At 59.8% G+C, this 115343-nt stretch carries 98 protein-coding genes, 2 pseudogenes and 1 riboswitch (2 of these 101 cut by a window edge); of the genes and pseudogenes, 50 read left to right on the top strand and 50 right to left on the bottom strand.

The window, feature by feature from the left end; translation table 11 throughout:
- Positions 1-824, bottom strand: partial view of an ABC transporter substrate-binding protein gene (locus tag ACP7E4_RS16970; RefSeq protein ID WP_426116236.1) — the 5' portion only. It extends 181 nt beyond the left edge of the window; the window shows 824 of its 1005 coding nt (coding positions 1-824); the start codon lies at positions 822-824; the stop codon falls past the left edge of the window.
- Positions 808-1827, bottom strand: a complete 1020-nt coding sequence (locus tag ACP7E4_RS16965) for a LacI family DNA-binding transcriptional regulator (RefSeq protein ID WP_426116234.1) — start codon at positions 1825-1827, stop codon at positions 808-810. Before ACP7E4_RS16965 ends, ACP7E4_RS16970 begins: the two co-directional genes overlap by 17 nt.
- A 186-nt stretch (positions 1828-2013) precedes the next feature.
- Between ACP7E4_RS16965 and ACP7E4_RS16960 the strand changes: the two genes are divergently transcribed.
- Together ACP7E4_RS16960 and rarD are read left to right on the top strand one after the other, a co-directional pair.
- Entirely contained in the window at positions 2014-2988 is a 975-nt protein-coding gene (locus ACP7E4_RS16960; protein WP_426116232.1) for a serine/threonine protein kinase, read from the top strand.
- A gap of 103 nt (positions 2989-3091) precedes the next feature.
- The gene (rarD, locus tag ACP7E4_RS16955) at positions 3092-3979 is read left to right on the top strand and encodes an EamA family transporter RarD (protein ID WP_426116230.1); all 888 of its coding nucleotides are present in this window, start codon (positions 3092-3094) and stop codon (positions 3977-3979) included.
- A 127-nt stretch (positions 3980-4106) separates the two neighbouring features.
- Here the strand turns inward: rarD and ACP7E4_RS16950 are convergent, their stop codons facing one another.
- On the bottom strand, positions 4107-4625 hold the full coding sequence (locus ACP7E4_RS16950) for a glycine cleavage system protein R (RefSeq protein WP_426116228.1): 519 nt from the start codon (positions 4623-4625) through the stop codon (positions 4107-4109).
- A 316-nt stretch (positions 4626-4941) separates the two neighbouring features.
- On the opposite strand from ACP7E4_RS16950, the gene ACP7E4_RS16945 reads away from it, so the two are divergent.
- Complete coding sequence (locus ACP7E4_RS16945; RefSeq protein WP_426116226.1) at positions 4942-7119, top strand: malate synthase G; 2178 nt, start codon at positions 4942-4944, stop codon at positions 7117-7119.
- A 119-nt stretch (positions 7120-7238) separates the two neighbouring features.
- On the opposite strand, the gene ACP7E4_RS16940 is transcribed toward ACP7E4_RS16945, so the two are convergent.
- Entirely contained in the window at positions 7239-7685 is a 447-nt protein-coding gene (locus ACP7E4_RS16940) for a response regulator (RefSeq protein WP_426116253.1), read from the bottom strand.
- A 242-nt stretch (positions 7686-7927) separates the two neighbouring features.
- Between ACP7E4_RS16940 and ACP7E4_RS16935 the strand changes: the two genes are divergently transcribed.
- Together ACP7E4_RS16935 and ACP7E4_RS16930 are read left to right on the top strand one after the other, a co-directional pair.
- Entirely contained in the window at positions 7928-9862 is a 1935-nt protein-coding gene (locus tag ACP7E4_RS16935; protein ID WP_426116251.1) for a putative nucleotidyltransferase substrate binding domain-containing protein, read from the top strand.
- On the top strand, positions 9859-10572 hold the full coding sequence (locus tag ACP7E4_RS16930) for a 3'-5' exonuclease (RefSeq protein ID WP_426116224.1): 714 nt from the start codon (positions 9859-9861) through the stop codon (positions 10570-10572). The genes ACP7E4_RS16935 and ACP7E4_RS16930 overlap by 4 nt, the downstream gene beginning before the upstream one ends.
- 411 nt (positions 10573-10983) lie before the next feature.
- Here ACP7E4_RS16930 and ACP7E4_RS16925 read toward each other — a convergent pair whose 3' ends face one another.
- Both ACP7E4_RS16925 and gbcA read right to left on the bottom strand, forming a co-directional pair.
- Entirely contained in the window at positions 10984-11319 is a 336-nt protein-coding gene (locus tag ACP7E4_RS16925; RefSeq protein ID WP_426116222.1) for a hypothetical protein, read from the bottom strand.
- Between the two features lie 133 nt (positions 11320-11452).
- Positions 11453-12751 (bottom strand): glycine-betaine demethylase subunit GbcA, encoded by a 1299-nt coding sequence (gene gbcA / locus ACP7E4_RS16920; protein ID WP_426116220.1) that lies wholly within the window; start codon positions 12749-12751, stop codon positions 11453-11455.
- Positions 12752-13081: 330 nt separating this feature from the next.
- Between gbcA and gbcB the strand changes: the two genes are divergently transcribed.
- A complete protein-coding gene (gene gbcB, locus ACP7E4_RS16915) occupies positions 13082-14182 on the top strand; it encodes a glycine-betaine demethylase subunit GbcB (protein WP_065831537.1) in 1101 nt (366 codons plus the stop codon).
- 141 nt (positions 14183-14323) lie between these two features.
- Here the strand turns inward: gbcB and ACP7E4_RS16910 are convergent, their stop codons facing one another.
- Both ACP7E4_RS16910 and ACP7E4_RS16905 read right to left on the bottom strand, forming a co-directional pair.
- A complete protein-coding gene (locus tag ACP7E4_RS16910; protein ID WP_426116249.1) occupies positions 14324-15160 on the bottom strand; it encodes a methyl-accepting chemotaxis protein in 837 nt (278 codons plus the stop codon).
- A gap of 18 nt (positions 15161-15178) precedes the next feature.
- A pseudogene (locus ACP7E4_RS16905) lies at positions 15179-15934 on the bottom strand (MCP four helix bundle domain-containing protein); the annotation flags it as partial.
- A 363-nt stretch (positions 15935-16297) separates the two neighbouring features.
- Between ACP7E4_RS16905 and ACP7E4_RS16900 the strand changes: the two are divergent.
- On the top strand, positions 16298-16537 hold the full coding sequence (locus tag ACP7E4_RS16900; RefSeq protein ID WP_426116217.1) for a hypothetical protein: 240 nt from the start codon (positions 16298-16300) through the stop codon (positions 16535-16537).
- A complete protein-coding gene (locus ACP7E4_RS16895; protein WP_426116215.1) occupies positions 16534-16836 on the top strand; it encodes a cell division protein ZapA in 303 nt (100 codons plus the stop codon). The genes ACP7E4_RS16900 and ACP7E4_RS16895 overlap by 4 nt, the downstream gene beginning before the upstream one ends.
- A gap of 132 nt (positions 16837-16968) precedes the next feature.
- On the opposite strand, the gene ACP7E4_RS16890 is transcribed toward ACP7E4_RS16895, so the two are convergent.
- Positions 16969-18009, bottom strand: a complete 1041-nt coding sequence (locus tag ACP7E4_RS16890; protein WP_426116213.1) for a low specificity L-threonine aldolase — start codon at positions 18007-18009, stop codon at positions 16969-16971.
- Between the two features lie 224 nt (positions 18010-18233).
- On the opposite strand from ACP7E4_RS16890, the gene ACP7E4_RS16885 reads away from it, so the two are divergent.
- From ACP7E4_RS16885 to ACP7E4_RS16840, 10 genes are all read left to right on the top strand, one after another.
- Positions 18234-18977: a TraX family protein gene (locus ACP7E4_RS16885; protein ID WP_426116211.1), complete on the top strand. Its 744-nt coding sequence runs from the start codon at positions 18234-18236 to the stop codon at positions 18975-18977.
- A gap of 234 nt (positions 18978-19211) precedes the next feature.
- Positions 19212-20429, top strand: a complete 1218-nt coding sequence (alaC, locus tag ACP7E4_RS16880) for an alanine transaminase (RefSeq protein ID WP_047577633.1) — start codon at positions 19212-19214, stop codon at positions 20427-20429.
- Between the two features lie 327 nt (positions 20430-20756).
- A complete protein-coding gene (gene glyA, locus ACP7E4_RS16875) occupies positions 20757-22010 on the top strand; it encodes a serine hydroxymethyltransferase (protein ID WP_426116208.1) in 1254 nt (417 codons plus the stop codon).
- 17 nt (positions 22011-22027) lie between these two features.
- Positions 22028-23278, top strand: a complete 1251-nt coding sequence (locus ACP7E4_RS16870) for a sarcosine oxidase subunit beta family protein (protein WP_065831545.1) — start codon at positions 22028-22030, stop codon at positions 23276-23278.
- A gap of 14 nt (positions 23279-23292) precedes the next feature.
- Positions 23293-23619, top strand: coding sequence for a sarcosine oxidase subunit delta (locus ACP7E4_RS16865; protein ID WP_065831546.1), 327 nt, complete (start codon positions 23293-23295; stop codon positions 23617-23619).
- Entirely contained in the window at positions 23616-26633 is a 3018-nt protein-coding gene (locus tag ACP7E4_RS16860) for a sarcosine oxidase subunit alpha (protein ID WP_426116206.1), read from the top strand. The genes ACP7E4_RS16865 and ACP7E4_RS16860 overlap by 4 nt, the downstream gene beginning before the upstream one ends.
- 150 nt (positions 26634-26783) lie before the next feature.
- Positions 26784-27416: a sarcosine oxidase subunit gamma gene (locus tag ACP7E4_RS16855; protein ID WP_426116204.1), complete on the top strand. Its 633-nt coding sequence runs from the start codon at positions 26784-26786 to the stop codon at positions 27414-27416.
- Positions 27417-27557: 141 nt separating this feature from the next.
- Positions 27558-28415 (top strand): formyltetrahydrofolate deformylase, encoded by an 858-nt coding sequence (gene purU, locus ACP7E4_RS16850; protein WP_426116202.1) that lies wholly within the window; start codon positions 27558-27560, stop codon positions 28413-28415.
- Between the two features lie 141 nt (positions 28416-28556).
- Positions 28557-29756 (top strand): formaldehyde dehydrogenase, glutathione-independent, encoded by a 1200-nt coding sequence (gene fdhA / locus ACP7E4_RS16845; RefSeq protein WP_426116200.1) that lies wholly within the window; start codon positions 28557-28559, stop codon positions 29754-29756.
- A gap of 282 nt (positions 29757-30038) precedes the next feature.
- Complete coding sequence (locus ACP7E4_RS16840) at positions 30039-30608, top strand: DUF2780 domain-containing protein (RefSeq protein ID WP_426116198.1); 570 nt, start codon at positions 30039-30041, stop codon at positions 30606-30608.
- On the opposite strand, the gene ACP7E4_RS16835 is transcribed toward ACP7E4_RS16840, so the two are convergent.
- Entirely contained in the window at positions 30609-31502 is an 894-nt protein-coding gene (locus ACP7E4_RS16835; RefSeq protein ID WP_426116196.1) for an acyltransferase, read from the bottom strand. It lies immediately after the preceding gene.
- A 284-nt stretch (positions 31503-31786) separates the two neighbouring features.
- Here ACP7E4_RS16835 and ACP7E4_RS16830 point away from each other — a divergent pair, with 284 nt between their 5' ends.
- On the top strand, positions 31787-32287 hold the full coding sequence (locus ACP7E4_RS16830; RefSeq protein WP_426116194.1) for an ATP-dependent zinc protease: 501 nt from the start codon (positions 31787-31789) through the stop codon (positions 32285-32287).
- 58 nt (positions 32288-32345) lie between these two features.
- A complete protein-coding gene (locus ACP7E4_RS16825) occupies positions 32346-32675 on the top strand; it encodes a response regulator (RefSeq protein ID WP_426116192.1) in 330 nt (109 codons plus the stop codon).
- 343 nt (positions 32676-33018) lie between these two features.
- Here the strand turns inward: ACP7E4_RS16825 and ACP7E4_RS16820 are convergent, their stop codons facing one another.
- The 12 genes from ACP7E4_RS16820 to ACP7E4_RS16765 form a co-directional block, all read right to left on the bottom strand.
- Positions 33019-33648, bottom strand: coding sequence for a glutathione S-transferase family protein (locus ACP7E4_RS16820; protein WP_426116190.1), 630 nt, complete (start codon positions 33646-33648; stop codon positions 33019-33021).
- A 66-nt stretch (positions 33649-33714) separates the two neighbouring features.
- The gene (locus tag ACP7E4_RS16815) at positions 33715-33891 is read right to left on the bottom strand and encodes a hypothetical protein (RefSeq protein ID WP_426116188.1); all 177 of its coding nucleotides are present in this window, start codon (positions 33889-33891) and stop codon (positions 33715-33717) included.
- Complete coding sequence (locus ACP7E4_RS16810; protein WP_426116186.1) at positions 33888-35021, bottom strand: PepSY-associated TM helix domain-containing protein; 1134 nt, start codon at positions 35019-35021, stop codon at positions 33888-33890. Before ACP7E4_RS16810 ends, ACP7E4_RS16815 begins: the two co-directional genes overlap by 4 nt.
- Before the next feature lie 71 nt (positions 35022-35092).
- Entirely contained in the window at positions 35093-37534 is a 2442-nt protein-coding gene (locus ACP7E4_RS16805; RefSeq protein ID WP_426116184.1) for a TonB-dependent siderophore receptor, read from the bottom strand.
- A 101-nt stretch (positions 37535-37635) separates the two neighbouring features.
- Complete coding sequence (locus ACP7E4_RS16800; RefSeq protein ID WP_426116182.1) at positions 37636-38640, bottom strand: FecR domain-containing protein; 1005 nt, start codon at positions 38638-38640, stop codon at positions 37636-37638.
- Positions 38637-39155, bottom strand: coding sequence for an RNA polymerase sigma factor (locus ACP7E4_RS16795; protein WP_426116180.1), 519 nt, complete (start codon positions 39153-39155; stop codon positions 38637-38639). Before ACP7E4_RS16795 ends, ACP7E4_RS16800 begins: the two co-directional genes overlap by 4 nt.
- Positions 39156-39479: 324 nt before the next feature.
- Positions 39480-40301, bottom strand: a complete 822-nt coding sequence (locus ACP7E4_RS16790; RefSeq protein WP_426116178.1) for an electron transfer flavoprotein subunit beta — start codon at positions 40299-40301, stop codon at positions 39480-39482.
- Entirely contained in the window at positions 40291-41511 is a 1221-nt protein-coding gene (locus tag ACP7E4_RS16785; protein ID WP_426116176.1) for an electron transfer flavoprotein subunit alpha/FixB family protein, read from the bottom strand. Before ACP7E4_RS16785 ends, ACP7E4_RS16790 begins: the two co-directional genes overlap by 11 nt.
- Complete coding sequence (gene dgcB, locus ACP7E4_RS16780) at positions 41511-43457, bottom strand: dimethylglycine demethylation protein DgcB (RefSeq protein ID WP_426116174.1); 1947 nt, start codon at positions 43455-43457, stop codon at positions 41511-41513. The genes ACP7E4_RS16785 and dgcB overlap by 1 nt, the downstream gene beginning before the upstream one ends.
- 106 nt (positions 43458-43563) lie before the next feature.
- Positions 43564-45624 carry a dimethylglycine demethylation protein DgcA gene (gene dgcA / locus ACP7E4_RS16775; protein ID WP_426116172.1) on the bottom strand — a complete coding sequence of 687 codons (2061 nt, stop codon included), beginning with the start codon at positions 45622-45624 and terminating at the stop codon, positions 43564-43566.
- Between the two features lie 15 nt (positions 45625-45639).
- Positions 45640-46170, bottom strand: coding sequence for a DUF5943 domain-containing protein (locus ACP7E4_RS16770; RefSeq protein ID WP_065831565.1), 531 nt, complete (start codon positions 46168-46170; stop codon positions 45640-45642).
- A gap of 92 nt (positions 46171-46262) precedes the next feature.
- The gene (locus ACP7E4_RS16765; RefSeq protein ID WP_426116170.1) at positions 46263-47240 is read right to left on the bottom strand and encodes a dipeptidase; all 978 of its coding nucleotides are present in this window, start codon (positions 47238-47240) and stop codon (positions 46263-46265) included.
- Between the two features lie 229 nt (positions 47241-47469).
- On the opposite strand from ACP7E4_RS16765, the gene ACP7E4_RS16760 reads away from it, so the two are divergent.
- Both ACP7E4_RS16760 and ACP7E4_RS16755 read left to right on the top strand, forming a co-directional pair.
- Positions 47470-47880, top strand: a complete 411-nt coding sequence (locus tag ACP7E4_RS16760; protein WP_426116168.1) for a lysozyme inhibitor LprI family protein — start codon at positions 47470-47472, stop codon at positions 47878-47880.
- Between the two features lie 63 nt (positions 47881-47943).
- The gene (locus ACP7E4_RS16755) at positions 47944-48360 is read left to right on the top strand and encodes a DUF3010 family protein (RefSeq protein ID WP_426116166.1); all 417 of its coding nucleotides are present in this window, start codon (positions 47944-47946) and stop codon (positions 48358-48360) included.
- Between the two features lie 13 nt (positions 48361-48373).
- Here ACP7E4_RS16755 and ACP7E4_RS16750 read toward each other — a convergent pair whose 3' ends face one another.
- A complete protein-coding gene (locus tag ACP7E4_RS16750; RefSeq protein ID WP_426116164.1) occupies positions 48374-49321 on the bottom strand; it encodes a GlxA family transcriptional regulator in 948 nt (315 codons plus the stop codon).
- Between the two features lie 311 nt (positions 49322-49632).
- Here ACP7E4_RS16750 and ACP7E4_RS16745 point away from each other — a divergent pair, with 311 nt between their 5' ends.
- The 3 genes from ACP7E4_RS16745 to ACP7E4_RS16735 all read left to right on the top strand — a co-directional run bounded on the left by ACP7E4_RS16745 (position 49633) and on the right by ACP7E4_RS16735 (position 52259).
- Complete coding sequence (locus ACP7E4_RS16745) at positions 49633-50520, top strand: 3-keto-5-aminohexanoate cleavage protein (RefSeq protein ID WP_020293580.1); 888 nt, start codon at positions 49633-49635, stop codon at positions 50518-50520.
- Positions 50521-50673: 153 nt separating this feature from the next.
- Positions 50674-51639, top strand: coding sequence for an L-carnitine dehydrogenase (locus ACP7E4_RS16740; RefSeq protein WP_426116161.1), 966 nt, complete (start codon positions 50674-50676; stop codon positions 51637-51639).
- A gap of 140 nt (positions 51640-51779) precedes the next feature.
- Positions 51780-52259: a thioesterase family protein gene (locus tag ACP7E4_RS16735; protein ID WP_426116159.1), complete on the top strand. Its 480-nt coding sequence runs from the start codon at positions 51780-51782 to the stop codon at positions 52257-52259.
- 79 nt (positions 52260-52338) lie between these two features.
- Here ACP7E4_RS16735 and fba read toward each other — a convergent pair whose 3' ends face one another.
- From fba to tkt, 7 genes are all read right to left on the bottom strand, one after another.
- Positions 52339-53403 carry a class II fructose-bisphosphate aldolase gene (gene fba / locus ACP7E4_RS16730; RefSeq protein ID WP_020293577.1) on the bottom strand — a complete coding sequence of 355 codons (1065 nt, stop codon included), beginning with the start codon at positions 53401-53403 and terminating at the stop codon, positions 52339-52341.
- A gap of 125 nt (positions 53404-53528) precedes the next feature.
- Positions 53529-53849 (bottom strand): MliC family protein, encoded by a 321-nt coding sequence (locus tag ACP7E4_RS16725; protein ID WP_065831572.1) that lies wholly within the window; start codon positions 53847-53849, stop codon positions 53529-53531.
- A gap of 54 nt (positions 53850-53903) precedes the next feature.
- Entirely contained in the window at positions 53904-54101 is a 198-nt protein-coding gene (locus tag ACP7E4_RS16720) for a hypothetical protein (protein WP_426116156.1), read from the bottom strand.
- Between the two features lie 88 nt (positions 54102-54189).
- Positions 54190-54414: a hypothetical protein gene (locus tag ACP7E4_RS16715; RefSeq protein ID WP_426116154.1), complete on the bottom strand. Its 225-nt coding sequence runs from the start codon at positions 54412-54414 to the stop codon at positions 54190-54192.
- Between the two features lie 28 nt (positions 54415-54442).
- On the bottom strand, positions 54443-55606 hold the full coding sequence (locus ACP7E4_RS16710) for a phosphoglycerate kinase (RefSeq protein ID WP_426116152.1): 1164 nt from the start codon (positions 55604-55606) through the stop codon (positions 54443-54445).
- Between the two features lie 16 nt (positions 55607-55622).
- Positions 55623-56672, bottom strand: a complete 1050-nt coding sequence (epd, locus tag ACP7E4_RS16705; RefSeq protein ID WP_426116150.1) for an erythrose-4-phosphate dehydrogenase — start codon at positions 56670-56672, stop codon at positions 55623-55625.
- A gap of 144 nt (positions 56673-56816) precedes the next feature.
- Positions 56817-58814 (bottom strand): transketolase, encoded by a 1998-nt coding sequence (tkt, locus tag ACP7E4_RS16700; protein WP_426116148.1) that lies wholly within the window; start codon positions 58812-58814, stop codon positions 56817-56819.
- A gap of 260 nt (positions 58815-59074) precedes the next feature.
- Between tkt and ACP7E4_RS16695 the strand changes: the two genes are divergently transcribed.
- Both ACP7E4_RS16695 and metK read left to right on the top strand, forming a co-directional pair.
- Positions 59075-60070 (top strand): ArsR/SmtB family transcription factor, encoded by a 996-nt coding sequence (locus ACP7E4_RS16695; RefSeq protein ID WP_426116146.1) that lies wholly within the window; start codon positions 59075-59077, stop codon positions 60068-60070.
- 20 nt (positions 60071-60090) lie between these two features.
- Positions 60091-61281 (top strand): methionine adenosyltransferase, encoded by a 1191-nt coding sequence (gene metK, locus ACP7E4_RS16690; protein WP_426116144.1) that lies wholly within the window; start codon positions 60091-60093, stop codon positions 61279-61281.
- 210 nt (positions 61282-61491) lie between these two features.
- Here metK and ACP7E4_RS16685 read toward each other — a convergent pair whose 3' ends face one another.
- The gene (locus ACP7E4_RS16685; protein ID WP_426116142.1) at positions 61492-62112 is read right to left on the bottom strand and encodes a LysE family translocator; all 621 of its coding nucleotides are present in this window, start codon (positions 62110-62112) and stop codon (positions 61492-61494) included.
- Between the two features lie 188 nt (positions 62113-62300).
- Here ACP7E4_RS16685 and ligB point away from each other — a divergent pair, with 188 nt between their 5' ends.
- Together ligB and ACP7E4_RS16675 are read left to right on the top strand one after the other, a co-directional pair.
- Entirely contained in the window at positions 62301-63986 is a 1686-nt protein-coding gene (gene ligB, locus ACP7E4_RS16680; RefSeq protein WP_426116140.1) for an NAD-dependent DNA ligase LigB, read from the top strand.
- A 77-nt stretch (positions 63987-64063) separates the two neighbouring features.
- Positions 64064-64474, top strand: a complete 411-nt coding sequence (locus ACP7E4_RS16675; protein ID WP_426116138.1) for a DUF1090 domain-containing protein — start codon at positions 64064-64066, stop codon at positions 64472-64474.
- Between the two features lie 375 nt (positions 64475-64849).
- Here ACP7E4_RS16675 and ACP7E4_RS16670 read toward each other — a convergent pair whose 3' ends face one another.
- The 3 genes and pseudogenes from ACP7E4_RS16670 to ACP7E4_RS16660 all read right to left on the bottom strand — a co-directional run.
- The gene (locus tag ACP7E4_RS16670; protein WP_426116136.1) at positions 64850-65299 is read right to left on the bottom strand and encodes a c-type cytochrome; all 450 of its coding nucleotides are present in this window, start codon (positions 65297-65299) and stop codon (positions 64850-64852) included.
- Between the two features lie 90 nt (positions 65300-65389).
- Positions 65390-65791, bottom strand: a complete 402-nt coding sequence (locus tag ACP7E4_RS16665) for an MAPEG family protein (RefSeq protein ID WP_426116134.1) — start codon at positions 65789-65791, stop codon at positions 65390-65392.
- 10 nt (positions 65792-65801) lie between these two features.
- Positions 65802-65894, bottom strand: a pseudogene (locus ACP7E4_RS16660) (EamA family transporter); the annotation flags it as partial.
- Between the two features lie 155 nt (positions 65895-66049).
- Here ACP7E4_RS16660 and ACP7E4_RS16655 point away from each other — a divergent pair.
- The 7 genes from ACP7E4_RS16655 (at position 66050) to otnI (ending at position 73939) form a co-directional block, all read left to right on the top strand.
- Positions 66050-67309: a cation:proton antiporter gene (locus ACP7E4_RS16655; protein WP_426116132.1), complete on the top strand. Its 1260-nt coding sequence runs from the start codon at positions 66050-66052 to the stop codon at positions 67307-67309.
- Positions 67310-67400: 91 nt separating this feature from the next.
- Positions 67401-68213: a DeoR/GlpR family DNA-binding transcription regulator gene (locus ACP7E4_RS16650; protein WP_426116130.1), complete on the top strand. Its 813-nt coding sequence runs from the start codon at positions 67401-67403 to the stop codon at positions 68211-68213.
- Positions 68214-68649: 436 nt separating this feature from the next.
- Complete coding sequence (gene ltnD / locus ACP7E4_RS16645) at positions 68650-69594, top strand: L-threonate dehydrogenase (protein WP_426116247.1); 945 nt, start codon at positions 68650-68652, stop codon at positions 69592-69594.
- Positions 69595-69604: 10 nt separating this feature from the next.
- On the top strand, positions 69605-70897 hold the full coding sequence (otnK, locus tag ACP7E4_RS16640) for a 3-oxo-tetronate kinase (protein ID WP_426116128.1): 1293 nt from the start codon (positions 69605-69607) through the stop codon (positions 70895-70897).
- Positions 70894-71532: an aldolase gene (locus tag ACP7E4_RS16635; protein WP_426116126.1), complete on the top strand. Its 639-nt coding sequence runs from the start codon at positions 70894-70896 to the stop codon at positions 71530-71532. The genes otnK and ACP7E4_RS16635 overlap by 4 nt, the downstream gene beginning before the upstream one ends.
- 145 nt (positions 71533-71677) lie before the next feature.
- Positions 71678-73135 (top strand): SLC13 family permease, encoded by a 1458-nt coding sequence (locus tag ACP7E4_RS16630; protein ID WP_426116124.1) that lies wholly within the window; start codon positions 71678-71680, stop codon positions 73133-73135.
- A gap of 21 nt (positions 73136-73156) precedes the next feature.
- The gene (gene otnI, locus ACP7E4_RS16625; protein WP_426116122.1) at positions 73157-73939 is read left to right on the top strand and encodes a 2-oxo-tetronate isomerase; all 783 of its coding nucleotides are present in this window, start codon (positions 73157-73159) and stop codon (positions 73937-73939) included.
- 270 nt (positions 73940-74209) lie between these two features.
- On the opposite strand, the gene ACP7E4_RS16620 is transcribed toward otnI, so the two are convergent.
- Complete coding sequence (locus ACP7E4_RS16620; RefSeq protein ID WP_065831589.1) at positions 74210-74614, bottom strand: acyl-CoA thioesterase; 405 nt, start codon at positions 74612-74614, stop codon at positions 74210-74212.
- Positions 74615-74799: 185 nt separating this feature from the next.
- A riboswitch (S-adenosyl-L-homocysteine riboswitch) is annotated at positions 74800-74904 on the top strand.
- Between the two features lie 21 nt (positions 74905-74925).
- On the opposite strand from ACP7E4_RS16620, the gene ahcY reads away from it, so the two are divergent.
- From ahcY to ACP7E4_RS16600, 4 genes are all read left to right on the top strand, one after another.
- Positions 74926-76350 (top strand): adenosylhomocysteinase, encoded by a 1425-nt coding sequence (gene ahcY / locus ACP7E4_RS16615; protein ID WP_426116119.1) that lies wholly within the window; start codon positions 74926-74928, stop codon positions 76348-76350.
- Between the two features lie 186 nt (positions 76351-76536).
- Complete coding sequence (gene metF, locus ACP7E4_RS16610) at positions 76537-77382, top strand: methylenetetrahydrofolate reductase [NAD(P)H] (protein WP_426116117.1); 846 nt, start codon at positions 76537-76539, stop codon at positions 77380-77382.
- 107 nt (positions 77383-77489) lie between these two features.
- Positions 77490-78575, top strand: a complete 1086-nt coding sequence (locus ACP7E4_RS16605; protein WP_426116115.1) for a hypothetical protein — start codon at positions 77490-77492, stop codon at positions 78573-78575.
- A 291-nt stretch (positions 78576-78866) separates the two neighbouring features.
- The gene (locus tag ACP7E4_RS16600; RefSeq protein ID WP_426116114.1) at positions 78867-80780 is read left to right on the top strand and encodes a DEAD/DEAH box helicase; all 1914 of its coding nucleotides are present in this window, start codon (positions 78867-78869) and stop codon (positions 80778-80780) included.
- 66 nt (positions 80781-80846) lie between these two features.
- Here the strand turns inward: ACP7E4_RS16600 and ACP7E4_RS16595 are convergent, their stop codons facing one another.
- Positions 80847-81737, bottom strand: coding sequence for a LysR substrate-binding domain-containing protein (locus ACP7E4_RS16595; RefSeq protein WP_426116112.1), 891 nt, complete (start codon positions 81735-81737; stop codon positions 80847-80849).
- 160 nt (positions 81738-81897) lie between these two features.
- Here ACP7E4_RS16595 and ACP7E4_RS16590 point away from each other — a divergent pair, with 160 nt between their 5' ends.
- A complete protein-coding gene (locus ACP7E4_RS16590) occupies positions 81898-83124 on the top strand; it encodes an MFS transporter (RefSeq protein WP_426116245.1) in 1227 nt (408 codons plus the stop codon).
- 128 nt (positions 83125-83252) lie between these two features.
- On the opposite strand, the gene hemE is transcribed toward ACP7E4_RS16590, so the two are convergent.
- The 11 genes from hemE to ACP7E4_RS16535 form a co-directional block, all read right to left on the bottom strand.
- Entirely contained in the window at positions 83253-84317 is a 1065-nt protein-coding gene (hemE, locus tag ACP7E4_RS16585) for a uroporphyrinogen decarboxylase (protein WP_047573191.1), read from the bottom strand.
- Positions 84318-84482: 165 nt separating this feature from the next.
- Entirely contained in the window at positions 84483-85901 is a 1419-nt protein-coding gene (locus ACP7E4_RS16580; protein WP_426116110.1) for an FAD-dependent oxidoreductase, read from the bottom strand.
- A gap of 114 nt (positions 85902-86015) precedes the next feature.
- On the bottom strand, positions 86016-90464 hold the full coding sequence (gltB, locus tag ACP7E4_RS16575) for a glutamate synthase large subunit (RefSeq protein WP_426116108.1): 4449 nt from the start codon (positions 90462-90464) through the stop codon (positions 86016-86018).
- 356 nt (positions 90465-90820) lie between these two features.
- Entirely contained in the window at positions 90821-92452 is a 1632-nt protein-coding gene (locus ACP7E4_RS16570; RefSeq protein ID WP_426116106.1) for an AAA family ATPase, read from the bottom strand.
- Positions 92453-92462: 10 nt separating this feature from the next.
- Positions 92463-93566 carry a 3-dehydroquinate synthase gene (aroB, locus tag ACP7E4_RS16565; RefSeq protein WP_426116104.1) on the bottom strand — a complete coding sequence of 368 codons (1104 nt, stop codon included), beginning with the start codon at positions 93564-93566 and terminating at the stop codon, positions 92463-92465.
- Positions 93567-93695: 129 nt separating this feature from the next.
- A complete protein-coding gene (aroK, locus tag ACP7E4_RS16560; protein ID WP_426116102.1) occupies positions 93696-94214 on the bottom strand; it encodes a shikimate kinase AroK in 519 nt (172 codons plus the stop codon).
- 4 nt (positions 94215-94218) lie between these two features.
- A complete protein-coding gene (gene pilQ, locus ACP7E4_RS16555) occupies positions 94219-96294 on the bottom strand; it encodes a type IV pilus secretin PilQ (RefSeq protein ID WP_426116100.1) in 2076 nt (691 codons plus the stop codon).
- A gap of 56 nt (positions 96295-96350) precedes the next feature.
- A complete protein-coding gene (locus tag ACP7E4_RS16550; RefSeq protein ID WP_426116098.1) occupies positions 96351-96878 on the bottom strand; it encodes a pilus assembly protein PilP in 528 nt (175 codons plus the stop codon).
- Entirely contained in the window at positions 96875-97498 is a 624-nt protein-coding gene (gene pilO / locus ACP7E4_RS16545) for a type 4a pilus biogenesis protein PilO (RefSeq protein ID WP_426116096.1), read from the bottom strand. The genes ACP7E4_RS16550 and pilO overlap by 4 nt, the downstream gene beginning before the upstream one ends.
- Positions 97495-98061 carry a PilN domain-containing protein gene (locus ACP7E4_RS16540; protein ID WP_426116094.1) on the bottom strand — a complete coding sequence of 189 codons (567 nt, stop codon included), beginning with the start codon at positions 98059-98061 and terminating at the stop codon, positions 97495-97497. Before ACP7E4_RS16540 ends, pilO begins: the two co-directional genes overlap by 4 nt.
- Positions 98061-99125 carry a pilus assembly protein PilM gene (locus ACP7E4_RS16535; RefSeq protein WP_065831602.1) on the bottom strand — a complete coding sequence of 355 codons (1065 nt, stop codon included), beginning with the start codon at positions 99123-99125 and terminating at the stop codon, positions 98061-98063. Before ACP7E4_RS16535 ends, ACP7E4_RS16540 begins: the two co-directional genes overlap by 1 nt.
- 209 nt (positions 99126-99334) lie before the next feature.
- Here ACP7E4_RS16535 and ACP7E4_RS16530 point away from each other — a divergent pair, with 209 nt between their 5' ends.
- Positions 99335-101794: a penicillin-binding protein 1A gene (locus ACP7E4_RS16530; RefSeq protein WP_426116243.1), complete on the top strand. Its 2460-nt coding sequence runs from the start codon at positions 99335-99337 to the stop codon at positions 101792-101794.
- A gap of 154 nt (positions 101795-101948) precedes the next feature.
- On the opposite strand, the gene ACP7E4_RS16525 is transcribed toward ACP7E4_RS16530, so the two are convergent.
- The 3 genes from ACP7E4_RS16525 to rpmE all read right to left on the bottom strand — a co-directional run bounded on the left by ACP7E4_RS16525 (position 101949) and on the right by rpmE (position 104669).
- Positions 101949-103217 carry a malic enzyme-like NAD(P)-binding protein gene (locus ACP7E4_RS16525; RefSeq protein WP_426116092.1) on the bottom strand — a complete coding sequence of 423 codons (1269 nt, stop codon included), beginning with the start codon at positions 103215-103217 and terminating at the stop codon, positions 101949-101951.
- A gap of 400 nt (positions 103218-103617) precedes the next feature.
- Complete coding sequence (locus ACP7E4_RS16520; RefSeq protein WP_426116090.1) at positions 103618-104412, bottom strand: thermonuclease family protein; 795 nt, start codon at positions 104410-104412, stop codon at positions 103618-103620.
- Positions 104413-104435: 23 nt separating this feature from the next.
- The gene (gene rpmE, locus ACP7E4_RS16515) at positions 104436-104669 is read right to left on the bottom strand and encodes a 50S ribosomal protein L31 (protein ID WP_020293533.1); all 234 of its coding nucleotides are present in this window, start codon (positions 104667-104669) and stop codon (positions 104436-104438) included.
- A 167-nt stretch (positions 104670-104836) separates the two neighbouring features.
- Here rpmE and ACP7E4_RS16510 point away from each other — a divergent pair, with 167 nt between their 5' ends.
- The 8 genes from ACP7E4_RS16510 to phaZ form a co-directional block, all read left to right on the top strand.
- A complete protein-coding gene (locus ACP7E4_RS16510) occupies positions 104837-107056 on the top strand; it encodes a primosomal protein N' (protein ID WP_426116088.1) in 2220 nt (739 codons plus the stop codon).
- A 229-nt stretch (positions 107057-107285) separates the two neighbouring features.
- Positions 107286-109022, top strand: coding sequence for an arginine--tRNA ligase (gene argS / locus ACP7E4_RS16505; RefSeq protein ID WP_426116086.1), 1737 nt, complete (start codon positions 107286-107288; stop codon positions 109020-109022).
- Between the two features lies 1 nt (position 109023).
- Positions 109024-109713 (top strand): SPOR domain-containing protein, encoded by a 690-nt coding sequence (locus ACP7E4_RS16500; RefSeq protein ID WP_426116084.1) that lies wholly within the window; start codon positions 109024-109026, stop codon positions 109711-109713.
- A 383-nt stretch (positions 109714-110096) separates the two neighbouring features.
- Positions 110097-110627, top strand: a complete 531-nt coding sequence (gene hslV, locus ACP7E4_RS16495) for an ATP-dependent protease subunit HslV (protein WP_020293529.1) — start codon at positions 110097-110099, stop codon at positions 110625-110627.
- Between the two features lie 67 nt (positions 110628-110694).
- Positions 110695-112035 (top strand): ATP-dependent protease ATPase subunit HslU, encoded by a 1341-nt coding sequence (gene hslU, locus ACP7E4_RS16490; protein ID WP_426116081.1) that lies wholly within the window; start codon positions 110695-110697, stop codon positions 112033-112035.
- 103 nt (positions 112036-112138) lie between these two features.
- Positions 112139-112516 carry a gamma-butyrobetaine hydroxylase-like domain-containing protein gene (locus ACP7E4_RS16485; protein WP_426116079.1) on the top strand — a complete coding sequence of 126 codons (378 nt, stop codon included), beginning with the start codon at positions 112139-112141 and terminating at the stop codon, positions 112514-112516.
- Between the two features lie 364 nt (positions 112517-112880).
- Positions 112881-114560 (top strand): class II poly(R)-hydroxyalkanoic acid synthase, encoded by a 1680-nt coding sequence (gene phaC / locus ACP7E4_RS16480; protein WP_426116077.1) that lies wholly within the window; start codon positions 112881-112883, stop codon positions 114558-114560.
- Positions 114561-114704: 144 nt separating this feature from the next.
- Positions 114705-115343, top strand: partial view of a poly(3-hydroxyalkanoate) depolymerase gene (gene phaZ, locus ACP7E4_RS16475; protein ID WP_020293525.1) — the 5' portion only. Its footprint extends 216 nt past the window's final position; 639 of the gene's 855 nt are visible here — the first part of the coding sequence; it begins with the start codon at positions 114705-114707; its stop codon lies beyond the right edge, outside the window.

The raw sequence follows: 115343 nt of genomic DNA, 5'->3' as shown, positions 1-115343 counted from the left end.
TGATCGGAGAGGGTGAAATCCAGCACTTTTTCGGCATTGGCCCGATGGGGCGCGTTGTCGACGATGCTCATCACGTACGGCACGCTGATGCTGCCTTCCTGAGGGATCACAAAGGCGACGTTGGCCTTGTCCTTGTAGCGAGCGCGATAGGCGTTGAAATCGTAATCGACCAGAATCGGCAGCTCGCCGGAAAGCACTCGGGCATACGCCGTCTGCTTGGGCACGATGGGCGAATTTTTCGCCAGCTTCTGGAAGTAATTGATGGCTGGCCCAAAGTTATCCAGCGTGCCGCCCATGGCCTGGTTGATCGCCACTGCGGATACGTACCCGACAAAGGCGCTGGACGGATCGAGGTAACCGACCATGCCTTTATATTCAGGCTTGAGCAGATCGGCCCAGCTTTGCGGAACCGGCAAACCACCGAGCGCATCGACGTTGACCATGATGCCCAAGGTCCCGGAGTGGATTGCAAACCAGTGGCCCGCCGGATCTTTCAGACCAACCGGAATCTGCTCCCAGCCCTTGGGTTTGTAGGTGCCGACCACGCCAGCTTTTTGTGCCTGCAAGCCAAAGGTCACGCCGTAATACACCACGTCGGCAACCGGTGCGGCTTTTTCCGCGACGATTTGCGCCAGAGACTGGCCGGAGTTCTTGTTATCCAGCGGCACTTGCACACCCGTGGTGTCGGCGATTGCCTTGAGCTGTGCGCCCCAATCCGCCCATTCCGGCGGGCAGTTGTAGCAAATGGCTGTTTCGGCGGCTTGAGCCAGACTGGCTACGCCGCACAGCAGTAAGGCTGCCAGGGTTTTACTGAAGCGGATCATGAAGCGTCTCCTCATAGGGCTGTGTACTTTCACCCGGCCGGATATGGCAGGGCAGGCAATGGGAAATCGGTGCAGCGCCAGCAATCTGGGCCAGCAACTGCTCGATCACAGTGCTGGCCAATGTCGCAATGGGTTGCACGACGCTGCACAGCGTCGGATGCATCTGGGTGCCGAGGGCGATGCCGTCAAAACCGATGACCGAAAGCTGGCCCGGAACGCTCCAGCCATTACGGCGCAGTTCGGCAATAAGGCTGATCGCCAGCAAATCGTTGGAGCAGACCAACGCGCTGGGCGCGTTCGGGCCGCGTAATGAGGTCTCGATGACGGCGAAGTCGGCTTGGGTATGCGCAGGCATTTCGATCACCGGCAGGCTCGGCAGGCCGCGTTCGCTCATGGCGTCGCAGTAACCGGCGTAACGCAGGCGGGCGCGGTCCGACTGCAACGCGGGGCCAGCCACCATGCCGATGCGGCGATGCCCGCAATCGAGCAGATAGCGGGTCGCCAACGCCATGCCGGCGCGGTTATCCACAGACACGGCGCTGTAATCCGGATTGCCCGGCTGGTGATAAGCCAGTACGAACGGCGTGTCTTCGCTGACCAGACTTTCCAGGACGCGATTGCTCTCGGCGTCGGTGACAGTCAGCACCAGGCCGTCGACCCGCTGACGCAGCAATTCCTCAACGACCGCACTTTCGCGCTCGCTGCTGTAATCGGTGGTTGCCAGTAGCAGGTTGTAACCTTTGGCGCGCGCCGCACGTTCCATGGCCTGGAACTGCTCGGCGAACACCGGATTGAGCAGATTGGGCACGACCACGCCAATCAGATTGGTGGTTTGCAGACGCAGTTGGCGGCCTAGACGATTGGGTCGGAAACCCAATTGCCGAGCGGCGGCGAACACCTGGTCGCGTGTCGCCGGTCGCACCACGTCGGGGGAAGCAAAGGCGCGCGCGGCCGTCGCCCGGGAAACCCCGGCCAGCCGCGCCACCTCTTTCAAATCACTCATGTTCACGCCTTTGAGATCGATCTCATTGGCGCTGACATTAATTGCAGAACATGGCGATACAGCGTCCAAACGATGACAGTTTGGTTGCAGCGCGAGACTTTGCTGTAAAGCCAACGACCCAAGCGACCCCGGTCTGCGCTACCATCACGGGCCCGACGCGGCAGCCTGCTGCGCGCAGGAGTAAGCATGGCCCACCCGTTCGCAACACTAACGCCAGACCTGGTCCTCGATGCCGTTGAAAGCATCGGTTTTCTCAGTGACGCCCGCATTCTCGCGCTCAACAGCTACGAGAACCGCGTCTATCAGGTCGGCATCGAAGACGGCCAGCCGTTGATCGCCAAATTCTATCGGCCGCAACGCTGGACCAATGAAGCGATCCTCGAAGAACACAGCTTCACCTTCGAACTGGCGGAAGTGGACATCCCGGTCGTGGCGCCCATGGTGCATAACGGCCAGACGCTGTTTGAACACGCGGGCTTTCGTTTCACCCTCTTCCCGCGTCGAGGTGGCCGTGCTCCCGAGCCGGGCAATCTCGATCAGCTGTATCGCCTCGGCCAACTGCTGGGCCGGATCCACGCGGTGGGCGCGACCAAGCCGTTTGAGCATCGCGAAGCGTTGGCGGTGAAAAACTTTGGTCAGGACTCGCTGGATTTCCTGCTGAACAACAACTGCATCCCGCGCAGCCTGCTGCCGGCCTACGAATCAGTGGCCAAGGATCTGCTCAAGCGCGTCGAAGATGTCTACGCCGTGACGCCGCATCAGAACATCCGCATGCATGGCGATTGCCACCCTGGCAACATGATGGCGCGCGACGAGATGTTCCACATCGTCGATCTCGATGACTGCCGTATGGGTCCCGCCGTGCAGGATATCTGGATGATGCTGGCGGGGGATCGTCAGGAATGTCTGGGACAGTTGTCGGAATTGATGGACGGCTACAACGAATTTCACGACTTCAACCCGCGCGAACTGGCGTTGATTGAACCACTGCGCGCTTTGCGTTTGATGCATTACAGCGCCTGGCTGGCGCGGCGCTGGGATGACCCGGCGTTCCCGCACAGTTTTCCGTGGTTCGGCACCGAGCGTTATTGGGGCGATCAGATTCTCGCCCTGCGCGAACAATTGTCGGCGCTCAACGAGGAGCCGCTGAAGCTGTTCTGATTTCCCGGCGTGCCGCGCTGGCCAGGGCGCGGTGCGCCAACGTTGCGCCAGACAACGACCCTTCAACCTTGCACGTAACAATAACCTGCCAACAGGACCCCTTATGCAAGCTGCCAACCCGCGTCGCGGGTACATTCTCGGCCTGAGCGCCTACATCTGCTGGGGCTTGTTTCCCCTCTACTTCAAAGCCATCGCCGAAGTGCCATCGGTGGAAATCATCGTCAATCGGGTGCTCTGGTCCGCGTTGGCGGGCTCGTTGCTGCTGATGGTCTGGAAACACCCGGGCTGGTGGCGTGAGTTGCGCGAGAATCCGCAGCGCCTGGCGGTGCTCGCGCTGAGCGGTTCGCTGATTGCTGGCAACTGGCTGGTGTATGTCTGGGCGGTGAATAACGGGCGCATGGTGGAAGCCAGCCTGGGTTACTACATCAACCCGTTGGTTAACGTGTTGCTGGGGATGGTGCTGCTGGGCGAGCGCCTCAGGCGTCTGCAATGGCTGGCGGTGGCTTTGGCGGCGACCGGCGTTGCGCAGCAGGTCTGGCACTTTGGCAGCCTGCCATGGGTATCTCTGGCGCTCGCGCTTTCGTTCGGCTGCTACGGGCTGATCCGCAAAAAAGCGCCGGTTGCTGCATTGCCGGGTTTGGTCGTGGAAACCTGGTTGCTGGTGCCGCTGGCGGTTGGCTGGTTGCTGCTCAATCCCATGGCGCACACCGCGCAAGCGGAATTCTGGACGACATCCCAGGCACTATGGCTGGCAGCGGCCGGGCCGATAACCCTGGTGCCTTTGGTGTGTTTCAACGCCGCAGCGCGTCACTTGCCTTATACGACGCTGGGTTTCCTGCAATACATCGCGCCCACGCTGGTGTTGGCGCTGGCCGTGCTGGTGTACGGCGAGCAACTCACCACCGCCACGCTGATCACCTTCGCCTTCATCTGGAGCGGGCTGGCGATTTACAGCGTCGATGCCTGGCTGACGATGCGCCGCAGGACCTGATCAAAAAACACACGACCCTGTGGGAGCGAGGCTTGCCCGCGAAGAACGATAACGCGGTGGATCTAATCCACCGAGGCGCCTGATTCGCGGGCAAGCCTCGCTCCCACAAGTCAAAGCTCCGAACAGATCAAAGTTCGGTGCGCAACACCAGGTCCACCATCAAATCATCCGCCAGGGTTTCCAGGCGTTCCTGCAATAAATCCAGGGAAAGGGTCAGCGGTACGCCGAGGATCGCTTCAGCGTGGAACAGCGGTTCGCTGCTCATGGGTGCGGGATTGACTTCGGTTACCAGGCGTTCGACGTTGACGCCCTGTTCAGCCAGCAATCGGGTGATGTCACGGACGATGCCGGGCCGGTCGTTGCCTACCAGCTCCATGCCAATGGATTTCCAGCCCACCGAAGGCTCGGTGCTGCTTTCAGCAAACAGCACACGAATGTCCTGTTCGGCCAGCGCCTGCAATGCGCTTTTCAATTCTTCCCGGTTGTCCGCCGGCACCTGCACACGCACGATCCCGGCGAACTGGCCGGCCATTCGCGACATACGGCTTTCGAGCCAGTTGCCGCCATGTTGCGCGATGCAATCGGCGATGCGCTCGACCTGGCCTGGTTTATCCGGTGCAACAACAGTGACTACAAAATGATCCACAGGTAACTCCTTCTGCTGACGGGTAGTCGTCGACCAAGTATAGGCAAGGCTGACAAGAGCACCTCAGAACGCTCGAATATCCAGACTGTGTACGATTTTCAGATTTAACTGGAACAACGATGCGCGATTTTGAGAACATTCGGCTCTTTATCGTGACTGGCCATGTAAATCCAGTCGCTTGGTGACATATTTAGTCTCGTTTTCACCCGACGACGCTTCATGTAGTATGCCGCGTCGCGCACTACACAACGTTGATCCCTAATAAAAGAGCGCTCGCCTTCGAGCGTAGAAAGCTGAGCAGAGTGAGGCAAGTGCAATGACTGAACACGTTCAAGTCGGTGGCCTGCAGGTCGCCAAGGTGCTGTTCGACTTCGTGAACAACGAAGCAATTCCGGGAACCGGTCTGAATACTGAAGCGTTCTGGGCCGGTGCAGACAAGCTCATCAACGAGCTGGCACCCAGGAACAAAGCCCTGCTCGCCAAACGTGATGACTTGCAGGCGCAAATCGACGCCTGGCATCAATCCCATGCCGGACAGGCTCACGACGCCTCGGCTTACAAGACCTTCCTTCAGGAAATCGGTTACCTGCTGCCAGAAGCCGCAGATTTCCAGATCACGACGCAAAACGTCGACGAAGAAATTGCCCGCATGGCTGGCCCGCAACTGGTGGTGCCGGTGATGAATGCCCGCTTCGCCCTCAACGCTTCGAATGCCCGTTGGGGTTCGCTGTATGACGCGCTCTACGGCACCGATGCCATCAGCGAAGCTGACGGCGCAGAGAAAGGCAAAGGCTACAACAAGGTCCGCGGCGACAAGGTCATCGCCTTTGCCCGGGCCTTCCTTGATGAAGCCGCGCCATTGGCCGCCGGCTCGCATGTGGATTCCACCGGTTACAAATTGATCGACGGCAAACTGGTGATCAGCCTCAAGGGCGGCAGCAATACCGGCCTCAAGGACGACGCCCAGCTGATCGGTTTTCAGGGCGACACCGCAGCGCCGTTCGCCGTCCTGCTCATGCACAACGGCCTGCACTTCGAAATCCAGATCGATGCGACCAGCCCGGTGGGTCAGACCGATCCTGCCGGTGTAAAAGACGTCCTTATGGAAGCCGCGCTGACCACCATCATGGACTGCGAAGACTCCATCGCCGCCGTCGATGCCGACGACAAAGTCGTGGTCTATCGCAACTGGCTGGGCCTGATGAAAGGCGATCTGGCCGAGCAGGTTGCCAAGGGTGGTGAAACCTTTACCCGCACCATGAACGCCGACCGCGTCTACACCGCACCTGATGGTGGAGAAGTCACGCTGCATGGCCGTTCGCTGCTGTTCGTGCGCAACGTGGGTCACCTGATGACCATCGACGCGATTCTCGACCAGCAGGGTCAGGAAATTCCCGAGGGCATTCTTGATGGCTTGTTGACCAGCCTCGCGGCGATTCACAGCCTCAACGGCAACAATACCCGCCGTAACAGCCGCAGCGGTTCGGTGTACATCGTCAAACCAAAGATGCACGGCCCGGAAGAAGCGGCCTTCACCAACGAACTATTCGGTCGCATCGAAGACGTCCTCAACCTGCCGCGCAATACACTGAAGGTTGGGATCATGGACGAAGAGCGCCGCACCACGGTCAATCTCAAGGCCTGCATCAAGGCGGCGAGCGAGCGTGTGGTGTTCATCAACACCGGGTTCCTGGACCGCACAGGCGATGAAATCCACACGTCCATGGAAGCTGGCCCGGTCGTGCGCAAGGCACAGATGAAAGCTGAGAAGTGGATCGGCGCCTACGAGAACTGGAACGTCGATATCGGCCTGAGCTGCGGCCTGCAAGGTCGGGCCCAGATCGGCAAGGGCATGTGGGCGATGCCGGACCTGATGGCAGCAATGCTCGAACAGAAAATCGCGCACCCGCTGGCCGGCGCCAACACTGCCTGGGTGCCGTCGCCAACCGCTGCTGCATTGCACGCGCTGCACTATCACAAGGTTGACGTGTTCGCGCGTCAGGCCGAACTGGCGCAACGAACCCGCGCATCGGTGGACGACATCTTGACCATTCCGCTGGCAGCTAACGCCAACTGGACGCCGGAAGAGATCCAGAACGAACTGGACAACAACGCCCAGGGCATCCTTGGTTATGTGGTGCGCTGGATTGATCAGGGCGTGGGTTGCTCGAAAGTGCCGGACATCAACGACATCGGCCTGATGGAAGACCGCGCGACGCTGCGTATTTCAAGTCAGCACATGGCCAATTGGCTGCGTCACGGCGTGGTCGATCAGACTCAGGTGATGGACAGCCTCAAGCGCATGGCGCCGGTGGTTGACCGACAGAACGCCAATGACCCGCTGTATCGCCCTCTGGCTCCGGACTTCGATAGCAATATCGCGTTCCAGGCCGCAGTAGAGCTGGTCATCGAAGGCAGCAAGCAGCCGAACGGTTATACCGAGCCGGTCTTGCACCGTCGGCGTCGGGAGTTCAAGGCTAAGAACGGGTTGTAACGATTAATGTGGGAGCGAGCTTGCTCGCGAAGGGGCCAGTACATCAGACACAGTTCCTGAGTTTGAATACTGTCTTCGCGAGCAAGCTCGCTCCCACTCATCCTCGCGACTGCGCAACCTCACACCAAACCCAACTCCCGCTTGACCAACTTCAGCAGCTGCTTGGTGTTGATGGGCTTGAGCAGGAAATCCACTACGCTCAAATGCATCGCATCGATGGCATCGCGCACGTTGGCGTCGCCGGAAATGATGATGATCGGCAACGAAGCACGTTCGGATTCACGCACCTTGCGGATCAAGTCCAGGCCGTTGCATGGCGCCATGCGCAGGTCGGTGATCAGCAGGCCGATGGATTCCCGCGTGTCGATCAAGTGCATCGCGGTGTTGCCACCCGCTGCAGTGATGCAACTGATGTCATTGAGGCTGAGAATCTCGGCCAGCAACTCGCGGGCATCGCGATCGTCGTCGACGATCAACACCCGTTGCGGCGAGTCGGGCAATGCGGCGAGCATCACTTCGTTTAGCGCTTCGCGCTCTTCATCGCTCAAAATATCGTAATCGAACATCTGCGCCTGATTCCCTTGCCCTGATACTGGCAGCAAACCGGACACCTGACCGGTTACGTCTGCATGCTGTGGTCGGCGTCCTGCCGGCGATTGTTTGCTGTCCCAAGCCTTCGCGTAACTGCTTTTTACACCATGCCGCAGGTTGCCAGAAATCTTTTCGTCAATGTAAGACTTACGTCCAATGGGCACTGTCCGACAAGCGGACGACCATGACCATCAATAAAAAGAACGCGGTACAGGTCATGAGCAAAGCGGACGCATTCGCCCAGGCGGGCAAAACAGCGGTGTTGCAGAACATCCACGGCACGATGCAGTTCCTGCAAAAATTCCCGCCATTCAACCAGATGGAGAGCGCTCATCTCGCGTATCTGGTCGAACAATGCCAGCTGCGTTTCTACGCGATGGACGAAAGCATCATCAAGCCTGCTGATGGTCCAGTAGAGCACTTTTATATCGTCAAGCAAGGACGTGTCGTCGGCGAACGGCCGCACACCGCCAAAGGCGGAACCGAAACCACTTTCGAAATCACTACCGGCGAATGCTTCCCGCTGGCCGCGTTGCTGGGCGAACGCGCCACGCGCACCGAGCATCTGGCGGCCGAAGACACGTTCTGCCTGCAACTGAACAAACAGGCGTTCATCAAGCTGTTCGCGCTGTCGACCACCTTCCGCGACTTCGCTTTGCGTGGCGTCAGCAGCCTGCTCGACCAGGTGAACCAGCAAGTCCAGCAGCGCGCAGCGGAAACCCTTGGCACCCAGTATTCCCTGAACACCCGCCTTGGCGAGCTGGCGATGCGGCATCCGGTCATGTGCAGCCCGCAAACGCCGCTACGTGAAGCCGTGAAGCTCATGCACGAACAACAGGTCGGCAGCATCGTGATCGTCGATGCGCAACAGGCGCCGCTGGGGATTTTCACCCTGCGCGACTTGCGCGAGGCGGTGGCGGATATCAATGTCGATTTCAGTCAGCCGATTCAAGGTCGAATGATTCAGGCGCCCTTCCACCTCAGCCCGGACGCCAGCGCATTCGATGCGGCCATTGCCATGACCGGTCGGCACATCGCCCACGTGTGTCTGGTCAAGGACGGGCGGCTGTGTGGCGTGGTGTCCGAGCGGGATCTGTTTTCCCTGCAACGCGTCGACCTGGTGCATCTGGCACGCACCATCCGCAACGCGCCACGCATCGAAAGCCTGAGCAACCTGCGCGGCGACATAGTGCAACTGGTGGATCGCATGCTCGCCCACGGCGCGTCCTCGACCCAGATCACCCAGATCATCACCCTGCTCAACGATCACACGGTATGTCGTGTGATTGAGCTGACCCTGGAAGAAAAAGGCGACCCCGGCATTCCGTTCAGCTGGCTATGTTTTGGCAGCGAGGGCCGCCGCGAGCAAACGCTGCACACCGATCAGGACAACGGCATTCTTTTCGAAGCCCGGGATGTTGCCGAAGCGACGCAGATCCGGGCCTTGCTGCTGCCGATTGCCGAGCGTATCAATCAGAGCCTGGCGCTGTGTGGGTTCACGCTGTGCAAAGGGAATATCATGGCGGGCAACCCGGAGCTATGCCTGTCCCGGGTTGAATGGTCCCGGCGCTTCGCCGCGTTCATTCGCGAGGCGACGCCGGAGAACCTGCTGGCTTCCAGTATTTATTTCGACTTGCGCGTGGTCTGGGGCGACGAGCACGGCTGCGAGCAGTTGCGCCGCAGCGTACTGGAACAGGTCGGCGATAACCGGTTGTTCCAGCGCATGATGGCCGAGAACGCCCTGCGTCAACGCCCGCCAGTGGGTCGTTTCAAGGACTTCGTGCTGGCTCGCAAAGGCAGCGACAAAGACACTCTGGACCTCAAGACCCAAGGCCTGACGCCATTTGTTGACGGTGCCCGCTTGCTGGCGCTGGCCAATGGCATCGAAGCCAATAACACCCTGGAGCGCCTGCGCCAACTGGTGGAACGCGAGGTGATCGACCGCCTGGACGGCGCGGCCTATGAAGAGGCCTACCACTTCATTCAGCAGACGCGCATGCAGCAGCACCAGTTGCAGAGCCGCCAGAACCTGCCTTATTCCAACCGAATCGATCCGGACACACTCAATCATCTTGACCGCCGGATCCTGCGCGAATCACTGCGCCAGGCCCAACGTCTGCAAACCAGCCTGACCCTGCGCTATCAACTATGAATCTGTTTGAATGGCTGCGGCCGCGTCCACCAAAACCGACCCTGGAACACCGCGACAATCAGCGCCTGGCAAACCTTGCGCCCCTCGCGGCACTCAGCGAAGACTCGCTGCGCAAGCAACGCTGGGTAGTGTTCGACCTGGAAACCAGTGGCCTGAACATGAGCCGCGATCAGGTGCTGTCCATCGGCGCGGTGGTGATCGAGGACGGTGCCATCGACCTGAGCCAACAGTTTGAACGCACCTTGCTGCGCGTCGATCACAAGCTAAGCCCGGCGGTATTGATTCATGGGCTCGGGCCCAGCGCCATTGCTGCAGGCAGTGAACCGGTGCAGGCGTTACTGGATTTCATGGAGTTCGTCGGCAACAGCCCGCTGCTGGCGTTTCACGCGCCGTTCGATCAGCACATGCTCGGCCGCGCCTTGAAGGAAAGCCTCGATTATCGACTGGAGCATCGTTTTTTCGACGTCGCTGAAATCGCTCCGATGCTGTTCCCGCAGGCGAATCTCCGACAGGCCGGACTGGATGACTGGACCGCCTTCTTTGGCCTGCAAGCCGAAGAACGCCACAACGCCAGCGCCGACGCCCTGGTGACCGCCGAACTGGCGATGATGCTCTTCAGCCACGCCCGCCGCCAACAGATCGACAGCCCCGCGCAACTGGATCAATCCCTGAGCCAGTGGCGTCGGCGGCAGCGCAGTCATTCGTTCTAACCTACCGCGTTATCGTTCTTCGCGAGCAAGCTCGGCTCCTACAGGTCCGGCGGTCCAGCGGTCCAGCGGTCCGTTGGAGCGAGGCTTGCCCGCGAACCAGGCGCCTCGGTGGGCCAGACCCACCCCTTCAAGTCTAAACATACAAGCGAGGCTTGCCCGCGAACCAAGCACCTCAGTGCACCAGACCTACCGCGTCATCGTTGTTCGCGAGCAAGCTCGGCTCCTACAGGTCCGGCGGTCCGGCGGTCCGGTGGAGTTGTTAACAATCCCTGTTAACCAGTCTGTGGATAACATGTTCGCTTATCCCCAAAAGCCATACAAACCGCCCTCTCCAGCCCACTGATCGAAATCTGATCAACGTAAACCCTTGATTTGCAGTACATCCTTCTGTGGATAAACATGCCACTGCTATCAACAGTTGCCCACAAAGTCTGTTGGCGCTTCTGTGGACAAGTTGTTCGCTAACCGCTGCAAGCCTTTAAATACGCGGCCTACAGGCATCTGTACAAAAAACGAACAATCGGGACCTAATAAGCAAAATCTTTGTTTGTCCACCGCTAAATACGGCCTTTTCAGCAGTTTTCCACAGATCAAGCCCCAACCTGGCAAAGTTGCCCCCAAACTCTGTTGGCGCTTCTGTGGATAAGGTGTTTGCGGTCCTTTGTAGGCCTTTGAATTCATGGCTTTGCAGGGATTGATCAAATAATAGACAATACCTGTCCAGAAGTGACAATCTGGATAAGTCACGGTTTTTTATTGGGTTTTTAGGTGCTTCAGGCGGGTTCCCCACAAGGACTACGGGCGATTCTGTGGATAAGTTGTTGGTATCTACGTATAACGTGTGGGAGCTTGCTCCCACACTGGGCCTATCAGATTTACATCACTCGTGATTAACCGCCACGCCCTTCAAATACGCCGCAGGTTCAGCGCCGAGGTTTTCCAGCATGCGGGCGCTGTACCAGTCGATGAAGTTGACCACACCGAACTCGTAGGTCTTGGAGTACGGGCCGGGCTGGTACGCGGTGGAGTTGATGCCGCGCTGGTTTTCTTCGGCCAGACGACGGTCCTGGTCGTTGGTGGCGTCCCAGACTTGCCGCAAGCGTGCGACGTCGTAGTCAACGCCTTCCACGGCGTCTTTGTGCACCAGCCACTTGGTGGTGACCATGGTTTCCTGCGCGCTGATCGGCCACACGGTGAACACGATGACGTGGTCGCCCATGCAGTGGTTCCAGGCGTGGGGCAGGTGAAGGATACGCATGGAACCCAGGTCCGGATTCTTGATCCGGCCCATGAGTTTCTTGCTGCCTTGCTTGCCGTCCATGGTCATGGACACGGTGCCCTTGAGCAGCGGCATGCGCACGATACGGTTACGCAAGCCGAAGCTGGCGTGGGCATAAGGAATCTGTTCGGCATCCCAGGCGGCGGCCGACTCGGCGACGTGGTCCTTGAACGACTGCGTGGCGCGCGGATCGGTGACGTCATCCCATTCCAGCAGCGTGTTCAACAGTTCCGGGTGCGACGCGTTGCAGTGATAGCACTCGCGGTTGTTTTCCAGCACCAGCTTCCAGTTGGCCTTTTCCATCAAGGTGCTTTGCACAGCCACCTTGGTGTTTTCCATGTCGTAGGGTTCCATGTAGTGCTTGAGCGTCTGCAGGAACTCGTCGATGGCCGGAGGATTTTCCGCCAGGCAGATGAAGATGTAGCCGCCCGCAGTCTTGACGTTGATCGGCTTGAGGCCGAACTTGCTCATGTCAAAATCGCTGCCCATTTCGCTGCCCGCGTACAACAGACGGCCGTCCAGTTCGTAGGTCCACTGGTGATAGTGGCAAACCAGCTTGGCAACCTTGCCTTTCTCGCCAGTGCACAGCCGCGAGCCGCGATGGCGGCAGACGTTGTGGAACGCATTCACCACACCATCGGGGCCGCGCACGATCAGCACCGGATTCTTGCCGATCTGCAACGTCAGGTAATTGCCCTTGGCCGGGATCTCGCAGGTCATGCCTGCAATCAGCCACTCCTTGTGAAAGATTTCCTGCATGTCGATTTCATGCAGCCGCTCATCACTATAGAAAGGCTGCGGCAGCGAATAGGTGCGCTCGCGATTCTGCAGCATTTCGGCGGTGGCCTTACGTGCGGGTTCCAGCGGATCGCCCAAGCTCAAGGTTGCGGTGACGTCCATCGTTGAAGTCCTCATGACCGTGTCTTCTAACGGTCGGCGAATGTGGCTGATACGGTTATTTGCAACGGTTTGCACGCAAGGCGACGATTGTTTTATCGCTCATGCTCAAGAATAGTTTTTTCGGTAACTATTGAGTGGCGAGTGTGGAGTTCGGCGCAGACTCGGCCTTATCCATGGGCGACATGGCCGAATCCGTTCCCGACGCGCGAACCCCGGTAGCGTGGGGCTGGTCGCGATAAGTACGCCGATGTCGCTGATAGGTAAGTGGGCTGTCTGCGCCTTACGCAGAATTCGCAGCATGAGGCCGACAGTCGGCCGTGGAGATTCAGCATGTCCCAAAGCTTCCTCAGCCCGGTAAATACCCAGACATGGGCCAACGGCCGTCACCTGGTTCGTGTCGTCAAAGTGATTCAGGAAACCTGGGACGTGCGCACCTTCTGCTTCATGGCCGACCAGCCGATTCTGTTCTTCTTCAAGCCCGGCCAGTTCGTGACCCTGGAGCTGGAAATCGACGGCGTGCCAGTGATGCGCTCGTACACCATTTCCAGTTCGCCATCGGTGCCTTACAGCTTCTCGATCACCATCAAGCGCGTGCCGGGCGGCAAGGTTTCCAACTGGCTGCACGACACCCTGCATGAAGGCCAGGAACTGGCGGTCCACGGGCCGGTGGGGCTGTTCAACGCCATCGACTTCCCGAACCCGAAGATTCTCTACCTCAGCGGCGGCGTCGGCATCACGCCGGTGATGTCCATGGCGCGCTGGTTCTACGACACCAACGCCAACGTCGACATGGTCTTCGTGCACAGCGCACGCTCACCCAAGGACATCATTTATCACCGCGAGCTGGAACACATGGCGTCGCGGATCGACAACTTCAGCCTGCATCTGGTCTGCGAAAAACATGGCCTGGGCGAACCCTGGGCCGGGTATCGCGGCTATCTGAACCAGAAAATGCTGGAGCTGATGGCGCCGGACTTCCTCGAACGCGAAGTGTTTTGCTGCGGCCCGACGCCGTACATGAACGCGGTCAAGCGTCTGCTGGAGAGCAACGGCTTCAACATGGCGCAGTACCACGAGGAATCCTTCGGCCAGACGCCACCGGAAGCCCGCGCCGACGCCGTGGAACAAGCAGAAATCGCCGCCGACGCGCCAGAAGTCGATGCTTCGGAACTGCATCAGGTGGAGTTCACCGACACCGGCAAGAGCATCCGCGTGGCACCGGGCGAAACCGTCCACGCCGCAGCCGCCAAACTCGGCCTGATGATCCCCAAAGCCTGCGGCATGGGCATCTGCGGCACCTGCAAGGTCATGAAACTGAGCGGCGAAGTGGAAATGGAACACAACGGCGGCATCACCGACGAGGACGTGGAAGAAGGCTACATCCTGTCGTGCTGCAGCGTGCCCAAGGGTGATGTGCGGATCGAGTATTAATCGCCAGAGGCGATTAATACTGTAATTGTGGGAGCGAGCTTGCTCGCGAAGACAATCTTCCAGGTTCTGAAAAACTCCCGGAATGTCCTGGCCTCTTCGCGAGCAAGCTCGCTCCCACAACACCCTTTGGCCGACTAACCCTTACAAACTAAACCGCGCAACCATGCTGTTCAGGTCCACAGCCAGACGAGTCAGTTCGCCGCTGGCAGCGCTGGTCTGTTTGGCGCCGTCTGAGGACTGGGCCGACAGGTCGCGGATGTTGACCAGATTGCGATCCACTTCCCGGGCGACTTGCGCCTGTTCTTCCGCTGCGCTGGCGATCACCAGGTTGCGCTCGTTGATCTCGACGATCGCGGTATTAATGGTGTCCAGCGCCAGGCCTGCGCCTTTGGCGATGTTCAAGGTCGACTCGGCGCGCTCGGTGCTGTTGCGCATCGAGTTGACGGCTTGTTCGGTGCCGCCCTGAATGCTGCCGATCATGCGTTCGATTTCGCTGGTGGACTGTTGCGTGCGATGAGCCAGCGCCCGCACTTCATCGGCAACCACCGCAAAGCCGCGCCCGGCTTCACCGGCACGGGCTGCTTCAATGGCAGCATTGAGGGCCAGCAGGTTGGTCTGATCGGCAAGACCGCGAATCACGTCCAGCACCTTGCCGATATCACGGGATTCATTGGCCAGGTTGCCGACCAGATCCGCAGTGCTCTGCACGTCACCGCTCATGCGCTCGATGGCGCTGACCGTTTCCATGACCAGATCACGACCGTCGCCAGCAGACGTGGTCGCGCTTTTCGATGCATCGGAAGTGCTGATGGCGTTGCGTGCAACTTCTTCCACGGCGCTGGTCATTTCATTGACCGCGGTGGCCGCCTGCTCGATTTCATTGTTCTGTTGGGTCAGGCCGCGCGCGCTTTCATCAGTGACAGCGTTGAGTTCTTCGGCGGCAGACGCCAGTTGCGTCGCCGAGCCGGAAATCCGCATCAGCGTGTCGCGCAGTTTTTCCTGCATTTTCTGCATCGCCGCCAACAAGCGACCGGCTTCGTCGGTGCCTTCGACTTTGATCGGACGCGTCAAGTTGCCTTCGGCAATTCCTTCGGCAGCATCCAGCGCAGCAGCAATCGGCCGGGTGATGCTGTTGGTCAGCAACCAGGCGAACAGCATGGTCAACACCGTGGCGATGATCAGCAGACCGACCACCAGATTGAACGCCGAGGAGTATTCATCGGCTGCGGCCAGGTTGGTGGCATTCAATTGTGTGCTGTTGAGCTCGGACAGCTTGGCCAGGACCACATTCATCTTGTCAGAGTTGGATGCGGAGTCCCCGTTGAGCAGTTTGGCCATTTCCTCGACATTGCCCGCACGGCTGAAGCCAATGAGGCGTGCTTCAATCTGGCGGTACTCGCCCAGCAGCTGCACATATTCGGTGTAGGTCGCCCGCTCTTCAGGGGACGAGATCAATTTTTCATAAACCGCCTGGGCATCGCTGATCTGCTTGTTGCGCGCGGCAAACAATTCGATGGTCTTTTCCTGGACATTCGCGTCGCGATTAGTGAGCAGACGATAAGCCAGAACCCGCATGCGGATACCCGCCACCGTGAGTGCGTTCAGGTTCTGGATACTGGGGACGCTGTTTTGCGCGACCTGATCACCGGCGGTGCGGATATGGCTCATCTGCGTCAACGCGAAGATGCCGAGAATCAGCATCAGCGCACCGATAAAGGCGAACCCAAGAAACGCGCGCGGCGCTATGTTCATGTTACGTAAGGACATAATGTTTCCTGAGGTGATGCCGCAATCCTTGCGAGCAAAAGAGAAAACGTTGCGGATTGCCATGCCTATCGGTCGCGCCAGCAAAGACTTGAGGTGCGCCGAAAAAAAGGACCTGCGACCTTAGGTCACAAGCAGGCCGGAAAAACGGCAAACGGCAGCGGTCTGACGAGCAGCCGGAACCAGATTGCCAAACGGCAGTCAACAAGGGTCCTTATGCGTTTACCTCGTTGAGGAGGCTCGCGCGCTGAAGTACCGGTATTTAAAGGGCCAACGGCCCTGATAAGCCTGGCATGCGCAGTGACTTTTCTTTATCGTGTGCGCCCGTTGAAATTAGCTAGAGAATTCAAAATGTTGGAAGCATCCCTGAGCCAATTGGAACAACTTGTAGGAGACCTGGTGCAACAGAACCAGCAACTGCAAAACACGAACGCGCAGCTCAGCGCCGAACTGGCTCAAGCCAAGGATGACAACGACAGTCTGCAACTGAGCCTGATGGAGCAGGAAGAAAAGCAAGGCGCCACCGCCGCCCGTATTCAGGCTCTGGTTGACCGCGCCACCAGCGCCAGCGCGAGCGCCGTCAACGCATGAGTACTCATGGAAACGGGGTGACGGTCGTTTCGATCATGGGTAACGACTACTCGATCAAGGCACCGGCCGGGGAAGAACAAACCCTGTTGCAGGCAACGGCCATGCTCAAGGCCTCATTGATCGACACCAAGCGTAAATACCCAAGCCTGATCGGCGACCGCCTGCTGGTCCTGGCCGCGCTGAACCTGTGCTCGCAACAGGTCGAACTGAACAAGCAGCACCAGGTCGAACTCGACCGCTGCCAGCAGCAGATCGACGCGACGGTGGAAGTGATTTCCAAGACCATCGCGCAGAGCTGAAACAGTCGATACCACCTGTGGGAGCGAGCTTGCTCGCGAAGAGGCCAGTACATCCAAAGAACTTTTTTGGAATCTGAATACCGCCTTCGCAAGCAAGCTTGCTCCCACAAGATCAGCGTCGCTCCGCCAACCTCAAGCCCCCATCACCAACCGGATATCCGCCGCCAACTCGCGCACGCGGTCTTCTTCGGTGTCCCACGAGCACATGAAGCGTGCGCCGCCGCTGCCGATGAAGGTGTAGAAGCGCCAGCCCTTGGCGGTCAACGCCGCGATGGCCGGTTCCGACAATTGCAGGAACACGCCATTGGCCTGCACCGGGAACATCAGCTCCACGCCGGGAATATCCTTGACCAGTTCAGCCAGCAACTGCGCGCAGTGGTTGGCGTGGCGTGCGTGTTTGAGCCAGGCGTCATTTTCCAGCAAGCCGACCCAGGGCGCGGACAGGAAGCGCATTTTCGACGCCAGTTGCCCCGCCTGCTTGCAGCGATAGTCGAAGTCTTCCGCCAGGTCATGGTTGAAAAACAGAATCGCCTCGCCCACCGCCATGCCGTTCTTGGTGCCGCCAAAGCACAACACGTCGACGCCGGATTTCCAGGTCAGCTCGGCTGGCGAACAGTCCAGGAAAGCGCAGGCATTGGAAAAACGCGCGCCGTCCATGTGCAGATTGAGGTTCAACTCTTTGCAGGTCGCGCTGATTGCCTTGAGTTCTTCTGGCTGATAGACGCTGCCGACTTCCGTGGCCTGGGTCAGCGTCACGACACGCGGCTTGGGGTAGTGAATGTCCTGACGCTTGAGGGCGACTTCGCGGATCGAATCCGGCGTCAGCTTGCCGTTTTCGCTGCGGGCGGTCAGCAACTTGGAGCCGTTGGAGAAAAACTCCGGCGCGCCACATTCGTCAGTCTCGACGTGGGCGGTTTCCGAGCAGATAACGCTGTGATAGCTCTGGCACAACGATGAGAGCGCCAGGGAGTTGGCTGCCGTACCGTTGAAGGCGAAAAACACTTCACAGTCGGTTTCGAACAATTTGCGGAAATCATCGGAGGCGCGGGCGGTCCATTGGTCATCGCCATACGCGCGTTGGTGGCCGTGGTTGGCCTGTTCCATGGCAGCCCATGCCTCAGGACAGATGCCCGAATAGTTGTCACTGGCAAACTGCTGGCTTTTATCGGTCATGGCCGGTTCCTTGTCATTGATTATGGTGCGCACTGTAGCGAAGATCCCAGCCTTTGGTCATGTGTTGTCGTGTTGCAAAATACCGAACCGGTGGCGGCGCATTATCCTGTGGGACCGGCTTTAGCCGGGAAAAGGCCCGTAGATCCGCCGCAGAGAGTCGGCGTGAGTTGCGCAGCCTTCCCGGCTAAAGCCGGTCCCACAGAGCATTTCACGTTTGGAGCACCATGGATCTGTCGAACCCGCCCTACCTGCCCGGACGCGACAAGGCGCTGGACCTGCTCAAGTGGCTGGCGATGTTGAGCATGGTGCTCGATCACCTGCGTTACGTCGGCTGGTCGGTGAATTTCCTGTACGTGCCGGGGCGCTTCGCCTTTCCGTGGTTTTGCCTGGCGATTGCGGTGAATCTGGGGCGCAAGACTGCGCTGTTCCCCGATCCCAAAGTGCAGTGGCGCTATCTGGGCTGGTTACTGCTGTTCGCCGGGCTTTCCGAAATTCCTTATCGGCTGTTCATGCACGATGCAGACACGCTGAACGTGTTGCCGACGTTAATGCTCGGTTTGCTGGTCGCCCAGGGCTGGCGCCATCCGCTGCCGCTCACCCGGGTGCTGGCGATTGGCGCGCTGCTACTCGCGGCCGTTTTGCAGCAGCAACTGATGTTCGGGTTTTTCGGCGTATTGCTGCCGGTGGCGTTTCTGCTGGTGCTGCGCCGCCCGCTGTGGTTCGCGGCGCTGCCCGGCGCGGTTTGCCTGGCGGGCAATGCCTGGCCGCAGATGCTCGCGGGCGCGGCGTGGGGCGATCCGGTTTCCATTGGCTCGCTGATCGTGTGCCTGATCGCGCCATTATTGGGCCTGGCGTTGTTGCGTCGGCGGCTGCACTTCCCGGTCAAACCCATGCGTCGCTGGGCCTATGCGATTTACCCGCTGCATTTTTTGCTGCTGCTTGGGTTGCGGGAAGTGCTGGCGCTTTGAAAGCTTGCACATCTCCCGTGGGAGCAAGCTTGCTTGCGAAAGCAGTATTCCAGGTTCAATAAATGTGCCGAATGTACTGATCCCTTCGCGAGCAAGCTCGCTCCCACGATTGCTGCTGCACGAGAAAATCCCTGTAGACAAAACGCCATCAGCGCCTTTATCTTCCGCACAGGCCACCCCATGTGGCCAACGTCGCTCGGACGGTTCCGGGCGCTTACGTCTTCAGAGGCCTCCATGGCAGACTTACCTTCGCCGCGCCGTTTTGCGCGCATCGATCGACTCCCCCCGTACGTTTTCAATATCACCGCCGAGCTGAAAATGGCCGCTCGCCGCCGTGGTGAAGACATCATCGACTTGAGCATGGGCAACCCGGACGGGCCAACCCCACCGCACATCGTCGAAAAACTGGTCACCGTTGCCCAACGTGAAGACACTCACGGCTACTCGACTTCGCGTGGCATTCCGCGTCTGCGTCGGGCGATTTCCAACTGGTACAAAAAACGCTACGACGTTGATATCGACCCGGAAGATGAAGCCATTGTCACCATCGGCTCGAAAGAGGGCCTGGCGCATTTGATGCTGGCGACCCTGGATCAGGGCGACACGGTGTTGGTGCCGAACCCGAGCTATCCGATTCATATCTACGGCGCGGTGATTGCCGGTGCCCAGGTCCGTTCGGTGCCGCTGATTCCGGGCGTGGACTTCTTCGCCGAACTGGAGAAAGCCATTCGCGGCTCGATCCCCAAGCCGAAGATGATGATCCTCGGCTTCCCGTCCAACCCCACCGCGCAGTGCGTCGAGCTGGATTTCTTCGAACGCGTGGTGGCGCTGGCCAAGCAATATGACGTTTTGGTGGTTCACGATCTGGCCTACGCCGACATCGTCTACGACGGCTGGAAAGCCCCGTCGATCATGCAGGTGCCCGGCGCCAAGGACATCGCGGTGGAGTTTTTCACCCTGTCCAAGAGCTACAACATGGCCGGTTGGCGCATCGGTTTCATGGTCGGCAACCCGGAACTGGTCAACGCCCTGGCGCGGATCAAGAGTTACCACGACTACGGCACCTTCACCCCGCTGCAAGTTGCAGCCATTGCTGCGCTGGAAGGCGATCAGCAATGCGTGCTGGACATCGCCGAGCAGTATCGCCAGCGCCGCAACGTGCTGGTCAAAGGTCTGCATGAACTGGGCTGGATGGTGGAAAACCCGAAAGCCTCGATGTATGTCTGGGCCAAGATTCCTCCGGCTTACGCGCACCTTGGTTCGCTGGAATTCGCCAAGAAGCTGCTGGCTGAAGCGAAGGTCTGCGTCTCGCCCGGTGTCGGTTTTGGTGAGTACGGCGACGATCACGTGCGCTTCGCCCTGATTGAAAACCAGGACCGCATCCGCCAGGCCGTACGCGGTATTCGCGGAATGTTCCGGGCGGATGGGCAGTTGCCGGGTAAATCTGTCTGATTGCGACATCATGTGACCAAAATCCTCCGTTTATCCCGGAGGATTTTTTTTGGTCGAATACCGTCTTCGCGAGCAAGCTCGCTCCCACAAATCCGCGTTGTCCCTGTGGGAGCGAGCTTGCTCGCGAATTTGTCGGCATGCATCAACACCTTTGATTCAGCTATTTCCCCCTCCCCGCCCACCCATGTCGTAAACGCACCTTTGCGTGGCGTCCGCAGGCATTTGGCGTCTTTGGTCCGGCCCTACCATCGCATCAAAGGGCACTGTCTTCAGACTGCGGCCCTACCCTCATAAGACAGGCGCCACGCCGCCGCTGGGAGAACCGCGATGTTCAGCAAGAATGACCAAATCCAAGGCTATGACGATGCACTGCTGGCGGCGATCAATGCCGAGGAGCAACGTCAGGAAGATCACATCGAACTGATCGCGTCGGAGAACTACACCAGCCAGCGCGTCATGGAAGCCCAGGGCAGCGGCCTGACCAACAAATACGCCGAAGGTTATCCGGGCAAGCGCTACTACGGTGGCTGCGAGCACGTCGACAAAGTCGAAATGCTCGCCATCGAGCGCGCCAGGCAACTGTTCGGTGCCGATTACGCCAACGTCCAGCCGCACTCCGGCAGCTCGGCCAACGCCGCTGTTTACCTGGCACTGCTGCAAGCCGGCGACACCGTGCTGGGCATGAGCCTGGCCCACGGCGGTCACTTGACCCACGGCGCGAAAGTCAGCTTTTCCGGCAAGCTCTACAACGCGGTGCAATACGGCATCGACACCACCACCGGCCTGATCGACTACGACGAAGTCGAGCGCATCGCCGTCGAATGCCAGCCAAAAATGATCATCGCCGGCTTCTCGGCCTACTCGAAAACCCTGGATTTCCCACGATTCCGCGCAATCGCCGACAAAGTAGGCGCTTACCTGTTCGTCGACATGGCCCACGTGGCCGGTCTGGTTGCCGCCGGTCTGTACCCGAATCCGCTGCCGTACGCCGACGTCGTGACCACCACCACGCACAAGACCCTGCGCGGTCCACGGGGTGGCTTAATCCTGGCCAAGGCCAACGAAGAGATCGAGAAGAAACTCAATTCCGCCGTGTTCCCCGGCGGTCAGGGTGGCCCGTTGATGCACGTGATCGCCGCCAAGGCCGTGTGCTTCAAGGAAGCCATGGAGCCAGGTTTCAAGGCGTACCAGCAGCAAGTGATCGACAACGCTCAGGCGATGGCGCAAGTGTTCATCGACCGTGGCTTTGATGTGGTCTCCGGCGGCACCGACAACCATTTGTTCCTGGTCAGCCTGATCCGTCAGGGTCTGACCGGCAAAGACGCCGACGCGGCGCTGGGTCGTGCGCACATCACCGTGAACAAAAACTCGGTGCCTAACGATCCACAATCACCGTTCGTGACCTCGGGCCTGCGCATCGGTACGCCAGCGGTCACCACGCGCGGCTTCAAAGTGACCCAGTGCGTCGAACTGGCCGGCTGGATCTGCGACATCCTCGATAACCTCGGCGACGCCGATGTAGAGGCCAACGTTGCCAGTCAGGTTGCAGCACTGTGTACCGATTTCCCGGTTTATCGCTGAGTCAGGAGTAGTCACTCATGCAGCATTACTCAGGCTTCGGCCTTCTGAAACACTCCCTCAGCCACCACGAAAACTGGCAGCGCATGTGGCGCACGCCGACCCCGAAAAAGGTCTACGACGTAGTGATCGTCGGCGGCGGCGGGCATGGTCTGGCCACGGCTTATTACCTGGCCAAGGAGCACGGCATCACTAACGTGGCCGTGGTCGAAAAAGGCTGGCTGGGCGGCGGCAACACGGCGCGCAACACCACCATCGTGCGCTCCAACTACCTGTGGGATGAGTCGGCGCACCTTTACGAACACGCGATGAAACTGTGGGAAGGCCTGTCTCAGGACCTGAACTACAACGTGATGTTCTCCCAGCGCGGCGTTTACAACCTGTGCCACACCTTGCAGGACATGCGTGATTCCGAGCGTCGGGTCAGCGCCAACCGCCTCAATGGCGTGGACGGCGAATTGCTCAACGGCAAACAGGTCGCGGACGAAATCCCGTACCTGGACTGCTCGAAAAACACCCGTTATCCGATCATCGGCGCCACCGTACAGCGGCGCGGTGGCGTAGCCCGTCACGACGCCGTGGCCTGGGGCTTTGCCCGTGCTGCCGATGCCTTGGGCGTGGACTTGATCCAGCAGACCGAAGTGATCGGCTTCCGCAAGGAAAACGGCGTCTGTGTCGGCGTGGAAACCAATAAAGGCTTCATCGGCGCCAAGCGCGTCGGTGTGGTGACGGCCGGTAACTCCGGGCACATGGCGAAACTGGCGGGCTTCCGTCTGCCGATCGAATCCCACCCGCTGCAAGCACTGGTGTCCGAGCCGATCAAGCCGATTATCGACAGCGTGATCATGTCCAACGCCGTGCACGGCTACATCAGCCAGTCCGACAAGGGCGACCTGGTGATCGGTGCCGGTATCGACGGCTACAACGGCTACGGCCAGCGCGGCTCTTATCCAGTGATCGAACACACCGTCCAGGCAATCGTCGAGATGTTCCCGGTGCTGTCCCGCGTGCGCATGAACCGTCAGTGGGGCGGCATCGTCGACACCACACCGGACGCTTGCCCGATCATTTCCAAGACGCCGGTGCCGAACATGTTCTTCAACTGCGGTTGGGGCACTGGTGGCTTCAAGGCTACGCCGGGTTCGGGCAACGTGTTTGCCGCGAGTCTCGCCAAGGGCGAAATGCATCCTTTGGCAAAACCTTTTTCCATCGACCGTTTCCACAACGGCGCTCTCATTGACGAACACGGCGCAGCCGCAGTCGCTCACTAACAGGAGAATCATCCATGTTGCACATCTTCTGTCCCCACTGTGGCGAACTGCGCTCCGAAGAGGAATTCCACGCATCCGGCCAGGCGCACATTCCGCGTCCGCTGGATCCGGGCGCCTGCACCGACGAGCAATGGGGCGACTACATGTTCTTCCGCGATAACCCGCGCGGGCTGCATCACGAACTGTGGATCCACGCCGCCGGTTGCCGCCAGTACTTCAACGCCACCCGCGACACCGTGACTTACGAAATTCTCGAAACCTACCCGATTGGTGCCAAGCCGCAGTTCACTAACAAGGCATTCGGCAACCAGGCAGCCAGCGGCGAGGGAGACAAGGTATGAGCCAGACTAACCGACTGCCCAACGGCGGCCGCATCGACCGCAGCAAGGTGCTGAACTTCACCTTCAACGGCCAGACCTACCAAGGCTTCGAAGGCGACACGCTGGCCGCTGCATTGCTGGCCAATGGCGTCGACATCATCGGCCGCAGCTTCAAGTATTCCCGCCCGCGCGGCATCTTCGCCGCCGGCTCCGAAGAGCCGAACGCCGTGCTGCAAATCGGCGCGACTGAAGCCACGCAAATCCCCAACGTGCGCGCCACGCAACAGGCGCTGTATTCGGGTCTTGTAGCGACCAGCACCAACGGCTGGCCGAGCGTCAACAATGACGTGATGGGGATTCTCGGCAAGGTCGGCGGCAAGCTGATGCCGCCGGGTTTCTACTACAAAACCTTCATGTACCCGCAATCGTTCTGGATGACTTACGAGAAGTACATTCGCAAAGCCGCCGGTCTCGGTCGTTCGCCGACCGAAAACGATCCGGACAGCTACGACGCGATGAACCAGCACTGCGACGTGCTGATCGTCGGCGCAGGTCCTGCCGGTCTGGCCGCAGCACTGGCGGCTGCACGCAGCGGCGCCCGAGTGATTCTCGCCGATGAACAGGAAGAATTCGGCGGCAGCCTGCTGGATACTCGCGAAAGCCTCGACGGCAAGCCTGCCGCTGAATGGGTCGCGACAGTTATCGCCGAACTGAAAGGCTTGAAGAACGTGGTGTTGCTGCCACGCGCCACGGTCAACGGCTACCACGACCATAACTTCCTGACCATTCACGAACGCCTCACCGATCACCTCGGCGACCGTGCGCCAATCGGTCAGGTACGTCAGCGCATGCACCGCGTGCGTGCCAAGCGCGTCGTGCTGGCTGCTGGCACTCACGAACGTCCGCTGGTTTACGGCAACAACGACGTGCCGGGCAATATGCTGGCTGGCGCGATTTCCACCTACGTACGCCGTTATGGCGTAGCGCCGGGCAAGAAGCTGGTGCTGTCCACCAACAACGATCACGCTTATCGCGTCGCGCTGGACTGGCTCGATGCCAGCCTGCAAGTGGTGGCGATTGCCGATGCCCGTCACAACCCACGTGGCGCGCTGGTTGAAGAAGCCCGCGCCAAAGGCATTCGTATCCTGACCGGCAGCGCGGTGATCGAAGCTCGCGGCAGCAAGCACGTGACGGCAGCGCGCATTGCCGCCATCGACGTCAAAGGCCATCGCGTCACCAGCCCTGGCGAATGGCTCGATTGCGACCTGATCGGCAGTTCCGGCGGCTATAGCCCTATCGTCCACCTCGCTTCACACTTGGGCGGCAAGCCGGTCTGGCGTGAAGACATCCTCGGTTTCGTACCGGGTGAAGCGCCGCAGAAACGCGTCTGCGTCGGCGGCGTGAACGGCGTTTACGCACTCGGCGACGCACTGGCCGATGGTTTCGAAGGTGGCGTACGCGCCGCCAGCGAAGCCGGGTTCAAAGCGGTCGAAGGCGTATTGCCAAAAGCCTTGAGCCGCGCTGAAGAGCCGACTCTGGCGCTGTTCCAGGTGCCACACGACAAATCCACCACCCGCGCGCCGAAGCAATTCGTCGATCTGCAGAACGATGTCACCGCGGCCGGTATCGAGCTGGCGACCCGCGAAGGCTTCGAGTCGGTCGAGCACGTCAAACGCTACACCGCGCTGGGCTTCGGCACCGATCAGGGCAAGCTGGGCAACGTCAACGGTCTGGCCATCGCCGCCCGTTCGCTGAACGTGACCATCCCCGAGATGGGCACCACCATGTTCCGTCCGAACTACACGCCGGTTACTTTCGGCGCGGTAGCCGGTCGTCACTGCGGGCACATTTTCGAGCCGGTGCGCTTTACTGCGCTGCACGCCTGGCACGTCAGGAACGGCGCCGAGTTTGAAGACGTCGGCCAGTGGAAACGCCCTTGGTACTTCCCGAAAAAAGGTGAGGACATCCATGCCGCCGTTGGCCGCGAATGCAAAGCCGTGCGCGACAGCGTCGGCCTGCTGGATGCCTCGACCCTCGGCAAGATCGACATTCAAGGCCCGGATGCCCGGGAGTTTCTCAACCGCATCTACAGCAACGCCTGGACCAAGCTCGATGTGGGCAAGGCGCGTTATGGCCTGATGTGCAAGGAAGACGGCATGGTCTTCGACGACGGCGTAACCGCCTGTGTCGCCGACAACCATTTCATCATGACCACCACCACCGGCGGCGCGGCGCGCGTGCTGCAATGGCTGGAAATCTATCAACAGACCGAATGGCCTGACCTGAAGGTGTACTTCACTTCCGTGACCGACCATTGGGCGACCATGACCCTGTCCGGGCCGAACAGCCGCAAGCTGCTCAGCGAAGTGACCGACATCGATCTGGGCCGTGAAGAATTCCCGTTCATGACCTGGAAAGAAGGCCTGGTCGGCGGCGTTCCGGCGCGGGTGTTCCGTATCTCGTTTACCGGCGAGCTGTCGTACGAAGTCAACGTCCAGGCCGATTACGCCATGGGCGTTCTGGAAAAAATCGTCGAAGCCGGCAAGAAGTACAACCTGACACCGTACGGCACCGAGACCATGCACGTGCTGCGCGCCGAGAAGGGTTTCATCATCGTCGGCCAGGACACTGACGGCTCGATGACCCCGGACGACTTGAACATGGGCTGGTGTGTCGGTCGCACCAAACCGTTCTCGTGGCTCGGCTGGCGTGGCATGAACCGCGAAGATTGCGTGCGTGATCAGCGCAAACAGCTGGTCGGCCTGAAACCGGTCGATCCGGCCAAATGGCTACCGGAAGGCGCGCAACTGGTGTTCGACACCAAACAAGCGATCCCGATGAAGATGGTCGGCCACGTCACGTCGAGCTACGCGGTGTCTTCCCTGGGTTACTCGTTCGCCATGGGTGTGGTCAAAGGCGGCTTGAAGCGCATGGGCGAACGCGTGTTCGCACCCTTGGCTGATGGCAGCTTCATCGAAGCCGAAATCGTGTCTTCGGTGTTCTTCGATCCGAAGGGTGAGCAGCAGAACGTTTGAATTGTGTCAGGCGCTTCGCGGTGCCTGATCCATTCGCGAGCAAGCTCGCTCCCACAGTTGACCATGCCCTTGTGGGAGCGAGCTTGCTCGCGAAAGCCGCGCCGAAATGTTCAGCCCTACGAAACAACAGAATTCAGGAACAGGTGATCCATGACCACAGCCAACGTTTACCAGCAGCGGCCAACGACCGGTGAAAAAGCCGAGTCACCGCTGTTTCATGCCGATCTCAACAAGCTGGTCGGTAAAGGCCGCGCCAACCCTGGCGTGATCCTGCGCGAGAAAAAACTGCTCGGCCACCTGACGATTCGTGGCGATGCCCATGATCCGGCGTTCGCTGCCGGCATGGCGACCGCCACCGGTATGGAACTGCCCAAGGCCCTGGCCGTGGTCATCAACGGCGAAAGCTCGCTGCAATGGCTCGGCCCGGATGAATGGCTGCTGATCGTACCCAGCGGTGAAGAGTTCGCCGCTGAGCAGAAGCTGCGCGCAGCGCTGACCGGTTTGCACATTGCCATCGTCAACGTCAGTGGCGGTCAGTCGATCCTTGAACTGAGCGGCTCGAAAGTCCGCGAAGTGCTGATGAAATCCACCAGCTACGACGTGCACCCGGACAACTTCCCGGTGGGCAAGGCCGTCGGCACGGTGTTCGCCAAATCGCAACTGGTCATCCGCCGTACCGGCGAGGAAACCTGGGAATTGCTGATCCGCCGCAGCTTCGCTGACTACTGGTGGATGTGGTTGCAGGATGCCAGTGCCGAATATGGCTTGAGCATTCAGGCCTGATCGCTGATTCACTGACTACCCCCGTGGGACCGGCTTCAGCCGGGAAAGGGCCGCTACATCCGATGCATTTGCTGTGTCAGACATGCCGCCTTCCCGGCTAAAGCCGGTCCCACAAGTAACGTTGCAAATAAGGAATACACAATGAGCCGCGCCCCCGACACATGGATTCTGACTGCCGACTGCCCAAGCGTACTGGGCACGGTGGACGCGGTGACCCGCTATCTGTTCGAGCAGGGCTGCTACGTGACCGAGCACCACTCGTTCGATGACCGGCTTTCCAGCCGCTTCTTCATCCGCGTCGAATTCCGTCAGCCCGATGGTTTTGATGAACAGGGCTTCCGCGCCGGTCTGGCCGAACGCGGGCAAGCCTTCGGCATGATCTTCGAGCTGACCGCGCCGAACTACCGCCCGAAAGTGGTGATCATGGTCTCCAAGGCCGACCACTGCCTGAACGACCTGCTCTATCGCCAACGCATCGGCCAGTTGTCCATGGACGTGGTCGCGGTGGTGTCCAACCATCCGGATCTGGAACCGTTGGCGCGCTGGCATGAAATTCCGTACTACCATTTCCCCCTGGACCCGAACGACAAGCCGGCGCAGGAGAGCAAAGTCTGGCAAGTGATCGAAGAGTCCGGCGCCGAACTGGTGATTCTCGCCCGCTACATGCAAGTGCTGTCGCCGGAGCTGTGCCGCAAGCTGGACGGCAAGGCGATCAACATTCATCACTCGCTGCTGCCCGGTTTCAAGGGCGCCAAGCCGTACCATCAGGCTTACGACAAAGGCGTGAAACTGGTCGGTGCGACTGCTCATTACATCAATAACGATCTGGACGAAGGCCCGATCATTGCCCAGGGCGTCGAAGCGGTTGACCACAGCCATTACCCCGAAGACCTGATCGCCAAAGGCCGGGATATCGAAGGTCAGACGTTGGCTCGGGCGGTGGGATATCACATTGAAAGGCGGGTGTTTTTGAATGCCAACAGGACAGTCGTTCTGTAGCTGCAAGCCACAAGCTTCAAGAGGAAAAGCAGAAGAACCGGAAACACGCTTCAGTCACAGGAACAAGTAGCTGGCTTTTGCTTGCTGCTTGAAGCTTGCGGCTTGAGGCTCACTCAATAACAACAAAATCGAGGTGAAAGCATGTCTGGCAATCGTGGTGTGGTGTATCTCGGCGCTGGCAAGGTCGAAGTACAGAAAATTGACTATCCAAAAATGCAGGATCCGCGCGGTCGCAAGATCGAGCATGGCGTCATCCTGCGCGTGGTCTCTACCAACATTTGCGGCTCGGACCAACACATGGTGCGCGGCCGTACAACCGCACAGACCGGCCTGGTCCTGGGGCATGAAATCACGGGTGAAGTGATCGAAAAAGGCACCGGCGTCGAGAACCTGAAAATCGGTGATCTGGTGTCGGTTCCTTTCAACGTGGCGTGCGGCCTGTGCCGTTCATGCAAGGAACAACACACTGGTGTTTGCCTGTCGGTGAATCCGGCTCGTCCCGGCGGCGCTTATGGTTACGTCGATATGGGCGACTGGACCGGTGGTCAGGCCGAGTACGTGCTGGTGCCGTATGCCGACTTCAACCTGCTGAAGCTGCCTGACCGTGACAGGGCCATGGAAAAAATTCGCGACCTGACCTGCCTGTCCGACATTCTGCCGACCGGTTATCACGGTGCCGTGACTGCCGGCGTAGGTCCGGGCAGCACGGTGTATATCGCGGGTGCTGGCCCGGTCGGCCTGGCCGCAGCTGCATCGGCGCGCCTGCTGGGCGCCGCAGTGGTGATCATCGGTGACGTGAATCCTGCCCGTCTGGTCCACGCCAAGGCTCAGGGTTTCGAAATTGCCGACCTGTCCCAGGACACGCCGCTGCACGAACAGATCGCCGCGTTGCTGGGCGAACCGGAAGTGGATTGCGCGGTTGATGCCGTAGGCTTTGAAGCCCGCGGCCATGGCCACTCAGGCGTGCAACATGAAGCTCCGGCAACCGTCCTCAACTCGTTGATGGGCGTGGTGCGCGTGGCTGGCAAGATCGGCATTCCCGGCCTGTACGTCACCGAAGATCCAGGCGCTGTCGACGCCGCAGCAAAAATGGGCAGCCTGAGCATTCGCTTCGGCCTGGGCTGGGCGAAATCCCACAGTTTCCACACCGGCCAGACCCCGGTCATGAAGTACAACCGCCAACTGATGCAAGCCATCATGTGGGACCGCATCAAAATCGCTGACGTGGTCGGTGTCGAAGTCATCAGCCTCGACGACGCCCCACGCGGTTACGGCGAGTTCGATGCAGGCGTGCCGAAGAAGTTTGTGATTGATCCGCACAAGTTGTTCAGCGCGGCGTAAATTTCAAACCGAGCGTTATCTTGTGGGAGCGAGGCTTGCCCGCGAAGGCGTTATCCCTGGCGATAAAGATGTCGACTGGGAGTACGCCTTCGCGGGCAAGCCTCGCTCCAACGGGTAGCGTTTCTGTGTAACCCGATCTGCCCTCTCGCGAACAAGTCGCTCCTGCACATCCTTTGTCTCGTCCCCCAACAGACGAACGCAAGGAACGTTCCCCCGCCCAACCCTGTCAAACACGTGTTTTTACCGGCTTGCCGGATTTTTTCCGTTTGAGGGGTTGTTTCAATGAAGATTTCACGCGGTGTAGCACTGGCATCGTTGATGGCTCTGGCCGCAAGTCCGGTGTTCGCCTTCAACCTGAACGACGCAGCCAATGCTGTCTCCAACGCCACCAACGGCAATCAAAAAGCGACCGCTGCGCCGGAAGCCGCTGGCCTGCTGAACTTGCTGGGCAGCAATCTGAATGTCACTCCGGAACAGGCCGTCGGCGGTACTGGCGCGCTGTTGGGTCTGGCGAAGAACAAACTCGCCGGCAACGATTTCAGCCAGTTGAGCAAAGCGGTGCCGGGCCTGGATCAACTGGCCGGGACCAGCGCCTTGAGCAGTCTGGGCAACCTCAATGGGCTGGGCAATATATTGGGCAGCTCGGGCGACAGCGCCAGCAGCTCCATCTTGAATAGCGCGTTGGGCAACGTGCAAAGCATGGCGGACGTGAACAAGGCGTTCTCCGCGCTGGGCATGGACAGCTCGATGGTCAGCCAGTTTGCGCCGCTGATCCTGCAATACCTCGGTCAGCAAGGCGCCGGTGGCTCTGCGCTGCAAAGCCTCGGCAGCCTGTGGGGCACCGGCAGCTGATTAATCTGCCAGCGCATCGCCCCGCAACAGGGCGATGCGCGCATCTTTGTCCTGCCACAGCTGGTTGACCCAGCCCTGCACTTTTTCGCGAAACAGCGGATCGTTTTCGTAGTCGCCTTGCCATAACGCGGGATCGAGTTCACGGGTCTGAATATCGATGATCACGCGCGGCACTCGCCCGCAGAGTAAATCCCAGAAGCCGGGAATCCGCTGACTCGGATAAACCACGGTGACATCCAGAATCGCATCCAGCTGCTCACCCATCGCCGCAAGAACAAACGCCACGCCGCCCGCCTTGGGTTTGAGCAAGTGCGAATAAGGCGAGTTCTGCTGCGCCTTTTTCGCCGCGGTGAAGCGCGTGCCTTCCAGATAGTTGACCACCGTGACCGGCTGACGCTTGAACAACTCGCACGCTTGGCGAGTGATCTCCAGATCTTGACCTTTCAGCTCCGGATGTTTGGTCAGGAACGCCTTGCTGTAGCGTTTCATGAACGGGTAATCCAGCGCCCACCACGCCAGGCCCAGTAGCGGAACCCAGATCAATTCCCTTTTCAGGAAAAACTTGAAGAACGGCGTGCGGCGGTTCAACGCTTGAATCAACGCCGGGATATCTACCCAGGACTGATGGTTGCTGATCACCAGATAAGACGTGTCGCTGCGCAGATTTTCATCGCCGCGCACTTCCCAGCGGGTGGGTATGCACAGGGCGAAAATCAGTTTGTCGATTTCGGCCCAGGTCTCGGCAATCCACATCACCGCCGAGGACATGTGATCGCGCATATGCCCCTGGAAAATCAGCTTGAGCAGGGCAAAAATCAGCAGCGGGCCGATATGGACCAAGGTGTTGAGCAGCAACAACAAGCCGACAAAACAGCCGGTGAGCAGGCGGCGCATAAAAAACTCTTACAATTTTTCGGGCCGCCATCATAAAGAGGACGGGGGTTTACGCCAAATCCATTGGTCGTCGACAAATGTTTCACGACGTTACGGTTAAGCTGTGGGCAGCGAACGAAGTTGAATCCAGATGTCTAAAACGCAGCCATTGTGGGAGCGAGCTTGCTCGCGAAGGCCCTGGTTCAGCTTCTGGAGATGTTGGGCACTGGCCTCTTCGCGAGCAAGCTCGCTCCCACAGATAATGCCGTTCCAACTCAGTCTGTTTGACAAGAGGTACCACCCACGTGAAATCAATCCTGGCGCTTTTGTCTCTGCTGGCCTTACCGGTCATGGCCGCCGAGCCGACGCTGTATGGTCGTTACGAATACATCAAGGTCGCGGAATTCGGCGAAACCTTCCAGGCCAAGATGGACACTGGCGCACTGACCGCGTCGTTGTCAGCCAAGGATATCGAGCTGTTCCAGCGCGACGGCGATGACTGGGTGCGCTTCCGTCTGGCGACCAAGGGCGCCAGCAACAAGGTGTACGAGCACAAGGTCTCGCGCATCAGCAAGATCAAAGGTCGCTCCGATGGCGAAGACGAGGACGAAGTGGTGGATCCAACCAAGCGCCCGGTCGTCGATCTGGAGCTGTGCCTGGGCGATGAAAAACGCACCGTCGAAGTCAATCTGGTGGATCGTAGCCACTTCAACTATCCCCTGTTGATCGGCGCCAAAGCCTTGCGCGAGTTCGGCGCGGCAGTCAATCCGGCACGACGCTATACCGCTGACAAACCCGATTGCTGATTGACGTTCGCCGCTGATCCCGGCACCGTTTCGTCCTTACCTCAAGCGCTCGGATGCCATGCCGCATATTTTGATTGTCGAAGACGAAGCGGCGATTGCCGATACCCTGATCTATGCCCTGCAAAGTGACGGTTTCACCACGTCCTGGCTGGGCCTCGGTCAGGCGGCAGTGGAGCATCAACGGCGTACGCCGGCGGACCTGATCATCCTCGATATCGGCTTGCCGCGTTTAAGCGAGCGCTTTTACTCCCTGCCCCGCCCGGACAGCGGCCGCAAAAGCACGGGATTGGGGCTTAACTTCGTCGAAGAAGTGGTGAGCCTGCACGGCGGCGAGATGCGCATCGGCAATGTCGAGGGTGGGGTTTTGGTGACGGTGTTGTTGCAGTAGCAGATTCCCCGTCGCGCAGCAAACACCGGCCCCTGTTGGAGCGAGGCTTGCCCGCGAAGAACGATGACGCGGCAGATCAGGGTCACCGAGGCGCCTGATTCGCGGGCAAGCCTCGCTCCAACGGGATCTACGCCTGACGCAATCTCCACGCAATCCCCATAGACGCTACATCAGCCCTCCACACACGGCTCGCAGACTCTCCCCATCAAAACAGGGATGAGTAACTGGCTCGGATTACGCGAGGATCAAGCCCAGGCGAGAGATCTGCTGCTGAGGATTGCCTGTCTGTTTCCGGTGCCACCTCCAGCAACGGATGTTCAGCGAGCTGGAGGCGGCCGCTCAATCAAACGCCGGGCTGGGTCGCCAACATCGAAGGCCGCTGGCTGACTTCGCCGTACCAACTCGCCAGACGCGGATAGCTGCTGCGCCAGCCGAGGTCAGGCTGGCGGAAATCGAGATAACCCAGCGCAGCGGCAACGCTGATGGACGCCACATCGAAGGCTGAACTGAGTTCGGTGATGGCGTCCTGCTCGAAATAACTGAGACTGCGGGCGATTTTTTGCTGCTGGTTGTCGAGCCACAGGTCCCAATGTTTTTCCACTGGACGCAAAGCGCTTTCATAGCGGATCAGCAGTGCGGCATCCAGCAGCGCATCGGCCAGGGAGGCCAGGGTCAGACGCCGCCAGCGCGCGGAACCTTCGCGAGGGATCAGCGGATTGCCGACGTGCTGGTGGTCCAGATAATCGAGAATCACCCGGCTGTCGTGGATCACATTGCCGTCGGCCAGACGCAGGGCCGGGATCTTGCCGGCCGGGTTATCAAGATTCAGCTCGGCAATCGGATTAACCGGCGTCAAAGGCATCGGCAGCAGTGCCACCCGGTCCAGCTGACCGGTTTCATGCAGCAGGACCATAACCTTGCGGGCGAAGGGCGAAGCTGCGTTGGTGTACAACGTCATGGTCGGTGCGGACATGGGTGTTCCTCGGATGAGACGGCCGTCTAGACTAGCCAGCGCCCCGCTCGTCCGCAATGACTGGTTTCAGGTCCTGCGCACCAGCAAACCGCGAACGCTCAATACTGCCGCAATGCCCATTCCCAGCCAGGCCAGCGTGTCCCACCAGCCGTCGCCGAGCAATGCGGCGAACAGCCCGAACGCGATCAAAATTCCGATCAGCAACGGCATGGCAAACACGTGGCGCATGGTCGAGCGCTTCATTGCACGGTTTCCGCTTGCGCAACGCTGACCGGCCGCGCTGCCTTGCGCCGCACCCACCACAGATAAACGCCACTGCCGAGGACGATGATGGTCAGCACATCCAGCGCCGCCCAGAGGATTTTCATCGGCATACCGCCGTAATCACCGAAGTGCAACGGCTGCGACATGCCCAGCGCGTCCATGTACCAGGGCCGCTCTACCACGGCGGTGACGTCCAGGGTTTTCGCGTCGATCAACACCGGGGTCGCCAGGTGCTTGGTCAAATGCGTATTGCCCTTGAGGAACACCGCGTAATGGTGCTCGCTGGAAAAGCGTGTGCCGGGGAACGCAATGAAATCCGCTTCCATGCCCGGCGCAGCAGCTTCGGCGATGCTCAGCAGATTCGTGGCAGGAGCGCGCTGGGTCAACTCGGGCGCATCCTTATAGGGGGCGATCATCGCCGCCAGACTGTCGTTGCGCCAGGACGAAATCAACAGGTCGGCGCAGGCGCTGATCACGCCGGTAACGCCCACCACCAACGCCCAGGTCAGGGTCACGACGCCGATCAGGTTATGCAGGTCGAGCCAGCGCATGCGCATGGATTTGTCGGCGCGCACGGTGGCGAACTTGAGTTTGCGCATGAACGGCGCATACAGCACCGTCCCGGAAATAATCGCCAGCACGAACAGAAATCCCATGAACGCCAGCAACAGTTTGCCGGTCAGCCCGGCGTACATGTCCACGTGCAGGCGCAGCATGACCATCATGAAACCGCCGTTGGCCGACGGTATTTCATAGGCCTGGCCGGTGCGCGAATCCATCATGAACGAGTGCGAAGAATTGGGCTCGGTGCCCGCCGTCTTGGCCATGATCGCCCAGACGCCGTTGGCGTTATCCTCGTCCCAGCCGAAATACTGCATGACGTCGCCCGGCCGATACGCTTCGGCGGCTTCGACCAGTTTTTCCAGATTCAGATGCGGCGTGTCGGCCGGCATCTCCTTGAACTCGGGCTCGTTGCCCAGCAGGTGATCGATTTCATGGTGAAAAATCAACGGTAACCCGGTCACCGCCAGCATCAGCAGGAACAGGGTGCAGATCAGGCTGGTCCAGGTGTGGATGAACGACCAGCGGCGCACGGTTTGGCTTTTCATATGCTTCATTCCAAATGCAAAAGGCCGCCGCACGTGCGGAGGCCCTTGTCTTCACTGGTGAATCCGTTAACTCACCATTTGTAATTGACGCTGGCCAGCACGTTGCGCCGGTCGCCGTAGTAGCAATAGAAGCCGTCACAGGTCGACAGGTATTCCTTGTCGAACACGTTGTTGGCGTTGACTGCGACGCTGACGCCTTTGAGCGAATTGTTCAGGCGACCCAGGTCGTAATGCACGGCGGCATCGTACACGGTATAGGAATCGGTATGGCCGTCTGACTTGTCACGCACATACGCCAGGCTGCCCAGCGCCACGTTGTCGGTTTCGCCGATATAACGCACGCCGAAGCCCAGGCCGAAACCATCGAGCACGCCAGTGTGCCAGGTGTAATCAGCCCAGACTGAGGCCTGGTTTTCCGGGGTCAGCGGCAATGGACGGTTCTTGTCCAATGGATCGCCGACCTTGGTCATCTTGCTGTTGGCGTAGGTGTAGGACGCGGTCAGCTTGAGGTTTTCGTTGACGTTGCCCACCGCTTCCAGCTCGACGCCGCGCACCTGGGCTTCACCCAATGGACGGCTGACGCCGAACGTATCGCTGAGCACGATGTTCTTGCGGGTCAGGTCGTACAGCGCCGCAGTGAACAACATGCTGCTGCCCGGCGGTTGGTACTTGATGCCCAGCTCGTATTGCTTGCCGGTGCTCGGTTCGTAGGCTTCGCTGGTGGCGGTGTTGCCGCCCTGCTCGGCCTGGAACGACTCGGCGTAGGAAATATACGGCGCGAAGCCGGAATCGAACACATAACTCAGCGCCGCGTTGCCGCTGAATGCGCTATCGCTGCGAGTGTCCTTGATCCCGGTCTCATGGAAATCGGTGTCGGTATCCAGCCAGTCCTGACGACCGCCCAGGGTCAGGCGCCAGTTATCCAGAGCGATCTGGTCTTGCAGATACAGGCCGGTGTCGCGGGTTTTCTGGCTGTAGTTCTGGTATGCGGTGTAGGCGACGTTGCTGAAGTCCTGGCCGTAGACCGGATTGATGATGTTGCTGGTCGGCGCGCTGCCATACAGCCATTTGTAGTTGTGGTTGATGCGCTGGTGATCGAGGCCGATCAACAGCGTGTGCTTGAGCACGCCGGTATCGAAGTCGGCCTGGAAGTTGTTGTCCACGGCGAACTGGCTGATGTCTTCGTTGACCACGTTGGCGCCACGCGACAGCGTGCCATCGGCCGCAACCGAACCATAGAAACCACCGGCTGTAATGCCCTGGAACGACAGATCGCTCTTGGTGTAACGCAGGTTCTGCTTGAACTGCCACACGTCATTCAAGCGATGTTCGAAGGCGTAACCCAGCGCGTAATAGGTCTTGTCATAGAACTCCCACTGCGGATCGCCAAGGTTCTTGTGGTATTTCACTTCGCCAGCCGGGGTCGACAGCTTGGTGCCTTCCAGCGGCAGGAACTGGCTGGTGATGCCGGTATCGTCGCGGTTGAACTGGCTGAGGAAGGTCAGCTTGGTGTCCGGGTCGATATTCCAGGTCAGGCTCGGCGCGAGGTTGTAGCGCTTGTCGTCGATATGCTCGACCGACGTGCCGCTGTCACGCACCACGCCGCTGACCCGATATTCGAACACGCCCGCGTCATCAATCGGGCCAGTGCTGTCGAAACTGATCTGTTTGCGGTTGTAGCTGCCGACCTGCGCCTGAATCTCATGACTGGCGGTGTCTTGCGGGCGACGGCTGACCATGTCCAGCATGCCGCCGGGCGGGGTCTGGCCATACACAGAAGAAGCCGGGCCACGCAGAACCGCGACGCGTTCCAGATCCCAGGTTTCCAGCTTGGGCATGACGTACACGCCCTTGGGCAATGGCAGGCCATCGAGGACTTGCGTCGGCTCGAAGCCACGAATCTTCAGCCATTCGGCGCGGCTGTCGCTGCCGTAACTACTGGCGGTTACACCAGGCATGTAGCGCACAGCGTCGTCGAGGTTCTGCACAGCGCGATCAGCCATTTGCTCGCGGGTCGCAACGGAGATCGAACGCGGCGCTTCGAGAATCGGTGTATCGGTCTTGGTGCCTGACGCCGTGCGGGTCGCGGCATAACCGGCCACCGGGCCCCAAGCCGTTTCGCTGGCGACGCCCTGGCCTTGAATGGTGGTTTCCGGCAACGCCACGGTGCCTTCCGGCGCGGCCATCAGGCTGTAGCTGCCGACAGTGCTTTGCACCAGTTGCAAGCCGGTGCCGCGCAGCGCCTGACGCAACGCGCCGGTAGCGTCGAATTGGCCCTGAACCTGCGACGAAGTACGCCCGGAAGCCAGCGATGGATCCACCGCCAGGGTCAGACCAGCCTGACTGGCGATCTGATTCAGCGCCGAAGACAACGGCCCCGCAGGCAGGTTGTAAGCGCGCATGCTCGATGCCTGTTCTGCGGCGATCAAATAGGTGCTGGCCAGCGGTGTGGTCAGGGCGATCGCCACAGCCAACAGGCTGGGTCGCAAAAGGGTTTCAAGCGTGCGGGACATATTCGGCTCCTGGATGGAAACGGTTCTCAATGTCTATGTGCCGAACGAAATTCAGAAAGTGATAGGGCCAATCGAAAATAATTGTGATTAAGATTAGTGTTTCAAAGTTTTGCAGGTGCCGCCAGATCGTTTTTCGGGTCTTTGCCCGTGACGGTGACCCACCAATGGGTGTGCTGCTCGATCTGCACCGGCAAGGCTGGCGTCAACGCCTTGAGCGCCAGATCGGTGTTGTTCAGCGGGAAACTGCCGGTGATGCGCAAGTCGGCCACTTCCGGCGCAACGCCCAGATGGCCGGCGCGGTAACGGCCCAGTTCAGCCACCAGATCGGCCAGACGCGCGTTTTCCACCACCAGCATGCCGCGCGTCCAGGCATCCGCGCCGGGCTTGAGGGCCAGCATCGGGCCGAGGCCGTCGCGGCTCATGAACATTTGCTGACCTTCGCGCAGTATCTGCTCGCGTGTGTCGTGGGGAGTTTGCGCGGCAACTGCTGATTGCAACACGCTCAGCAGCGTGCCGTCGCTTTCACGGCGGACCAGAAACCGCGTGCCCAGCGCGCGCATTTGCCCATCGCGGGTTTCCACGATAAACGGGCGCGGGTCGTCGTGGCTGCCGGTTTCGACGAGGATTTCGCCGTCCTGCAGGATGACGCGGCGCTGCTTGGCGTCGAAACGCACATCGATGGCGCTGTGGGTGTTGAGACGGATCAGGGTGTTGTCGGCCAGCCGCACGCTGCGTTGTTCGCCGGTGCCGGTGCGTTGGTCCGCAAGCCAGTAATCCAGCGGCAGATAACGCTCGCCGACGAACAATGCCAGGCCGCAGGCCAGCAACACACTGGCCAATCCGCCACCCAACTTGCGCAGCTGTTGACGCGCGGTGCCGTGGGATTGCAGCAAGGCTTTGCGTGCAGGCCCCTTCTGGGCAGTAAAGCGCTGATCGAGCAGACCCAGCTGCATCCAGGCGCGCGCATGTTCTTCGTTGGCCGCTATCCATCTGGCGAACGCTTCGCGCTCGGCTTCGCTGCCATTGCCTCGGTCCAGACACAACTGCCAAGAGATGGCGGCATCCAGAACAGGGGCCGAAACCGGTTGGGAGTTGAAGCTGCTCATAGAGGCTGGCCGTACAACGCCACGTAACATTGGCGAATGCCTTGAGCCAGATATTGCCGAACCCGTGGCACGGAAACCCCCAGTCGCTCGGCGATCTCGCCGTGGGTCAGGCCGTCCAGGCGGTTATACAGAAACGCCGCCCGCGCCTTGCTCGACAGTTTGCCGAGTAAACGGTCGATGGCCTTGAGGTCTTCGAGGATCAGGTGTTGCTCTTCCAGGGACGGCTGCTCGGCTTCGGGGATCAGCATCAATTCGTTGAGGTACGCCTGTTCAAGCGCAGCACGACGGAAGTAGTCGAATAGCAGGCCCTTGGCGACCGCTACCAGAAAAGCGCGAGGCTCATTGGGCGTTCGCAACTCTTCGCGACCCAGCAGCCGGACGAAGGTGTCCTGACTCAGATCCTCCGCACGCTGCGGGCAGGCAACGTTGCGCCGCAGCCAGGCCAACAGCCAGCCACGGTGGTCGCGATACAACGCGCCAACGATCTCACTTTGAGTGCTTTGGGCTGATGACACGAACGACCCCGAAGAATTGCATTAACTAACGAGAATTATTCGCGATTGTGTCAGAGCCAGAGAATGCTGGCAATTAGCGCTTGTCGGTTGGGATCTGCTGTAGGCACAAACGTGTTCGCGAATGGGTTCACCGGCTGACCATCCAGCGATTGACCTGACGCTTTCGCGAGCAAGCTCGGCTCCCACCAATCCTGTGCGTGCGCTGCAAACTGTGGGAGCGAGTTTGCTCGCGAAGAAGCCGGTGCCCGCAGCAAATCTCTGCCAGACACACAGACGCCTTCCCGGATAAATCCGGTCCCACGGGGTTTTTGTTGATTCCAAGGGTTAGCGAACCACACCCTCTTCAATCAACAACTTGAGAATCGCTTCGGCGCCTTCTTGGGGGGAAACACCTTTGAGCACTTGCCCGCCGCCTCCGCTGGCCTTGGCCGTCGCGGCCTTCATGCGATCGGCGCCGCTTTTGGCCTTGATCACTTTCAGGCGTTTGGGACGCGATTTGGCCGGTTGCAGCGATGAGCCGGTGAGCAGCTCATCCGTCACGATTTCGACGTGTTCAACATCAAGACCGCCGCGTTGCGCCGGGCCGTAGGCGCTTTGCCGGGGTTTGGGCGCAGCGTTATCCACGGTTGCGAGAAACGGCAGACGCACTTTCAAGCGCCGCCGTTGCCCGCGAGGCAAGGCTTGCAGCACCTGTGCGACGCCATTGCTGACGGATTCCACTTCTGCCATGCCGACCACCAACGGCCAACCGAGGTTTTCCGCCAACAGGAACGGCAGCATGCCCGAGCCTTCGCCGGTTTCCGCCTGGCTGCCGGTAAGCACCATCTGCACGCCAGACTCACGAATGTAATCAGTCAGCGCGGGCAGCGCGTCGGCATTTTCCGGTTGTTCCAGCACATGCAGTTCATCCAGGCCCATGCCCAGATAAGCGCGCAAAGCGGGCTCTTCGGCGTTGCCGGCATGCAGCACGTGCAGGTTGGTACCGGCCAGTTGCAGACCCAGCTCGACGGCGCGGGCGTCCTGTTCGGCGCGGCGGGCTCGACCGGAAGTCGGGTGCGCGCCAATGGACACCAGGCTGATGACGTGCAAAGTGGTTTTATCCACAGGCAGGCTGTTGTTGGTTGCAGCAATAGGCTCAGGCCGCATCTCGTTTTGCTCCATTGCGCCAGATTTCGACCGCTGCGATCAGCGCTTTGAGAATCTCCGCGCTTTCGCCAATCACCGACAAATCCGCACGCTTGATCATGTCGCAACCCGGATCGAGATTGATCGCCACGACTTTATCGCAGGCGCCAATGCCTTGCAGATGCTGGATCGCGCCGGAAATGCCGACTGCCACATACACCCGCGCAGTAACCCATGTACCGCTGGCGCCGACCTGCCGATCACGGGCCATGAAGCCGTCGTCCACCGCGACCCGCGAAGCACCTTCAGTCGCGCCGAGGGCCGCAGCGGTCTGGTGAAACAGGTTCCAGTCCTTGACGCCGTTGCCGCCGGAGAAAATAAACTCGGCCTCGGCCATGGGGATCACCGCCGGATCAACCGCGACCGCGCCCAGGTCTTCGATACGCGACAGGCTGCGCGCCACGGCTGTGGATAACTCAACCGGCAGCGCTTCGTGACGGGTTTCGCTGACCGGCTCGGCGCATTCGACACCGGCCAGAATCAGCCGCGCCAATGACCTGGCCAGGTCCTCGCGGCCCGCACCAGCACGGCCGATGCACTGGTTATCGGTCACTTGCCAGACCCGCGTCGCCGGGCGCTCGCCCAGACTGGCCGCAAAACGACGACCCAGCTCACCGCCGCCACTGCGGCTGTCCGGCAGCAACCAATGGCGCGGGCTGAACTGGTTATCCACAGCCCGCAGGCCCTGAACCCGCTGTTCCGGCGAATAACCGCTGAATTCCGCGCCATCCAGCACCAGCAGACGATCAACGCCCGCCGTGGTGAAGGTGGTTTCCTTGTGTTCGCCGAATACCACGGCCAGCACCGCGCCAGTCTGTCCGGCCAGCTGATGGGCCAGACCGAGCAGATCGCGGTCATGCGCACTCAGGCGTCCGCCGACCATGTCCGGCACCACGCTTATATAGAAAGCCGGTTCGAGGACTTGATGCAGCGGCAACTGGACTTCGGCAGCCGCTGAGCGTTTGACCACCCCGCCTTGCTGCGCGCCGCTGCGGTCAATGCGCTTGATGCCGTTAGGCCCGATGAAGCCAATGCCGTGCACATTTTTGCGCATCAGCCCGTTCGGCCCCATCCAGCTGCTTTGGGTCGGCTGCATGGCCGCGTGCAATGGATGCAGGCGGTTGCGGGCGATCCATTCGGCGCGGGGGTCGCGTCTAATAATGTCGCTCATTAATGCACCTCCGCAGGTTCACGTTTGATCGGCGCAGGCTTGCTGGGGATAACTTCGTCCAACAACGCATCGGCGACCAGTTCGGCGATGTCTTTGATCAGCGGACGCGGCTCGACCACGCCTTCAAGCATCGCCGTGCATTGCGGACAGCCCACGGCCACCAGTTCGGCGCCGGTTTCGCGGATGTCTTCCATGCGCATGTCGGGAATCCGCTGTTTGCCGGGAATGTCCGTGATCGGCGCGCCGCCGCCACCGCCGCAGCAACGCGAGCGGAAACCGGAACGCTGCATTTCCTTGATCTCGATGCCCAGCGCACGCAGCACATCACGCGGCGCTTCGTACTCGCCGTTGTAGCGGCCCAGATAACAAGGATCGTGATAGGTCACGCTGCTGCCTTTGTGCTGACCCAGATTCAGCGCGCCGTCCTGGATCAGTTCGGCCATATAGGTGCTGTGGTGCTGCACGAGGTAGTTGCCGTCGAACGCGCCGTACTCGTTTTTCAGCACATGGAAACTGTGCGGGTCGCAGGTGACGATGCGCTTGAAGCGGTATTTGGCCAAGGTCTGAATGTTGCGTCTGGCGAGCATCTGGAAAGTCGCTTCGTCGCCCAGACGGCGAGCCACGTCGCCGCTGTCGCGCTCTTCCAGACCGAGTACGGCAAAGTCCACTTTCGCGGCTTTGAGGACTTTGACGAAAGCGCGCAAGGTGCGCTGGTTACGCATGTCGAACGCACCGTCACCGACCCAGAACAGCACGTCGACAGATTGCCTGTCGCTGAGCAGATTGAGGTTCAAATCCGCCGCCCAGTTCATCCGCCCACCCGGCGCGAAACCGCCGGGATTGTCGGTGGCAATCAGGTTTTCCAGGACTTCGGCGCCCTTGTTCGGGGTCGCGCCTTTTTCCAGAGTCAGATGGCGGCGCATGTCGACGATGGCGTCCACGTGCTCGATCATCATCGGGCATTCTTCGACGCAAGCGCGGCACGTGGTGCAGGACCACAAGGTCTCGGCATCCACCAGACCGTTGACGATGGGTTGATGAGGATTGCCGCCGTGCTGGCCGATTTCCTTACCCGGATACGCGCTGCCGGCGAAGTTCGCATCAGTGCCGCCCGCCAGACCGACGACCATGTCTTGAATGAGCTTTTTCGGGTTCAGCGGCTGACCGGCTGCGAACGCCGGGCACGCGGCTTCGCACTTGCCGCATTGCACGCAGGCGTCAAAACCGAGCAGTTGGTTCCAGGTGAAATCCTTGGGTTTCTCCACGCCCAGCGGCGCGGTCTTGTCGTTCAGGTCCAACGGTTTGAGGCCGGTGGAACGACCGCCGCCAAAACGCTCGGCGCGACGGTGCCAGGCCAGGTGCAGAGCGCCCGCAAAAGCGTGCTTCATCGGCCCGCCCCAGGTCATGCCGAGGAACAATTCGCACACACCCCACAGCACGCCAACGCCGAGAATCGCAGCCAATACCCAGCCGCCGAAGTTTTCCGGAAGGATGCCCGCCACCGGCAAGGTCAGCAGGAAGAAGCTCGCCGAGAATGCCAGCAGGCTTTTCGGCAAGCGCATCCACGGGCCTTTGGACAGCCGCGCAGGCGGATTGAGTCGGCGCAGAAACATAAAGATCGCGCCGCCGAACATCACCGCCGAAGCCGCCAACAGGGCAAAGCCGAGAATGCGGTTATGCAGGCCGAAACCGTGCACCAGAATCGCCAGCGCAATGGAAGCCACCGCGCCGCCAGCCGTGGCCACGTGGGTGTTGGCGATGTATTTATCGCGAGCCACCACATGGTGCAGATCGACCATGTAGCGTTTGGGCATGGCCAGCAGGCCGCCGAGCAGATCGACTGCCGAGGCTCGGCCGTTGCGCCAGAGCATCATCCGCCGCACAGCGCCGAGGACAGCAAGGCCCAAGGCAGCGAATAGCAGGATGGGAAGAAGGGTGTTTAGCATTGAGGTGCCCTCAAGCTACAAGCTTCTAGCTTCAAGCCACAAGAAAGACCAGCTACAACGGCTGTGCTTTAACTTGCAGCTTGAGGCTTGTAGCTTGTAGCTGCCGTTAGAAATCCTTGCAGAGACGCAAGCCGTCATAGATCGCGGCATGGGTATTACGCTGCGCCACGCAATCGCCGATGCGGAACAACAAGTACCCGTCACCCGGCTCGCTCAGACATGGCTGCGGCTGGATGGCGAACAAGGCTTCGATGTCGATCTGGCCCTTGTTGCGCGAGGCTTCCTTGAGGGCGTAGTAGATTTCTTCATCCGGGCGCACGCCGTTTTCGACGACCACCTGATCCACCACCCGCTCCTCTTTGGCACCGGTGTATTCGTTCTCCAGCACCGCCACCAGCTTGTCGCCTTCGCGGTAGACCTTTTCCAGCATCATGTCGCCGGTCATGATCACTTCCTTGGGGTACATGCTGCGGTAATACGTCGGGAACGACGTGCCGCCAACGGCAACGCCCGGCTTGATATCGTCGGTGACGATCTCGACCTGGCAACCCTTGTCCGCGAGGAAGTCGGCGGTAGACATGCCGGTGAATTCGCAAATGGTGTCGTAGACCAGCACGTTCTTGCCCGGCGCAACCTTGCCGTCGAGGATGTCCCAGCTGCTGACCACCAAACCTTCAGCCGCACCCCAGTGTTCGTTCTGTTCCAGGAACGGATGACCGCCCACCGCCAGCACCACGATATCCGGGCGCAGATCGAGGATGGTCGCCGCGTCGGCAGCCGTGCCCAGACGCAAATCGACTTTCAGGCGTGCCAGTTCCAGCTGGAACCAGCGGGTGATACCGGCGATCTGGTCACGCTGCGGCGCTTTCGAAGCCGTGGTGATTTGCCCGCCGATGAATTCCTTCTTCTCGAACAGCGTCACGTCATGGCCACGCTCGGCCGAAACCCGGGCCGCTTCCATGCCTGCAGGACCGGCACCGACCACCACAACCTTGCGCTTCACGCCGGTGGATTTCTCGATAATGTGCGGCACGCCCATGTATTCACGGGATGTCGCGGCGTTCTGGATGCACAGCACGTCCAGGCCTTGATACTGGCGGTCGATGCAGTAGTTGGCGCCGACGCATTGTTTGATCTGGTCGATCTGGCCCATCTTGATCTTCGCGATCAGGTGCGGATCGGCGATGTGGGCGCGGGTCATGCCGACCATATCGACGTAACCGCCTTCGAGAATCCGCGTGGCCTGATTCGGGTCCTTGATGTTCTGCGCGTGCAGAACTGGCGCCTTGACCACTTCCTTGATGCCGGCCGCCAGATGCAGGAACGGCTCCGGTGGATAACTCATGTTCGGGATGACGTTGGCCAGGGTGTTGTGGGTGTCGCAACCCGAGCCCACGACGCCAATGAAGTCGATCATGCCGGTATCGTCGTAATACTTGGCGATTTGCTTCATGTCTTCATGGCTCAAGCCATCGGGATGGAACTCGTCGCCGCACAGACGCAGGCCAACGCAGAAATCAGGACCGACTTCCTTGCGCACGGCCTTGATCACTTCCAGACCAAAACGCATGCGATTTTCGAAACTGCCGCCCCACTCGTCGGTACGCTTGTTGACGCGCGGACTCCAGAACTGGTCGATCATATGCTGGTGCACGGCGGACAACTCGACGCCATCCAGGCCACCGGCCTTGGCCCGCGCGGCTGCGCTGGCGTAGTTGCCGATTACGCGCCAGATTTCTTCCGGCTCGATGGTCTTGCAGGTCGCGCGGTGTACCGGCTCGCGGATGCCCGACGGCGACAGCAAGGTCGGCCAGTGATCGCCATCCCAGCGGGAACGACGGCCCATGTGGGTAATCTGGATCATGATCTTGGCGCCGTGCTTGTGCATGGCGTCAGCGAGATTCTGGAAGTGCGGGATGATCTTGTCGGTCGCCAGGTTGACCGATTTCCACCAGCCTTGCGGGCTATCGATAGCGACGCTTGACGAGCCGCCGCAGATCGCCAGGCCGATGCCGCCCTTGGCTTTCTCTTCGTAGTACTTCACGTAGCGGTCGGTGGTCATGCCGCCATCGGTCGCGTAGACCTCGGCATGGGCCGTGCTCAATACGCGGTTGCGGATAGTGAGCTTGCCGATTTGAATCGGCTGGAACATCGCTTCGAAAGCCATTTTGCGTACCTCGACTTACAACGGCTTGACGATAAACAGGCCGTCGTCGTGACCTTCTTCCGAACCGCCGTAAACCTGCTCGGCCACGGTGCGGATCGAACTGCCCTTGGCGGCGAGAATCTGGTCCATGGCACCGGCGAACCAGCCGGTGAACATGTAATCGACCTTGCGACCGACCTTGCCGTAGACGTACACGAAGCACGAGTGTTCAAGCTTGATGCTGGCGGTGCCTTTTTCCAGGTCGATGTCCTGGATCTTGAACAGGCCCCAGCCGCGCTGCGACAGACGTTTCATGTAGTGTTCGAACACCGCAACGCCTTCCAGGCCGTGGCATTCGGCTTCTTTTTCACACCAGTGCCAGGCGGATTTGTAGCCAGCCTTGTAGAGAATTTCGGCGTAGGCATCAGCGCCCAACACTTCTTCGATGCCCATGTGGTTATTGACGAAAAAGTGGCGCGGCACGTAGAGCATCGGCAATGCATCGGAGGTCCAGACACCGGTTTCGCTGTCGACTTCGATAGGCAGTTGCGGGGCGATTTTAGCCATGGGGTCAAACTCCAGAAATTCGGGGGTAGCCCACTGCGAAACTGGCAGTGGGGTGTTCAATTCATCGAGGGTTGCGGTCTGGCGTCGGCGGGTTATTCGCCCCAGACGTCTTTTAAAACGTTAACCCAGTTTTCGCCCATGATCTTGCGCACCACGCGCTCCGGATGGCCGCGTCTGAGCAGGGTTTCGGTCAGGTTCGGGAACTCGCCCACGGTGCGGATCCCCAGCGGGTTGATGATCTTGCCGAAGCTGGTCAGGCGCCGCGCGTAGCCCTTGTCGTGGGTCAGGTATTCGAAGAAGTCCTGGCCGTGACCCTGGGTGAAGTCGGTGCCGATGCCGATGGAATCTTCACCGACGATGTTCATCACGTATTCGATGGCTTCCGCGTAGTCGTCGATGGTGGAGTCGATGCCTTTGGCGAGGAACGGCGCGAACATGGTCACGCCGACGAAACCGCCGTGATCGGCGATGAACTTCAGCTCTTCGTCAGACTTGTTGCGCGGATGCTCTTTGAGGCCGGACGGCAGGCAGTGCGAATAGCAGACCGGTTTTTTCGATTCGAGGATGACTTCTTCGGACGTCTTGGAACCCACGTGGGACAGGTCGCACATGACACCGACGCGGTTCATTTCGGCGACGATTTCGCGGCCGAAACCGGACAGTCCGCCATCTCGCTCGTAGCAACCGGTGCCGACCAGGTTCTGGGTGTTGTAGCACATCTGCACAATACCGACGCCCAGCTGCTTGAAGACCTCGACGTAGCCGATCTGGTCTTCATACGCATGAGCATTCTGGAAGCCGAAGAGGATGCCGGTCTTGCCCTGTTCCTTGGCCTTGCGGATGTCGGCAGTGGTGCGCACCGGCATGACCAGGTCGCTGTTCTCGCGCATCAGTTTCTGGCTGGTGCAGATGCTGTTGATGGTGGCCTGGAACCCTTCCCATACCGAGACTGTGCAGTTGGCCATGGTCAGGCCGCCCTTGCGCATGTCTTCAAACAGCTCACGGTTCCACTTGGCAATGATCAGCCCGTCAATAACGATGCTGTCGGCGTGCAGTTCGGCTGGGCTCATCAGGCTGTCCCCTTATAGGTGCTTGCGCGCCGAAACGTGTGTCGGCGCTATTGGGGCCAGCATATGCCGGAGGGTCAGGCGAGCCGGGTGCAAAAACGACAGGGGGCTTGCCGAAAGCGTCAAGAAACGACAAAGGGCGACAGGACGCCGCTGCCGTCTGTGCCGCAAACCTGTTCTTTGCCTCGCGCATGGGCCAGAATTCAACGCATCAATGGATCGGAGCGACTCGATGAAAACGGTTTTCCTGACTTTGGCTCTTCTGGCGACTGGCATTACTGGCGCTCACGCGGCTACAAACCCCGATGCAACGCCTTGCGATGGCGTAGACGAGGACAAGCAGACCCTTGAATGCTCGAAATACAGCCGCGAGACCGCCGAGCAGCTGCTCAACGAGAATTTCCAGAATCTGTTGCAGCGGGTGCAAACCCAATTTGGTGCCAACAAGGCGCAATTCGACTATTTCACCGGCAAGCTCAAGACCGCCCAGCAAGCCTGGCAAAAACTGCGCGACGCTGACTGCGCCGTGGAAGTCTTCCCGGCCGCCGCTGGCAGCAAGGCATTCACCATTGCCGAGAATGACTGCCTGGCGCGTATGAGCGATGAGCGCTCGGAATACCTGGAGTCGATTGCCCAGGAATGATGTTTTTCGACGGGCTATCGTGTCGGCCTTATAAATTTCGGACTTTGTAGTTAAGGCTTTCTCATGATTATTTGCGGCGTGGAAATCAAAGGCAGCGAGGCTATTTTCGCCCTCGCGACCCTGCAGCATGGCGGCATCGAACATTTGCCGCTGGCAATCAAGAAGATCGCCCTGGAAGACGACGACGAGTCAGCCAACGTCAAAGCCTTCGCGACGCAGATCGCCAGTTTTGTCCGGCAGAACGGCGTCAGCCATATCGTGATCAAAAAGCGCAGCAAGAAAGGTGAGTTCGCGGGTGGGCCCACGACATTCAAGATCGAAACGATTTTCCAGTTGTTGTCCGATTGCGAGGTGACGCTGATGTCGCCGCAAACCATCAACGCACAAAACAAGAAACACGACTTCGCCCTGCCCGCCTCACTGAACAAATATCAGCATGAGGCTTACAAGGCGGCGTGTTCGGGGCTGATGAAGAGATAGATCTGTTGGATGGTCAATGACTGACCTGCGAGCGCCGGTCTTCCCGTGGGCATTGCGCAAAACGCGCCCGGTAACTGCGGGTGAAATACGACGGCGACTCAAAGCCGCAGGCGATGCTGACTTCCAGCACGCTCAGGTCGCTTTGACGCAGCAACTGCCGGGCTTTTTCCAGGCGCAGGCCGAGGTAGAAATTGCTCGGCGTGTCGTTGAGGTGCAGACGGAACAGGCGCTCCAGCTGGCGTCGGGTGACCTGAATGCCTTCGGCCAGTTGCAGCGTGCTTAATGGCGGTTCGGTGTGTTGTTCCATTTCGCCGATCACTTGCACCAGTTTCTTGCTGCTGATGCCATAACGCGTGGCGATCTGCATGCGCTGGTGATCCTTGCGCGGGCGAATGCGCCCGAGCACGAATTGCTCCGACACCCTGATCGCCAGCTCCGGACCGTGGGCCTGGCCGATCAGGTCGAGCATCATGTCGATGGACGCCGTGCCGCCAGCGCAGGTGATGCGCCGCCGGTCGATCTCGAACAATTCCTGGGTAACCTGCAGCTTCGGCCACGACTCCTTGAACGCATCGATGGCTTCCCAATGCATGGTCAGCCGATGGTTATCCAGCAAGCCAGCTTGAGCGAGTACAAAACTCCCTGAATCAATTGCCCCCAAAGTCACGCCTTCGTTGTCGAGCCGCCGAAGCCAGTGTTCAAGCGCTGGCGTGCAGGACTTCAACGGCTCGAAACCCGCCACGACCCACAGCGTCGCGCCCTTCTTCAGTGGCTCCAGTGCGGCGTCAGCGTTGACCGACATGCCATTGCTGGCAACCACCGCGCCGCCATCCGCGCTCAATACATGCCAGCGATACAGCTCGCCGCCAAACCGATTGGCAACCCGCAACGGCTCCACCGCCGAAACAAAACCCATCACCGAAAAACCCGGCATAAGCAGAAAGTAGAAATCCTGGGGCATCGATGGTTTCCGTTGGAGATGACGGGCAAGGGATTTGTGAAGCCTTTGTGGGACCGGATTTTTCCGGGAAGGCGTCGGTTCAAGCCGCAGTAACTCCGGAGCTTGCACTGGCCCGTTCGGGAATAAATTCCCTCCCACAATAAATCACATCCAATCGAAACGTCTGAGATACGCGAGTGGTAACCAGCGCGCAATAGCACAGGTCGCTGCTGTGCAAGAGCGGGTCGCCGCTGTGCACTTTTGCGGGGCGCTGGCTGCGTAGTTTTGCACCATCAAAACAAATCACGCCAAGCCTGCAAGGAACCTGATCAATGAACCATGACGTCATCATCACCTGCGCACTCACCGGTGCTGGCGACACCACCGGACGAAGCCATCTTGTACCGGTCACGCCGAAACAGATCGCAGCGGCGGCCGTTGAAGCCGCCAAAGCTGGCGCGACGGTTGTCCACTGCCACGTTCGCGATCCGCAAACCGGCAAGTTCAGCCGCGACGTGGCGCTGTATCGCGAAGTGATGGAGCGTATTCGCGAGGCGGACATCGACATCATCGTCAACCTCACCGCTGGCATGGGCGGCGATCTGGAGATCGGACCCGGCGAGCGCCCACTGGAGTTCGGCCCGAACACTGATCTGGTCGGCCCGCTGACCCGCCTGGCGCATGTCGAAGAATTGCTGCCGGAAATCTGCACCCTGGATTGCGGCACCCTCAACTTCGGCGATGGCGACACTATTTATGTGTCCACGCCCGCCCAGTTGCGCGCTGGCGCCAAGCGTATCCAGGAGTTGGGCGTGAAAGCCGAGCTGGAAATTTTCGACACCGGTCACCTGTGGTTCGCCAAACAGATGATCAAGGAAGGCCTGCTCGACAACCCGCTGTTTCAGCTGTGCCTGGGCATTCCGTGGGGCGCACCGGCGGACACCACCACCATGAAAGCCATGGTCGACAATTTGCCCGCTGATGCGGTGTGGGCCGGTTTCGGCATCGGTCGCATGCAAATGCCCATGGCGGCGCAAGCGGTGCTGCTCGGCGGCAACGTGCGGGTCGGGCTGGAAGACAACATCTGGCTCGACCGCGGCGTGCTGGCCAGCAACGGCGCACTGGTGGAACGCGCCAGCGAAATCCTCAGCCGCCTCGGCGCCCGCGTCATGACCCCGGCTGAAGGCCGCGTGAAGATGGGTTTGACCAAGCGCGGTTGAGCCCGATTCCAGTATGGAATATGTACGTGTGGGAGCGAGCTTGCTCGCGAATGAGGTGTTCGAACGGCGCAAATGCATCGGCTGCAACGGCGCCTTCGCGAGCAAGCTCGCTCCCACAATAAATAGTGCGGAACAGAATTCTCAGGATTACCCATGACCTTCATCACCGACATCAAAACCTTCGCGGCTCTGGGCAGCGGCGTCATTGGCAGCGGCTGGGTGGCTCGCGCGCTGGCCCACGGCCTCGACGTCATCGCCTGGGACCCGGCGCCGGGCGCGGAAGCCGCCTTGCGCAAGCGGGTCGCCAATGCCTGGCCCGCGCTTGAACAGAAAGGCCTGGCGTCCGGCGCATCCCAGGATCGCTTGCGCTTTGTCGCTACGATTGAGGAATGCGTGCGCGATGCCGATTTCATTCAAGAGAGCGCTCCGGAACGACTGGACCTGAAACTTGAGCTGCACGGCAAGATCAGCGCGGCGGCCAAGCCCAATGCACTGATTGGCTCCAGCACTTCGGGCCTGTTGCCCAGCGAGTTCTACGAAGGCGCGACGCATCCGGAACGCTGCGTCGTCGGCCATCCATTCAATCCGGTTTACCTGCTGCCACTGGTGGAAGTGGTCGGCGGCCAACACACCGCGCCGGAAGCGGTGCAGGCGGCGATCAAGGTGTATGAGTCGCTGGGCATGCGCCCGCTGCACGTACGCAAGGAAGTCCCCGGTTTCATTGCCGACCGCTTGCTCGAAGCGCTGTGGCGCGAGGCGTTGCATCTGGTCAACGACGGCGTGGCAACGACCGGTGAGATCGACGATGCGATTCGCTTTGGCGCCGGTTTGCGCTGGTCGTTCATGGGCACTTTCCTGACCTATACGTTGGCGGGCGGTGATGCCGGAATGCGGCACTTCATGAACCAGTTCGGCCCGGCCCTGAAGCTGCCGTGGACTTACCTGCCTGCGCCGGAACTTACCGACAAGCTGATCGACGATGTGGTCGATGGCACCCGCGAGCAACTGGGCAGCCACAGCATCGCCGCGCTGGAACGTTATCGCGATGACTGCCTGCTCGCCGTGCTGGAAGCGGTGCGCGTGACCAAGGCCAAGCATGGCATGGCGTTCAACGACTAGCGCCAGGCCAGGATCAGGACCTAGTGGGAGCGAGCTTGCTCGCGAAGAGCCCGGTACATCCAATACATCTCCGGCGTTTGAAACATTGCTTTCGCGAGCAAGCTCGGCTCCCACAGATCAGCAATTCAGGGAACCTCTTTATGCCCAATCTCATCACCTACAAAACTCCGATCCTCGCCGATTGGGTCGACTACAACGGGCATCTGCGCGATGCCTTTTACATGCTGATTTTCAGTTACGCCACCGACGCGTTCATGGAGCGCATCGGTCTGACCTGCGACAACCGCGACGCCAGCGGCCATTCGCTGTTCACTCTGGAAGCGCATATCAACTACCTGAACGAGGTGAAAGTGCGCGAGCTGGTCGAAGTCCGCACGCAAATCGTCGCCCATGATCACAAGCGCGTGCATCTCTACCACAGCCTGCACAAGGTCGATATCGACGAACCGCTGGCGGCCAGTGAGCAAATGCTGCTGCATGTGGATCTGGCGGCGGGGCCGCGTTCGGCGCCGTTCGATGAAGAGGTGTTGAATGCGCTGCTGGGGATCGTGGAAAACCAGAGGGATTTGCCTGTACCGAGCTATGTCGGGCGGGTGATCGGGTTGCCTGATAAAAGCTAAATGCGGTTCGTTGGAGCATCGAAAACCCACAAAAAAGCCCGCATCGCTGCGGGCTTTTTCATTGCTGGATCAACCGGACTCAGTTGATCTTGGCATCCAGCTCGCCTCGGGCGTAACGCTCGAACATCACGTCCAGGGACACTGGCTTGATCTTCGATGCATTACCGGCGGTGCCGAATGCTTCATAGCGCGCGATACACACGTCACGCATGGCCGTTACGGTCTTGGCCAGGTATTTACGCGGATCGAATTCGCTTGGGTTTTTCGCCATGAACTCGCGGATTGCACCAGTGGACGCCAGACGCAGGTCGGTGTCGATGTTGATCTTGCGCACGCCGTGCTTGATGCCTTCAACGATCTCTTCAACCGGTACGCCGTAGGTTTCTTTGATGTCACCGCCGAACTCGTTGATGATCTTCAGCCACTCTTGCGGCACCGAAGACGAACCGTGCATGACCAGGTGCGTGTTCGGGATGCGCTTGTGGATTTCCTTGATGCGATCAATCGCCAGGATGTCACCGGTAGGTGGCTTGGTGAACTTGTATGCGCCGTGGCTGGTGCCGATGGCGATCGCCAGGGCGTCAACCTGAGTCTTCTTCACGAAGTCAGCGGCTTCTTCCGGATCGGTCAGCATCTGGCTGTGATCGAGCATGCCTTCAGCGCCAACGCCGTCTTCTTCGCCAGCCATGCCGGTTTCCAGCGAACCTAGAACACCCAGTTCACCTTCTACCGAAACACCGCAAGCGTGAGCGAAGGCAACAACCCGGCGCGTCACTTCAACGTTGTATTCGTAGGTGGTCGGCGTCTTGCCGTCCACACCCAGCGAGCCGTCCATCATCACCGAGCTGAAGCCCAGCTGGATCGAGCGCTGGCAGATATCAGGGCTGGTGCCGTGATCCTGGTGCATGACCACCGGGATGTGCGGAAATTCTTCGACAGCCGCAAGGATCAAGTGGCGCAGGAACGGGGCACCGGCGTATTTGCGAGCGCCGGCCGAAGCCTGAACGATCACCGGGGAATCGGTCTTGTCGGCCGCTTCCATAATGGCGCGCATTTGTTCCAGGTTGTTGACGTTGAAAGCTGGAACGCCGTAACCGAATTCGGCTGCGTGGTCCAACATCTGGCGCATGCTGATAAGTGCCATTGTATGTGTCTCTCCCGGTAGGGTCGTTAATCGTGCAAGCCTGCCGTAGCGGCGGCTGCTGTTCAAGTTCTGCGCATTGGCCCGAAGGCCGTGCGCTCGATCATCGGCGCAGGTGTATCCGGTGTTTATCGGGCCTTGCAGCCGCGACCGATCAAATCATTGGTGGCTTCCCAGTAAACCAGGCCTTCATCACCCTTGTCGTTGAATGCCAGCACGCCATTGCTGTACAGCGACGGCGTACCCGGCTCGGCCTTGAGCCTGAAAACCTGATCGCTCTCATTGAGCCGGACATCAACCTCGGCCTTGGCCTGACCCACAAAACGCCAGTGAACCTGGGCCTTGCTGTCACACACCCAATGAGTCCAGGTGTCGCCTTGTTCCGGTGCCTTCATGCTGGCGCAACCACCAAGCACTGCAAGTGTCGCAAGAGCAATCACGCCTTTCATTACTTCTCCTGGCCTGCCCCGTGAAGCACGGCACATGCCAGTTGCTTCGTTCTATCAGGGGCAGTTCTGTTCCTGATTCCGATCATCGGCCGGCTCACCCGTTGCCTGCGCTTCGACCCGTTGTTCGTTCTGGGTCGTCGGCACATTCACGGCCGCCGGAGTAAATACTTCACAGGCCCTGGAGTGAGCTCCAGACCCGCTGCAACCGGCCAATACCACACAACTGACCAAGGCCAGAGCGGAGATTTTCATGGTGAAGTTCCTTATTCAGAAAAGTTATCCACCTGTTAATGACCACTTTTGTACCCGGTTGTTGCCAAATCAATTGCCTGAACGGCTTTTAACGACAGGCCACCGGCCCGACATTCGGCATGAATTCGTACTTATCGAGCGCCGTATCGCCGCCCCTTTTGTAGAGGATAGGCACGGTTTCAGCCTGCCAGTGAGCCTGATAGCAGCTGACTTTCAGCACATCAGGCGCACGATCCACCTCGCCGGCTTCCGGCTCGCTGGCGCATCCGCTGAGCAAACCCGCGACAATCAACAGCGGTAACGGCTTAAGCATGTGAATTCCCTTTGTCCAAGGCCGCTACTCAAGCCTTGGCGCGTTGTTCCAGTATTTCCACGGCTGGCAGGACTTTGCCTTCGACAAACTCCAGAAACGCACCGCCACCGGTTGAAATGTAGGAGATTTGATCGGCTATGCCATATTTGTCGATTGCCGCCAGGGTGTCGCCGCCGCCCGCAATGGAGAACGCCGAGCTTTCCGCGATGGCCTTGGCGAGGGTCTTGGTGCCTTCGCCAAACTGATCGAACTCAAACACCCCAACCGGACCGTTCCACAGAATAGTCTTGGAAGATTTCAGTAGTTCGGCGAAGTGCGCTGCAGTTTGCGGGCCGATGTCGAGAATCATGTCGTCATCGGCAACGTCGCCGACCAGTTTGACGGTCGCTGCGGCGCTTTCGGCGAATTGCTTGGCAACTACGACGTCCGTCGGCAAAGGCACGCTGACCTTGGCGGCGATTTCCCGGGCGGTGTCCAGCAGATCAGGTTCGTACAGCGATTTGCCGACGTTGTGACCGGCCGCTGCCAGGAAAGTGTTGGCGATGCCGCCGCCGACGATCAGCTGATTGCAGATGGCGCTCAGGCTGTTGAGCACATCGAGTTTGGTGGAGACTTTGGAGCCGGCAACAATGGCCGCCATCGGCTGGGCCGGAGCGCCAAGGGCTTTGCCCAACGCATCCAGTTCGGCAGCCAGCAGCGGGCCTGCCGCAGCGATTTTGGCGAACTTGGCCACGCCGTGGGTCGAACCTTCAGCGCGGTGCGCGGTGCCGAAAGCGTCCATCACGAAGACGTCGCACAAGGCCGCGTATTTCTGCGCCAGCTCGTCAGCGTTCTTTTTCTCGCCCTTGTTGAAGCGCACGTTCTCGAACAACACGATATCACCGGGCTTGACCTCAACGCCGTCCAGGTAATCAGCAACCAGCGGCACGTCGCGGCCCAAGGCCTTGCTCAGGTATTCGGCAACCGGCTTGAGGCTGTTTTCAGCGGAGAACTCGCCTTCGGTCGGACGCCCCAGGTGTGAGCAAACCATCACGGCCGCGCCCTTTTCCAGCGCCAGCTTGATGGTCGGCAACGAGGCGAGAATACGTGCATCACTGCTGACTGCGCCGTCCTTGATCGGGACGTTGAGGTCTTCGCGGATCAACACGCGCTTACCTTGCAGGTCGAGGTCGGTCATCTTCAACACGGTCATGAGTGAATCCCTGTTTTTAATGTTGTTGGTCTGCGACGCGCAAAAAATGATCAGCGACGTCAAGCATTCGATTGGCAAAACCCCATTCGTTATCGAACCAGGCCAGCAGATTGACCAGCCGTGGGCCGGATACGCGGGTCTGACTCGCATCGACGATGGCCGAATGAGGGTCATGGTTGAAATCGCAACTGGCATGCGGCAGTTCGGTATAGGCCAGCAACCCTTTCAGCGGACCGCCTGTGGCGGCCTCGCGAAGAATTCGGTTGATTTCAACGGCGTCGGTATCGCGCGCGCTTTGCAGCGTGATATCGAGGCAGGACACATTGACGGTCGGCACGCGCACTGCTTTGGCCTGAATTCGGCCGGCAAGTTCCGGAAGCAGGCGTTCAATGCCTCGCGCCAGACCAGTGGACACTGGAATGATCGACTGGAAGGCCGAGCGCGTGCGGCGCAGGTCTTCATGATGATAGGCATCAATCACCGGCTGGTCGTTCATCGCCGAGTGGATCGTGGTGATGGTCACGTATTCCAGACCGATGGCCTGATCCAGCAAGCGCAGCAACGGCACGCTGCAATTGGTGGTGCAGGACGCCGCCGATACCAGCAGCTCATTGCCGGTCAGATTCTGTTGATTGATACCGAACACGATGGTGGCGTCGACATCGGCTTCACTGGCCATGGGCTGGGAAAACAGCACACGCGGCGCGCCGGCATCAAGAAAGCGCTGACCGTCTTCGCGGGTGTTGTAGACCCCGGAACACTCCAGCACCAGATCGATGTCCAGCGCGGCCCAGTCAATGCCTTCAGGAGTAGCACTGCGCAGCACTTTGATCTTGTGATCATTGATGTGCAGGTATTGCCCTTCGACCCGCACTTCGCCGGGGAACCGGCCATGTGTGGAGTCAAAGCGCGTGAGGTATTCGAGACTGGCCATGTCGGCCAGATCGTTGATGGCAACCACTTCGAACCCGGCCTTCGCCCCCCGCTCGCAAAGCGCGCGAACGACGCAACGACCGATACGGCCGTAGCCGTTGAGTGCAACTTTATAAGGACGGTGTTGGGGCATGGGGTTCTCGTGGTGATAAATCAGATTGCGCAAACCTTGTGGGAGCGAGCTTGCTCGCGAAGAAAGCAGCACGGTGATTCAGACACTCCGCGTCGCATCATTCGCGAGCAAGCTCGCTCCCACAGGGGCCAATCATTTCATCAATCAGTCTTCCAGCAACTCTTCAGCCGTACCCAGGATGTTTTCCAGGGTGAAGCCGAACTCTTCGAACAAGGCCGGCGCAGGCGCCGATTCGCCGAAAGTGGTCATGCCGATGACGCGACCTTCCAGACCGACGTACTTGTACCAGAAGTCCGCATGCGCGGCTTCGATGGCGATACGCGCACTGACTTGCAACGGCAGAACGGTTTGCTTGTACATCGCGTCCTGGGCATCGAACACGCTGGTGCATGGCATGGAAACCACGCGCACGTTGCGACCTTGCGCGCTGAGGGCGTCGAACGCCTGCACAGCCAGGCCGACTTCCGAACCGGTAGCGATCAGGATCAGCTCAGGCTCGCCGACGCAATCACGCAGCACGTAACCACCACGGGCGACATCCGCCAGCTGGATTGCGTTGCGCGATTGGTGAGTCAGGTTCTGACGCGAGAAGATCAGCGCCGATGGGCCGTCGTCACGCTCAAGCGCGTATTTCCAGGCAATCGCCGATTCCACCGCATCCGCAGGACGCCAGGTATCAAGGTTCGGCGTGGTGCGCAGGCTGGTCAGTTGCTCGATTGGCTGGTGCGTCGGGCCGTCTTCGCCCAGACCGATGGAGTCGTGAGTGAATACGTAGATCACACGTTTCTTCATCAACGAGGACATGCGTACGGCGTTACGGGCGTATTCCATGAAGATCAGGAAGGTCGCGCCGTAAGGCACGAAGCCGCCGTGCAGGGCGATGCCGTTCATCATGGCGCCCATGCCGAACTCACGTACACCGTAATGCAGGTAGTTGCCGCTGGCGTCTTCGCCGGTGATGCTCTTGCAGCCTTTCCAGATGGTCAGGTTGGAACCGGCCAGGTCAGCCGAACCGCCGAGGATTTCCGGCAGCAGCGGGCCAAAAGCGCTCAAGGCATTCTGGCTGGCTTTACGGCTGGCGATGGTTTCGCCCTTGGCGTTGACTTCAGCGACATAAGCTGCGGATTTCTCGGCGAAGTCAGCAGGCAATTCGCCGCTCATGCGTCGGATCAGCTCGTTGGCCAGCTCAGGGTGCTCGGCAGAGTAAGCAGCGAAACGCTGATCCCACTCGGATTCAACCGCCAGGCCTTTTTCTTTCGCGTTCCACTCGGCATAGATGTCAGCCGGGATTTCGAACGGACCGTGGGTCCATTTCAGGGCTGCGCGGGTCAGGGCGATTTCGTCGGCACCCAGTGGCGCGCCGTGGGATTCTTCCTTGCCTTGCTTGTTCGGCGAACCAAAACCGATAGTGGTCTTGCAGCAGATCAGCGTCGGCTGGTCGCTTTTGCGAGCGGTGTCGATGGCGGTCTTGATTTCGTCGGCGTCATGGCCGTCGACGTTGCGGATCACCAGCCAGCCGTAGGCTTCGAAACGCTTTGGCGTGTCGTCGGTGAACCAGCCTTCCACTTCGCCGTCGATGGAGATGCCGTTGTCGTCATAGAAGGCGATCAGCTTGTCCAGGTTCAACGTGCCGGCCAAAGAGCCGACTTCGTGGGAAATGCCTTCCATCATGCAGCCATCACCCAGGAAAACGTAGGTGTGGTGGTCAACGATGTTATGGCCAGGGCGGTTGAACTGCGCCGCCAGGGTTTTCTCGGCGATGGCAAAACCGACAGCGTTAGCCAGGCCTTGGCCCAATGGACCGGTGGTGGTCTCGACGCCAGGCGTGTAGCCGTATTCCGGGTGACCCGGCGTGCGGCTGTGCAGCTGGCGGAAGTTTTTCAGGTCGTCGATAGACAGGTCGTAGCCGGTCAGGTGCAACAACGAGTAAACCAGCATCGAGCCGTGACCGTTGGACATGATGAAGCGGTCGCGGTCGGCGAATGCCGGATTGGCAGGGTTGTGTTTCAGATAGTCGCGCCAAAGTACTTCGGCGATATCCGCCATGCCCATAGGGGCACCGGGATGGCCGCTGTTGGCTTTTTGCACGGCATCCATGCTGAGTGCACGAATGGCGTTGGCACGCTCACGACGGCTGGGCATCGCTGATCTCCTGGGAACTGGGAAAAGAATGGATCTGAAAAAGGCGAGCATTTTCCCTCAGGCACTGGCTGGGGGCAATGAAAGATAGCGGCTTGTGGTTGTTTTTCCTGCTGGCTGTTCGTTATTTGTTCACCTATGGCTTTCTGCTAGTGCCAATCGCGGGATCGTGGCGCCTGAGAACTGCCACCCATCACCCAATATCAAAACTTTTTGATATTGCTCTTGCGACAACCGGGGTCGCTAACTAGACTGCCAGCCTTATGAACCTACGCGTACCAGCCATTCGGCACGACGATTGCGACGACCTTTCTGCCTTGTGCAAGGCTGGCGGCGATCCACTGCGGCTGAATGTCTTGCGCGCCCTGGCCAACGATTCGTTCGGCGTGCTGGAGCTGGCGCAGATCTTCGCCATCGGCCAATCCGGTATGAGTCATCACCTCAAGGTGCTGGCCCAGGCCGATCTGGTGGCGACTCGTCGCGAAGGCAATGCGATTTTCTACCGCCGCGCCCTGCCCCACACCGGGCAAACCGGCGGTCGGCTGCACGCGGCGCTGCTCGATGAAGTGGACTCGCTGGCGCTGCCGGACGATGTACAGGCGCGTATCGGTCTGGTGCATCGGCAACGGGCCAGCGCCAGCCAGGATTTTTTCGCTCGCACCGCCGAGAAATTTCGTGCCCAGCAGGATTTGATCGCCAGTCTGGCGCAGTACCGTGACAGCTTGCTGTCGCTGCTCGACAAACTGAGCTTCGGCCCTGATGCGACAGCGCTGGAAGTCGGCCCCGGCGATGGCGGTTTCCTGCCGGAACTGGCGCGCCGCTTCAAGCATGTGACCGCGCTGGACAACAGCCCGGCAATGCTCGAACTGGCCCGTCAGGTCTGCTCGCGCGAGCAACTGGCTAATGTCGAGCTGAAACTGGCCGATGCACTGGGCGCCGCCAATGTGTGCGCCGATTGCGTAGTCTTGAACATGGTGCTTCACCATTTCGCCGCACCGGCTGAAGCACTCAGACAACTGGCCCACCTGGTGCAACCAGGCGGTAGCCTGTTGGTGACAGAGTTATGTAGCCACGACCAGAGCTGGGCAAAGGAAGCCTGTGGCGATCTCTGGTTGGGTTTTGAACAGGATGATCTGGCCCGTTGGGCCATCGCTGCGGGGCTAGTTCCCGGGGAAAGCCTCTATGTAGGCTTACGTAATGGTTTCCAGATCCAGGTTCGCCACTTTCAGCGACCGGCTGGCAACACTCACCATCGGTAAAATTCAGGAAACCCGTAGAGATGAGCGAATACTCCCTTTTCACCTCCGAGTCCGTGTCCGAAGGACATCCAGACAAAATCGCCGACCAGATTTCCGACGCGGTTCTGGACGCCATCATCGCGGAAGACAAATTCGCCCGTGTAGCTTGCGAAACGCTGGTCAAGACCGGCGTGGCGATCATTGCTGGCGAAGTGTCCACATCGGCTTGGGTCGATCTGGAAGACATCGTTCGTAAAGTCATTCTCGACATCGGCTACAACAGCTCCGACGTCGGCTTCGACGGCGCGACCTGCGGCGTGATGAACATCATCGGCAAGCAGTCCGTGGACATCGCCCAGGGCGTTGACCGCACCAAGCCTGAAGATCAGGGTGCTGGCGACCAGGGCCTGATGTTCGGCTACGCCAGCAACGAAACCGACGTGCTGATGCCTGCGCCGATCACTTTCGCGCACCAACTGGTGCATCGTCAGGCCGAAGCCCGTAAATCCGGCCTGCTGCCTTGGCTGCGTCCGGACGCTAAATCCCAGGTCACTTGCCGTTACGAAAATGGCAAGGTTGTCGGCATCGACGCAATCGTTCTGTCGACCCAGCACAATCCGGAAGTGTCCTACAAAGACCTGCGCGAAGGCGTGATGGAGCTGATCGTCAAGCACGTGCTGCCAGCTGAACTGCTGCACAAAGACACTCAGTTCCACATCAACCCGACTGGCAACTTCATCATCGGTGGCCCGGTTGGCGACTGCGGCCTGACCGGTCGCAAGATCATCGTCGACACCTACGGCGGCATGGCCCGTCACGGCGGCGGCGCATTCTCCGGCAAGGATCCATCCAAGGTTGACCGTTCGGCGGCTTACGCCGGTCGTTACGTTGCCAAGAACATCGTCGCTGCCGGCCTGGCCGAGCGTTGCGAGATCCAGGTTTCCTACGCAATCGGCGTCGCGCAACCGACTTCGATCTCGTTGAACACCTTCGGCACCGGCAAGCTGTCCGATGACAAGATCATCAAGCTGGTTCGCGACAACTTCGACCTGCGTCCATACGCGATCACCACCATGCTCGACCTGCTGCACCCGATGTACCAGGCCACTGCGGCCTACGGCCACTTCGGTCGTACCCCGGTTGAAATGACGGTTGGCGATGACACCTTCACCGCCTTCACCTGGGAAAAAACCGACCGCGCCGACGCCCTGCGCGCCGCTGCCGGTCTGTAATACGCCCTACGCTTGAGGCGTAAGAAAAGCCCCTGGCGACTGTGGTCGTCAGGGGCTTTTTGGTTTGCGCGTCCCATCCTTTGTGGGAGAGGACTTGTCCTCGATGAGTCAGACCGACCGACCTCAATCTACCTGACAGCACTTCATTGCCTGCCAATCTCTTCGAGGACAAGTCCTCTCCCACCAAAGCAACGCAAACTCCTGGCTTCTTTACGCCCTTCTCGCCACCAACAGCACTGAAGCGGCACTCGCCAGCAACCCGGCGCAGATCCGGTTGAACAACCGTTTGCCGCTCGGCCGGGCGAACAGGCGTCGGGCATGAATGCCCATGCACGCGTAAAGCGCGATGGCGATGCATTCCATGGCAAGAAACAATCCGCCCAACACTGCGAATTGATCGGTTACCACGCCCGCCTGATCGACGAACTGCGGCAGGAACGCGGTAAATAGCAAGATCGCCTTGGGATTACCGATAGCCACCAGAAACTCCTGCCGCGCGAGGCTGCCCGTGCCCTTGGCGGGCGCGCCCGATTCGCCAGCCTCGTCCGCCCTGGCCCGCCATAACTGAAACGCGAGATAAAAAAGGTAGGCCGCACCCACAATCTTGATCGCATGAAACAACCATTCGGAAGTGTGCAGCACTGCCGTCAGCCCCACCGCTGCCAGCGCAATCATGATCGCGAATGCCAATAAGCGTCCCAGCCCGCCCAGGCACGACTTGGCAAAGCCGTAGCGAGTGGCGTTGCTGATCGATAGCAGGTTGTTCGGCCCCGGCGCCATGTTCAGCGCGAAGCAGGCCGGAAGGAAAACCGCCAAGGTCGAGATATCCATGATGCACCTCTCAAGCGCGTCGCTATTGAAGGGCAATCTTGCATGGCCCTCGTCGAGGTTCAAAGACACAGTCGCCGAGCAAAACCCGGCGAACTGTACCGGCAGAAAAACCCGGTAACCACGCCACGCACCCGCCTTGAAGCGCAGCAGCTAGCCTGTCAGCCACCTCTTCAAGCAAGGATGCTTCGATGCTGCCTTTCCTGCGTGCCGCCATTTGCGCGGTTTTTGCCCTGTTCGCCGTCAACGCCCAGGCAATCAAATGCCCCGACTGGACGCCCGCCAAGGCGCGAAGCCAGATCGCCGACCTGCAAGGGCAAATCGAGGGATGGGACGACAGTTACCATCGCCAGGGCGTTGCGCTGATCAAGGACGAGCTGTACGACCAGTCCCGCCAGCGCCTGGACTTCTTGCGCGTCTGTTTCGCGCAACCGGTTGCAGTCGATGACAACCCGCTCAAGACCGCCAGCGGCCCGATCCTCCATCCGATACCACACACCGGCTTGAATAAACTGGCTGACGAAAACGCCGTGCGTGCCTGGCTCAAAGGGCGCAGCGATCTGTGGATTCAGCCGAAAGTCGACGGCGTCGCTGTGACGCTGGTGTACGAGCGAGGCGTGCTGGCGCGGATGATCAGTCGCGGCGATGGTGTTCGCGGCCAGGACTGGACGGTTCATGCGCGACTGATTCCGGCGATACCCGCGCATTTGCCATGGGAAGAAACCCTGGTGTTGCAGGGCGAGTTGTACTGGCGACTGGAGAATCATGTGCAGGCCACACAAGGCAGCCTGAATGCCCGCAGCAAAGTGGCCGGGCTGTTGGCGCGTAATGTCGTCAGCGCCGACGAAGCCGGGGCAATCGGCCTGTTCGTCTGGGACTGGCCAGATGGCCCCGCAGGCATGTCCGAGCGTATGGCAGGCCTCAAAGCGTTGGGGCTCGATTCCAGCGCGCACTACAGCGAACCGCTGACAAATTTTGCCCAGGCGCAACAATGGCGTGATCACTGGTACCGCCAACCGCTGCCGTTCGCTACCGACGGCGTGGTCATCCGCCAGGGTCAACGCCCGCCGGCGCAGCGCTGGCAGGCCAAGGCACCGTATTGGATCGCGGCCTGGAAATATCCTTATGCCCAGGCTTTGGCTGAGGTGCGCAAGGTCAATTTCAAAATAGGCCGAAGCGGTCGAATCACGCCGGTGCTGGAATTGAAACCGGTGCAACTGGATGACCGCAAGATCAGTCGCGTCAGCGTCGGCTCCCTGCAACGCTGGCAGGAACTGGATATTCGTCCCGGCGATCAGATCGCAGTAAGCCTGGCGGGCCTGACCATTCCACGCCTGGACGGTGTCGTTTCGCGCAACCTCGAACGCGCGCAACTGACTATTCCCGACCCCGATGCGTATCACGGCCTCAGTTGCTTTCAACCCACGACGGGCTGCGAAAGCCAGTTCCGGGCGCGGCTGGTCTGGCTTAGTGGCAAAAAAGGCCTGGCCCTGAGTGGCGTCGGGCCCGGAAATTGGGACAAGCTGATAAATGCCGGCCAGATCAACGGCCTGCTCGACTGGATGGCCCTTGATCGCGACCAGCTTGTTAACATTCCCGGTCTCGGCGAGCGCAGCAGCGCTAAACTGCTCGACAGTCTGGGCAGCGCGCGACAACGACCGTTCGCAACATGGCTCACTGCGATAGGTCTGCCGCCCGCAGGTACCGCGCAATTGGGGCCGGACTGGCAAGCGCTGGCGACGCGCAGCGCTGAGCGGTGGCAAGCTGAGCCGGGCGTCGGTCCGGGACGCGCACTGCAACTGGTGGCATTTTTCCAGCATCCAGAAGTGCAGGCGCTGAGCGAACAGCTTCGGGTTTATGGCGTCGAAGGGTTTTAGATTCAACCAACTTAGTGCAGCGCCGGGCATTTCATCGTCACGCTCGGCCGCCATCATTTTTTTCAAAAGGAGTTCATATGAAGTTTTTGTCACCCCGGGCCCTGCTGGCGTTGCTCGGCCTGTTCGCCACGCCAGTTTTTGCAGCTGAACTGCCACCACAGGACACGGGATGTGTGGTCAAGAGCCAGGAAATCAGCATCAGGCTCGAAGAGGCCAAGGCCGAAGGCAACAAACAGCAGCAAGCTGGACTGGAAAAAGCGCTGAGCGAAGTGAACGCCAACTGCAGCGAGGCGACGCTGGTCAAACAGCATGAACAGAAAGTGCTGGATGCCAAGCGCGAAGTCAGCCGTCGCCAGGCCGACCTGAATAAGGCCATGACCAAGGGTGACCCGGAGAAGATCAACAAACGCAAAGACAAACTCGCCGAATCCCGCAAGGAATTACAGGACGCCCAGACCGAGCTGGAAACGGTGCAGCCGGAGGATTGAAGGCATCTGTTGGAGATTCTATGTCCGGGGGCAACCGCCAGGCGCCAGACGTATTGTCTGAACCGACGCCTTCCCGGCTAAAGCCGGTCCCACTGTGGGACCGGCTTTAGCCGGGAAGACGGCATTCCAGTAGACGCAAATGCATCGGCTGTACGTCCAGATCCGTTGGAGCGAGGCTTGCCCGCGAATCGATTTCAAAGCTATGCCACTTCACTGTGGGAGAGGACTTGTCCTCGATAGCTTTAATTTCAGCAATGCATGTGTGCCAGGTGGATCAAGGTCGTCTGGGCTGGCTATCGAGGACAAGTCCTCTCCCACAAAGGCCCCTCTCACACAACCAGGTATTGCGACCATCGAATTTCCAACGATTATCTATCAATGATCGCGAAACTCCTTGTGGCAAGCCTCGCAGACACCTTCCACCTTGCTCATCGCCGGCGTCAGGTTGCTGGACTTGAAAGGCCTTTCATTGCTGGCGATCACCAATGCGCCGGTAGCTGACTCCAGCGAACGGGCCAATTCCTGGAAACGTGCCTGTTTTTGCCAGACATCATCCTTGGCGCTTGTGTGCTCTTCTTCTTTGACTTGTGGGAAGTGTTTCCAGGGTTCGTGGGACAAGCTATCGAGCTTGACCGCGCCCTCGGTGAAACGCTGCCCGTCAAACGCCACGCGACCCCGCAACATGCCACCCAGATCTTCACTGGTCTTGAGCATCTGCTTGAAGATCGCCTTGCGCTGACCCAAGGGTGAATTCGGGTCCACACCACCGCAGGCGCTCAAAGTCGCGCAGGCCAGCACTACAACGCACAGTCTTTTCAAAGTCATGATCAACACAGGCCGAGAGAAACGGCGGCCAGTATCCTCGGCCATCCGGCAAAGACCAAGCGCTGTATTGCCGCAGTGACTGCGCCAGGGTTACGCAGGCATTGGCGTCGCCGAAGCCACGAACAGGCTGACGATCAGAGCCATGCCGATGGTCCAGGCCAGCGAGCGCAGTGCGGCCAGGTCAGCCAGGTAGAAGATGATGTAAAGCAGGCGGCTGGTAATGAACAGCACCGCGACCACGTCGATGGTCACCAACTGCGCGTTGCCCGCGATGTGCGCAATGACCACCGCAGCAATGAAACCCGGCAGGATCTCGAAACTGTTGAGCTGCGCGGCATGCGCACGAGCGGGCAGTCCTTCGAGGTTATTCAGGAAGTTGCGCGGATTGTGATTGTGTTTGGAATTGAACTTGCCACTGGAAAACTTGGCGATACTTGCACACACGACCGGCAGAAAAATCGCGATCAATACGCACCAGAAAGCAACCGTCATAACGAAATCCTTAGAGTTTGAGCTTCATCAGAAGCATGCCGAGCAAGACCAGTCCACAAGCTAAGAGCCAAAGCTGGCCGAAAGGTTCTTTCAGACAAGGCATCCTTCTGCAACGTCCGCGTCCTGTCGGGGTCAATGCCTGACTGGTTTTACCGGGAAAGCAATGTGCCTGCATCCGCCGCAGGTCCATCAAACCCTTGCCTGCTGACTTTTTAACGTCATCCGGGCGCGCTTTGAATCGTAATGACGGGAATACCGATGCTTGAACTCGCTGCTGGTTTTATCTGCCTCACCTCGCTGCTCACCTATGTGAACTTTCGATTTATCGGCCTGCCGCCCACCATTGGCGTCATGGTCACCGCGCTGCTTTTCTCGCTGATCCTGCAAGGCCTGAGTTTCATGGGCTATCCGGGTCTGGAAGACCGCGTGCAACAGTTGATCGGCCAGATTGATTTTGGCGATCTGCTGATGAACTGGATGCTGTCGTTTCTGCTGTTCGCCGGCGCGCTGCACGTCAATCTAGGCGACCTGAAACACTACCGCTGGCCCATCGGCCTGCTGGCGACGTTCGGCGTATTGATCGCCACCACCGTGATCGGTGCGCTGGCGTACTCGATCTTCGGCTGGTTCGGCTGGCACGTCAGCTTCCTGTATTGCCTGCTGTTCGGTGCGCTGATTTCGCCTACCGACCCCATCGCGGTGCTCGGCGTGTTGCGTACCGCCAATGCGTCCAAGCCGCTGAAAACCACGATTGTCGGCGAATCGCTGTTCAATGACGGCACCGCTGTGGTGGTGTTCACGGTATTGCTGGGCATCGCGCAACTGGGCGAAACCCCGACCGTCGGCGAAACCGCCATGTTGTTCGTGCATGAAGCGCTGGGCGGCGTGCTGTTCGGCGGCGTGATCGGCTATGCGGTGTACTTGATGATCAAGAGCATCGAGCAGTACCAGATCGAAGTCATGCTGACCCTGGCGCTGGTGATCGGCGGCTCGGCAATGTCCACCGAACTGCATGTGTCCGGCCCGATTGCGATGGTCGTTGCCGGTTTGATCATCGGCAACCTTGGCCGCAATCTGGCGATGAACGACATGACCCGCCGCTACATGGACGGTTTCTGGGAACTGCTCGATGACATGCTCAACGCCTTGCTGTTTGCGCTGATCGGCATGGAGCTGCTGCTGTTGCCGTTCTCGTGGTCGCACTTGCTCGCGGCCGGGCTGCTGGCGGTGGCGATTCTGCTGTCGCGCTTCGTCACCGTGGCGCCGGCCATCCTGTTGTTGCGTCGCTGGAAAACCGTGCCCAAAGGCACGATCCGCATCCTGACCTGGGGCGGCCTGCGCGGCGGGGTTTCCGTGGCACTGGCGTTGGCCCTGCCGCTGGGCCCGGAGCGCGACTTGCTGCTGAGCATCACTTATATCGTGGTGCTGTCGTCGATCCTGCTGCAAGGTTTGACGATTGGCAAACTGGTCAAGGCCGTGACCCGCGACCAGCCGCAGGAGCAAAACGTCGGGCACTGACTCTGCGATTGCTGTCATGCCCCTTGCGATTGGCTAAGATGCGACGACCGCCAGCCCGATCTGGCGGTTTCAATGATGCTCAGGAGCACCCATGTCCCGCGAAGAGGAGACCGCCGTTGTTGGCGGCGCACCGATGATTCCCGCCCAGCGCCGGGAGTTGATGCTGCGCCAGTTGCGCAAGCAGCAGGTGCTCAGCGTGCATCAACTGGTGGAAATGTTCGATTGCTCGCACATGACCATCCGCCGGGATATCGCGCTGCTGGAACAGGAAGGCCGCGCCTACTCGGTCACCGGTGGGGTGCGCATTGCCAGTCAGTTGCACAGCGAACCCAGCCATCAGTCCAAAGCCGTGGTCGAGCTACCGCAAAAGCAAGGCATGGCGCGTCTCGCTGCAGGGTTGCTGCACGCGGACATGACGATCTACCTCGATGCGGGCACCAGCACGCTGGAGATTGTCCCGCACATCGTCGCGTTGTCCGGCATGACCGTGGTGACCAACGACTTCGGTATCGTCAACGCGCTGGCTGACGCCGGCCATGTCGACGTGATCCATACCGGCGGCTTGCTCGACCACCCGAACCGCTCCTGCGTCGGCGGCCTTGCTGCGGCCACTTTGCGCCAACTGGCCACCGACATCGCCTTCATGTCTACCAGTTCCTGGGACCTGCAGCGTGGCACTACCACGCCGTCAGCGCTCAAGGTCGAGGTCAAGCAAGCGGCCATGCAGTCAGCGTCGCAAACCGTCCTGGTCGCCACCAGCTCCAAATACGGCACCTTCGGCATGTACAAAATCTCCGCGCTGGAACAATTCGACATCATCATCAGCGACGCCGCCCTGGCGGAAGCTGCTGCGGATGGCATTCGCAAACAGCGGGTGGAGTTGTTGTTGGCGGCGGTTGATTAGGTCGCCCTGAGCCGAAAAATAACTTCGCTGGAGCGAGGCCTGTTCGCGAATCGGTTTACCCATCGACACCTTATCGCCTGACCTGACGCCTTCGCAGATTGACCGCACTCCAACTGTGGGAGCGAGCTTGCTCGCGAATCGGTTTACCCATTGACACCTTATCGCCTGACCTGACGCCTTCGCAGATTGACCGCACTCCAACTGTGGGAGCGAGCTTGCTCGCGAATCGGTTTACCTATCCATATACCCATCGCCTGACCCACCGCCTTCCCGGATAAATCCGGTCCCACAGGGACGGCGCTGGTCTGCGCGATATATTTTTCCGTGATCCAAAAAACCTATCGATGTGAATCTATGTGAACAATAAAAAATACTTCACATTATTTGCTCACTGATTCACTATCGGTTCACAGCAGAGAACAATCCTGACCGATTGCTGGCATCACGAGCATCGGCACACACCGAGGAATACAGCATGAATAACAAGAATGTCGGCGTTATTGGCCTGGGTGCGATGGGTTTGGGCATTGCCCGCTCGTTGCTGCGCAGTGGCTTCAACGTGCATGCCTGTGACGTGCGTGCCAGCGTGACCGAGCAGTTCGCCAGCGAGGGCGGCGTCGCTTGCGCTTCCCCGGCGGCGATGGCGGCGGATTGCGATGTGATCATCACCGTGGTGGTCAACGCAGAGCAGACTGAAACCGTCCTGTTCGGTGAGAACGGCGCCATTGCTGCGCTGCGTCCCGGCAGTCTGGTGATTGGTTGCGCCACCGTCGCGCCGACCTTTGCCATCGAGCTGGGCGAACGCCTGGCCGCGCAAAATCTGCTGTATCTCGACGCGCCAATCTCCGGCGGCGCAGCCAAGGCTGCTGCTGGTCAGATGACCATGATGACCTCCGGTCCGGCCGAATCCTACGCCAAAGCACAGACCATTCTTGATGGCATGGCGGGCAAGGTTTATCGCCTGGGCGATGTGCACGGTCTGGGCTCGAAAGTGAAAATCATCAATCAGCTGTTGGCTGGCGTACACATTGCCGCCAGCGCCGAAGCCATGGCGTTGGGTCTGCGTGAAGGCGTCGACGCCGACGCGCTTTACGAAGTGATCACCAACAGCGCCGGTAACTCGTGGATGTTCGAAAACCGCGTGCCGCACATTCTCAAGGCGGATTACACCCCGCTGTCGGCAGTGGACATTTTCGTCAAGGATCTGGGCCTCGTCCTGGATACCGCCCGCGCCAGCAAATTCCCGCTGCCGCTGTCCGCTACTGCGCACCAGATGTTCATGCAGGCTTCCAGCGCCGGTTTCGGTCGCGAAGACGATTCCGCCGTGATCAAGATTTTCCCGGGTATCGAACTGCCTAAAGCCAAGCCAGACCAAGCTTAAGGAGCACCCGATGAGCCTTTCCCCTTCGCGCCCTTTGCTGGGCTGCATTGCCGATGACTTCACCGGCGCCACTGACCTGGCCAACATGCTGGTGCGCGGCGGCATGCGTACGGTGCAAAGCATCGGCATTCCTGCAGCCGAAATGGCTGCTGGCCTGGACGCCGACGCCATTGTCATCGCCCTGAAATCCCGCACCACGCCCACCGCCGAAGCTGTTGCAGAATCGCTGGCCGCGCTGGAATGGCTGCGCGAGCGCGGTTGCGAGCAGATTTTCTTCAAGTATTGCTCGACCTTCGATTCCACTGCCGCTGGCAATATCGGCCAGGTCAGCGAGGCGTTGCTTGAACAACTCGGCAGCGACTTCACCCTGGCTTGCCCGGCATTCCCGGAAAACGGCCGGACGATCTTTCGCGGGCATCTGTTCGTGCAGGATCAACTGCTCAATGAATGCGGCATGCAGCATCACCCGCTGACGCCGATGACCGACGCCAATCTGGTGCGCGTGCTGCAATCGCAAACTGCTCTGAAAGTCGGCCTGCTGCGCTACGACAGCATCGCCAAGGGCGTTGAAGGCGTGCGCAGCAAGATTGCCGAGTTGCGCGCCGATGGCGTGAGCATGGCGATTGCCGACGCGCTGTCCGATGCTGATTTGTACACGCTGGGCGAAGCCTGTGCTGACCTGCCGCTGCTGACCGGCGGCTCGGGCCTGGCTTTGGGGCTGCCGGGGAATTTCCGCAAGGCTGGCAAATTGCGCGACATCGACGCGTCGAAGCTCGAATCAGTCAGCGGCGGCGAAGTGGTTCTGGCGGGCAGCGCTTCAGTCGCTACCAACGGTCAGGTTGCGGCCTGGCTGGAAGCCAAACGCCCTGCCCTGCGCATTGATCCGCTGGAATTGGCGGCCGGTCATCCCGTCGTCGAGCAAGCGCTGGAGTTCGCCCGCAAATCAGCCGAAACCGTGCTGATCTACGCGACCAGTACACCAGATGAAGTCAAGGCCGTGCAGCAGCAATTGGGCGTCGAACGCGCCGGAGCCATGGTCGAGGATGCCTTGGGGCAGATCGCCAAAGGTCTGCTCAACGCTGGCGTGCGTCGCTTTGTGGTTGCCGGTGGTGAAACTTCCGGCGCTGTGGTGCAGGCCCTCGGCGTGCAATTGCTGCACATCGGCGCGCAGATCGATCCGGGTGTGCCGGCCACGGTAAGCAGCGGCGCGCAACCGCTGGCACTGGCGCTCAAATCCGGCAACTTCGGTGGTCGCGACTTCTTCAGCAAGGCGCTCAAGCAACTGGCGGGGGAAGCGCCATGAGTGCGGAAAACGCCCTGCGCGACGAAATCTGTGACATCGGCCGCCTGCTTTATGGTCGCGGTTACACCGTCGGCAGCGCTGGAAATATCAGCGCGCGCCTGGATGACGGCTGGTTGATTACCCCGACGGATGCGTGTCTCGGCCGCCTGGACCCGACGCAAATCGCCAAGGTCAATCTGGCCGGCGAGTGGGTTTCCGGCGCCAAGCCTTCCAAGACCCTCGCACTGCATCGCGAAGTCTATGACCGCAATCCCGGTGTTGGCGGCGTGGTGCATACCCATTCGACCCATCTGGTGGCGTTGACCCTGGCGGGCGTCTGGCAGCAGGACAACATCCTGCCGCCGCTGACTCCGTATCAGGTCATGAAAGTCGGAAAGATTCCGCTGATCGACTACGAACGTCCCGGCTCGCCAAAAGTCGCCGAGCAAGTCGCGCAACTGGCCAACAGCGTGCGTGGCGTGATGCTCGAACGCCTCGGCCCGGTGATCTGGGAAAGCTCGGTGGCCAAGGCCGCCTATGCCCTGGAAGAACTGGAAGAGACCGCGCGCCTCTGGCTGATGACCAATCCCAAGCCTGCGCCGCTGGATGCAGCAGCGCTGGAAGAGTTGCGTCAGGTGTTCGGGGCGCAATGGTAATTCGCAACAACTGATCGAGCGTCGCCCGACGACGCTTGGCAACAACAATAACAACAGGACCCTAGAGCATGACTTACCCACACCGCGTCACTTTCAGGATTTGCTTGCGCCACGCCTCGCCCACCCTGCGCGGGAGTGCTCTGGCATGAGTCCATTAGTGCTGATGTTGATTGCCGGAGCCGGCATCGCAGTGCTGTTGTTTCTGGTCCTCAAATACAAGTTCCAGCCCTTCGTGGCCTTGATGCTGGTGAGCATCATCGTTGCGCTGGTGGCGGGTGTGAAACCGGCCGATCTGGTTGCCACTATCGAAGGCGGCATGGGCAAGACCCTTGGCCACATCGCGATCATCATTGCCCTGGGCGCGATGATCGGCCGGATCATCGAGCTGTCCGGCGGTGCTGAAGCGCTGGCCAAGACCTTGATCAATCGATTCGGCAACAAGCGCACGCCACTGGCGCTGACCATTGCCGGTTTCATTGTCGGGATTCCGGTGTTCTTCGAAGTCGGCGTGATCATTCTCATGCCGCTGGCCTATGGCGTGGCCCGTGCTGCGCGCAAACCCTTGCTGATCTTCGCCTTGCCGATGTGTGCGGCGTTGCTGTCGGTGCATGCTTTCCTGCCACCGCATCCGGGCGCCGTTGCTGCGGCCGGTCAATTGGGTGCGGACCTGGGTCGCGTGCTGATGTTCGGCATTCCGATGGTCGCGGTGCTGAGCCTGATCGGTTATTTCATCGCCGGGCGAATGACACGCACGACCTACCCGATGACCGACGACATTCGTGCCGAAGTCTACGGCCCGCACATCACCAATCAGGACCTGCAAGCCTGGGCACGTGATGACTATTCCAACACCAGCGAGGCGGCACACGCCCAGACGCTAGGCCTGGAAGAAAGCGCCAGCAGCCTGGCCGCAAGCCTGCCGCCAGCGCCTGCGCCGGGTTTCGGGCTGATCGTTGCCTTGATTCTGCTGCCAATCGTACTGATTCTGCTCGGCACACTGGCCACCACTATGCTGCCGATTGAATCGACAGTACGCAGCATTCTGACCGTGCTGGGCGCGCCGCTGGTGGCGCTGTTGCTCGACACATTGCTGTGCGCCTGGCTGCTGGGTTCGCGTCGCGGCTGGAGTCGCACGCAGGTTTCCGACGTGATCGGCTCGGCGCTGCCGGGTGTCGCCATGGTGATTCTGATCGCTGGTGCGGGCGGCGTGTTCGGCAAGGTGCTGGTCGATACCGGGATCGGCGCGGTGGTCTCCGAAGCGCTGCGCAATACCGGCTTGCCGGTGCTGGCCCTGGGCTTTCTGCTGACCCTGTTGCTGCGTGCGGTGCAAGGTTCCACCACCGTTGCGCTGGTGACGACCGCTGGTATTCTCAGCCCATTGATTGCCACCCTGAACCTGACACCGAACCACCTGGCGCTGCTGTGTCTGGCCATGGGCGGTGGCGGTCTGGCGATGTCGCACATCAACGATGCCGGTTACTGGATGTTCACTAAACTGGCCGGGCTCAATGTCGGTGACGGCCTGCGCACCTGGACTGTTCTGGTGACGGTGCTGGGCACGCTGGGTTTCCTGACCACCCTGGTGATCTGGCCATTTGTCTGATCTGAAAAGACTGGAGTTCACATGCCTCGTTTCGCTGCCAACCTCAGCATGCTTTACCCGCAACACGATTTTCTCGCACGTTTCGCGGCGGCCGCCGCAGATGGTTTCGAAGCGGTCGAGTATCTGTTTCCTTATGACTTCAGCCCGCAGGAACTCAAGCAGCAATTGAGCGACAACGGTCTGGTCCAGGCGCTGTTCAATGCGCCGCCGGGTGACTGGGCGGCGGGCGAACGCGGCATTGCGTCGTTGCCGGGGCGTGAAAGTGAATTCCGTATCGGCATCGAGCGCGCTCTGAATTACGCCAGCGTGCTGGGCAATGACCGGATTCACGTCATGGCCGGCCTGCTGCCAAGCGAAGCGCTGCGCGAGCGTCACCAGGCGGTGTATCTGGAGAACCTCGGCTACGCCGCAGAGCAAGCGGCCAAGGCCGGAGTCACAGTGTTGATCGAGCCAATCAACACCCGCGACATGCCGGGTTTCTTTCTTAATCGTCAGGATCAGGCGCAGGCCATCTGCAAGGAAGTCGGCGCGGCCAACCTCAAGGTGCAGTTCGACTTCTATCACTGCCAGATTGTTGAAGGTGACGTGATCTCCAAGCTGCGCCGGGATTTCGCCGGTGTCGGTCATATCCAGATCGCAGGTGTGCCGGATCGCCACGAACCGGACATGGGCGAACTCAACTATGCATGGCTGTTCGAGGAAATCGACCGGCTGGGCTACACCGGCTGGATCGGCTGCGAATACCGGCCCAAGGGTGATACCAGCGAAGGTTTGCAGTGGTTGCGGGATTGGCGGGCAGTTTAAATTTGCATTTCTGTTGGAGATTCTATGTCCGGGGGCAATCGCCAGGCGCCAGACGTATTGTCTGAACCGACGCCTTCCCGGCTAAAGCCGGTCCCACTGTGGGACCGGCTTTAGCCGGGAAGACGGCATTCCAGTAGACGCAAATGCATCGGCTGTACGTCCAGAACCGTTGGAACGAGGCTTGCCCGCGAAGGCTCTTTTCAGGCATCCAGACATCTGTTGGATGTACTGATCTCTTCGCGGGCAAGCCTCGCTCCAACGGATTGGACATCACTCGTTAATCGCTTCTTCCTTGAACTGATCCTTCACGTACAGAATTTCAGTGCGACCATGGGGTGCGGGCAAGCCGTCCTCGCCCAGGTTGACGAACACCATCTTCTCCACCGTCAGAATGCTCTTGCGGGTGATTTTGTTGCGCACTTCGCAGGTCAGGGTGATGGAGGTACGGCCGAACTCGGTGGCGGTGATGCCCAGTTCGATGATGTCGCCCTGCCGCGAAGCGCTGACGAAGTTGATCTCGGAAATGTACTTGGTCACCACACGCTGATTACCCAGCTGCACGATGGCGTAGATCGCCGCTTCTTCATCGATCCAGCGCAGCAGGCTGCCGCCGAACAAGGTGCCGTTGGGATTGAGGTCTTCGGGTTTAACCCACTTGCGGGTGTGGAAATTCATGGGGGCTCTGGCTCCGAGGTGATTGGGCTATAGGGTTACAGCCCCCAGCTCCAAGTTTCAAGCCACAAGTTAAAAGCACGCCGCTTCTTCTTGTCGCTTGCCGCTTGCAACTTGTAGCTCAAGAAAAGCTATAATCCCACCCGCTTCACAACGGTCATCTTCCCTTGATACCGTTTTCCCGCCACCTGTCCGAGGGGCGCTGCAGCAGGTTTTCCTGTCAGGCTCGGATGGGGCGTTGTTCGACCGGATTGTTCCGTCGGGCCTTAAACGCACAACGGCGCCCATTCGCACACTACGAATGGAGACTCTCAATGAGTGCTGGACTTACGCCTACAGAAAATACGCCCGCAGATTTTTCCGACTACAAAGTAGCCGACATGTCCCTGGCAGCCTGGGGCCGTCGCGAAACCATCATCGCTGAATCCGAAATGCCTGCCCTGATGGGTCTGCGCCGCAAATATTCCGGCGAACAGCCGCTTAAAGGCGCGAAGATCCTCGGCTGCATCCACATGACCATCCAGACTGCCGTGCTGATCGAAACCCTGGTTGCCCTGGGTGCCGAAGTTCGCTGGTCGTCGTGCAACATTTTCTCCACTCAGGACCAGGCTGCTGCGGCCATCGCTGCTGCCGGTATCGCGGTTTATGCCTGGAAAGGCGAAACCGAAGAAGAATACGAGTGGTGCCTTGAGCAAACCATCCTGAAAGATGGCGCGCCTTGGGATGCCAACATGATCCTCGACGACGGCGGCGACCTGACCGAGCTGCTGCACAAGAAATACCCGGCAATCCTGGACCGCGTCCACGGCGTTACCGAAGAGACCACCACCGGCGTTCACCGCCTGCTGGACATGCTGGCCAAGGGCGAGCTGAAAATCCCGGCCATCAACGTCAATGACTCGGTGACCAAGAGCAAGAACGACAACAAGTACGGCTGCCGTCACAGCCTGAACGACGCCATCAAGCGCGGCACCGACCACTTGCTGTCCGGCAAGCAGGCTCTGGTAATCGGCTACGGTGACGTGGGCAAGGGTTCGGCTCAGTCGCTGCGTCAGGAAGGCATGATCGTCAAGGTTTCCGAAGTCGATCCGATCTGCGCCATGCAAGCCTGCATGGACGGTTTCGAGCTGGTTTCGCCATTCATCGACGGCATCAACGATGGCAGCGAAGCAAGCATCGACAAAGCCCTGCTGGGCAAGATCGACCTGATCGTGACCACCACCGGTAACGTCAACGTTTGTGATTCGAACATGCTCAAGGCGCTGAAAAAACGCGCTGTGGTATGCAACATCGGTCACTTCGACAACGAAATCGACACGGCTTTCATGCGCAAGAACTGGGCATGGGAAGAAGTGAAGCCGCAGGTGCACAAGATTCACCGTACCGGCGCTGGCTCTTTCGACCCACAGAACGACGACTACCTGATCCTCCTGGCCGAAGGCCGTCTGGTAAACCTGGGCAACGCCACAGGTCACCCAAGCCGCATCATGGACGGTTCGTTTGCCAACCAGGTTCTGGCGCAAATCTTCCTGTTCGGTCAGAAGTACGCCGATCTGTCGCCCGCCCAGAAAGCCGAGCGCCTGACCGTTGAAGTACTGCCGAAGAAACTCGACGAAGAAGTGGCCCTGGAAATGGTCCGCGGCTTCGGCGGCGTTGTGACTCAACTGACCAAGACCCAGGCCGACTACATCGGCGTGACCGTCGAAGGTCCGTTCAAGCCGCACGCGTATCGTTACTAAGTAGCCGTAAGCTGCAAGCTTCAAGCTGCAAGTAAAAGCACAGCGCTTCTCTTGTAGCTTGGGCCTGGAGCTTACCGCTTTATCGCTATCAAGCAGCACCAAGCTGCAAGCCTGACGTTGCAAGTAAGAGCACAGCCGCTCCTCTTGCAGCTTGCAGCTTGCAGTTTGTAGCTGGGAGGCACTCCCTTGTCCCACGACCGTCGCTACAGCTTCGAATTCTTCCCGACGAAGACCGATGCTGGCCATGAAAAGCTGCTGAACGTTGCTCGTCAGCTAGCCAGCTACAACCCCGATTTTTTCTCCTGCACCTACGGTGCCGGTGGCTCGACCCGCGACCGCACGATCAATACCGTGCTGCAGCTGGAGAGTGAAGTAAAGATTCCTGCGGCCCCGCATTTGTCCTGCGTTGGCGACAGCAAGGCCGATCTGCGCGCCTTGCTGACCCAATACAAGGAAGCCGGCATCAAACGCATCGTTGCCCTGCGCGGTGACCTGCCGTCCGGTATGGGCATGGCCAGCGGTGAGCTGCGCTACGCCAGCGACCTGGTGTCGTTCATTCGTGAAGAAACCGGTAGCCACTTCCACATCGAAGTCGCCGCTTACCCGGAGATGCACCCGCAAGCGCGCAATTTCGAAGACGACATCAAGAACTTCGTGCACAAGGCCCAGGCCGGTGCTGACAGCGCGATCACCCAGTATTTCTTCAACGCCGACAGTTATTTCTACTTCGTCGAGCGCGTGCGCAAACTGGGCGTGAACATCCCCATCGTGCCGGGCATCATGCCGATCACCAACTACAGTAAGCTCGCGCGTTTTTCCGACGCTTGCGGTGCAGAAATCCCACGCTGGATCCGCAAGCAGCTCGAAGCCTACGGCGACGACGTGCAGAGCATTCAGGCGTTCGGCGAGCAGGTCATCACACAGATGTGTGAGCAGCTGTTACAAGGCGGCGCACCCGGTTTGCACTTCTACACCTTGAACCAGGCGGATCCTAGCCTGGCCATCTGGAATAACCTCCAGCTGCCCAGATAAACACGGGGTTTATTTGTAGAAGCGGGTCTGTCACATTCGGGCAACGTTCATCCGGTAGGTTTTCTTCACCCGAAGACCTGCCATTGCCCTGATAACGGTGTAGATTTTTGACTTCACGCACTACATTCACTTCGACCCCCCAACTCGTCTATCTGGTCTTCGGCGCTCCGACCTATCATCAGGAAGCTGTCTTCAGCATCGCCAGCGCCCTGGCCGGCATGCGCAAGACTCCCGATCAAGCCCTCGACATCCAGGTCTTCAGCGACAACCCCAAGCCTTACGAGCATCTGCCGGTTCGCGTGCGCGCGCTGGACGAACAGACCCGCAAAGCCTGGAGCGCTCCGCACGGCTATCACTTCCGCACCAAACACGTCGCGTTGCGCACCGTGCTGGAGGACTGCGAGCGCGCCTTGCTGATCGATACCGATACGTTCTTCCACGGTTCGCCGCTGGAGCTGTTCGAGCGCATCAAGCCCGGCACGTTGCTGTGTAATGCGTTCAACCTGCGCTACGGCATGTATCAGGAGTCCGAGCTGTACACCAAACTCGCGCCGATCCTCAAGGAACGCGGGCTGGCGGATGACGACATGCCGCTGATAAATTCCGGCGTCATCGGCCTGGAACGCCAGGATGCAGATCTGCTCGACCAGTCGATTGCGCTGATGGACGAGCTGTATCCGCTGGCAAAAGGTGCGTACACCCTTGAAGAGTTCTGTCTTGGCGTGGCGGCCTATCGCAGCAAAAACGTCAGTCAGTGCCCCGACCTGATTCACCATTACTGGAGCCGCAAGGCGCTGTTTCGGGCCAAGGTCCGCGCCTGGTTGTGCAAGCACGGCGACGATCCAACAAGCGAACATGCGCTGGATGACACCCAACAGGTCACCACTCGCCTGCCGCGACCGCCGAGCTGGCAACGCATGCTATACAAGGGCGCAACCCTGGGTGTGCCGGCCCATCAGCGGCAGTTCGTGCGCGAAATCCTCTATGGCTGCTGCCGGCACAGCAATGAATTCGACCGCGCCTGCGCGACTGTGTGGTGGGAAAAAGCCCAGGATAACGCCGAGCAACGCTTGAATCAGACCCTGGAACCGCATCAGTTGGAACACTGGCTGGATCATTGGGTAGTGCGGCAGATTCTGGGCCGCCGACGCCGGGCCATCTACGAGCATTTGCTGCAGCGCAAAGCCGGCTGATTCTTGTCTTGGGCCGCGCTGAAACGCGGCCCTGACACCGTTGAGCAGCAGGAACGCGGCGCAGGGCGATTGCTCTGTTATACTCCGCGTTCCCGTCAGGCTTACGCCCGGATGCTCGGTCTTGCAGAAGGCACCTCGATCACGTCAGCAGCGCACTTCTTTTTTCCCGCGCCCATGTCACGAGATGCACTAAAGACCAGCAGGACCGGACGGGATTGCGTTCCCAAACGCCATTCGCGCCAGGCAAGATCATCCCTTTGAGCTAAAGCTCTAACCAGAACAGGATTACTCATGTCCTTTGCTTCCCTCGGTCTCTCCGAGGCTTTAGTCCGCGCCATCGAGGCAGCGGGCTACACCGAGCCTACTCCGGTGCAACAGCGGGCAATTCCCGCCGTGTTGCAAGGTCGTGACCTGATGGTCGCGGCTCAGACAGGTACTGGTAAAACCGGCGGTTTCGCCCTTCCGATTCTGGAGCGGCTGTTTCCCGGTGGTCATCCGGACAAATCCCAGCGTCACGGCCCGCGTCAACCACGCGTACTGGTCTTGACCCCTACCCGCGAACTCGCCGCCCAGGTGCATGACAGCTTCAAGGTCTACGCCCGCGACTTGAAGTTCGTCAGCGCCTGCATCTTTGGCGGCGTCGGTACCAATCCGCAGATCCAGGCCATGGCCAGAGGCGTTGACGTGCTGGTGGCCTGCCCTGGCCGTCTGCTCGATCTGGCCGGTTCAGGCAACGTCGATCTGTCCCACGTTGAAATCCTCGTGCTCGATGAAGCCGACCGGATGCTCGACATGGGCTTCGTCCACGACGTGAAGAAAGTCCTCGCGCGCCTGCCTGCCAAGCGTCAGAACCTGCTGTTCTCGGCAACGTTCTCCAACGACATCACGGCTTTGGCCGGCAAGCTGCTGCACAACCCCGAGCGCATCGAAGTCACGCCGCCGAACACCACGGTCGAGCGTATCGAGCAACGGGTGTTCCGCCTGGCCTCGAACCACAAGCGTTCGCTGCTCGCGCACCTGATTACCGCTGGCGCCTGGGAACAGGTTCTGGTCTTCACCCGCACCAAGCACGGCGCCAACCGTCTGGCTGAATACCTGGACAAACACGGCCTCAGCGCTGTGGCGATCCACGGTAACAAGAGCCAGAACGCCCGAACCAAAGCCCTGGCCGACTTCAAGGCTGGCGACGTTCGTATCATGGTTGCTACCGATATCGCCGCACGCGGCCTGGATATCGACCAGCTGCCGCACGTGGTCAACTTCGAGCTGCCTAACGTCGACGAAGACTACGTGCACCGTATCGGCCGGACTGGTCGTGCGGGCCGCAGCGGCGAAGCGATCTCGCTGGTTGCCCCGGATGAAGAAAAACTGCTGAAAAGCATCGAGCGCATGACCCGGCAGAAACTTGCCGACGGCGATCTGATGGGTTTTGACATCACTGCAGTCGAAGCCGAGAAGCCTGAAGTTCGCGAGCGTCCGGACGTGCGTAACCCACGCAATCCGCGCGGTCCGCGTGGTGATGGTCCGAACGGTAGTGGCGGTGGTGGCGGTCGCAAGGACAAAGGCAAAGACAAGGGCAAGGAAAAATCGGCGACGGCGACTACCGGCGAACGTCCGGCGCGTCAGCCGCGTGAGCAGAAGCCTCGCGAAGCTGGCCCGGCCCGCGAACCGCGTCAGCCGTCCACACCCCGCGTAGCGCAGCCGCAGTCTGCCAATCGCGCTCCGGATGAGTTCCTGGATGACGAAGTGGATAACTTCGGCAACCGTGCTGACTACGTCAGTCCGTACCAGGGCAAAAACCAGGGTCGCGGTCGTCGTCCGGGTGCTCCGGCATCCGCTCCGGCTGCAACTACGCCCGGCGCAGCACCTGCCGCACGTGGCCCACGCCCAAGCGGTCCGCGTACCGGCGCTGGCGCAAGCACCGGCACTCCGCCGGCCAAGCGCAACGGCCCGCGCAGTGGCGCACCCCGTGACGGCCAGGCCCGTCGCGAGGAGCAACCCCGCAACCGCCGCCCGGCTCGTGATGACCAGCCAGCGCGCCAGGAACCTGCTGTAACGGGTCCTCGCGATGGCCAGCCAGCACCGAAGATCATGCACAAAGAGTCGAAAACCGATCGGTTCCCGTCTGCTGAACAGCTTGATCAATTGCCAAGCCGCCCACGCGGTGAAAAACCGGCCTTGCTGACGCGCAACCGCGAAGGTTAGGCCAAGCAGGCAGCAAACAAAACGCCCCGGACTGGTTTCAGTTCGGGGCGTTTTTGCATCCAGATATCACCCCGCGTTACGCGTCACCAGCTCCACAAACGCCTTGGCCATGGGCGATTGCTGGTCTTTGCGTTGCACCAGCCATACGGCGCTGGTGGCGGCGGGATCGAGCAGGGTTCGGTAGACCACGCCGTCGATGCGCATGCGACGGTAGGAGGCGGGCAGCACAGTGACGCCCAGACCTGCGGCAACCAGGCCAATGATGGTCATGGCTTCGCCCGCTTCCTGGGTGATCAGCGGGCTGAAACCTGCGGCGCGCGCCAGATCCAGCAGCTGGGCGTATAAACCGCTGCCATAGGAACGCGGGAAGAACACAAAAGGCTCGGCCGCCAGTTCTGCCAGGTGCAAACCGTTTTCGCTGCCCTGGGCCAACGGATGATCGGCGCGAATGATTGCCACCAAGGGTTCGCGCAGCAGCTCGACGGCAATCAGCGATTCCGGCAAGGGCAGCGGGCGCATGATGCCGACCTGCATGGATTGATCCTCAAGCCCGGCCGCCACTTCCTTGCTACTCATTTCCTGCAATGCCAGATGCACCGCCGGGAAAGCCTGGCGAAAAGCGAAGATCGCCTGCGGTATGCTCGATGTAAATGGCGCCGAAGCGGTAAAGCCGATCTTCAGTTCGCCCAGCTCACCCAGTTGCGCACGCCGCGCCACGTCGGCCGCCTTGCCCACCTGCGCCAGCACCACACGCGCTTCATCAAGGAACAGGCGGCCCGCTTCACTGAGTTCGACGCGCCGGTTGGTGCGGTCAAACAATCGCGCGCCCAGTTCCTGCTCCAGCGCTTGAATCTGCTGGCTCAACGGCGGTTGCGAGATTCCCAGCAATTGCGCGGCGCGACCGAAATGCAGCTCTTCGGCAACCGCGATGAAGTAGCGCAAATGGCGTAATTCCATGAGCCTTCCATTAGGTCGTTTTAGATATCAAACAGGTCGAACAATATATTGGAAAGAATCATTAGCGAGCTATATTCTTTTTCTTCATCGCCTGCTCAAACGCCCCAAGAGGTCCATTGTGAATCCTGCTGTTGCGCCATCCGACACTGCCTCCACGCCTATGCAAGCGGCTATTCCGCTGGGCGATAGCTACATCGAAAAAGACACGCCGATGTTCATGCGCACAGTGCTGGCGCTGTTTTCCGGCGGCTTCGCGACTTTTGCGCTGCTGTACTGCGTGCAACCGATGATGCCGGTGTTGTCCCGCGAGTTTTCCATCAATGCGGCGCAGAGCAGCCTGATTCTTTCCGTATCAACAGCGATGCTCGCCCTTGGCCTGCTGATCACCGGGCCGATTTCCGACCGCCTCGGGCGCAAGCCGGTGATGGTGATGTCGCTGTTTTCCGCGGCGATCTTCACCCTGGCCAGCGGCATGGTGCCGAGCTGGGAAGGTGTGCTGATTACCCGGGCGCTGGTGGGTTTGTCCCTGAGCGGGCTGGCAGCGGTAGCCATGACTTACCTCAGCGAAGAGATTCACCCCAATCACATTGGCCTGGCGATGGGCCTGTATATCGGCGGCAATGCCATCGGTGGCATGAGCGGTCGGGTGATTACCGGCGTGTTGATCGATTACGTCAGCTGGCACGCGGCAATCATGGTGGTCGGCGGGTTGGCGTTGATTGCGGCGGCGGTGTTCTGGAGGATCCTTCCGGAATCGCGCAACTTCCGCGCCCGCTCACTGCATCCGCGCAGCCTGCTGGAAGGCTTCGTCGTGCAGTTCCGCGACGCCGGTCTGCCGCTGCTGTTTCTCGAAGCTTTCCTGCTGATGGGCAGCTTCGTGACCATGTTCAACTACATCGGCTATCGCCTGCTGGCCGAGCCTTACCACTTGAGTCAGGCGGTGGTCGGGCTGTTTTCGGTGGTGTACCTGTCGGGGATCTACAGCTCGGCGAAAATCGGTTCACTGGCGGACAAGCTGGGCCGTCGCCAAGTGCTGTGGGCGGTGATCGTGATGATGCTGGTCGGCGTCAGTCTGACCATGTTCACCCCGCTACCGGTGGTGATTGTTGGCGTGTTGCTGTTCACGTTCGGCTTCTTCGGCGCGCATTCGGTGGCCAGCAGCTGGATCGGCCGCCGTGCGATCACCGCCAAGGGGCAGGCATCGTCGCTGTATCTGTTCAGCTATTACGTGGGATCGAGCATCGCCGGGACCGGCGGTGGCGTGTTCTGGCATTACGCGGGCTGGAACGGCATCGGCTTGTTCATCGGCGCATTGCTGCTGGTGGCATTGGCCGTGGCATTGCGCCTGGCCAAGTTGCCGCCGTTGGTGGTTAAAGCGCAGATATGAGGTGGTCCTCGGCAAAAAATGGTCGGTGGGAGCGAGCTTGCTCGCGAAGGAGCAGTTACTTCCAGCGCATTCTCGGCGCCTGAAATATTGCCTTCGCGAGCAAGCTCGCTCCCACCGGTTCGGAACAGTCAGCCGTGATACTGCGCCGAAAGCTCGTGCACTGCTTCGATGAACGCGCCAGCGCGGGCCGGGTCGACTTCCGGGGTGATGCCGTGGCCCAGGTTGAAAACGTGACCGTTGCCGCTGCCGTAGCTTTCGAGGATACGTGACACTTCGGCACGAATCGCTTGCGGGCTGGCGTACAGCACGGAAGGGTCCATATTGCCTTGCAGCGCGACTTTGCCACCCACGCGACGACGGGCGTCGCCGATGTTGGTGGTCCAGTCCAGACCCAGCGCGTCGGCACCGGTGTCAGCCATGCTTTCCAGCCACTGACCGCCACCTTTGGTGAACAGGATCACCGGCACTTTGCGGCCGTCGTTCTCGCGGATCAGGCCGTTGACGATCTTCTGCATGTAAGCCAGCGAGAATTCCTGATACGCCGCGTCGGAAAGACTGCCGCCCCAGCTGTCGAAAATCTGCACCGCTTGCGCGCCGGCCAGGATCTGGCCGTTGAGGTACGAGGTCACCGACTGCGCCAGTTTGTCCAGCAACAGGTGCATGGCCTGCGGATTTTCGTAGAGCATGGCTTTGGACTTGCGATGGTCTTTCGACGAGCCGCCTTCGACCATATAGGTAGCCAGCGTCCACGGGCTGCCGGAAAAACCGATCAACGGTACACGACCGTTAAGCTCGCGGCGGATGGTGCTGACTGCATCCATCACATAGCCGAGGTCTTTTTGCGGGTCAGGGATCGGCAAGGCTTCGATTTCAGCCAGGGTGTTGACGGTTTTCTTGAAGCGCGGACCTTCGCCGGTCTCGAAATACAGGCCCAGACCCATGGCATCCGGGATGGTCAGGATGTCGGAAAACAGAATCGCGGCGTCCAGCGGATAGCGATCCAGCGGCTGCAGCGTGACTTCGCAAGCGAACTCCGGGTTCATGCACAGGCTCATGAAATCGCCCGCTTTGGCGCGGCTGGCCCGGTATTCAGGCAAGTAGCGGCCGGCCTGGCGCATCATCCAGACAGGTGTAACGTCCACGGGTTGCTTGAGCAGGGCACGAAGGAAACGGTCGTTCTTCAAGGCAGTCATGTCGGCATCCGCAAAAAAAGTGCGGGCATTTTCTCAGACACAGACGCAAAAGGCACGGCAAGAGCCGTGCCTTTTATCAATAAAACAGCTGATAGCTGCAAGCTGCAAGCTGCAAGCAGAAGCGAACCGAGTCAGCTTGAAGCTTGTAGCTTGCCGCTGGCGACGTCAGACGCCCAGATAATCCAGAATCCCTTCCGCCGCGTTGCGGCCTTCGAAGATTGCGGTCACGACCAGGTCGGAGCCGCGCACCATGTCGCCACCGGCGAAGATTTTCGGGTTGCTGGTCTGGTGCTTGAACTGCGCCTGTTCCGGGGCGATGACGCGGCCCTGGCTGTCGGTCTGGATACTGAACTGCTCGAACCATGGCGCCGGACTTGGGCGGAAGCCGAACGCGATGACCACGGCGTCAGCCGGGATGATCTCTTCGGAACCCGGAATCGGCTCAGGGCTGCGACGGCCCCGCGCATCCGGCTCGCCGAGACGCGTCTCGACGACTTTCACGCCTTCGACCCGATCTTCACCGACGATGGCGATTGGCTGGCGGTTGTAGAGGAACTTCACACCCTCTTCCTTGGCGTTCTTCACTTCCTTGCGCGAGCCGGGCATGTTCGCTTCGTCGCGACGATAAGCGCAGGTCACCGACTTGGCGCCCTGGCGGATCGAAGTCCGGTTGCAGTCCATGGCCGTGTCACCACCGCCGAGCACCACAATCTTCTTGCCCTTCATGTCGACGAAATCTTCCGGCGACTTTTCGAAGCCCAGATTGCGATTGACGTTGGCGATGAGGAAGTCGAGTGCGTCATGTACGCCCGGCAGGTCTTCACCGGCAAAACCGCCTTTCATGTAGGTGTAGGTGCCCATGCCCATGAATACAGCATCGTATTCTTCGAGCAGCTGCTCGATGGTGACGTCCTTGCCGACTTCGGTATTGAGACGGAACTCGATACCCATGCCGGTAAACACTTCACGACGATGGCTCAGCACGGTTTTTTCCAGCTTGAACTCGGGAATACCGAAGGTCAGCAGACCACCGATTTCCGGGTTCTTGTCGAAAACCACTGGCGTCACGCCGCCGCGCACCAATACATCGGCGCAGCCCAGGCCCGCAGGACCGGCACCGATAATGGCAACGCGCTTGCCGTTGCGTACGACTTTGGACATGTCCGGACGCCAGCCCATGGCGAACGCCGTGTCAGTGATGTATTTCTCCACCGAACCGATGGTCACCGCGCCGAAACCGTCGTTCAGGGTGCAGGCACCCTCGCACAGACGATCCTGCGGACACACCCGGCCGCAGACTTCCGGCAAGGTATTGGTCTGGTGCGACAGCTCGGCGGCCGCAAGAATATTGCCTTCGGCAACCAGCTTGAGCCAGTTGGGAATGAAGTTGTGTACCGGGCACTTCCATTCGCAGTACGGGTTACCGCAACCCAGGCAGCGGTGGGCCTGATCGGCCGACTGCTGGGGTTTGAAAGGTTCGTAGATTTCCACAAATTCTTTCTTGCGCTGCCGCAACAGTTTCTTCTTCGGATCTTTGCGCCCGACATCGAGGAATTGAAAGTCGTTACTGAGACGTTCAGCCATTTTGTGCCTCTTCGGCAGCTTCAAGCGACACGCTTCAAGCTGCAAGAAATCAAATTCTGTTCAACCCACAGAGCTGCAAGCTTGTAGCTTCAAGCTTGCAGCTTGTGGCTGCAGTTACTGTGGATTGGCGCGAGTGCTGGAGAGCAGCGATTTGAGCGTCGCAGCCTTGGGCTTGACCATCCAGAAGCGGCGCAGGTAATCGTCAAGGTTTTCCCAGACGTTACGGCCCCACTCGCTATCGGTTTCCTCGACATACTCGGCCAGAACCCGCTCCAGATGGCTGCGATAGGCTTCCATCGACTCGCCGCTGATGCGCTGGATTTCCACCAGTTCGTGGTTGACCCGGTCAACGAAGGTGTTGTCCAGGTCCAGCACGTAGGCGAAACCACCGGTCATCCCGGAGCCGAAGTTGTAGCCGGTCTTGCCCAATACACAGACGAAACCGCCGGTCATGTATTCGCAGCAGTGATCGCCCGTGCCTTCCACGATGGTGTGGGCACCGGAGTTACGCACGGCGAAACGCTCGCCTGCCGTACCGGCCGCGAACAGCTTGCCGCCCGTGGCACCGTAGAGACAGGTGTTGCCGATGATGGCGCTGTCCTGGGTCTTGAACGGGCTGCCTTTAGGCGGAACGATGACCAGTTTGCCAGCGGTCATACCTTTGCCGACGTAATCGTTGGCGTCGCCTTCCAGATACATGTTCAGGCCGCCTGCGTTCCACACGCCGAAGCTCTGCCCGGCCGTGCCTTTGAAGCGGAACGTGATCGGGGCCTTGTTCATGCCCTGGTTGCCGTGCAGCTTGGCGATTTCGCCGGAGATCCGCGCGCCGATGGACCGGTCGCAGTTGCAGATGTCCATGGCGTACTCGCCGCCGCTCATGCTTTCGATGGCCGGTTTGGCCAGCTCCACCATGCGCTCGGCCATCAAGCCTTTGTCGAACGGCGGGTTGCGATCCACGAGGCTGAACTGCGGCTTGTCTGCCGGAATGTGATCGCTGCCCAACAGCGGCGTCAGATCCAGGTGCTGCTGCTTGGCGGTTTCGCCCGGCAGGATATCAAGCAGATCCGTACGCCCGATCAGCTCTTCCAGGGAACGCACGCCCAGTTTGGCCAGCCATTCGCGAGTTTCTTCAGCCACGTAGGTGAAGAAGTTGATCACCATTTCGACGGTGCCGATGTAGTGATCCTTGCGCAGCTTTTCGTTCTGGGTCGCAACACCGGTGGCGCAGTTGTTCAGGTGGCAGATACGCAGGTATTTGCAACCCAGAGCAATCATCGGCGCGGTACCGAAACCGAAGCTTTCGGCGCCGAGAATCGCTGCTTTGATCACGTCGAGGCCGGTTTTCAGGCCGCCGTCGGTCTGGACCCGAACCTTGCCGCGCAGGTCGTTGCCGCGCAGGGTCTGGTGGGTTTCGGCCAGGCCGAGTTCCCACGGTGCGCCCGCGTATTTGATCGACGACAATGGCGATGCGCCGGTGCCGCCGTCATAACCGGAAATGGTGATCAGGTCGGCATACGCCTTGGCGACGCCTGCGGCAATCGTACCAACGCCCGCTTCAGCAACCAGCTTGACCGAAACCAGCGCCGCCGGGTTGACCTGCTTGAGGTCGAAAATCAGCTGCGACAAGTCTTCGATGGAATAGATGTCGTGGTGCGGCGGCGGCGAAATCAGCGTCACGCCCGGTACTGCATAACGCAGCTTGGCGATCAGACCGTTCACTTTACCGCCCGGCAGTTGCCCGCCCTCACCCGGCTTGGCGCCTTGCGCAACCTTGATCTGCAACACATCGGCGTTGACCAGATATTCAGGCGTAACGCCAAAGCGGCCGGTGGCGATCTGCTTGATCTTGGAGCTGCGAATCGTGCCGTAACGGGCTGGATCTTCACCGCCTTCACCGGAGTTGGAGCGTGCGCCCAAGCGGTTCATGGCTTCGGCCAGCGCTTCGTGAGCTTCCGGCGACAGTGCGCCCAGGGAAATACCGGCCGAGTCGAAGCGCTTGAGAATTTCGCTCAACGGCTCGATGTCGTCGATGGACAGCGGGGTTTCGAGGGTCTTGACCTGGAACAGGTCGCGAATCATCGAAACCGGACGGTTGTCGACCAGCGCGGTGTATTCCTTGAACTTGCTGTAGTCGCCTTGTTGCACGGCAGCTTGCAGGGTGCTGACCACATCCGGATTGTAGGCGTGGTATTCGCCACCGAACACGAACTTGAGCAGACCGCCTTGCTGGATTGGCTTGCGCGGGCTCCAGGCTTCGGCGGCCAGGGCTTTCTGCTCGGCTTCCAGATCGACGAAACGTGCGCCCTTGATGCGGCTCGGTACGCCACGGAAGCTCAGGTCGCAGACCGCTTCGGACAGACCGATGGCTTCGAACAGCTGCGCGCCACGGTACGACGTGATGGTCGAGATACCCATCTTCGACAGGATTTTGAGCAGGCCTTTGGTGATGCCTTTGCGGTAGTTCTTGAAGACTTCGTAGAGGTCGCCCAGCACTTCACCGGTACGGATCAGGTCGCCCAGCACTTCGTAGGCCAGGAACGGATAGACCGCCGAGGCGCCGAAGCCGATCAACACCGCGAAATGGTGCGGGTCGCGGGCCGTTGCGGTTTCAACCAGGATGTTGCTGTCGCAGCGCAGGCCTTTTTCAGTCAGGCGGTGGTGAACAGCGCCTACAGCCAGCGAAGCGTGAGCCGGCAATTTGCCCGGCGCGATATGACGGTCGGTCAGGACGATCTGGGTCCGACCGGCGCGCACGGCTTCTTCAGCCTGATCGGCGATGTTGCGCACCGCCGCTTCCAGGCCGATGTGCTCGTCGTAGTTGAGGTCGATGATTTGCCGCTCGAAACCCGGACGCTCCAGGGTCATCAGCGAACGCCACTTGGCCGGGGAAATGACCGGCGAACTGAGGATCACGCGGGAAGCGTGCTCTGGCGATTCCTGGAAAATGTTGCGCTCGGCACCGAGGCAGATTTCCAGCGACATGACGATGGCTTCACGCAGCGGGTCAATCGGCGGGTTGGTGACCTGCGCGAACTGCTGGCGGAAATAGTCGTAAGGCGAGCGCACACGATGGGACAGCACGGCCATTGGCGTGTCATCGCCCATGGAACCGACCGCTTCCTGGCCTTGTTCGCCGAGTGGACGCAATACCTGGTCGCGCTCTTCGAAGGTGACCTGGTACATCTTCATGTACTGCTTGAGCTGGTCGGCATTGTAGAAAGCCGAACCGTGGTCGTTATCTTCGATGGTTGCCTGGATGCGCAAAGCGTTCTTGCGCAACCACTGTTTGTACGGATGACGCGACTTCAAGCGGTTGTCGATGGCATCGGTGTCGAGGATCTGGCCGGTTTCGGTGTCCACGGCAAAGATCTGACCCGGACCGACACGGCCCTTGGCGATGACGTCTTCCGGCTTGTAGTCCCACACGCCGATTTCCGACGCCAGGGTGATGTAACCGTTTTTGGTGGTCACCCAGCGCGCCGGGCGCAGACCGTTACGGTCGAGCAGGCAGACCGCGTGGCGACCTTCGGTCATCACCACGCCAGCCGGGCCGTCCCACGGCTCCATGTGCATGGAGTTGTACTCATAGAACGCCCGCAGATCGGGGTCCATGGTCTCAACGTTCTGCCACGCAGGCGGAATGATCATGCGCACGCCACGGAACAGGTCGATGCCGCCGGTGACCATCAGTTCGAGCATGTTGTCCATGCTCGACGAGTCGGAGCCGACGCGGTTGACCAGCGGGCCCAATTCGTCGAGGTCCGGCATCAGTTCGTTGGCGAACTTGGTGCGACGGGCCTGCGCCCAGTTGCGGTTACCAGTGATGGTGTTGATCTCGCCGTTGTGGGCGAGGAAGCGGAACGGCTGCGCCAACGGCCATTTCGGCAGGGTGTTGGTCGAGAAGCGCTGGTGGAACACGCAGATCGCGGTTTGCAGGCGCTCGTCGCTCAGGTCCGGGAAAAATGCCGTCAGGTCGCGCGGCATCATCAGACCTTTATAGATGATGGTCTTGTGGGAAAAGCTGCAGATGTAGTGATCGGTATCTTCAGCGTTGGCCACCGACGAACGGCGACGGGCGCTGAACAGCTTGATAGCCATTTCCTGATCGCTCAGGCCTTCACCACCGATGAACACCTGCTCGATTTTCGGCAGACGCTCCAGGGCCAGACGACCCAGCACGCTGGTGTCGATTGGCACCTGACGCCAGCCGATCAAGGTCAGGCCAGCGGCGAGGATTTCGCGATTCATGTTCTCGCGGGCAGCTTCAGCCTTGGCGTCGTCCTGATTGAGGAACACCATGCCCACGCAATATTGACCCGGCAGCTCGTTACCAAAGTGCTCTTTGGCAATAGCGCGCAGGAATGCGTCTGGCTTCTGAATCAACAGCCCGCAGCCGTCGCCGGTCTTGCCGTCAGCGTTGATCCCACCACGGTGGGTCATGCAGGTCAGGGCTTGGATAGCCGTCTGCAACAGGTGATGACTGGGCTCGCCTTGCATATGGGCGATCAGGCCAAAACCACAGTTATCCTTGAATTCATCTGGATGGTACAGACCTGCTTTCATAGACACTTTCTCACCAGGCTGCCTCTATTCGAGGCAAATTTCTTTTCAATTCAACCAGTTACCTCTCGCGCTGAACGTACGCCAGCTTGGCGGGAGCAAAAGGGAGGTCATTGTACACACCGACACAAGGCGTCACAAATTTAACGACGAACAGGCGTAAATTCGTGTCGCATTTATGAAGGTTTATAGCGAGATGTTGTGCTAGTCAAAATCTTTTTTGTGAGATTGACCGAAGCACCCTGAAAACACGATGCGCCTGCAACGCAGACAGCACAAGGCGCGCTACCGTTTGGTAGCACGCTCAAGCGTTAAAACAGGGTTGCTGGGTGAGCGGCCTGGATAAAGCCGCTGCGACTTCAGCGAGTTGCGCCGAGCTCCTGTTGGATGCTGGCGACAGTACGAGGCCAAGGTTTACCAGCCTGAACCTTGGCTGGCAATACCTTGATGGCTGCCAGGGCGGCAGCACGGTCAGAAAAGTTGCCGTAGGTGATCACATACAGCGGCTTGCCTTGCAGCGTTTTCTTGAAGTAGCGGTACTCGCCGCCTTGCTCGGCTACGAAAGCCTGGGCAGTGGCTTCGGAGCTGGTACCCAGAATCTGCACGACATAATGGCCTGGCGCCTGACCGCTATACCAGCTGCCGCCGGCTGCCGGTTTTGCAGCCGCAGCGGCTGGCGCTGGTGCTGCAGGTTTGACCGCTGGCTTGGCCGTGGCGACCTGTACAGGCGGCGGCGTTGGCACCGCAGCAGGCTTGGCTACCGGGGCCGCGGGTTTTGGCACAGCAGCCGCGGCTGCCGGAGGCGGCGCGATGGAAGAGCGCGGTGTCGCGCCCGCTGCGACGCCAGCAGGTGGCGCGGTGGTAGTGACGGTCGGTGGTTGAGCGGCAGACGAAACCGGCACGCCGTCATCGTCGCCATCACCCGAGCCCGCCGCTTCGGCCAGAGGACCGCGCATGACTGGCTGCGAGTTTCCGCCCAGCGGTAAAGGCACGGGCTGCGAGTTACCGGCGAACTCGATGGCCGGAGCGCCATTGTTCGATTGCTGCGTTACTGGCTTGCCCTGCCCCAAAGGCAATTGTGCCTGGGCATTGGCAGGCGCGTTGGCTGGCGCTGTAGTGTTGTTGCCGCGGCCGGGAATCAGCACTGCTGCCAGAACCCCCACCACAACGACCGCACCCAGAGCCAATACGTGTTTCTTCGGCATTTTGAACCCCATACTTGGACGCTTGACCGCAGTACGACTGGCGATCATCGCTTCAATCATTGAATCTCGAGCAACCTGGTTGATAGCACCTGGCCAACCGTTGGAATGCTCGTGAATGTCGGTAATCTGCTCGGCCGTGAACAGCTGGATGCCTTGACCCGCACCGTCCAGCCGCTGCGCCAGGTATTCCCGGGTTTCGTCTTCGGTATACGGCTCAAGCTCGATGACGTGAAAGCGCTCACCCTCGACTTCAGACTCGGCACACAACTGTTCCAGGCGATCGATGAGCGATGCTTCACCGAACAGGAACACATGCGGACGACCTTCCGGCGTACCCGCCGCCAGACCCAGCAATGCTTCGAGTGCGGATTCGCCCAGTTGTTCGGCATCATCCACCAACAAATAGACTTCCTGGCCAGTCAGCGCCAATTGCACGACCTGGGCGAGGATGGCGCGCATCTCGGCCTGGGCAACGCTGAGCGCTTGCGCGACCTGACGCAAAACCCCGGCCGCATCGCTGGCGCCACGCGCCGAAACCACGACGCTCTGCACCGACTGCTTGTTGGTGCTCGCCACCAACGCCTGACGCAGCAAAGTCTTGCCGCTGCCTTGAGGACCGGTAACCGCCAGCAGCAACTGGCTGTAACGCGCCAGGTGATGGAGCTGACCCAGTACAGGCTTGCGCTGGGCAGGGAAAAACTTGAAGCCAGGCACCCGCGTTGCAAAGGGGTCATGACTCAACTGGTAATGGCCGAGGAAGGCCTCGTCCGCGTGCAAACTAGTCATGGATTTTTCGTTAACCTCTAAGCTGATCCACGAGAGCGCGGTAATCCGCAACCAGCGTGGCCTGTAATACTTCTTTCGGATATTCGTCGGTGATCACCGCTTCGCCAATCCGGCTCAGCAACACCAGACGCAGGCGACCGTCGATCACCTTTTTGTCGATTGCCATATGTTCGAGGAAATTGTCTTCAGTCATGTCTTGCGGCGGCACCACGGGTAAACCGGCGCGCTGGAATAGCCGGATACCACGATCACGCTCGTCGGTGCTGATCCAGCCCAGGCGCGAAGACATTTCCAGCGCCATGACCGTGCCCGCCGCAACCGCTTCACCATGCAGCCAGACGCCGTAACCCATATGGGTTTCAATCGCATGGCCGAAGGTATGCCCGAGATTAAGCGTAGCGCGCACACCCGACTCACGCTCATCAGCGCCGACGACCAAGGCCTTGGCGGCGCATGAGCGTTCGATGGCGATGGTCAGTGCGGCCTGATCCAGCCCGCGCAGGCGATCAACGTTTTCTTCAAGCCAGGTCAGAAACGGTTCGTCGCAGATCAAGCCGTATTTGATGACTTCCGCCAGACCCGCCGAAAGCTCGCGCTCCGGCAAGGTATTGAGCGTTGTGGTATCGATCAACACCACGCCCGGCTGATAAAACGCGCCGACCATGTTTTTGCCCAGCGGATGGTTGATGCCGGTCTTGCCGCCCACCGATGAGTCCACCTGAGACAAGAGCGTGGTCGGGATCTGGATGAAATTCACGCCGCGCTGATAGCACGCGGCAGCAAAGCCAGCCATGTCGCCGATCACCCCGCCGCCCAGCGCGATAACCGTCGTACGCCGGTCATGGCGGGCAGTGAGCAGCGCGTCAAAAATGGTTTGCAGGGTTTCCCAGTTCTTGAAGGCTTCGCCATCGGGAAGCACGACCGGCAGCACGTTATAACCGGCCAGGGTGCGCGTCAGTCGCTCAAGGTAAAGCGGCGCGACGGTGGCATTGGAAACAATCGCGACCTGTCTGCCAACGATATGCGGCGCAAGCAATTCAGGGCGATCCAGCAAGCCTTCGCCGATGTGAATCGGGTAGCTCCGATCGCCAAGCTCGACCTTAAGTGTCTGCATGTGTCCCCACAATGATTACCGAATGGGTGTTCGCGCACGCATCTTGGCGTCCGCGTAAAAAATGGCTTAATGCCATGTCACGACCCTGCTTTTTATGGTCGCCGAGGATAGCGCATTTCCGTCTGCGCTTTAACGGGGAGGAAGCTCTGCCAAGCGCGCCAGGATGTCAATCACCACCATCCGCGGCGGCCGCTCGTCGGTTTCAATCACCACATCGGCGATTTCCCGGTACAGCGGATCACGGATCGCCAACAGATCGCGCAGCACCTGGGCTGGATTGCCCGTGCGCAGCAATGGACGGTTACGATCACGCGCCGTACGCCCGACCTGTTGCTCAACCGACGCGTGCAGGTACACCACACGCCCACCGGCATGCAACGCCTCACGGTTTTCGCTGCGCATGACCGCGCCGCCGCCTGTCGCCAGCACGATACCGTCACTGTCGCAAAGTTCGGCAATCATCGCCTGCTCGCGGTCGCGAAAGCCGGGTTCGCCTTCCTTGTCGAAAATCCAGGGAATATTCGCACCCGTGCGCAGCTCAATTTCCTTGTCGGAATCCTTGAACGGCAACCGTAGCTCTTTGGCCAGCAAACGACCGATGGTGCTTTTGCCAGCCCCCATCGGTCCTACAAGAATTAAATTTCGCACAGAATCAACGACTCACCGCAATCGCCTGGTTGTTCATGATACGCGGAGTGAGAAACACCAACAGCTCGGTTTTATCCTCTGAAACCACATCGCGCCGGAAAAGGCGGCCAAGATACGGCACATCGCCAAGAAATGGCACCTTGTCGACCGTTTTACTTTGCGTATTGGAGAACACTCCGCCAATCACGATGGTCTCGCCATCGGACACCAACACCTTGGCGTTGACTTCGTTTTTCTTGATAGGCGGTACGCCATTGACCATGTTCAGATAATCCGGCTCATCCTTGGTGACCTTGACCTCCATGATGATGCGGTTATCCGGAGTGATCTGCGGGGTCACTTCAAGCGACAGGGAAGCCTCCTTGAAAGACACCGACGTCGCGCCGCTGGAGCTGGATTCCTGATACGGGATTTCCGTACCTTTGAGAATTTTCGCGGTTTCCTTGTCGGACGTGACCACCTTCGGCTGAGAGACGATCTCACCGTTGCCGGTCTTTTCCATGGCGCTCAGTTCCAGGTCAAGCGTGGTGTTGTCGGTCAGGAACGAGATGCCGATCCCGGAAGTGGCACCGGAAGCGCCGAGGTCAACGTACGGCGCGCTGGTGCTTTGCCCGGTTGTCGTAGATGACGTGGCCGTGCCGCCGTTGGCCGTGAAGTTACCGTTGGTGCTCGAACCGCCCCATCGCACGCCCAGCGCCTTGTCGTAGCCGACCGTCGCCTCGACGATGCGCGCCTCGATCATCACCTGACGCACCGGGATGTCCAGCTGCGAAACAATCCGGCGCAGCTCGTCGAGACGATCCTGCGTCTGGTAGGCAATGATGTTGTTGGTCCGGTCATCGACAGTGATCGAGCCGCGCTCGTCGGCCTTGGCCTCCGCGCTGGTCACGGACTGGAACAGCTTGGCGATGTCAGCGGCCTTGGCGTAGTTCACCTGCAGCAATTCGCGACGCAGCGGAGCCAGTTCGGCGATTTGCTTGAGCGATTCCATTTCCTGGCGTTCCCGCGCGGCAATTTCATCAGCGGGCGCAACCAGCAGTACATTGCCGATCTTGCGCTTGTCCAGGCCTTTGGTTTTCAGCACCAGATCCAGCGCCTGATCCCAGGGCACGTTTTGCAGACGCAGAGTAATCCCGCCTTGAACCGTGTCGCTGGCCACCAGATTGAGACTGGTGAAATCCGCGATCAGTTGCAGCACCGAGCGCACGTCAATGTCCTGGAAATTCAGCGACAGCTTTTCGCCGGTGTAGACCGGCTTCTCCGCGTTGCGCCGATCTATATCCTCATGGGTCAGTGGCCGCACGCTGATGGTCAGCTTGTTTTCGGTCTGGTACGCCGAATAGTCGAAAGCGCCGGAAGGCTCGATGCTGATGCTGGCCTTGTCACCGGAAGCACTGGCATTGACGAACTGTACCGGGGTCGCGAAATCTTTGACGTCCAGGCGAACACGGAGTCGTTCCGGCAGCTGGGTCTTGGGGAAATCGACGCGAATCTTGCCGCCTTGCTCCTGAATATCCGGGGCGATGCTGGCATCCGTCAGTTCGATGACCACGTTGCCTTCACCCAGCTCGCCGCGCTGGAAATCGACATTCTTGACCGCCCGGCCCATCGGCACGTAAGGCCTGGCAGGTGCAGGAGTCGGGACCGCTACACGCGGCGCGCCCTGGGCGGTCGAAGGCTGCGATGCCTGGGCAGCCGCCGCGCCCTGACCAATGACGACGAACAGCTTGTTGCCTTCGACCCGAGAACTGTAAGGGGCCAGCGCCGTCAGGTTGATGATGACGCGAGTGCGATCCTTGGCTTCAATGACCACCACGCTGCGCGCGTTGCCAGTACCCAGATCGTGGGTCTTGTTTACCAGCTGGCTGGTCACGCCCGGCAGATCCAGGGCGATACGCGCTGGCTGCTCGGTGGTGTAGCCGCGCGGGGCAGGAACAGGCGCATCGAACGTCAGCTTGAGCTCGACCCGGTCACCCGGCAGCGCAGCAACGTCCAGCGTCTTGAGATTGGCAGCCTGGACAATCGGCGACGTCATCGCAATCCATAGCGACACGCCGATAATCGAGAGAATCCTAGTCATGTTCAATTTCCGTCCTGCTGACACGAGGGTCTGTTGCGTGCTTGGCTTGGCCCATTTCATGAGCGTTCTTTCAGGGAAATACTGCGCGGCCTTTCCAACCATGCCCCCTCTCCATCAGGAACTATTTCAATGACATCGACTTGCGCTTCGTTGATCGAAATGATCCGCCCATTGTTGCGTCCCAGATAATCCCCGACTTTCACGCGGTGAACACCGCCCGCACCCTTGAGCAGGGCAAAGGTCCCGGAATCGTTGGCCATGGTACCGACCATATCGAACGACTCGATATTAAATCCTTCGAGAAACTGCCGAGGACGCGCGTCATCCGGCTTGACCAGACGCGAGCCTTTCGGGCGGTTGATCATATCGATCTTGATTGGCGGCTGAAACGGACTGCGCAGGTTCGCCGCGTTATAGGTGAAGGCTTCGTAGGGACGAAACTTGGGCAACGGCTCGATAGTGCCCGAAGGTCGCGCGCGCGCTTCGTCCATGAAAGCGCTGAGGTCGGTAAAGGCACTGTCCCCCTCACAACCCGCCAGGCTCAGCAGCACGATGCCGATGAACAACAGTCGCGGCGCCCTCATTTCTTCAACCCTTGATCGTTATAGCGGTAGGTCTTGGCCAGAATACTCATGCGCAACATGGTCGGGCTCTTGGGATCCATCGGCTTGATGTCGAAATCATGCAAGGTGACGATCCGCGGCAGGCTGGCCACGCCGCTGACGAAAGTCGCCAGATCGTGGTACGCGCCGACAACGGTGATTTGTATCGGCAGCTCGATGTAGAACTGCTGGGCCTCTTCGGGCAGCAACTTGATTTCTTCGAACTCCAGCCCGCTGCCCAATCCGGTACGGGTGATGTCTTCGAGCAGCCCCGGCACCTCGGTATCGCTTGGCAGCTGACGCAGCAAGGCGCCGAAGGTGTTTTCCATTTCGGTCATCTGGGTCTTGTAAGGTCCCAGGTTTGCAGCCTGGAACGCCTTGGTGGTGAACTGTTCCTTGAGCGCGACCTCCTGGGCCCGCGCGCTATCGAGCTGGATTTCCAGGTCCTGGATGAAAAAGAAGTAACCGAGGGCCAGTACCAGGACCAGCAGCAACATGCCCGCAATGCCCTTGACCGCGGCAGGCCACGATCCCAGGTTTTCCAGCGTCAGGTCGCCGAAATCAATGCGCCGCAGCCCTTCCAGGGATTCCGAAAGATTCATGGCTTGGCCCCTTCAATCGCCGGCTGGGTCTGGCGTACCGTCAACTGGAAGGAATTGGCCCGATCCGTCGCGGTGTCGGCGCTCGCCTTGACCTCGTTGAGGACCGGCGCTTCCAGCCAGTCGGACGCATCGAGATTACGCATCAGGTCCGAGACCCGATTGTTGGACTCGGCCGCGCCATTGATGCTGATCAACTTGTCGGTCATTTTCACTTCGGAGAAATACACGCCATCGGGCAGCGTGCGCGCCATCTGATCGAAAATTCGACCGATGATCGGGCGGTTGCCCTGCAAGTCCTGAATGATTTTCATGCGTTCCAGCAACTGCTTGCGACGCGCGCGCAGCTCGCTGATTTCCTTGATGCGCTCGTCCAGCTGGACGATTTCCTTCTGAATAAATGCATTGCGCGCGAGCTGGTGAGTCACGGCGCTGCTGACGTACTGATCGAACAGCAGCAGTGCGCCGACCGCCGCGACCAGCACGCCGGTCAACGCGGTCAGGAAGCGCTTCTTGCGTTCTTCGCGAAGCTGTTCGCGCCAGGGGAGAAGGTTGATCCGGGCCATTAGTCGAAACTCCTCAAGGCCAGACCGCAGGCAATCATCAAGGCGGGTGCATCGCTGGCCAGGGCGCCCGCGTTGACCTTGGCGCTGAGGGCCATGTCCGCGAACGGGTTGGCGACCAGCGTTGGGGTGCCTATTCGCTGCTGAATCAGATGGTCGAGGCCGGAAATCGACGCCGTGCCGCCCGCGAGCATGATGTAGTCGACGGAGTTGTATTGCCCGGCAGCAAAGAAGAATTGCAACGAACGTGTCACCTGTTGAACCACGGCATCCTTGAACGGTTGCAACACCTCGGCGTTGTAATCGTCGGGCAGGCCGCCCTGCTTCTTCGCCAACCCGGCCTCTTCCATAGAGAGGCCATAGCGACGCTGAATTTCCTCAGTGAGCTGGCGTCCGCCGAACAGCTGTTCGCGGGTATAGATGATGCGGCCGTTGTGCAGCACGCTCAGGGTGGTCATGGTTGCGCCGATATCGACGACGGCGACGGTCAGTTGATCGTGACCGTTGCCCAGTTGCGCGGACAGCAGGCCGAAGGCGCGCTCCAGCGCGTAGGCTTCGACATCGACGACTTTGGCATTCAGCCCGGCGAGTGCCAGCGCGGCTTCGCGGACTTCGACGTTTTCCTTGCGGCAGGCTGCGAGCAGCACTTCGACACGCTCGGGATTGCGCACCGAATAGCCCTGGACCTCAAAATCGATGGCGACTTCTTCAAGCGGATAAGGAATGTACTGATCAGCTTCGAGCTTGAGCTGATTTTCCATGTCGTCGTCGGACAGACCGGCGTCCATCTCGATGGTCTTGGTAATGACCGCCGATCCGGCCACCGCAACGGCGACGCCTTTGACGTTGGTCTTGGCCTTGGCGAGCACGCGTGACAACGCATTGCCGACGCCTTCGAGTTCGGCAATATTCTTCTCGACCACGGCGTTGGCCGGGAGCGGTTCAACCGCGTAAGACTCGACCTTGTACCGGGTGCCGGAACGACTCAACTCAAGGAGTTTTACCGAGGTGGAGCTTATATCGATCCCTAGAAGGGTATTGGCCTTCTTACTGAAGAGTTCGAACACAACCTAATTCCTATGAGTTTCCGTCACTTACGGATATTTTTCTGTCCAAAGCCACTGTCGGCAGTCTTGACAGTAGCGCAAATAACGCTCGGGGACGAAAAATGCTTATAATGCCCAGCGTTTTTTTCGTTTAACCAAGCTTCAAGGCGTGTTCAATTGTAACGGCCTACGCTTAACCCATTCTTTTATCTGGAAATCCAAAAGCCTTGATACGCCTGCTGAAGTTTTTCTGGTGGTCTCTCGTCGCTATATTCTGCGGGCTGTTGCTCGGTTTGAGCGGTGCATTCCTTTATCTGAGCCCAAGCCTGCCCTCGGTAGACGCGCTGCGCAGTATCCAACTGCAAATCCCGCTACGTGTATACAGCAGCGACGGGAAATTGATTGCTGAATTTGGCGAGATGCGCCGCACTCCAATCCGTTTCGCCGAAATACCACCCAACTTCATCAACGCCCTGCTGTCCGCCGAAGACGATAACTTCGCCAATCACTACGGCGTTGACCCTGGCAGCCTGATGCGTGCTGCTTCCCAACTGGTGAAGAGCGGCCACATCCAATCAGGTGGCAGTACTATCACCATGCAAGTGGCGAAAAACTATTTCCTGACCAGCGAACGCAGTTTCTCGCGCAAAACCACCGAGATTCTTCTGGCCCTGCAAATTGAGCGCCAACTTACCAAGGACGAAATCCTTGAGCTCTACGTCAACAAAATCTACCTGGGCAACCGCGCCTACGGGATCGAGGCGGCAGCGCAGGTGTATTACGGCAAATCCATCCGCGACGTAACTCTGGCGCAGATGGCAATGATCGCAGGGCTGCCCAAGGCGCCTTCGCGCTTCAACCCGCTGGCCAACCCGGTTCGCGCCAAAGAACGTCGCGACTGGATCCTGGGCCGTATGTTCAAGCTCGGCAAGATCGATCAAAGCGCTTATCAGGCCGCACTCAGCGAGCCGATCAACGCCAGCTACCATGTTCCGACGCCTGAAGTTAACGCGCCCTACATCGCCGAAATGGCCCGCGCCGAGATGGTCGGCCGTTACGGCAGCGAAGCCTATACCGAAGGCTTCCGCGTCACCACTACAGTGCCAAGCGATCTTCAGGAACACGCCAACAATGCGGTTCAGGAAGGCTTGATCGAGTACGACCAGCGCCACGGCTATCGCGGCCCTGAAAGCCGCTTCCCGGCCATGACTCGCGAGGCCTGGGCACAGGAGCTGACCAAACAACGCACAATCAGCACACTTGAGCCGGCCATCGTCACTCAGGTCGACAAGACCGGCCTGCGCGTCCTGACCCGCAACGGCGAAAAAGAAGAAACCGTCGAATGGGCCACCATGAAATGGGCGCGGCCTTATCTGAACACCAACAGTCTGGGGGCAAATCCCAAGCAACCAGCTGACGTAGCTCATGTTGGCGATCTGGTTCGCCTGCAACGCCAGGAGAATGGCTCGCTTAAATTCAGCCAGATTCCGGTAGCGCAGAGCGCGCTGGTTTCCCTTGATCCACAAAACGGCGCAATTCGCGCACTGGTGGGCGGTTTCGCTTTCGAGCAGAGCAACTACAACCGCGCCCTGCAGGCCAAGCGTCAGCCTGGGTCGAGCTTCAAGCCCTTCCTTTATAGCGCGGCGCTAGACAACGGCTACACCGCGTCGAGCCTGGTGAACGACGCACCTATCGTGTTCGTCGACGAATACCTGGATAAAGTCTGGCGTCCGAAGAACGACACCGGCACCTTCCTCGGCCCGATCCGTCTGCGCGAAGCGTTGTACAAGTCACGCAACCTGGTCTCGATTCGCCTGCTGCAACAGCTGGGCATCGACACCGCGATCAACTACATCACCCGTTTCGGCTTCAACAAGGACGACTTGCCGCGCAACCTGTCCCTGGCGCTGGGTACCGCAACGCTGACGCCGATGGAAATCGTCAGCGGCTGGAGTGCTTTCGCCAACGGCGGCTACAAAGTCAGCCCCTACCTGATCCAGAAAATCGAAAGCCGCGACGGCGCTACGTTGTTCGACGCCAACCCGCCAACCGTACCGGCCGTCGACAGCAAGATCGCCCCGGATACCAAAGTGGTTGCCGTCGCCAACGGCCCGGCGCTGATTACCACGTCGACTGAAGGCCCGCCCCCGGCCACGCCGCCGGTCGATCCGAAAGCACCGGCCGTAGCCGAACGCATTGTCGATGGTCGCACCACGTACATCCTCAACAGCATGTTGCAGGACGTGATCAAGCGCGGCACCGGCCGTCGCGCCCTGGCGATGAATCGTCCGGACATCGCAGGCAAGACCGGTACCACCAACGAGTCCAAGGATGCATGGTTCACCGGCTACAACGCCGATTACGTGACCACCGTCTGGACCGGCTTCGACCAACCGGAAAGCCTGGGACGCCATGAATTTGGCGGTACCGTCGCGCTGCCGATCTGGATGACGTACATGAGCGCCGCGTTGAAAGACAAGCCGCCGCATGTTCAGGCCGAGCCGGATGGCATTCTCAGCCTGCGCGTCGATCCGATCAGCGGCCGCGCGGCTTCGCCAAGCACGCCGAATGCGTTCTTCGAGCTGTTCAAGAGCGAAGACACGCCACCAAGCGTCAACGAACTGGGCGGCGGCAGCGCACCGGGCAGCCCGCTGCCAGCGGATGAGTCAGCGCCGATTGATTTGTTCTAGAGGCGCAGCGGCAAGCTTCAAGCTTCAAGCGGCAAGAAAAAGCAGCGGAGAACCGGATTGCCGTGCTCTATCAGCTTGTAGCTTGTAGCTTGAAACTTCCCCATAAAAAAAACCCGGCTAATGGCCGGGGTTTTTTATGGGGCTACTAACAACGTTAGCCGTTAAACACGTCATCAACGCTGGTCAGCGGGTAGTGCTTTGGATACGGCAGGGTCGCAACGCCGCTTTCGATGGCAGCCTTGGCCACCGCGTCGGCGATCAGGCCCAGCAGGCGGGTATCCATTGGTTTCGGGATGATGTATTCACGACCGAATTCCAGCTTGATACCACCGTAGGCGTCGCACACTTCCTGTGGAACAGGCAGCTTGGCCAGCTCACGCAGGGCGTTGGCGGCGGCGATTTTCATTTCTTCGTTGATGCGCTTGGCGCGAACGTCCAGGGCTCCACGGAAGATGAAGGGGAAGCCCAGCACGTTGTTGACCTGGTTCGGGTAGTCCGAACGGCCGGTCGCCATGATCACGTCATCGCGGGTGGCGTGCGCCAGCTCCGGGGATATTTCCGGATCCGGGTTCGAGCAGGCGAACACGATTGGATCCTTGGCCATCAGCTTGAGGTTTTCAGCGCTCAGCAGATTCGGGCCGGACAGACCGACGAACACATCGGCGCCGTCGAGAGCGTCGGACAGCGTGCGTTTTTCAGTGGCGTGAGCAAACACCGCCTTGTACTGGTTCAGGTCGCTGCGCTCGGCGTGGATCACACCGGTGCGGTCAACCATGAAGATGTTTTCGATTTTCGCACCCATGCTCACCAGCAACTTCATGCAGGAGATGGCCGCAGCACCAGCGCCCAGGCAGACGATTTTCGCGTCTTCCAGGCGCTTGCCGACGATTTCCAGCGCGTTGATCATGCCGGCCGCCGTCACGATCGCGGTGCCGTGCTGGTCATCGTGGAAAACAGGGATATCGCATTGCTCGATCAGCGCTTTCTCGATCTCAAAGCATTCTGGCGCCTTGATGTCTTCGAGATTGATGCCGCCGAAGGTGATGGAGATACGTTTAACGGTATCGATGAAAGCTTGCGGGCTTTCCGAGTCGACTTCGATGTCGAACACGTCAATGCCGGCGAAACGCTTGAACAGAACGCCCTTGCCTTCCATCACTGGCTTGGAAGCCAATGGGCCCAGGTTACCCAGGCCAAGAATGGCGGTGCCATCGGAAATGACTGCTACCAGGTTGCCCTTGCCGGTGTATTTGTAGGCCAGCTCGGGATCACGGGCGATTTCACGCACCGGCTCAGCGACGCCAGGGCTGTAAGCCAGGGCCAGGTCACGAGCGGTTGCGGTTGGCTTGGTGAGTTCGACGCTCAGTTTCCCTGGACGCGGGTTGGCGTGATATTCGAGCGCGGCAGTTTTCAAATCAGACATGTGGGCATTCCGCTTTTTTACTGTGGGACAGACGGACCGCCGAGGATACGCAAGATGCAAAGCCCTAACAAGACTGACCAGTCACTACTGTCAAGGGGCGGGAGCTACGACTTTACGCTTAAATAGGCGCCAACTTGGAGGTTGGACATTCGTTGGCGAGGCTTGCCCGCGAACATAGAATCTCCAACGGATCTACGCAACATTCACGATAGGACGTACAGCCGCTGTATTTGCGTCTACTGGAATGCCGTCTTCCCGGATAAATCCGGTCCCACACAATCAGCGCGATCCAGTGGGACCGGCTTTAGCCGGGAAGGCGTCGGTTCAGACAATACATCTGCGGCACCTGGCGGTTGCCCCCAGACATAGAATCTCCAACGGGCTGTGAACCGGGCGGATTTTAAAGGCCCAGCATCGCCGGGTGGGTAATCGGCATCATCCAGCGCGACTGCCCCGACGCCAGGCCGCCGCGCCTGGAGCGATCGACGATCCAGCCGCGAGCTTCAATCTGCCGGCCTTTCATGCGGCGAACTGCCGCAGCGTCGAATTGCTTCAAAAGTTCTGGCGCGATGCGCAGCACCAGCCCGCCCTGCAGCTCGATCCACAGGCCGCCGCCGTTTTGCTGCACCTCGACGACTTGCCCTGCGACCACAGCGAAACCGCCTCGATTGATCTGCTGCGTAGCCTGCACCGGAGAATTACGCCACAGCCCAAGCCGACCTTGCCGCGCAATGCGCTCGGCGGCCTGCTGACAACCCACCAACGCTACATTGGGCGCGACCGCCACCAGATAACCCAGGCCTTCGCTGAGCAGCTGCGCTTCAAGATTGGCGCCGTTGCGCCCGTAGACATTGGCCAGCGTCCGGCCGTAACGGTCCTTGTCCTGCTCGCCCACTTGCAGGCTGATCCGGCCATCACTTTGCGCAACCAGCGCTTGCAGCCGACGCTTTGCGATTTCGGCGAACGGCTCGGCGGACTGGCCTTGCTTGCCGGTCTCCGGCGTATTCAAGCCGATCATGCGTACGCTGCGGCCATCGGTGAGGCGCAGGGTGTCGCCATCAACCACGCGCTCGACCTGGAAAACCGGCAGTGAAGCAGGCGCCGGGCAAAAGGCCTGGGCCCCGGAAAGCCAAATCGCAGACATAAAAAAGGCGCCCACGAGGGACGCCTTTTTAAGCAGCCTGGAGAAATCCAATGGAGATCCCAGAACGGCCAACCTTACTCTGCAGCAGCAGGAGCTTTGGTTGCGCCGAAAGCACCGAAGCGCGACTTGAACTTGTCAACACGACCGCCGACGTCAAGAGTCTTCTGCTTACCGGTGTAGAACGGGTGGCATTCGTTGCACACGTCCAGGCTCAGCGGCTTGGCAAGTGTGGAGCGAGTTTTGATGACATTGCCGCAGCTGCAAGTAGCGTCAATGGCTTCGTAAACTGGATGGATATCAGCTTTCATCGGTACTTCCTCGGGCTAGCGTGCCGCCATCCAACACTATTGTCGAATACCGCACGTAATTAGGCTGCGGATACTACCAGAGAATCCGCAACACGCAAGCAGCCGTTTAAACCGGTCGTCTGCTAAGATCGCGCATCCGTCATACTCCGTAACAGGGAACCCCCCGCGTGCCCGACGCCATTTTGCGCCTCGCCCTGCCCTCGCCATTGCGTCGCCTGTTCGACTACCGCGCCCCCGCCGGAGTGTTGCGCAGTACGTTGATGCCCGGCATGCGCGTGCGGGTGCCGTTCGGGCGCCGGGAAATGATCGGCATCCTTATAGAAGTCGCCGATCACAGCGATGTCCCCGCCGAAAAACTCAAGCCAGCCATTGCCATCCTCGACCAGCATGCGCCGTTGCCGCCCGCGTTGTTCAAGCTGTGTCTGTGGACCTCTCAGTATTACCAGCACAGCCTCGGCGACACCCTGAGCTGGGCGTTGCCGGTGTTGCTGCGTCAGGGCGAACTTGCCGAATCACGTCAGGAACGCTTCTGGCAGGTGGCGTCCGGCGCCAGCGTCGACGACCCGCGCATCGCCCGCGCACCCAAGCAACGTGAAGCGCTGACCACACTCGCCCAGCATCCCCACGGCGTGGCGCATCAGTTGCTCAGCAAATTGATGCTCAATAAAGAAAGCCTGAATCTGCTGCTGGCCAAACAACTGGTTGAAGTCGAAGTGCGCAGCCACGCGCCAGCGCCACGCCATGAACACTGGCTGGCCCAGCCGGAACTGCCGCTCAATACCGAACAACGCGCCGCGTATGAAGCCATTCGCGCCGGCTTCGACAGTTTTCATGCATTCCTGCTGGCCGGGGTTACCGGCAGCGGCAAGACCGAAGTCTATCTGCAGCTGATTCGCGAAACCCTTGAGGCCGGCAAGCAGGCGCTGGTGTTGATCCCGGAGATCAATCTCGGTCCGCAAACCCTGGCGCGTTTCGAGCAGCGCTTCAACGCGCGCATCGCCCTGGTGCATTCGGCAGTCAATGATCGGGATCGCCTGGACGCCTGGCTCGCCGCCCGCGACGGCGATGCCGACATTATTATCGGCACCCGCTCGGCGCTGTTCACGCCGATGAAGAATCCCGGCCTGATCATCATCGATGAAGAACACGACGGCTCTTATAAACAGCAGGAAGGCCTGCGTTACCACGCGCGGGATCTGGCCCTGGTGCGCGCGCGGCAGGAAAACATTCCCATCGTGCTCGGTTCCGCGACGCCGTCACTGGAAAGCCTGCACAACGCCTACACCGGCCGCTACGGTTTGCTGCGCCTCAATCAGCGGGCGGGCGGCGCACAGCAGCCGAAGTTCCTGCGCCTGGATGTGAAAAGCCGTCCGCTGGACAGCGGTATTTCCGGGCCGATGCAGCAAGCCATTGGCCAGACACTAGCCGCCGGGCAACAAGTGCTGGTGTTCCTCAATCGACGCGGCTTTGCGCCGACCCTGCTATGCCACGACTGCGCGTGGATGTCCGGTTGCCCGCGCTGCGATGCGCGGATGACGGTGCATCAGCGTTCCGGCGAGTTGCGCTGTCACCACTGCGGACATGTCGAACCTGTGCCGCGCCAGTGTCCGTCGTGCGGCAAAGTCGATCTGCGCCCGGTCGGTGCCGGGACTGAACGCGCCGAAGAGCGCCTGGGAATCCTGTTCCCCGATTTCCCGGTGCTGCGCGTCGACCGCGACAGCACCTCGCGCAAGGACGCCATGAATCAGCTGTTCGCGACGATTCAGCGCGGCCAGCCGTGCATTCTGGTGGGCACACAGATGCTTGCCAAAGGACACCACTTTCCCCGGGTCACGCTGGTATCGATTCTCGATGCAGACGGCGGTTTGTTCTCCGGCGACTTCCGCGCCAGCGAGCGCATGGCGCAGCTGATCGTGCAGGTCGCTGGGCGTGCAGGTCGCGCCGAAGAGCCTGGGCGGGTGATCATTCAGACGCATCTGGCCGAGCATCCGCTGTTGATTCAGCTCACCGAGCAAGGTTATTTCGCCTTTGCCGAGCAAGCCTTGAGCGAACGCCGCGCCGCCGGTCTGCCGCCGTTTTCCCACCTGGCGCTGCTGCGCGCTGAAGCGCACAAGCCGGGCCAGGCCGAAGGTTTCCTCGACGAAGCGTGCGCCGAAGCCGAGCAACTGTTGATCGACCTGCAGCTGGGCGGCATTGAGCTGCTGGGCCCGGTGCCGGCGCCGATGGAACGCCGCGCCGGGCGCTATCGCGCGCAACTTCTGGTGCAGGCCAGCGCCCGCGCGCCGCTGCATCGGCTGTTGAGTTCCTGGCTGCTGGCGCTGGAGCAAATGCCCAGCGGACGCCAGGTCAGATGGTCGCTGGATGTGGATCCGGTAGATCTTTATTGAGGCCCCGCACAGTTCCGTGGGAGCGAGCTTGCTCGCGAAAAAGCCGGCACATGCGATACATCTGGAGCCTGAAAGACCGTATTCGCGAGCAAGCTCGCTCCCACACAGTCCGCACAAGTTGAGACCGCACATCCATCGCGGTTGGCAAGGTGGCTCCGGCAACGGATAATGCCCAGTTTTTCCACCCGCGCATCCAGGCGCTGCCGCGCTTGCGGTCGAAGAGAGCACCATGAAAGACACCATTCGCCAGCTGATCCAACAAGCACTGACCCGACTCGTCAACGAAGGCGTCTTGCCAGAAGGGCTGTCGCCGGCGATTCAGGTGGAAAACGCCAAGGACAAGACCCACGGCGATTTCGCCAGCAATATCGCGATGATGCTCGCCAAGCCGGCCGGCATGAAACCGCGTGATCTGGCGGAAAAACTCATTGCTGCGCTGCCTGCCGACGAGCAGGTCAGCAAAGTGGAGATTGCCGGCCCCGGCTTCCTCAACTTCTTCCAGAACACCCAGGCTTTGGCTGCGCGCCTGGATGCCGCGCTGGCCGATCCGAAGCTGTCGACGCACAAGGTCGGCGCAGCGCAGCGCACCGTGGTCGATCTTTCCGCGCCGAACCTGGCCAAGGAAATGCACGTCGGTCACTTGCGCTCGACGATCATTGGCGATGGCGTGGCCAACGTCCTTGAGTTCCTTGGCGACACTGTGATTCGTCAGAACCACGTCGGCGACTGGGGTACGCAATTCGGCATGCTGCTCGCGTATCTGCAGGAACAGCCAGCTGCCAGCGATGAATTGTCCGACCTGGAAGACTTCTACCGCGCCGCGAAAAAACGCTTCGACGAGTCCGAAGAGTTCGCCGAGCGCGCGCGCGCCCTGGTGGTCAAATTGCAGGCGGGCGACGCCGAATGCCTGAGCCTGTGGACAAAATTCAAGGACATCTCGCTTTCCCACTGCCAGAAAGTCTACGACCTGCTGAACGTCAAGCTGACCCCGGCCGACGTGATGGGCGAAAGCGCCTACAACGATGATCTGGCCAATGTAGTCGCGGACCTCAAGGCCGCTGGCCTGCTGGTGGAAAGCAACGGCGCGCAGTGCGTGTTCCTCGAAGAGTTCAAGACCGCCGAAGGCACGCCGCTGCCGGTGATCGTGCAAAAGGCCGGCGGTGGTTATCTTTACGCCACCACTGACCTCGCGGCCATTCGCTATCGCAGCAAGGTGTTGAAGGCGGATCGTGCGTTGTACTTCGTCGATCAGCGTCAGGCGCTGCACTTCCAGCAAGTGTTCGAAGTGGCGCGCAAGGCTGGCTTCGTCCACGACGGCATGCAGCTGGAACACATGGGTTTCGGCACCATGAACGGCGCCGATGGCCGTCCGTTCAAAACCCGCGACGGCGGCACTGTGAAGCTGATCGACCTGCTCGATGAAGCCAAGGAACGCGCCTACACATTGGTCAAGGAGAAGAACCCGGAACTGGCCGAGGACGAATTGCGCACCATCGCCAAAGCCGTGGGCATCAGCGCGGTGAAATACGCCGATCTGTCCAAGCACCGTGCCAGCGATTACAGCTTCAACTTCGAGCAGATGCTCAGCTTCGAAGGCAACACCGCGCCTTATCTGCTTTACGCCTACACCCGCGTCGCCGGTGTGTTCCGCAAGCTCGGCACGCCGTTCGACGCCAGCAAGGGCCAGATCGTGTTGCAGGCTCCACAGGAAACCGAACTGGCGGCGCGTCTGGCGCAGTTCGGCGAAATCCTGAATAACGTCGCCGAAAAAGGCACGCCTCACGTACTCTGTGCGTACATCTATGATTTGGCGGGCCTGTTCTCCAGTTTCTATGAGAACTGCCCGATCCTCGGCGCCGACAATGCGGATCAACAACAAAGCCGTCTGCGCCTTGCTGCCCTGACCGGCCGCACCCTCAAGCAAGGCCTGGATCTCTTGGGCCTGGAAACTCTGGAGCGTATGTAAGTTGGCAGTTGCGAAGAAGAAACCGGCTCCCAAGCGCGGCGCCAGCCGTTACCAGGCACCCGCGAAGAAACCGATTCCTGGATGGTTGTGGCTGGTAATTGGCCTGAGCGTTGGTGCGTTCGTGGTGTTCCTGATGAAGCTCGAACCCGGTGGCGAAGACGTCAAGCGGGTCAAGGCCGATGCCAAGGCGGCCAAGATCGCCGAAGCGAACAAAACGCCGCCGAGCCCGACTGCGCCGGTGAAGCCCAAGTACGACTTCTACACGCTGCTGCCGGAATCGGAAGTCATCGTGCCCAACGAAGCCGTGCCGGAAAAAACCCCGCCGGCGGTGGTTGCGCCAGTGGTTCCGGTTTCGCCTGAGCAAGCCGCGAAAATCGATACGGCACGCGCCCAGGCCGCGCTTAGCGGTCTGACTCCGCCACCGCCGCCACCGGTTGCGAAACCTGCGGCAGTTACCCAGTTCTTCCTGCAGGCGGGCTCGTTCCGCAAGAAAGAAGATGCGGACAAAGTGCGCGCGCAGATCATTTTGCTGGGCCAGACAGCTGGCGTTGAATCCGGCACGGTCAAGGAAGAAACCTGGTATCGCGTATTGGTCGGGCCGTTCAGCAACCGTGAACAGCTGACCGTTGCCCAGAAGCAACTGGCGGGCGGCGGGTTCAGTAACCTGTTGTTGCAGCAGCGCAGTAAGTAACGACTAACGCAAATCTCAGTGGGACCGGCTTCAGCCGGGAACAGGCCGGTACATCCGACGCATTTTCCGCGTCAGAAACACCGCCTTCCCGGCTAAAGCCGGTCCCACACAGACTGTGTGAAAACCCTCGACTGAAAACGAACTGCGCGCTCTCACGTGAATTCTCTAAAAGTTCGCGTGGTGTGCAGACCTAAAACTCACGTAGAAGCGCGGTTTTTAGTTCGTTTTTTAGCCAGCTAACTCGTCTCCGAGGTTTTCACACACTCTGCACAAGTACGTAACACCATTCATCCCCCGACCTTGCTCAAGGTTGAAATACCCTTCCCCACCCCCATATGAGTTTGCACAGGGCATTTTCGCCCCGCTGCGTGGAGACTCTCCCCTTGACCACCATCGTTTCAGTGCGCCGCCACGGCAAAGTCGTCATGGCTGGCGACGGCCAGGTTTCTCTGGGCAACACCGTCATGAAAGGCAACGCGAAAAAAGTGCGTCGTCTCTACCATGGTGAAGTGATCGCCGGTTTCGCCGGGGCCACAGCCGATGCGTTCACTCTTTTCGAACGCTTCGAAGGGCAACTTGAGAAGCACCAAGGTCATCTGGTGCGTGCCGCCGTCGAACTCGCCAAAGAATGGCGTACCGACCGCTCCCTCAGCCGTCTTGAGGCCATGCTCGCCGTCGCCAACAAAGACGCTTCGTTGATCATCACCGGTAACGGCGACGTCGTTGAGCCCGAAGATGGCTTGATCGCCATGGGTTCCGGCGGTCCTTATGCACAGGCCGCGGCGCGCGCCCTGCTGCTCAAGACGGAACTCTCGGCCCGTGAAATCGCCGAAACCGCACTGCATATCGCTGGCGATATCTGCGTGTTCACCAACCACAACATCACCATTGAGGAGCAGGACCTCGCTGAATGAGCCTGCTTTGGCCGCTCGCTTGAGCGGCCATGCAGCCCTTGATTCAGCTGGAGGACCGCCAACTACCATGTCAATGACCCCCCGCGAAATCGTCCACGAACTCAACCGCCATATCATCGGCCAGGACGATGCCAAGCGCGCCGTCGCCATCGCCTTGCGTAATCGCTGGCGCCGGATGCAGTTGCCGGAAGAGCTGCGCGTTGAAGTGACGCCCAAGAACATCCTGATGATCGGCCCGACCGGCGTCGGCAAGACCGAAATTGCCCGTCGTCTGGCCAAGCTGGCCAACGCGCCGTTCATCAAGGTCGAAGCGACCAAGTTCACCGAAGTCGGCTATGTCGGCCGCGACGTGGAGTCGATCATTCGCGACCTCGCCGACGCCGCCATCAAGCTGTTGCGCGAGCAGGAAATCGTCAAGGTGCGCCATCGCGCCGAAGACGCCGCCGAAGAACGCATTCTCGATGCCCTGTTGCCGCCAGCGCGTTCCGCCGGTTTCAACGAAGACGCCGCGCCAGCCAGCGATTCCAACACCCGTCAGCTGTTCCGCAAGCGCCTGCGCGAAGGCCAGCTGGACGACAAGGAAATCGAGATCGAGGTCAGCGAATCCGTGGGTGTCGATATTTCCGCGCCACCTGGCATGGAAGAGATGACCAATCAGCTGCAAAACCTGTTCGCCAACATGGGCAAGGGCAAGAAGAAGAGCCGCAAGCTGAAGGTCAAGGAAGCGCTGAAACTGGTGCGCGAAGAAGAGGCCGGTCGCCTCGTCAACGAAGAAGAACTCAAGGCCAAGGCGCTGGAAGCTGTCGAGCAGCACGGCATCGTGTTCATCGACGAAATCGACAAGGTTGCCAAGCGCGGTAACTCCGGCGGAGTCGACGTTTCCCGCGAAGGCGTGCAGCGCGATCTGCTGCCGCTGATCGAAGGCTGCACGGTCAATACCAAGCTGGGCATGGTCAAGACTGACCACATCCTGTTCATCGCGTCCGGCGCGTTCCACCTGAGCAAGCCGAGCGATCTGGTGCCCGAGCTGCAAGGTCGTCTGCCAATTCGCGTCGAGCTCAAGGCCCTGACGCCGCAGGATTTCGAACGCATCCTCAGCGAGCCGCATGCGTCGCTGACCGAGCAATACTGCGCGCTGCTCAAGACTGAAGGGCTGAACATCGAGTTCCAGCCGGACGGCATCAAGCGTATCGCCGAGATTGCCTGGCAAGTGAACGAAAAGACCGAGAACATCGGCGCCCGCCGACTGCACACCTTGCTTGAGCGACTGCTCGAAGAGGTGTCGTTCAGCGCCGGTGACCTGGCCAGCGCGCCGGGTGCCGAGCTGATCCGGATCGATGCCGACTACGTCAACAGTCACCTGGGTGAACTGGCGAACGACGAAGATCTGTCGCGGTATATTCTTTAAGCTTCGAACGGCAAGCTCCAAGCCACAAGCTGACCGGCTTGTGGCTCGGAGCCGTCGCCGCTCCCTCTTGCAGCTTGTGGCTTGTGGCTTTACGCTGCCTTCTATGCCCAAACTACCCACCGCCATCCAGCTCCACAAAGCCTCGAAAACCCTGACGCTCAAATACGGGGCCGATGAGGAATATCATTTGCCGGCTGAATTCCTGCGGGTGCATTCGCCTTCCGCCGAGGTTCAGGGCCATGGCAAACCGATCCTGCAATTCGGCAAGCTGGGTGTTGGCTTGACCAAGGTCGAACCGGCCGGTCAGTACGCACTGAAATTGACCTTCGATGACGGTCATGACAGCGGATTGTTCACCTGGGAATATCTCTATCAACTGGCGCAACGCCAGGAATCCCTGTGGGACGATTATTTGCTGGAGCTGAAAAACGCCGGCAAATCCCGCGATCCTTCCGAACAAATCATCAAGCTGATGTTGTAATCGCTCTAGCCCGCAGCTCCTGGCCGCTGGGCGTTTTAGGACGCGTTTTCTAATTTCTTTTGTTTCAATGTTCCGCGCAGCGGCCAATGACTGGCGCTGCTTGCGAATTTTTGAAATCTCGCGTAACCAATGACTCTGGCAAGTTCCCTGCATTGAAAAACATGCAGCACAAAGGGTGTGCATCGTAAACCGTCGCAGGGAGCGCAGCTGTTCAGACGCGCAAGACGGTGGCGTTGCCGGCCCCCTTGGAACACGTGTTTTTAGCCATCATCGGTAACCCGAGCAATAGTGCTGGCACTGGCCTGTGGCGCTGTTTTTTTCACAGGGAAGTCAGCGCTCGTCTCAGGACAATGGAGCGTCGTAGATGAGTAGCAAAAGTAACGATGACCTGCAAAAGCAAGCTTCTGAACACACTCTGGGACTCAATCCCGTGGTGGGCTTGCGCCGTAAGGATTTACTCACCACTGCGCGGACGGTGTTACGCCAGGCGCTGAAGCAGCCTTGGCACAGCGCCAAGCATGTCGCGCATTTTGGCCTCGAACTCAAGAATGTATTGCTGGGCAAATCGGCCCTGCAACCGGACAGCGACGACCGACGTTTTCTCGATCCTGCCTGGAGCCAGAACCCGCTGTATCGCCGTTATCTGCAGACCTACCTGGCCTGGCGCAAGGAACTGCATGAATGGGTCGGCTCCAGCAACCTGTCGCCGCAGGACATCAGCCGTGGTCACTTTGTGATCAATCTGCTGACCGAAGCCATGTCGCCCACCAACAGCGCGGCCAACCCCGCTGCGGTCAAGCGCTTCTTCGAGACAGGCGGCAAAAGCGTGCTTGATGGCCTGTCGCATCTGGCCAAGGATCTGGTGCATAACGGCGGCATGCCGAGCCAGGTCAACATGGATGCGTTCGAAGTCGGCAAGAGTCTGGGCACCACCGAAGGCGCCGTGGTGTATCGCAATGACGTGCTGGAACTGATCCAGTACAAGCCGATCACCGAACAAGTACATGAGCGGCCGCTGCTGGTCGTGCCGCCGCAAATCAACAAGTTCTACGTATTCGATCTGAGCCCGGAAAAAAGCCTGGCGCGCTTTTGCCTGCGCAGTCAGGTGCAGACGTTTATCGTCAGCTGGCGCAACCCGACCAAGGCCCAGCGCGAATGGGGCCTTTCGACCTATATCGACGCCCTCAAGGACGCGGTGGAAGTGGTCATGGCCATCACCGGAAGCAAAGACATCAACATGCTGGGCGCCTGTTCCGGCGGCATCACCTGCACCGCGCTGCTGGGGCATTACGCCGCGCTGGGCGAGCAGAAGGTCCATGCCCTGACGTTGCTGGTCAGCGTCCTCGATACTACGCTGGACAGCGATGTGGCGTTGTTCGTCGACGAGCAGACCCTGGAGTCGGCCAAGCGCCATTCCTATCAGGCGGGCGTGCTGGAAGGGCGCGACATGGCCAAGGTCTTTGCCTGGATGCGGCCCAACGATCTGATCTGGAATTACTGGGTCAACAATTACCTGCTGGGCAACGAGCCGCCGGTATTCGACATCCTTTTCTGGAACAACGACACCACGCGTCTGCCGGCGGCGTTTCATGGCGACCTGATCGAGATGTTCAAGAACAATCCGCTGATTCGACCCAACGCCCTGGAAGTCTGCGGCACGCCGATTGACCTCAAGCAGGTCACCAGCGACGTGTTCTGCCTGGCTGGCACCAACGATCACATCACGCCGTGGCTGTCCTGCTACAAGTCGGCGCAATTGTTTGGCGGCAAGACTGAATTCGTGCTGTCCAGCAGCGGTCACATACAGAGCATTCTCAACCCGCCGGGCAATCCCAAGTCGCGCTACATGACCAACCCGGAGATGCCCGTCGATCCCAAGGTCTGGCAAGAGAATGGCACCAAACACACTGATTCCTGGTGGCTGCACTGGCAAAGCTGGCAGGCTGAGCGTTCGGGCAAGCTTAAAAAGACCCCGACACAGTTGGGTAATAAAACCTGGCCAGCGGGCGAGGCATCGCCGGGGACTTATGTTCATGAGCGCTGAGAGCTAACGATCTGGCTGTCTGTGGGACCGGATTTATCCGGGAAGAGGCCCGTCTATCCGATGCATTTTCCGCGTCAGAAACACCGCCTTACCGGCTAAAGCCGGTCCCGCAAGCTCCTCAAAAATTCAAATGGGCTTTCGCGCATGCCGCAACCGTTTATTTTTCGCACCATTGATTTGAATGGTCACAGCATTCGCACCGCAGTGCGCCCCGGCAAACCTCATTTGACACCCTTGCTGATTTTCAATGGCATCGGTGCCAACCTGGAGCTGGTGTTTCCGTTCGTCGATGCGCTGGACCCGGATCTGGAAGTGATTGCCTTCGATGTGCCGGGCGTTGGTGGTTCTTCGACGCCCAGCCGGCCTTATCGCTTTCCCGGCCTGGCCAAGCTGGCGGCGCGGATGCTCGATTATCTGGATTACGGCCAGGTCAATGTCATCGGCGTTTCATGGGGCGGCGCGCTGGCCCAGCAGTTCGCCTACGATTATCCGGAGCGCTGCAAGAAGCTGGTACTGGCGGCCACGGCGGCGGGCGCGGTCATGGTGCCGGGCAAACCCCGCGTGCTGTGGTTGATGGCCAGCCCACGGCGGTATATCCAGCCGTCCCACGTGATTCGGATCGCACCGGAAATCTACGGCGGCGCTTTTCGGCGCGATCCGCATCTGGCGGCGAACCATGCGGCAAAGGTCCGCTCGTCCGGCAAGCTGGGTTATTACTGGCAGTTGTTCGCGGGCATGGGCTGGACCAGCATTCACTGGCTGCACAAGATCCATCAGCCCACG

The organism is Pseudomonas sp. DSP3-2-3 (assembly GCF_049898225.1).
Lineage (GTDB): Bacteria > Pseudomonadota > Gammaproteobacteria > Pseudomonadales > Pseudomonadaceae > Aquipseudomonas.
This window is presented reverse-complemented; position numbering and strand designations above follow the sequence as displayed.

Excerpts from the sequence above, each read along its gene's own strand:
- pilO (WP_426116096.1), bottom strand. The coding sequence starts at position 97,498 with ATGAATCTTTCGGAATCCCTGGAAGGGCTGCGGCGCATTGATTTCGGC.
- metK (WP_426116144.1), top strand. The coding sequence starts at position 60,091 with ATGAGCGAATACTCCCTTTTCACCTCCGAGTCCGTGTCCGAAGGACAT.
- rarD (WP_426116230.1), top strand. The coding sequence starts at position 3,092 with ATGCAAGCTGCCAACCCGCGTCGCGGGTACATTCTCGGCCTGAGCGCC.
- tkt (WP_426116148.1), bottom strand. The coding sequence starts at position 58,814 with ATGCCCAGCCGTCGTGAGCGTGCCAACGCCATTCGTGCACTCAGCATG.
- ACP7E4_RS16540 (WP_426116094.1), bottom strand. The coding sequence starts at position 98,061 with ATGGCCCGGATCAACCTTCTCCCCTGGCGCGAACAGCTTCGCGAAGAA.
- ACP7E4_RS16595 (WP_426116112.1), bottom strand. The coding sequence starts at position 81,737 with ATGGAATTACGCCATTTGCGCTACTTCATCGCGGTTGCCGAAGAGCTG.
- ACP7E4_RS16630 (WP_426116124.1), top strand. The coding sequence starts at position 71,678 with ATGAGTCCATTAGTGCTGATGTTGATTGCCGGAGCCGGCATCGCAGTG.
- ACP7E4_RS16715 (WP_426116154.1), bottom strand. The coding sequence starts at position 54,414 with ATGCTTAAGCCGTTACCGCTGTTGATTGTCGCGGGTTTGCTCAGCGGA.
- ACP7E4_RS16930 (WP_426116224.1), top strand. The coding sequence starts at position 9,859 with ATGAATCTGTTTGAATGGCTGCGGCCGCGTCCACCAAAACCGACCCTG.
- ACP7E4_RS16940 (WP_426116253.1), bottom strand. The coding sequence starts at position 7,685 with ATGTTCGATTACGATATTTTGAGCGATGAAGAGCGCGAAGCGCTAAAC.
- argS (WP_426116086.1), top strand. The coding sequence starts at position 107,286 with ATGAAAGACACCATTCGCCAGCTGATCCAACAAGCACTGACCCGACTC.
- rpmE (WP_020293533.1), bottom strand. The coding sequence starts at position 104,669 with ATGAAAGCTGATATCCATCCAGTTTACGAAGCCATTGACGCTACTTGC.
- hslU (WP_426116081.1), top strand. The coding sequence starts at position 110,695 with ATGTCAATGACCCCCCGCGAAATCGTCCACGAACTCAACCGCCATATC.
- ACP7E4_RS16835 (WP_426116196.1), bottom strand. The coding sequence starts at position 31,502 with ATGCGCCGCCTGCTCACCGGCTGTTTTGTCGGCTTGTTGTTGCTGCTC.
- ACP7E4_RS16900 (WP_426116217.1), top strand. The coding sequence starts at position 16,298 with ATGTTGGAAGCATCCCTGAGCCAATTGGAACAACTTGTAGGAGACCTG.
- ACP7E4_RS16855 (WP_426116204.1), top strand. The coding sequence starts at position 26,784 with ATGACCACAGCCAACGTTTACCAGCAGCGGCCAACGACCGGTGAAAAA.
- epd (WP_426116150.1), bottom strand. The coding sequence starts at position 56,672 with ATGCCCCAACACCGTCCTTATAAAGTTGCACTCAACGGCTACGGCCGT.
- gbcB (WP_065831537.1), top strand. The coding sequence starts at position 13,082 with ATGTCCCAAAGCTTCCTCAGCCCGGTAAATACCCAGACATGGGCCAAC.
- ACP7E4_RS16550 (WP_426116098.1), bottom strand. The coding sequence starts at position 96,878 with ATGAGGGCGCCGCGACTGTTGTTCATCGGCATCGTGCTGCTGAGCCTG.
- ACP7E4_RS16665 (WP_426116134.1), bottom strand. The coding sequence starts at position 65,791 with ATGACGGTTGCTTTCTGGTGCGTATTGATCGCGATTTTTCTGCCGGTC.
- ahcY (WP_426116119.1), top strand. The coding sequence starts at position 74,926 with ATGAGTGCTGGACTTACGCCTACAGAAAATACGCCCGCAGATTTTTCC.
- ligB (WP_426116140.1), top strand. The coding sequence starts at position 62,301 with ATGCTGCCTTTCCTGCGTGCCGCCATTTGCGCGGTTTTTGCCCTGTTC.
- ACP7E4_RS16655 (WP_426116132.1), top strand. The coding sequence starts at position 66,050 with ATGCTTGAACTCGCTGCTGGTTTTATCTGCCTCACCTCGCTGCTCACC.
- ACP7E4_RS16890 (WP_426116213.1), bottom strand. The coding sequence starts at position 18,009 with ATGACCGATAAAAGCCAGCAGTTTGCCAGTGACAACTATTCGGGCATC.
- ACP7E4_RS16760 (WP_426116168.1), top strand. The coding sequence starts at position 47,470 with ATGAAAACGGTTTTCCTGACTTTGGCTCTTCTGGCGACTGGCATTACT.
- ACP7E4_RS16865 (WP_065831546.1), top strand. The coding sequence starts at position 23,293 with ATGTTGCACATCTTCTGTCCCCACTGTGGCGAACTGCGCTCCGAAGAG.
- ACP7E4_RS16965 (WP_426116234.1), bottom strand. The coding sequence starts at position 1,827 with ATGAGTGATTTGAAAGAGGTGGCGCGGCTGGCCGGGGTTTCCCGGGCG.
- ACP7E4_RS16735 (WP_426116159.1), top strand. The coding sequence starts at position 51,780 with ATGCCCAATCTCATCACCTACAAAACTCCGATCCTCGCCGATTGGGTC.
- ACP7E4_RS16695 (WP_426116146.1), top strand. The coding sequence starts at position 59,075 with ATGAACCTACGCGTACCAGCCATTCGGCACGACGATTGCGACGACCTT.
- ACP7E4_RS16840 (WP_426116198.1), top strand. The coding sequence starts at position 30,039 with ATGAAGATTTCACGCGGTGTAGCACTGGCATCGTTGATGGCTCTGGCC.
- ACP7E4_RS16620 (WP_065831589.1), bottom strand. The coding sequence starts at position 74,614 with ATGAATTTCCACACCCGCAAGTGGGTTAAACCCGAAGACCTCAATCCC.
- ACP7E4_RS16895 (WP_426116215.1), top strand. The coding sequence starts at position 16,534 with ATGAGTACTCATGGAAACGGGGTGACGGTCGTTTCGATCATGGGTAAC.
- ACP7E4_RS16755 (WP_426116166.1), top strand. The coding sequence starts at position 47,944 with ATGATTATTTGCGGCGTGGAAATCAAAGGCAGCGAGGCTATTTTCGCC.
- ACP7E4_RS16860 (WP_426116206.1), top strand. The coding sequence starts at position 23,616 with ATGAGCCAGACTAACCGACTGCCCAACGGCGGCCGCATCGACCGCAGC.
- ACP7E4_RS16770 (WP_065831565.1), bottom strand. The coding sequence starts at position 46,170 with ATGGCTAAAATCGCCCCGCAACTGCCTATCGAAGTCGACAGCGAAACC.
- ACP7E4_RS16570 (WP_426116106.1), bottom strand. The coding sequence starts at position 92,452 with ATGACTAGTTTGCACGCGGACGAGGCCTTCCTCGGCCATTACCAGTTG.
- fdhA (WP_426116200.1), top strand. The coding sequence starts at position 28,557 with ATGTCTGGCAATCGTGGTGTGGTGTATCTCGGCGCTGGCAAGGTCGAA.
- ACP7E4_RS16485 (WP_426116079.1), top strand. The coding sequence starts at position 112,139 with ATGCCCAAACTACCCACCGCCATCCAGCTCCACAAAGCCTCGAAAACC.
- ACP7E4_RS16945 (WP_426116226.1), top strand. The coding sequence starts at position 4,942 with ATGACTGAACACGTTCAAGTCGGTGGCCTGCAGGTCGCCAAGGTGCTG.
- purU (WP_426116202.1), top strand. The coding sequence starts at position 27,558 with ATGAGCCGCGCCCCCGACACATGGATTCTGACTGCCGACTGCCCAAGC.
- ACP7E4_RS16675 (WP_426116138.1), top strand. The coding sequence starts at position 64,064 with ATGAAGTTTTTGTCACCCCGGGCCCTGCTGGCGTTGCTCGGCCTGTTC.
- gltB (WP_426116108.1), bottom strand. The coding sequence starts at position 90,464 with ATGAAAGCAGGTCTGTACCATCCAGATGAATTCAAGGATAACTGTGGT.
- ACP7E4_RS16910 (WP_426116249.1), bottom strand. The coding sequence starts at position 15,160 with ATGCGGATTTCCGGCTCGGCGACGCAACTGGCGTCTGCCGCCGAAGAA.
- ACP7E4_RS16790 (WP_426116178.1), bottom strand. The coding sequence starts at position 40,301 with ATGCGGCCTGAGCCTATTGCTGCAACCAACAACAGCCTGCCTGTGGAT.
- ACP7E4_RS16525 (WP_426116092.1), bottom strand. The coding sequence starts at position 103,217 with ATGTCTGATTTGAAAACTGCCGCGCTCGAATATCACGCCAACCCGCGT.
- ACP7E4_RS16870 (WP_065831545.1), top strand. The coding sequence starts at position 22,028 with ATGCAGCATTACTCAGGCTTCGGCCTTCTGAAACACTCCCTCAGCCAC.
- ACP7E4_RS16815 (WP_426116188.1), bottom strand. The coding sequence starts at position 33,891 with ATGAAGCGCTCGACCATGCGCCACGTGTTTGCCATGCCGTTGCTGATC.
- ACP7E4_RS16765 (WP_426116170.1), bottom strand. The coding sequence starts at position 47,240 with ATGAGCCCAGCCGAACTGCACGCCGACAGCATCGTTATTGACGGGCTG.
- ACP7E4_RS16825 (WP_426116192.1), top strand. The coding sequence starts at position 32,346 with ATGCCGCATATTTTGATTGTCGAAGACGAAGCGGCGATTGCCGATACC.
- ACP7E4_RS16745 (WP_020293580.1), top strand. The coding sequence starts at position 49,633 with ATGAACCATGACGTCATCATCACCTGCGCACTCACCGGTGCTGGCGAC.
- dgcA (WP_426116172.1), bottom strand. The coding sequence starts at position 45,624 with ATGGCTTTCGAAGCGATGTTCCAGCCGATTCAAATCGGCAAGCTCACT.
- ACP7E4_RS16725 (WP_065831572.1), bottom strand. The coding sequence starts at position 53,849 with ATGAAAGGCGTGATTGCTCTTGCGACACTTGCAGTGCTTGGTGGTTGC.
- aroB (WP_426116104.1), bottom strand. The coding sequence starts at position 93,566 with ATGCAGACACTTAAGGTCGAGCTTGGCGATCGGAGCTACCCGATTCAC.
- ACP7E4_RS16810 (WP_426116186.1), bottom strand. The coding sequence starts at position 35,021 with ATGAAAAGCCAAACCGTGCGCCGCTGGTCGTTCATCCACACCTGGACC.
- phaC (WP_426116077.1), top strand. The coding sequence starts at position 112,881 with ATGAGTAGCAAAAGTAACGATGACCTGCAAAAGCAAGCTTCTGAACAC.
- ACP7E4_RS16805 (WP_426116184.1), bottom strand. The coding sequence starts at position 37,534 with ATGTCCCGCACGCTTGAAACCCTTTTGCGACCCAGCCTGTTGGCTGTG.
- ACP7E4_RS16750 (WP_426116164.1), bottom strand. The coding sequence starts at position 49,321 with ATGCCCCAGGATTTCTACTTTCTGCTTATGCCGGGTTTTTCGGTGATG.
- ACP7E4_RS16590 (WP_426116245.1), top strand. The coding sequence starts at position 81,898 with ATGCAAGCGGCTATTCCGCTGGGCGATAGCTACATCGAAAAAGACACG.
- ACP7E4_RS16820 (WP_426116190.1), bottom strand. The coding sequence starts at position 33,648 with ATGTCCGCACCGACCATGACGTTGTACACCAACGCAGCTTCGCCCTTC.
- ACP7E4_RS16800 (WP_426116182.1), bottom strand. The coding sequence starts at position 38,640 with ATGAGCAGCTTCAACTCCCAACCGGTTTCGGCCCCTGTTCTGGATGCC.
- ACP7E4_RS16635 (WP_426116126.1), top strand. The coding sequence starts at position 70,894 with ATGAGTGCGGAAAACGCCCTGCGCGACGAAATCTGTGACATCGGCCGC.
- dgcB (WP_426116174.1), bottom strand. The coding sequence starts at position 43,457 with ATGCTAAACACCCTTCTTCCCATCCTGCTATTCGCTGCCTTGGGCCTT.
- gbcA (WP_426116220.1), bottom strand. The coding sequence starts at position 12,751 with ATGGACGTCACCGCAACCTTGAGCTTGGGCGATCCGCTGGAACCCGCA.
- otnI (WP_426116122.1), top strand. The coding sequence starts at position 73,157 with ATGCCTCGTTTCGCTGCCAACCTCAGCATGCTTTACCCGCAACACGAT.
- ACP7E4_RS16710 (WP_426116152.1), bottom strand. The coding sequence starts at position 55,606 with ATGACCGTGTTGAAGATGACCGACCTCGACCTGCAAGGTAAGCGCGTG.
- pilQ (WP_426116100.1), bottom strand. The coding sequence starts at position 96,294 with ATGACTAGGATTCTCTCGATTATCGGCGTGTCGCTATGGATTGCGATG.
- ACP7E4_RS16650 (WP_426116130.1), top strand. The coding sequence starts at position 67,401 with ATGTCCCGCGAAGAGGAGACCGCCGTTGTTGGCGGCGCACCGATGATT.
- otnK (WP_426116128.1), top strand. The coding sequence starts at position 69,605 with ATGAGCCTTTCCCCTTCGCGCCCTTTGCTGGGCTGCATTGCCGATGAC.
- hemE (WP_047573191.1), bottom strand. The coding sequence starts at position 84,317 with ATGACTGCCTTGAAGAACGACCGTTTCCTTCGTGCCCTGCTCAAGCAA.
- ACP7E4_RS16885 (WP_426116211.1), top strand. The coding sequence starts at position 18,234 with ATGGATCTGTCGAACCCGCCCTACCTGCCCGGACGCGACAAGGCGCTG.
- alaC (WP_047577633.1), top strand. The coding sequence starts at position 19,212 with ATGGCAGACTTACCTTCGCCGCGCCGTTTTGCGCGCATCGATCGACTC.
- ACP7E4_RS16935 (WP_426116251.1), top strand. The coding sequence starts at position 7,928 with ATGAGCAAAGCGGACGCATTCGCCCAGGCGGGCAAAACAGCGGTGTTG.
- ACP7E4_RS16740 (WP_426116161.1), top strand. The coding sequence starts at position 50,674 with ATGACCTTCATCACCGACATCAAAACCTTCGCGGCTCTGGGCAGCGGC.
- ACP7E4_RS16670 (WP_426116136.1), bottom strand. The coding sequence starts at position 65,299 with ATGACTTTGAAAAGACTGTGCGTTGTAGTGCTGGCCTGCGCGACTTTG.
- ACP7E4_RS16580 (WP_426116110.1), bottom strand. The coding sequence starts at position 85,901 with ATGGCTGAACGTCTCAGTAACGACTTTCAATTCCTCGATGTCGGGCGC.
- ACP7E4_RS16785 (WP_426116176.1), bottom strand. The coding sequence starts at position 41,511 with ATGAGCGACATTATTAGACGCGACCCCCGCGCCGAATGGATCGCCCGC.
- fba (WP_020293577.1), bottom strand. The coding sequence starts at position 53,403 with ATGGCACTTATCAGCATGCGCCAGATGTTGGACCACGCAGCCGAATTC.
- ACP7E4_RS16720 (WP_426116156.1), bottom strand. The coding sequence starts at position 54,101 with ATGAAAATCTCCGCTCTGGCCTTGGTCAGTTGTGTGGTATTGGCCGGT.
- ACP7E4_RS16960 (WP_426116232.1), top strand. The coding sequence starts at position 2,014 with ATGGCCCACCCGTTCGCAACACTAACGCCAGACCTGGTCCTCGATGCC.
- glyA (WP_426116208.1), top strand. The coding sequence starts at position 20,757 with ATGTTCAGCAAGAATGACCAAATCCAAGGCTATGACGATGCACTGCTG.
- ACP7E4_RS16685 (WP_426116142.1), bottom strand. The coding sequence starts at position 62,112 with ATGGATATCTCGACCTTGGCGGTTTTCCTTCCGGCCTGCTTCGCGCTG.
- ACP7E4_RS16600 (WP_426116114.1), top strand. The coding sequence starts at position 78,867 with ATGTCCTTTGCTTCCCTCGGTCTCTCCGAGGCTTTAGTCCGCGCCATC.